At 56.0% G+C, this 114,997-nt stretch carries 115 protein-coding genes, 1 tRNA gene and 1 pseudogene (1 of these 117 only partly in view); 72 read left to right on the top strand and 45 right to left on the bottom strand.

What is annotated here, in order from left to right; all coding sequences use genetic code 11:
- Positions 1–169 precede the first annotated feature (169 nt).
- From gspG to HZB34_01745, 11 genes are read left to right on the top strand one after another with little or no spacing between them, the layout of a single operon-like run.
- The gene (gene gspG, locus HZB34_01795) at positions 170–631 is read left to right on the top strand and encodes a type II secretion system major pseudopilin GspG (protein MBI5314687.1); all 462 of its coding nucleotides are present in this window, start codon (positions 170–172) and stop codon (positions 629–631) included.
- A gap of 6 nt (positions 632–637) precedes the next feature.
- Positions 638–1,828, top strand: coding sequence for a type II secretion system F family protein (locus HZB34_01790; protein ID MBI5314686.1), 1,191 nt, complete (start codon positions 638–640; stop codon positions 1,826–1,828).
- Positions 1,825–3,522, top strand: a complete 1,698-nt coding sequence (locus HZB34_01785; protein MBI5314685.1) for a type II/IV secretion system protein — start codon at positions 1,825–1,827, stop codon at positions 3,520–3,522. Before HZB34_01790 ends, HZB34_01785 begins: the two co-directional genes overlap by 4 nt.
- Positions 3,503–4,357: a hypothetical protein gene (locus HZB34_01780; protein MBI5314684.1), complete on the top strand. Its 855-nt coding sequence runs from the start codon at positions 3,503–3,505 to the stop codon at positions 4,355–4,357. The genes HZB34_01785 and HZB34_01780 overlap by 20 nt, the downstream gene beginning before the upstream one ends.
- Positions 4,345–4,890 (top strand): hypothetical protein, encoded by a 546-nt coding sequence (locus HZB34_01775; GenBank protein MBI5314683.1) that lies wholly within the window; start codon positions 4,345–4,347, stop codon positions 4,888–4,890. The genes HZB34_01780 and HZB34_01775 overlap by 13 nt, the downstream gene beginning before the upstream one ends.
- Positions 4,887–5,675 carry a hypothetical protein gene (locus tag HZB34_01770; GenBank protein MBI5314682.1) on the top strand — a complete coding sequence of 263 codons (789 nt, stop codon included), beginning with the start codon at positions 4,887–4,889 and terminating at the stop codon, positions 5,673–5,675. The genes HZB34_01775 and HZB34_01770 overlap by 4 nt, the downstream gene beginning before the upstream one ends.
- Positions 5,675–6,274 (top strand): hypothetical protein, encoded by a 600-nt coding sequence (locus tag HZB34_01765; protein ID MBI5314681.1) that lies wholly within the window; start codon positions 5,675–5,677, stop codon positions 6,272–6,274. The genes HZB34_01770 and HZB34_01765 overlap by 1 nt, the downstream gene beginning before the upstream one ends.
- Positions 6,271–8,427 (top strand): general secretion pathway protein GspD, encoded by a 2,157-nt coding sequence (locus tag HZB34_01760; GenBank protein ID MBI5314680.1) that lies wholly within the window; start codon positions 6,271–6,273, stop codon positions 8,425–8,427. The genes HZB34_01765 and HZB34_01760 overlap by 4 nt, the downstream gene beginning before the upstream one ends.
- On the top strand, positions 8,424–8,909 hold the full coding sequence (locus HZB34_01755) for a type II secretion system protein (GenBank protein MBI5314679.1): 486 nt from the start codon (positions 8,424–8,426) through the stop codon (positions 8,907–8,909). Before HZB34_01760 ends, HZB34_01755 begins: the two co-directional genes overlap by 4 nt.
- 14 nt (positions 8,910–8,923) lie before the next feature.
- Positions 8,924–9,313: a prepilin-type N-terminal cleavage/methylation domain-containing protein gene (locus HZB34_01750; protein MBI5314678.1), complete on the top strand. Its 390-nt coding sequence runs from the start codon at positions 8,924–8,926 to the stop codon at positions 9,311–9,313.
- Positions 9,288–9,926, top strand: coding sequence for a type II secretion system protein (locus tag HZB34_01745; protein ID MBI5314677.1), 639 nt, complete (start codon positions 9,288–9,290; stop codon positions 9,924–9,926). Before HZB34_01750 ends, HZB34_01745 begins: the two co-directional genes overlap by 26 nt.
- Before the next feature lie 148 nt (positions 9,927–10,074).
- Here HZB34_01745 and HZB34_01740 read toward each other — a convergent pair whose 3' ends face one another.
- Entirely contained in the window at positions 10,075–11,091 is a 1,017-nt protein-coding gene (locus HZB34_01740) for a c-type cytochrome (protein ID MBI5314676.1), read from the bottom strand.
- A gap of 746 nt (positions 11,092–11,837) precedes the next feature.
- Here HZB34_01740 and HZB34_01735 point away from each other — a divergent pair.
- Positions 11,838–12,533: a hypothetical protein gene (locus HZB34_01735; protein MBI5314675.1), complete on the top strand. Its 696-nt coding sequence runs from the start codon at positions 11,838–11,840 to the stop codon at positions 12,531–12,533.
- Between the two features lie 413 nt (positions 12,534–12,946).
- Here the strand turns inward: HZB34_01735 and HZB34_01730 are convergent, their stop codons facing one another.
- The 4 genes from HZB34_01730 to tmpT all read right to left on the bottom strand — a co-directional run bounded on the left by HZB34_01730 (position 12,947) and on the right by tmpT (position 15,818).
- Complete coding sequence (locus HZB34_01730) at positions 12,947–13,195, bottom strand: hypothetical protein (protein ID MBI5314674.1); 249 nt, start codon at positions 13,193–13,195, stop codon at positions 12,947–12,949.
- A gap of 296 nt (positions 13,196–13,491) precedes the next feature.
- Positions 13,492–14,085, bottom strand: coding sequence for a hypothetical protein (locus HZB34_01725; GenBank protein ID MBI5314673.1), 594 nt, complete (start codon positions 14,083–14,085; stop codon positions 13,492–13,494).
- Between the two features lie 164 nt (positions 14,086–14,249).
- Complete coding sequence (locus tag HZB34_01720; GenBank protein ID MBI5314672.1) at positions 14,250–14,942, bottom strand: porin family protein; 693 nt, start codon at positions 14,940–14,942, stop codon at positions 14,250–14,252.
- A 237-nt stretch (positions 14,943–15,179) separates the two neighbouring features.
- On the bottom strand, positions 15,180–15,818 hold the full coding sequence (gene tmpT, locus HZB34_01715) for a thiopurine S-methyltransferase (GenBank protein ID MBI5314671.1): 639 nt from the start codon (positions 15,816–15,818) through the stop codon (positions 15,180–15,182).
- Positions 15,819–16,250: 432 nt separating this feature from the next.
- Between tmpT and HZB34_01710 the strand changes: the two genes are divergently transcribed.
- Positions 16,251–16,592, top strand: a complete 342-nt coding sequence (locus HZB34_01710; protein ID MBI5314670.1) for a hypothetical protein — start codon at positions 16,251–16,253, stop codon at positions 16,590–16,592.
- A 230-nt stretch (positions 16,593–16,822) separates the two neighbouring features.
- Entirely contained in the window at positions 16,823–17,116 is a 294-nt protein-coding gene (locus tag HZB34_01705; protein MBI5314669.1) for a hypothetical protein, read from the top strand.
- 366 nt (positions 17,117–17,482) lie between these two features.
- On the opposite strand, the gene HZB34_01700 is transcribed toward HZB34_01705, so the two are convergent.
- Both HZB34_01700 and HZB34_01695 read right to left on the bottom strand, forming a co-directional pair.
- A complete protein-coding gene (locus HZB34_01700) occupies positions 17,483–18,400 on the bottom strand; it encodes a hypothetical protein (GenBank protein MBI5314668.1) in 918 nt (305 codons plus the stop codon).
- Positions 18,401–18,703: 303 nt separating this feature from the next.
- On the bottom strand, positions 18,704–18,913 hold the full coding sequence (locus HZB34_01695; protein ID MBI5314667.1) for a hypothetical protein: 210 nt from the start codon (positions 18,911–18,913) through the stop codon (positions 18,704–18,706).
- 507 nt (positions 18,914–19,420) lie between these two features.
- Between HZB34_01695 and HZB34_01690 the strand changes: the two genes are divergently transcribed.
- Together HZB34_01690 and HZB34_01685 are read left to right on the top strand one after the other, a co-directional pair.
- Positions 19,421–19,834, top strand: a complete 414-nt coding sequence (locus HZB34_01690; protein ID MBI5314666.1) for a tetratricopeptide repeat protein — start codon at positions 19,421–19,423, stop codon at positions 19,832–19,834.
- Between the two features lie 416 nt (positions 19,835–20,250).
- Entirely contained in the window at positions 20,251–20,451 is a 201-nt protein-coding gene (locus tag HZB34_01685; protein MBI5314665.1) for a hypothetical protein, read from the top strand.
- 25 nt (positions 20,452–20,476) lie between these two features.
- Here the strand turns inward: HZB34_01685 and HZB34_01680 are convergent, their stop codons facing one another.
- Positions 20,477–20,806: a hypothetical protein gene (locus HZB34_01680; protein ID MBI5314664.1), complete on the bottom strand. Its 330-nt coding sequence runs from the start codon at positions 20,804–20,806 to the stop codon at positions 20,477–20,479.
- Between the two features lie 686 nt (positions 20,807–21,492).
- Here HZB34_01680 and HZB34_01675 point away from each other — a divergent pair.
- Both HZB34_01675 and HZB34_01670 read left to right on the top strand, forming a co-directional pair.
- Positions 21,493–23,391 carry a cobalamin B12-binding domain-containing protein gene (locus HZB34_01675; GenBank protein ID MBI5314663.1) on the top strand — a complete coding sequence of 633 codons (1,899 nt, stop codon included), beginning with the start codon at positions 21,493–21,495 and terminating at the stop codon, positions 23,389–23,391.
- Between the two features lie 93 nt (positions 23,392–23,484).
- The gene (locus tag HZB34_01670; GenBank protein MBI5314662.1) at positions 23,485–25,440 is read left to right on the top strand and encodes a radical SAM protein; all 1,956 of its coding nucleotides are present in this window, start codon (positions 23,485–23,487) and stop codon (positions 25,438–25,440) included.
- Positions 25,441–25,548: 108 nt separating this feature from the next.
- Here HZB34_01670 and HZB34_01665 read toward each other — a convergent pair whose 3' ends face one another.
- Positions 25,549–25,800 carry a hypothetical protein gene (locus tag HZB34_01665; protein ID MBI5314661.1) on the bottom strand — a complete coding sequence of 84 codons (252 nt, stop codon included), beginning with the start codon at positions 25,798–25,800 and terminating at the stop codon, positions 25,549–25,551.
- A gap of 94 nt (positions 25,801–25,894) precedes the next feature.
- Here HZB34_01665 and HZB34_01660 point away from each other — a divergent pair, with 94 nt between their 5' ends.
- The 3 genes from HZB34_01660 to HZB34_01650 all read left to right on the top strand — a co-directional run bounded on the left by HZB34_01660 (position 25,895) and on the right by HZB34_01650 (position 28,886).
- Positions 25,895–26,824 (top strand): PhzF family phenazine biosynthesis protein, encoded by a 930-nt coding sequence (locus tag HZB34_01660; GenBank protein ID MBI5314660.1) that lies wholly within the window; start codon positions 25,895–25,897, stop codon positions 26,822–26,824.
- A 341-nt stretch (positions 26,825–27,165) separates the two neighbouring features.
- Positions 27,166–28,197: a zinc-binding dehydrogenase gene (locus HZB34_01655; GenBank protein MBI5314659.1), complete on the top strand. Its 1,032-nt coding sequence runs from the start codon at positions 27,166–27,168 to the stop codon at positions 28,195–28,197.
- A 254-nt stretch (positions 28,198–28,451) separates the two neighbouring features.
- A complete protein-coding gene (locus HZB34_01650) occupies positions 28,452–28,886 on the top strand; it encodes a CBS domain-containing protein (protein MBI5314658.1) in 435 nt (144 codons plus the stop codon).
- An 88-nt stretch (positions 28,887–28,974) separates the two neighbouring features.
- Here HZB34_01650 and HZB34_01645 read toward each other — a convergent pair whose 3' ends face one another.
- From HZB34_01645 to HZB34_01635, 3 genes are all read right to left on the bottom strand, one after another.
- Positions 28,975–29,487: a MogA/MoaB family molybdenum cofactor biosynthesis protein gene (locus HZB34_01645; protein MBI5314657.1), complete on the bottom strand. Its 513-nt coding sequence runs from the start codon at positions 29,485–29,487 to the stop codon at positions 28,975–28,977.
- Positions 29,488–29,689: 202 nt separating this feature from the next.
- Positions 29,690–30,016 carry a (2Fe-2S) ferredoxin domain-containing protein gene (locus HZB34_01640; GenBank protein ID MBI5314656.1) on the bottom strand — a complete coding sequence of 109 codons (327 nt, stop codon included), beginning with the start codon at positions 30,014–30,016 and terminating at the stop codon, positions 29,690–29,692.
- 135 nt (positions 30,017–30,151) lie between these two features.
- Positions 30,152–30,595 (bottom strand): gamma-glutamylcyclotransferase, encoded by a 444-nt coding sequence (locus HZB34_01635; protein ID MBI5314655.1) that lies wholly within the window; start codon positions 30,593–30,595, stop codon positions 30,152–30,154.
- Between the two features lie 210 nt (positions 30,596–30,805).
- Between HZB34_01635 and HZB34_01630 the strand changes: the two genes are divergently transcribed.
- A complete protein-coding gene (locus HZB34_01630) occupies positions 30,806–31,267 on the top strand; it encodes a hypothetical protein (GenBank protein ID MBI5314654.1) in 462 nt (153 codons plus the stop codon).
- A gap of 97 nt (positions 31,268–31,364) precedes the next feature.
- Here HZB34_01630 and HZB34_01625 read toward each other — a convergent pair whose 3' ends face one another.
- Complete coding sequence (locus HZB34_01625) at positions 31,365–31,694, bottom strand: Rieske 2Fe-2S domain-containing protein (GenBank protein ID MBI5314653.1); 330 nt, start codon at positions 31,692–31,694, stop codon at positions 31,365–31,367.
- A gap of 158 nt (positions 31,695–31,852) precedes the next feature.
- Between HZB34_01625 and HZB34_01620 the strand changes: the two genes are divergently transcribed.
- The 5 genes from HZB34_01620 (at position 31,853) to HZB34_01600 (ending at position 38,364) form a co-directional block, all read left to right on the top strand.
- Entirely contained in the window at positions 31,853–32,398 is a 546-nt protein-coding gene (locus HZB34_01620) for an HNH endonuclease (GenBank protein ID MBI5314652.1), read from the top strand.
- Between the two features lie 221 nt (positions 32,399–32,619).
- Complete coding sequence (locus HZB34_01615; GenBank protein MBI5314651.1) at positions 32,620–33,252, top strand: bifunctional precorrin-2 dehydrogenase/sirohydrochlorin ferrochelatase; 633 nt, start codon at positions 32,620–32,622, stop codon at positions 33,250–33,252.
- 71 nt (positions 33,253–33,323) lie between these two features.
- Entirely contained in the window at positions 33,324–33,632 is a 309-nt protein-coding gene (locus HZB34_01610) for an MTH1187 family thiamine-binding protein (GenBank protein ID MBI5314650.1), read from the top strand.
- 381 nt (positions 33,633–34,013) lie between these two features.
- Positions 34,014–36,935 carry a response regulator gene (locus tag HZB34_01605; GenBank protein MBI5314649.1) on the top strand — a complete coding sequence of 974 codons (2,922 nt, stop codon included), beginning with the start codon at positions 34,014–34,016 and terminating at the stop codon, positions 36,933–36,935.
- A gap of 19 nt (positions 36,936–36,954) precedes the next feature.
- Positions 36,955–38,364 (top strand): outer membrane protein transport protein, encoded by a 1,410-nt coding sequence (locus HZB34_01600; GenBank protein ID MBI5314648.1) that lies wholly within the window; start codon positions 36,955–36,957, stop codon positions 38,362–38,364.
- A gap of 251 nt (positions 38,365–38,615) precedes the next feature.
- Here the strand turns inward: HZB34_01600 and alr are convergent, their stop codons facing one another.
- The 6 genes from alr to HZB34_01570 form a co-directional block, all read right to left on the bottom strand.
- Complete coding sequence (gene alr, locus HZB34_01595) at positions 38,616–39,773, bottom strand: alanine racemase (protein ID MBI5314647.1); 1,158 nt, start codon at positions 39,771–39,773, stop codon at positions 38,616–38,618.
- Complete coding sequence (frr, locus tag HZB34_01590; protein MBI5314646.1) at positions 39,770–40,333, bottom strand: ribosome recycling factor; 564 nt, start codon at positions 40,331–40,333, stop codon at positions 39,770–39,772. The genes alr and frr overlap by 4 nt, the downstream gene beginning before the upstream one ends.
- A gap of 18 nt (positions 40,334–40,351) precedes the next feature.
- Positions 40,352–41,077 carry a UMP kinase gene (locus HZB34_01585; GenBank protein MBI5314645.1) on the bottom strand — a complete coding sequence of 242 codons (726 nt, stop codon included), beginning with the start codon at positions 41,075–41,077 and terminating at the stop codon, positions 40,352–40,354.
- Complete coding sequence (gene tsf / locus HZB34_01580) at positions 41,074–41,670, bottom strand: translation elongation factor Ts (GenBank protein MBI5314644.1); 597 nt, start codon at positions 41,668–41,670, stop codon at positions 41,074–41,076. The genes HZB34_01585 and tsf overlap by 4 nt, the downstream gene beginning before the upstream one ends.
- A gap of 57 nt (positions 41,671–41,727) precedes the next feature.
- A complete protein-coding gene (gene rpsB / locus HZB34_01575) occupies positions 41,728–42,501 on the bottom strand; it encodes a 30S ribosomal protein S2 (protein MBI5314643.1) in 774 nt (257 codons plus the stop codon).
- A 422-nt stretch (positions 42,502–42,923) separates the two neighbouring features.
- Complete coding sequence (locus tag HZB34_01570; GenBank protein ID MBI5314642.1) at positions 42,924–43,268, bottom strand: PilZ domain-containing protein; 345 nt, start codon at positions 43,266–43,268, stop codon at positions 42,924–42,926.
- 176 nt (positions 43,269–43,444) lie between these two features.
- On the opposite strand from HZB34_01570, the gene HZB34_01565 reads away from it, so the two are divergent.
- Positions 43,445–43,771, top strand: coding sequence for a heavy metal-binding domain-containing protein (locus HZB34_01565; protein ID MBI5314641.1), 327 nt, complete (start codon positions 43,445–43,447; stop codon positions 43,769–43,771).
- Between the two features lie 101 nt (positions 43,772–43,872).
- Here the strand turns inward: HZB34_01565 and HZB34_01560 are convergent, their stop codons facing one another.
- The 4 genes from HZB34_01560 to HZB34_01545 form a co-directional block, all read right to left on the bottom strand.
- Entirely contained in the window at positions 43,873–44,211 is a 339-nt protein-coding gene (locus HZB34_01560; protein MBI5314640.1) for a DUF3147 domain-containing protein, read from the bottom strand.
- A 12-nt stretch (positions 44,212–44,223) separates the two neighbouring features.
- Positions 44,224–45,243, bottom strand: a complete 1,020-nt coding sequence (locus HZB34_01555) for a ribonuclease Z (protein ID MBI5314639.1) — start codon at positions 45,241–45,243, stop codon at positions 44,224–44,226.
- Positions 45,244–45,276: 33 nt separating this feature from the next.
- Positions 45,277–45,987, bottom strand: coding sequence for a CPBP family intramembrane metalloprotease (locus tag HZB34_01550; protein ID MBI5314638.1), 711 nt, complete (start codon positions 45,985–45,987; stop codon positions 45,277–45,279).
- A 188-nt stretch (positions 45,988–46,175) separates the two neighbouring features.
- Positions 46,176–47,741 carry a TolC family protein gene (locus HZB34_01545; GenBank protein ID MBI5314637.1) on the bottom strand — a complete coding sequence of 522 codons (1,566 nt, stop codon included), beginning with the start codon at positions 47,739–47,741 and terminating at the stop codon, positions 46,176–46,178.
- Between the two features lie 77 nt (positions 47,742–47,818).
- Between HZB34_01545 and HZB34_01540 the strand changes: the two genes are divergently transcribed.
- Positions 47,819–48,253, top strand: a complete 435-nt coding sequence (locus HZB34_01540) for a hypothetical protein (GenBank protein MBI5314636.1) — start codon at positions 47,819–47,821, stop codon at positions 48,251–48,253.
- A 192-nt stretch (positions 48,254–48,445) separates the two neighbouring features.
- On the opposite strand, the gene HZB34_01535 is transcribed toward HZB34_01540, so the two are convergent.
- The 8 genes from HZB34_01535 to HZB34_01500 all read right to left on the bottom strand — a co-directional run bounded on the left by HZB34_01535 (position 48,446) and on the right by HZB34_01500 (position 56,482).
- On the bottom strand, positions 48,446–48,802 hold the full coding sequence (locus HZB34_01535) for a PilZ domain-containing protein (protein MBI5314635.1): 357 nt from the start codon (positions 48,800–48,802) through the stop codon (positions 48,446–48,448).
- Positions 48,803–48,844: 42 nt separating this feature from the next.
- Positions 48,845–49,285, bottom strand: coding sequence for a response regulator (locus HZB34_01530; protein MBI5314634.1), 441 nt, complete (start codon positions 49,283–49,285; stop codon positions 48,845–48,847).
- A 408-nt stretch (positions 49,286–49,693) separates the two neighbouring features.
- Positions 49,694–50,368, bottom strand: coding sequence for a response regulator transcription factor (locus HZB34_01525; GenBank protein MBI5314633.1), 675 nt, complete (start codon positions 50,366–50,368; stop codon positions 49,694–49,696).
- Complete coding sequence (locus HZB34_01520) at positions 50,365–52,263, bottom strand: PAS domain S-box protein (protein MBI5314632.1); 1,899 nt, start codon at positions 52,261–52,263, stop codon at positions 50,365–50,367. Before HZB34_01520 ends, HZB34_01525 begins: the two co-directional genes overlap by 4 nt.
- Positions 52,264–52,273: 10 nt before the next feature.
- Positions 52,274–52,732 (bottom strand): hypothetical protein, encoded by a 459-nt coding sequence (locus tag HZB34_01515; protein ID MBI5314631.1) that lies wholly within the window; start codon positions 52,730–52,732, stop codon positions 52,274–52,276.
- Between the two features lie 10 nt (positions 52,733–52,742).
- Positions 52,743–53,993 (bottom strand): hypothetical protein, encoded by a 1,251-nt coding sequence (locus tag HZB34_01510; protein ID MBI5314630.1) that lies wholly within the window; start codon positions 53,991–53,993, stop codon positions 52,743–52,745.
- Between the two features lie 342 nt (positions 53,994–54,335).
- Positions 54,336–54,932: a hypothetical protein gene (locus HZB34_01505; GenBank protein MBI5314629.1), complete on the bottom strand. Its 597-nt coding sequence runs from the start codon at positions 54,930–54,932 to the stop codon at positions 54,336–54,338.
- Positions 54,929–56,482 (bottom strand): M28 family peptidase, encoded by a 1,554-nt coding sequence (locus HZB34_01500; protein ID MBI5314628.1) that lies wholly within the window; start codon positions 56,480–56,482, stop codon positions 54,929–54,931. The genes HZB34_01505 and HZB34_01500 overlap by 4 nt, the downstream gene beginning before the upstream one ends.
- A gap of 106 nt (positions 56,483–56,588) precedes the next feature.
- Here HZB34_01500 and HZB34_01495 point away from each other — a divergent pair.
- Positions 56,589–56,930 (top strand): annotated as a pseudogene (locus tag HZB34_01495) (thioredoxin domain-containing protein).
- A 69-nt stretch (positions 56,931–56,999) separates the two neighbouring features.
- On the opposite strand, the gene HZB34_01490 reads toward HZB34_01495, so the two are convergent.
- Entirely contained in the window at positions 57,000–58,556 is a 1,557-nt protein-coding gene (locus HZB34_01490) for a M28 family peptidase (protein ID MBI5314627.1), read from the bottom strand.
- Positions 58,557–58,661: 105 nt separating this feature from the next.
- Between HZB34_01490 and HZB34_01485 the strand changes: the two genes are divergently transcribed.
- From HZB34_01485 to HZB34_01465, 5 genes are all read left to right on the top strand, one after another.
- Complete coding sequence (locus HZB34_01485) at positions 58,662–60,713, top strand: thioredoxin domain-containing protein (protein MBI5314626.1); 2,052 nt, start codon at positions 58,662–58,664, stop codon at positions 60,711–60,713.
- 8 nt (positions 60,714–60,721) lie between these two features.
- Positions 60,722–60,967, top strand: coding sequence for a hypothetical protein (locus tag HZB34_01480; GenBank protein ID MBI5314625.1), 246 nt, complete (start codon positions 60,722–60,724; stop codon positions 60,965–60,967).
- A 184-nt stretch (positions 60,968–61,151) separates the two neighbouring features.
- Entirely contained in the window at positions 61,152–62,678 is a 1,527-nt protein-coding gene (locus HZB34_01475) for a YifB family Mg chelatase-like AAA ATPase (GenBank protein MBI5314624.1), read from the top strand.
- A gap of 21 nt (positions 62,679–62,699) precedes the next feature.
- Positions 62,700–62,903 (top strand): hypothetical protein, encoded by a 204-nt coding sequence (locus HZB34_01470; protein MBI5314623.1) that lies wholly within the window; start codon positions 62,700–62,702, stop codon positions 62,901–62,903.
- 112 nt (positions 62,904–63,015) lie between these two features.
- Positions 63,016–63,441, top strand: coding sequence for a hypothetical protein (locus HZB34_01465; GenBank protein ID MBI5314622.1), 426 nt, complete (start codon positions 63,016–63,018; stop codon positions 63,439–63,441).
- Positions 63,442–63,561: 120 nt separating this feature from the next.
- Here HZB34_01465 and clpB read toward each other — a convergent pair whose 3' ends face one another.
- Positions 63,562–66,156 carry an ATP-dependent chaperone ClpB gene (gene clpB, locus HZB34_01460; GenBank protein ID MBI5314621.1) on the bottom strand — a complete coding sequence of 865 codons (2,595 nt, stop codon included), beginning with the start codon at positions 66,154–66,156 and terminating at the stop codon, positions 63,562–63,564.
- Between the two features lie 75 nt (positions 66,157–66,231).
- On the opposite strand from clpB, the gene HZB34_01455 reads away from it, so the two are divergent.
- The 9 genes from HZB34_01455 to HZB34_01415 all read left to right on the top strand — a co-directional run bounded on the left by HZB34_01455 (position 66,232) and on the right by HZB34_01415 (position 78,855).
- Positions 66,232–67,104 (top strand): hypothetical protein, encoded by an 873-nt coding sequence (locus tag HZB34_01455; protein MBI5314620.1) that lies wholly within the window; start codon positions 66,232–66,234, stop codon positions 67,102–67,104.
- A 325-nt stretch (positions 67,105–67,429) separates the two neighbouring features.
- Complete coding sequence (locus HZB34_01450) at positions 67,430–68,902, top strand: HAMP domain-containing protein (protein MBI5314619.1); 1,473 nt, start codon at positions 67,430–67,432, stop codon at positions 68,900–68,902.
- Positions 68,899–69,687: a hypothetical protein gene (locus tag HZB34_01445; GenBank protein ID MBI5314618.1), complete on the top strand. Its 789-nt coding sequence runs from the start codon at positions 68,899–68,901 to the stop codon at positions 69,685–69,687. The genes HZB34_01450 and HZB34_01445 overlap by 4 nt, the downstream gene beginning before the upstream one ends.
- 10 nt (positions 69,688–69,697) lie before the next feature.
- Positions 69,698–71,116, top strand: a complete 1,419-nt coding sequence (locus HZB34_01440; GenBank protein ID MBI5314617.1) for a sigma-54-dependent Fis family transcriptional regulator — start codon at positions 69,698–69,700, stop codon at positions 71,114–71,116.
- 172 nt (positions 71,117–71,288) lie between these two features.
- Entirely contained in the window at positions 71,289–71,552 is a 264-nt protein-coding gene (locus HZB34_01435; protein ID MBI5314616.1) for a thioredoxin family protein, read from the top strand.
- A 15-nt stretch (positions 71,553–71,567) separates the two neighbouring features.
- The gene (locus HZB34_01430) at positions 71,568–71,723 is read left to right on the top strand and encodes a hypothetical protein (GenBank protein MBI5314615.1); all 156 of its coding nucleotides are present in this window, start codon (positions 71,568–71,570) and stop codon (positions 71,721–71,723) included.
- A 100-nt stretch (positions 71,724–71,823) separates the two neighbouring features.
- Positions 71,824–75,030: a PD-(D/E)XK nuclease family protein gene (locus tag HZB34_01425; GenBank protein MBI5314614.1), complete on the top strand. Its 3,207-nt coding sequence runs from the start codon at positions 71,824–71,826 to the stop codon at positions 75,028–75,030.
- Entirely contained in the window at positions 75,023–78,373 is a 3,351-nt protein-coding gene (locus HZB34_01420; protein MBI5314613.1) for a UvrD-helicase domain-containing protein, read from the top strand. The genes HZB34_01425 and HZB34_01420 overlap by 8 nt, the downstream gene beginning before the upstream one ends.
- Before the next feature lie 116 nt (positions 78,374–78,489).
- Complete coding sequence (locus HZB34_01415) at positions 78,490–78,855, top strand: metallopeptidase family protein (GenBank protein MBI5314612.1); 366 nt, start codon at positions 78,490–78,492, stop codon at positions 78,853–78,855.
- Positions 78,856–79,050: 195 nt separating this feature from the next.
- On the opposite strand, the gene HZB34_01410 is transcribed toward HZB34_01415, so the two are convergent.
- Entirely contained in the window at positions 79,051–79,845 is a 795-nt protein-coding gene (locus HZB34_01410) for a prolipoprotein diacylglyceryl transferase (protein ID MBI5314611.1), read from the bottom strand.
- Between the two features lie 538 nt (positions 79,846–80,383).
- Between HZB34_01410 and HZB34_01405 the strand changes: the two genes are divergently transcribed.
- Both HZB34_01405 and HZB34_01400 read left to right on the top strand, forming a co-directional pair.
- Positions 80,384–80,644 carry a YtxH domain-containing protein gene (locus HZB34_01405; protein MBI5314610.1) on the top strand — a complete coding sequence of 87 codons (261 nt, stop codon included), beginning with the start codon at positions 80,384–80,386 and terminating at the stop codon, positions 80,642–80,644.
- A 148-nt stretch (positions 80,645–80,792) separates the two neighbouring features.
- Positions 80,793–80,882: transfer RNA gene (locus tag HZB34_01400), tRNA-Leu, on the top strand.
- Positions 80,883–81,006: 124 nt separating this feature from the next.
- Here HZB34_01400 and HZB34_01395 read toward each other — a convergent pair.
- Positions 81,007–81,387 (bottom strand): hypothetical protein, encoded by a 381-nt coding sequence (locus tag HZB34_01395; protein ID MBI5314609.1) that lies wholly within the window; start codon positions 81,385–81,387, stop codon positions 81,007–81,009.
- 340 nt (positions 81,388–81,727) lie between these two features.
- A complete protein-coding gene (locus tag HZB34_01390; protein ID MBI5314608.1) occupies positions 81,728–82,105 on the bottom strand; it encodes a PilZ domain-containing protein in 378 nt (125 codons plus the stop codon).
- Positions 82,106–82,453: 348 nt separating this feature from the next.
- Between HZB34_01390 and HZB34_01385 the strand changes: the two genes are divergently transcribed.
- Positions 82,454–82,852 carry a DUF423 domain-containing protein gene (locus HZB34_01385; protein ID MBI5314607.1) on the top strand — a complete coding sequence of 133 codons (399 nt, stop codon included), beginning with the start codon at positions 82,454–82,456 and terminating at the stop codon, positions 82,850–82,852.
- Positions 82,853–82,902: 50 nt separating this feature from the next.
- Here the strand turns inward: HZB34_01385 and HZB34_01380 are convergent, their stop codons facing one another.
- Both HZB34_01380 and HZB34_01375 read right to left on the bottom strand, forming a co-directional pair.
- Positions 82,903–83,877: a hypothetical protein gene (locus HZB34_01380; protein MBI5314606.1), complete on the bottom strand. Its 975-nt coding sequence runs from the start codon at positions 83,875–83,877 to the stop codon at positions 82,903–82,905.
- A gap of 11 nt (positions 83,878–83,888) precedes the next feature.
- Positions 83,889–84,686 (bottom strand): dienelactone hydrolase family protein, encoded by a 798-nt coding sequence (locus tag HZB34_01375; protein ID MBI5314605.1) that lies wholly within the window; start codon positions 84,684–84,686, stop codon positions 83,889–83,891.
- A 180-nt stretch (positions 84,687–84,866) separates the two neighbouring features.
- Here HZB34_01375 and HZB34_01370 point away from each other — a divergent pair, with 180 nt between their 5' ends.
- Entirely contained in the window at positions 84,867–85,883 is a 1,017-nt protein-coding gene (locus HZB34_01370) for a Gfo/Idh/MocA family oxidoreductase (GenBank protein MBI5314604.1), read from the top strand.
- Positions 85,884–85,959: 76 nt separating this feature from the next.
- On the opposite strand, the gene HZB34_01365 is transcribed toward HZB34_01370, so the two are convergent.
- Both HZB34_01365 and HZB34_01360 read right to left on the bottom strand, forming a co-directional pair.
- Entirely contained in the window at positions 85,960–86,196 is a 237-nt protein-coding gene (locus HZB34_01365) for an Lrp/AsnC ligand binding domain-containing protein (GenBank protein MBI5314603.1), read from the bottom strand.
- A gap of 16 nt (positions 86,197–86,212) precedes the next feature.
- A complete protein-coding gene (locus HZB34_01360; GenBank protein ID MBI5314602.1) occupies positions 86,213–86,773 on the bottom strand; it encodes a hypothetical protein in 561 nt (186 codons plus the stop codon).
- 447 nt (positions 86,774–87,220) lie between these two features.
- Here HZB34_01360 and HZB34_01355 point away from each other — a divergent pair, with 447 nt between their 5' ends.
- The 3 genes from HZB34_01355 (at position 87,221) to uvrB (ending at position 91,146) form a co-directional block, all read left to right on the top strand.
- The gene (locus tag HZB34_01355; GenBank protein MBI5314601.1) at positions 87,221–87,523 is read left to right on the top strand and encodes an RNA-binding protein; all 303 of its coding nucleotides are present in this window, start codon (positions 87,221–87,223) and stop codon (positions 87,521–87,523) included.
- A 152-nt stretch (positions 87,524–87,675) separates the two neighbouring features.
- A complete protein-coding gene (locus HZB34_01350) occupies positions 87,676–89,010 on the top strand; it encodes a DEAD/DEAH box helicase (GenBank protein MBI5314600.1) in 1,335 nt (444 codons plus the stop codon).
- A 132-nt stretch (positions 89,011–89,142) separates the two neighbouring features.
- Positions 89,143–91,146: an excinuclease ABC subunit UvrB gene (gene uvrB, locus HZB34_01345; GenBank protein ID MBI5314599.1), complete on the top strand. Its 2,004-nt coding sequence runs from the start codon at positions 89,143–89,145 to the stop codon at positions 91,144–91,146.
- A 100-nt stretch (positions 91,147–91,246) separates the two neighbouring features.
- Here uvrB and HZB34_01340 read toward each other — a convergent pair whose 3' ends face one another.
- Complete coding sequence (locus HZB34_01340) at positions 91,247–91,507, bottom strand: DUF4321 domain-containing protein (GenBank protein MBI5314598.1); 261 nt, start codon at positions 91,505–91,507, stop codon at positions 91,247–91,249.
- Between the two features lie 211 nt (positions 91,508–91,718).
- Between HZB34_01340 and ffh the strand changes: the two genes are divergently transcribed.
- The 11 genes from ffh (at position 91,719) to HZB34_01285 (ending at position 100,507) form a co-directional block, all read left to right on the top strand.
- Positions 91,719–93,068 carry a signal recognition particle protein gene (gene ffh / locus HZB34_01335; GenBank protein ID MBI5314597.1) on the top strand — a complete coding sequence of 450 codons (1,350 nt, stop codon included), beginning with the start codon at positions 91,719–91,721 and terminating at the stop codon, positions 93,066–93,068.
- Positions 93,069–93,118: 50 nt separating this feature from the next.
- On the top strand, positions 93,119–93,403 hold the full coding sequence (rpsP, locus tag HZB34_01330) for a 30S ribosomal protein S16 (GenBank protein MBI5314596.1): 285 nt from the start codon (positions 93,119–93,121) through the stop codon (positions 93,401–93,403).
- Positions 93,404–93,406: 3 nt separating this feature from the next.
- A complete protein-coding gene (gene rimM / locus HZB34_01325) occupies positions 93,407–93,943 on the top strand; it encodes a 16S rRNA processing protein RimM (GenBank protein ID MBI5314595.1) in 537 nt (178 codons plus the stop codon).
- A complete protein-coding gene (gene trmD, locus HZB34_01320) occupies positions 93,933–94,715 on the top strand; it encodes a tRNA (guanosine(37)-N1)-methyltransferase TrmD (protein ID MBI5314594.1) in 783 nt (260 codons plus the stop codon). Before rimM ends, trmD begins: the two co-directional genes overlap by 11 nt.
- A 4-nt stretch (positions 94,716–94,719) precedes the next feature.
- Positions 94,720–95,136: a 50S ribosomal protein L19 gene (gene rplS / locus HZB34_01315; protein MBI5314593.1), complete on the top strand. Its 417-nt coding sequence runs from the start codon at positions 94,720–94,722 to the stop codon at positions 95,134–95,136.
- Between the two features lie 69 nt (positions 95,137–95,205).
- Positions 95,206–95,877, top strand: a complete 672-nt coding sequence (locus HZB34_01310; GenBank protein MBI5314592.1) for a ribonuclease HII — start codon at positions 95,206–95,208, stop codon at positions 95,875–95,877.
- Positions 95,874–96,266: a YraN family protein gene (locus tag HZB34_01305; protein MBI5314591.1), complete on the top strand. Its 393-nt coding sequence runs from the start codon at positions 95,874–95,876 to the stop codon at positions 96,264–96,266. Before HZB34_01310 ends, HZB34_01305 begins: the two co-directional genes overlap by 4 nt.
- 7 nt (positions 96,267–96,273) lie before the next feature.
- Positions 96,274–96,942 (top strand): cell division ATP-binding protein FtsE, encoded by a 669-nt coding sequence (gene ftsE, locus HZB34_01300; GenBank protein ID MBI5314590.1) that lies wholly within the window; start codon positions 96,274–96,276, stop codon positions 96,940–96,942.
- Positions 96,939–97,838 carry an ABC transporter permease gene (locus HZB34_01295; protein ID MBI5314589.1) on the top strand — a complete coding sequence of 300 codons (900 nt, stop codon included), beginning with the start codon at positions 96,939–96,941 and terminating at the stop codon, positions 97,836–97,838. Before ftsE ends, HZB34_01295 begins: the two co-directional genes overlap by 4 nt.
- Positions 97,835–99,022, top strand: coding sequence for a peptidoglycan DD-metalloendopeptidase family protein (locus HZB34_01290; protein MBI5314588.1), 1,188 nt, complete (start codon positions 97,835–97,837; stop codon positions 99,020–99,022). Before HZB34_01295 ends, HZB34_01290 begins: the two co-directional genes overlap by 4 nt.
- A 114-nt stretch (positions 99,023–99,136) precedes the next feature.
- The gene (locus tag HZB34_01285) at positions 99,137–100,507 is read left to right on the top strand and encodes a S41 family peptidase (GenBank protein ID MBI5314587.1); all 1,371 of its coding nucleotides are present in this window, start codon (positions 99,137–99,139) and stop codon (positions 100,505–100,507) included.
- On the opposite strand, the gene HZB34_01280 is transcribed toward HZB34_01285, so the two are convergent.
- A complete protein-coding gene (locus HZB34_01280; GenBank protein MBI5314586.1) occupies positions 100,482–100,979 on the bottom strand; it encodes a histidinol-phosphatase in 498 nt (165 codons plus the stop codon). The two genes, HZB34_01285 and HZB34_01280, sit on opposite strands and share 26 nt — an antisense overlap.
- A gap of 116 nt (positions 100,980–101,095) precedes the next feature.
- Between HZB34_01280 and thiS the strand changes: the two genes are divergently transcribed.
- The 10 genes from thiS to HZB34_01230 all read left to right on the top strand — a co-directional run bounded on the left by thiS (position 101,096) and on the right by HZB34_01230 (position 112,606).
- Positions 101,096–101,344 (top strand): sulfur carrier protein ThiS, encoded by a 249-nt coding sequence (thiS, locus tag HZB34_01275; protein ID MBI5314585.1) that lies wholly within the window; start codon positions 101,096–101,098, stop codon positions 101,342–101,344.
- On the top strand, positions 101,334–102,107 hold the full coding sequence (locus tag HZB34_01270; GenBank protein ID MBI5314584.1) for a thiazole synthase: 774 nt from the start codon (positions 101,334–101,336) through the stop codon (positions 102,105–102,107). The genes thiS and HZB34_01270 overlap by 11 nt, the downstream gene beginning before the upstream one ends.
- A 377-nt stretch (positions 102,108–102,484) precedes the next feature.
- On the top strand, positions 102,485–103,117 hold the full coding sequence (gene thiE, locus HZB34_01265) for a thiamine phosphate synthase (protein ID MBI5314583.1): 633 nt from the start codon (positions 102,485–102,487) through the stop codon (positions 103,115–103,117).
- A gap of 132 nt (positions 103,118–103,249) precedes the next feature.
- A complete protein-coding gene (arc, locus tag HZB34_01260) occupies positions 103,250–105,019 on the top strand; it encodes a proteasome ATPase (protein ID MBI5314582.1) in 1,770 nt (589 codons plus the stop codon).
- A 12-nt stretch (positions 105,020–105,031) separates the two neighbouring features.
- On the top strand, positions 105,032–106,531 hold the full coding sequence (locus tag HZB34_01255; protein ID MBI5314581.1) for a proteasome accessory factor PafA2: 1,500 nt from the start codon (positions 105,032–105,034) through the stop codon (positions 106,529–106,531).
- 28 nt (positions 106,532–106,559) lie between these two features.
- Positions 106,560–107,387 carry a proteasome subunit beta gene (prcB, locus tag HZB34_01250; GenBank protein ID MBI5314580.1) on the top strand — a complete coding sequence of 276 codons (828 nt, stop codon included), beginning with the start codon at positions 106,560–106,562 and terminating at the stop codon, positions 107,385–107,387.
- Between the two features lie 2 nt (positions 107,388–107,389).
- Complete coding sequence (gene prcA, locus HZB34_01245) at positions 107,390–108,076, top strand: proteasome subunit alpha (protein ID MBI5314579.1); 687 nt, start codon at positions 107,390–107,392, stop codon at positions 108,074–108,076.
- Positions 108,077–108,264: 188 nt separating this feature from the next.
- Positions 108,265–109,641 (top strand): Pup--protein ligase, encoded by a 1,377-nt coding sequence (gene pafA, locus HZB34_01240; GenBank protein ID MBI5314578.1) that lies wholly within the window; start codon positions 108,265–108,267, stop codon positions 109,639–109,641.
- Between the two features lie 29 nt (positions 109,642–109,670).
- Positions 109,671–110,645: a M23 family metallopeptidase gene (locus HZB34_01235; GenBank protein ID MBI5314577.1), complete on the top strand. Its 975-nt coding sequence runs from the start codon at positions 109,671–109,673 to the stop codon at positions 110,643–110,645.
- 503 nt (positions 110,646–111,148) lie between these two features.
- Positions 111,149–112,606 (top strand): hypothetical protein, encoded by a 1,458-nt coding sequence (locus tag HZB34_01230; GenBank protein ID MBI5314576.1) that lies wholly within the window; start codon positions 111,149–111,151, stop codon positions 112,604–112,606.
- A 571-nt stretch (positions 112,607–113,177) separates the two neighbouring features.
- Here HZB34_01230 and HZB34_01225 read toward each other — a convergent pair.
- From HZB34_01225 to HZB34_01215, 3 genes are all read right to left on the bottom strand, one after another.
- A complete protein-coding gene (locus tag HZB34_01225; GenBank protein ID MBI5314575.1) occupies positions 113,178–113,357 on the bottom strand; it encodes a hypothetical protein in 180 nt (59 codons plus the stop codon).
- Between the two features lie 210 nt (positions 113,358–113,567).
- Positions 113,568–113,939, bottom strand: coding sequence for a hypothetical protein (locus HZB34_01220; GenBank protein MBI5314574.1), 372 nt, complete (start codon positions 113,937–113,939; stop codon positions 113,568–113,570).
- A gap of 65 nt (positions 113,940–114,004) precedes the next feature.
- A protein-coding gene (locus HZB34_01215; GenBank protein MBI5314573.1) for an HD domain-containing protein crosses the window boundary here: on the bottom strand, positions 114,005–114,997 show its 3' portion. Its footprint extends 429 nt past the window's final position; only the last 993 of its 1,422 coding nucleotides appear in the window; the start codon falls outside the window, past its right edge; the stop codon is at positions 114,005–114,007.

Below are 114,997 nucleotides of genomic sequence, written 5' to 3'. Positions count from 1 at the left end.
GTCCGGTCCCTCGAACGAAGGGGCTTTGCCCTACCAGAGAGGGTATTGTGCGATTTCCCGACCCCCCATACTATCGCTTATCAGCCTATTACCAGATCACTGGAGGCCAGGGGACTTCGTTCAAACGGTTGATAAGGAACATAGGACCACATCACTCAAAGGAGCCACTATGGAAATCGCTACGCCACATCTACGCTGTCCCGGGCGCCTTGCCCTGTCCGATCGCAAGAAGGAGGGGGGATTTACCCTTCTGGAACTGCTTGTCGTGATGGTGATTATCGGTTTACTCGCCGGATTCGTCGGGCCTCGATACTTTTCGCAAATCGGCAAATCAGAGGCGAAGACGGCCCGCGCCCAACTGACTGCGGTGGAGCAAGCCCTCGATCAATATCGTCTGGACGTCGGCCACTATCCCTCGACCGAACAGGGATTGGCCGCCCTCATGGTCAAACCGGCGGATGAGGCGAAATGGGCCGGGCCCTACCTGAAGAAAGCCCTTCCTACGGATCCCTGGGGCCGTCCCTATTCGTATAAATTCCCCGGGGAACATAGCGAGTTCGATCTCTGGTCGTTCGGCAAAGATGCGCAGCCTGGTGGAACGGTCGATAACGAAGACATCACGAACTGGTAGAGGACCATGCAGTACCACGTCAAGGCCATGCAGTCGCTGGATACGGTGGTGGAGCTGAACATCGACTCCGTCGATGCCGACGATGCTCGCCGGCAGGTCGAGCGGCTGGGCTACGAGGTGCTGACGCTCCATTCGAAGCGGGCTGGGTTGGCTGCCTATCTCAAACGACGGACGAATTTCCCCCTGACCCTGTTCAGTCAAGAGCTGATCGCCCTGCTGGGGGCCGGCCTGTCGTTGGTCGAAGCGCTCGAGACGCTTCGGGAAAAAGAGCGCCATCCGGATTTGAAGCAGGTGCTGGAACAGATTCTGGCCAAACTGCGAGAAGGGCTCACCTTCTCCTCGTCGGTCGAACAGTTGCCCTCCAGCTTTCCTGCGCTTTATGTCGCGACGATTCGCGCGAGCGAGAGAACCGGCGATCTCCGCGAGGCCCTGTCCCGATACATCGCCTACCAGGTGCAACTGGAGCTGGTTCGCAAAAAACTCGTGAGTGCCTCGATCTATCCGGTCGTGCTGCTCGTCGTCGGTGGACTCGTGATGCTGTTTTTGTTGATGTATGTGGTGCCCAAGTTCAGCCGCATCTATGAGGATGCAGGCAAGGATCTTCCGTTCTTGTCGCAGCTCTTGCTGGAGTGGGGGAAGGTGATGGAGGAGCAGGGGCTCCTGGTTATGGGCTGCCTGCTGTTGGCTGGGATCGCCTCCGCCTTCGGACTCACGCTGCCGGCAGTCAAAGCACGGATCCTTTCACAGCTTCGGTCGATCCCCGCGATCGGGAGCCGGCTCCAAATATTCGATCTGGCGCGCTTCTATCGCACGTTGGGCATGCTGGTGAAGGGTGGTATCCCGATCGTGGCCGCCATCGGGATGGTCTCCGGCATTCTTCCCCTCTCCTTGCGCGGGCCACTTGAAGCGGCGGTGCGGGATCTTCGTGAAGGGAAGTCGATCTCCCAGGCGATGGAATCGCACGGTCTGACCACTCCGGTCGCCCATCGTATGTTGCGTGTCGGAGAGCGGACGGGCCAGATGGGCGAGATGATGGAACGGATCGCGGTCTTCTACGACGAAGACATCGCTCGCGCGCTGGACTGGGTGACGAAACTGATCGAGCCTGCTCTGATGGCTGCCATCGGCCTCGTGATTGGCACGATCGTGCTCCTCATGTATTTCCCTATGTTCGAACTCGCCGGGAGTATCCAATGAGCCGGACTGAACAGGCCATCGGCGCCAAGGATGTGTTCTCGCTTGGCGAACTGGCGCTCGCCAAGGCCGATGCTGTTCGCGCGAAGCGGCGGGTGATCGAGGCGCTGGACGATCAGTTTCAGCTGAACCACGACGAGTTTGCCGAGAAACTGGCCGCGACCCTGCACTACCCGTTTTTGAGCCATGAGGCCCTCCAAGCCTGCGAGGCGGATTTCAGCAGGATTTCCTATCCCGAGACGGTCGCGCATGAATGCCTGCCGTTCCACGACGAACAGGGCCTGCTCTGTGTGGCGTTTTGCGATCCGTTCGATCCGGCCAGACAGGCCTGGGCGAATGAACAGCTACGGGAATCCGCTCGGTGGGTCCTGGTCCATCGTGTCACGCTGCTGGCGATGTTTGCAAAGTATGAGGCAGGAGCCCGCGCGATGGATGACGTCCTCGAGCTCGATCCGGAGCGGCGCCGGGTGTCCGAGGCTATCGAGGATCTCTCGATCAAATCGATCAGTGAGGGGACCAGCCCCGTGGTCAAGCTGGTGCATTCGACGATCTATGATGCGTTCAAGCTCGGCGCCAGCGACATCCATCTTGAAGCGGGAACCTCGGACCTCACGATCAAGTATCGCATCGACGGGGTGCTCTTGAAAGTAAAGGTGGTGGAGGGGAAGGAAATGGCCGAGCAGGCGATCTCTCGCATCAAGGTGATGTCGGAACTGGACATCTCGGAACGCCGGATTCCCCAAGACGGACGCTTCAAGCTGGCCGTCCTGGGCCGCGCGGTGGATTTCCGGGTGTCGGTGATGCCCAGCATCCATGGAGAGGACTCGGTGATTCGTATTCTGGACAAGCAGTCTTTATCGCAGCAGAGTCAGGGGCTCCGGCTGGATATGATCGGTTTCGACGAGCGGACGGTCACCCAGATCCGCGGGCTTGCCTCCGAGCCCTACGGCTTGATGTTGGTCACAGGCCCGACCGGGAGCGGGAAAACGACCTCTCTCTACGCCGTGCTCAATGAGCTGAACCAGGGCAAGGACAAAATCATCACGATCGAAGATCCGGTGGAATATCAGCTGCCGGGGATACTGCAGATTCCCGTCAACGAAAAGAAGGGCTTGACCTTCTCCCGCGGCCTGCGTTCGATCCTGCGCCATGACCCGGACAAGATCATGGTTGGGGAAATCCGGGATTCGGAAACCGCTCAGATTGCCGTCCAGTCAGCGCTCACAGGACACCTGGTCTTGGCGACGGTCCATGCCAACAACGTGCTGGACATTATCGGGCGCTTCATCCACATGGGCGTGGAGCCCTATAATTTCGTCTCGGCGTTGAACGGGGTCATCGCACAACGTCTCTTGCGCATCCTCTGTCCCCATTGCATCGAGCCCTACCGTCCTGACAGCAAACTTCTGGCCGCGTCACGGCTGGCCGACGCGGAGACAGCGGGCTTCAACTTTCAAACCGGCCGCGGATGCAAAGACTGTTACGGCACCGGATACAAAGGGCGCAGGGCCATCGCAGAGGTGCTGTTGCTCACCGACGAGATCCGCGAGCAGATCATCGCGAAAGAACCAATCCGCCGGATCAAAGATACGGCGCGGGCAACCGGTACTCGTTTTCTCCGGGACTCTGCCATGGATCTCGTTCGTCACGGCATCACCACGTTGGAGGAGATCAACCGTGTTACCTTTGTGGGCTGACCAGGTCAGCATCTTCCTGGGCCCGGACCGGTTGCTGGTGGGGCACAGGCCCCGCGGCTTGCGCCCGGCACCGATGACGACGATCACAGTCCCTGTGTCCGGCTCGTCCGAGGGTTCCGCCGGTTGGGAGTCGGCTGCCGCCGCGCTGGAGAGCCACCTAAAGGCCAATCCCCAGTGGCGGGGAGCGTCACTCCGGATCATCCTCTCCAACCATTTCGTACGCTATGTTCTGGTGCCCTGGAGCGACGACTTGAGCAACGAGAAGGAGCATCTGGTGCTCGCCCGGCGCCACTTTGCTGTGACCCATGGTCCGGTTGCCAAGAACTGGGCGATCCGGATGAGCCTCAACAGGCCCGGCGAATCTCATGTCGCCAGCGCGCTGGACGAGTCTCTCGTGACCCGGGTGTCCCTGGCGGCGGCGGCGAGCCACATGAAGCTCTTGAGTGTGGAACCGCTGCTCATGGCATCGTTCAACCGTTGGCAGCAGCACTTTCGGGAAGAGGTTCAGTGGTTTGTGACTGTCGAGAGCGGCATGCTGTGCGGAGCCCTCCTGGGCCGCGACCGCTGGGTTGCGCTGAGGCGTTGGCGGACACAGGGCGACTGGGCATCGGAACTCTCTCTCTGGCTTTCGAGGGAGCAACTGATCGGCGAGGAGTCCGCCGCGGCCGGCGCCCTGTATCTCTTGGCGCCTTCCCGTGTGGGAACCGAGTCGACGTCCCTGGGACTTCCCGTGAGATTTCTTGTTGAACACGATCGCAACAGCAACAGGAAGAGGGCGCCTGACGTATGCCCTCAGGTGGTTGAGGAGGCGAGCCATTTCTCATGCATCCTTTAAGACTCGACTATACCAACCGGGCAGTGTGGTGGACCAGACAGGGAGCTGCCTGGCTGGGCTTCGGCCTGTTTCTCGTCACGGTGACCGGATCGTACTACTGGTATCTCTCGGAAGAAACTGCCCTTGTGATGGAGAAAATCGAGGAAGTCAGGCAACAGACGGGCCGGGAGCGCGTGGGAAAGGAAAAGTTGACGGAGGAGCTCAAGACGTTTCGCGCCGACATCAAGGAATCCCAAACCGTGTTGGGACAACTCACCATTCCGTGGGATCCGCTCTTCATCGCGGTAGAAGAGGTGTGGGGCCGGCACAGCGATCAAATCGCCCTCATGGCCATCCATCCGGACGTCGGCGAGCAGCGAGTGGTGATCGATGGACGATCGGCCGACTTCGATGTGTTGTTGGACTTCGTGACGCAGTTGACGGAATTCGAGATCATCGATCATGCCTATCTCAGCCGCCACCAGAGGGAAGACAAGGATCACGGGAAGCCGGTGCGGTTTTCTATCGTGGCAGAGTGGAGAGTGCGAACATGAACTTCGGCGGCTTCCTTAGATCGACAGGGGCTGCATCGGCAGCCACCGACCCTGCGCCGCAGGCCCGGAAGGCTCGCGTTCTACGCCGGCTGCCGATTCATTGGATCGAGATCCTGGCCGGTCGGATGACGTCTCTCAAAGAAGCCACACGAGACCAGCTGTCTGGAGCGCAGCCCAGGTGGGTTCCTACACTCTTGGGACAGCGTTCCAAGACCAAGCGACCTGTGCCGTCAGTGGCGCACATGGGATGGGCTCTCAAGCTGTGGGTGCAGCGATTGGGTGTTTCGGGCACTGTCGGCCTGGGCCTCTGCGCATTTGCGGTGATGTTGTACCTGTCTGCCGTACTCACCATGGAGGCAGAACAGGCGCAGATATTGGAAGAACTCGATGCATCTCTGGTGCGTGTCCAGAGACCTGGTGCAGCCCCTGCTGTGGCTCCCCGCACTCCCAAAGAACAACTGTCTGACTTCTATGCCATTTTCCCTCCCGCCAAGGAAGTCCCGGAGACGTTGCGGAAGATCAATCAATTGGCGGAAAAGCAGCGTCTGGTGTTACAGGCCGGCCATTATCATGTGATCGACGACCATTCAGGCCGTCTGATTCGCTATGAAGCCGCGTTGCCATTGGTTGGCCCCTATCCAAACGTACGCCAGTTCCTGAGGGCGGTGCTGGCCGAGGTTCCCAGTGCGGCTCTCGCAAAGGTGGATGTTGAGAAGAATATGATGGGCGGTGCTCAGGCAAAGACGACGGTCAGCTTCACGCTATTTTTACGGAGAGACAGCTGATGGTTGCCTCCGCGTCAACATACGTGATGCTCGCTTCCATCCTGGTGATCCTCCTGGAGGCTGCCGTCGGGTCCGCAGGCAGCCAGACGGCAAGTCCTCAGGGGAATCTCGGTCTCGATCTCAGCAAGTTAAATCAGCGAGTGACCGGGAAGGGTGTGTACGATATGTTTCCAGACGGCATGAGAAAGGAGAGCTCGTCCCCATTATCTTCTTCCCCTTCTCAACAGGACGAGCCCCGCGCGAAGGGGAAATCAAAAAAGGCCGGATCGCAATCCGCGACCCCGCATCGCTCTCTGCCGCCAAGTTCTGTGATCGTTGAGCTGATCCCAGACATGCCGGCTGAACCGATCGTGGTAGACCTGCCGCCGCCTGTCGTGATTCCGACTCCGCCCTTCCCGTTCAAATTTGCCGGAGTCCAGCGGCACCCGTCCGGGCAGACGATCTATTTTCTGATCAAGGATAACAAACTGTACACCGTTGAGGTCGGAGAAACCCTCGACTCCCTGTATTCCATCGACGGCGAGGAGGGGGGGCAACTGAACTTCACCTACCTGCCGTTGGATCGCAAGCAAACCATTAGCATGGGGTCTGCAACATGACACTCTCTACTCGTGGCACGTTCTGGACACGCATACTCGGCTGTGCGTTCCTCGCGAGTTGGCTCGCCGGCTGCAGCGCCACCCAGCTATTCAACGAGGGGATGTCGGACATCAACGCCGGGCGTTTGGATGTCGGGCTGGCTAAGATCGAGGACGCGGTGCGAAAAGACCCGGATAGCGCATTTATGAAGACCCAGTTGCGCATGACGCGAAAATATGTCGTCCAGCGCGTTCTTCAGGAAGCGGATGCAGCCCGCCTTGCTTCGGACTTCGCGGGGGCTCGCCGGATCTATGAGCATGTGCTGGAACTGGATAAAGCCAATGAGCAAGCGATGGCAGGCCTTGAGTCGACAAAGAATGCGGAAATGAACCAGCTCGAGATCCGAATGGCCAAGGATCTGATCGACCACAATGAGCTCAAGGAAGCTCAGGCGCAACTGGAGCATATCTTGGGCACAGACCCGAGCAACTTCGAAGCGAAACAGATGCTGGACCGTATTCTCTCGCAAAGCCCGCCTCCCGAGCCGGTCAAGCCGAAGTTGCTCTTGAAGGCGGATCGAATCGCTGTGCTGCAGTTCCGCGAGTCCCCGTTGGGCATGGTCTTCGAGGCGCTCTCGCGCACCAGCGGTATCAATTTCGTGCTCGACAAAGACGTGAAGAGCGATGCCAAGACGAACATTTTTGTCAAGGATATGCTGATCGAGTCGGCGCTGGACATGGTGCTCGCCCAGCATACACTGGAGAAGAAAATCTTGGCCGATAACATCCTCTTGATTTATCCCGACACGCCGGACAAACGCCGGCGCTACGAAGAGCAGATGGTCAAATCCTTCCACCTCACGAACGCGGACCCGAAGCAGGCGATGAGCCTGCTGAAGGTGATGCTGGACACCAAGTCCCTGTTCATCGACGAGCATGCGAGGTTGCTCGTGATGAGGGATACGCCGGAGGTGGTCCGCATGGCCGAGAAGCTCCTCCTTTCACTCGACCTGGAGGATTCGGAAGTCATGATGGAAGTGGATATCGTGGAGATCGCGCGCTCAAAGCTGCAAGAGATCGGTATCAAGTATCCCAACCAGGTCAACCTCAACATTCTCGGCCCCGTCGGGGCCACAGGAACTGCGGCGGTCCAGACACTCCAGAGTCTCATATTCGATCGGCCGCACACAGGTATATCGAGTCTCGCAGCGACAATTAATCTTAAAAGGGAAGACTCCAATGTCAATATCCTCTCCAGCCCGCGGATCAGAGCGAGGAATTACGAAAAGGCCAAGGTTCACATCGGAGAACGTGTTCCTGTCTTCACAAACGCGGTGACGCCGATCATCGGCGGAACCGGCAGTGTGGTGACCGGCAGTGTGACGTACCTCGATATCGGGTTGAAATTCGATGTGGAGCCGACAATCTATCGGGACGACGAAGTGTCCATGAAGATAAACCTGGAAATCAGTAACATTGTCAAAGAGGTCCAGCAGGGGACAAGCTTGTCCTATCAGGTCGGCACGCGGTCGGCCTCGACCGTGTTGCGATTGCGGGATGGCGAAACCCAAATCCTGGCAGGGCTGATCAGCGACGCTGAACGTGAGACGGCCAGCAAGGTGCCGGGGCTCAGTAGTTTTCCGGTCCTCGGGCGGCTCTTCTCGTCTAACAAGAGTGATAAGAATAAAGTGGAAATTGCGTTGTCGATCACACCCCATGTCATCCGACACGGCAAGCGCCCCAATAGTGCGTCGTCGGAAATTTTGTACGGCACAGAAAGCTCGCGAGGCAATCCCTTGACGGTCAAGATCGGTGACAACGAGCGCAGGGCCATCGTGGACACGAGGGGGACCGCCGGGCTGCCTGCTGCTGTGACGGTGGGGCCTGCCGTTGTTGGAAATCCTTCCGAGGGCGCAGCCCAAAATGAGCCGACTTCTGCCACAGTCCCGGTTGGCGGGAAGAGAGCCAACGGCCGTAAGGCAGTCACTGTGCCTCCCGCGGCTGGAAGTCCTCCTGAAAGCCCGGCTCGAAATGAGTCTCCCCCTGCTACGGACTCGGAAGGAACGAAAAAAGGCGCCGCCGAAGATGCCTCAGAGGTTCCGGCTAAAGAAGTTCCGGCTAAAAATGAGCCGATTCCGGCTGAAGGAACAGAAAGCGCGGGACAGGCTCCATGAACGAGCGAATCCGAGCAGAGCGGGGCTTTACGCTGGTGGAGATGGTCATGACTGTGGCGATCGTCGGAGTGCTGGCTTCGGCCGCCATGCCCCTTGCCAGCCTCGTCTCGCAGCGCAGCAAAGAGCAAGAACTCAGACAGTCGCTGCTGCAGATCCGCGAGGCGATCGACGTCCACCGGCGAGATTTCGATGCCGGACGCATTGCCAAGGGTACGACGGATTCCGGGTATCCGAAATCGCTGAAGGACCTTACGGAGGGAGTCGTCGATCAGACGAGTCAGAAGAAGAAGCGCATTATCTACTTGCGCCGCCTCCCGCGCGATCCGTTACATCCAGATCCATCCGTGCCTGCGGCGGAGACCTGGGGACTCCGGAGCTACGAGAGCCCGGCGGAAGAACCGAGTCCCGGCAACGATGTTTTCGATGTGTATTCCCGAAACAAGGGAATCGGATTGAACGGCATTCCCTATTCGAAGTGGTAGTGGGTCGTGATGCAATGAAGCCAGTTGATCGAAAGGGCACAGAGGGATTTACGCTGATCGAGCTGCTGGTGGTCCTGGCCATCATCTCGACGCTGCTGACCTTGGCCGTGCCCCGCTATTTCTCCAGCGTCCAACGATCGAAAGAAGTCGTCATGAAGGAGAACCTTTGGATCATGCGGGACGCGCTGGATAAGTATTTCGGCGACGTCGGGAGGTATCCGGACCAACTCCAAGATTTGGCCACGAAGAAATACCTCCGCGCGATTCCGATCGATCCGCTTACGGAGACGTCGGAGAGCTGGCGTGTGATTCCGCCTGACGATCCTGAGAAGGGAGGCGTCTACGATGTGAAAAGCGGCGCGGAAGGGACAGCCACGGGTGGGGGCTCCTACCGTGACTGGTGATGGCCGAAAGGGACCAGCTTTGCGCCAGCTGAGGGTCTGTCGGGGATGCCGGTCGATACGATCGCAGGAGGGGTTTACCTATATCGGGGTTCTGCTTGCAGTTGCGCTGATCGGGGTTCAGCTGGCCCTGGCAGGAGTGGTGTGGAGCTTTGCGCAAACCCGTCAGAAAGAGCGGGAGTTGCTGTTTGTCGGCGGCCAGTTCCGAACGGCCATCAGTCAGTACTACCTGAATCCCAAAGGGCCTCAGAAGGAATACCCGCGCCGTCTCGAGGATCTGCTTAAAGATCCGCGCTATCCTGGCACCGTTCGCCACTTGCGGAAAATATACGCGGACCCGATCACTGGAAAGAAACGATGGGGACTGGTGAGGCTCCCGAACGGCGGTATTATCGGGGTGTATAGCCTCTCGGACGAGGCCCCGATCAAGACAGGCAACTTTCAGCCTGCGGACAAATCCTTCACGAATAAGCCGCGGTATGCGGACTGGAAGTTTGTCCATGCATTCGGGGCACAGGGCGTTCCTGCCCCCGGCACCCAGGGCGCAGCCGGTGCCCCTCCGTCCGGTCTTTCGTCGGAGAGCTCGGTTTACGATGGCGAGGAAAAGGAGAAGTAGCCGCCGCTGAACGAGCCAAGCCAGCGGCCCGACCTGTGGTTGCACCGCTATCCGGAATGTTCTGGCGCTCTGTTCACAGTAAAGGGAGTGCGGCATCAACCGGAGTTGATGCCGCTATCTGAGCTGAAGCCGCTGTGCCGATGCGGTTCTACTCTGGGAATTTGGTGGGCGCGGCGATGTGTTTCCAGCCTTCGCCGGTCAGGGTCTTGAGAAACTGCACGAGATCCTGCTTCTCTTCCTTCGTCAGTTCAAGCGGGAGGATCAAGGGATCCTGATGCGGGTTCTTCACGCCTCCCTGATTGTAAAAGTTCACGACATCGTCGAGGGTCTTGAAGCGGCCGTCATGCATATAGGGAGCGGTTCTGCTGATCTCCCGCAGGGTCGGGGTCTTAAATGCGCCGATGTCCTCCGCATTCTTGGTGACCAGATACCGGCCAAGGTCCACTTTGTTGTCGTCCCAGCCGATGCCGAGATTGTGGAACTTTTCGTCGGTGAAGTTGAAGCCGGAATGGCACTTCGTGCAGCGGGCCTTGTCCCGGAACAGGAGGAGGCCCCGTTGCGCAGCTGGTGAAATGGCCTGTGTCTCACCGCCCAGGTCAAATCGGTCTGCGGGGCTATTGCCTGACAGGATGGTGCGTTGGAAACTGGCGATGGCCTTGCCGACATTTTCAATCGTGATATCGTCGCCGAAGGTTTGGAGGAACATCGTTTTGTAGCCTGGGATCTTCTTCATCTTTGTAATCATGACTTCGTAGTTGGCAAAGCCATGCTCGATCGGGTTCGTAAAGGGCCCGATCGATTGATCTTCCAATGTGGCAGCCCTCCCGTCCCAAAATTGCACGCTGCTGAATACGCGGTTGATGGATGCCGGCGCGCTGCGGCCGCCCTTCTGGCCCCGGATGCCTGTGGCGACCGGTTGACCGTCCGTAAAGCCGAATTGCGGTAGGTGGCAATTTGCGCAGGCAACCGTATTGTCGTTCGATAATCGTTTGTCGAAAAACAGAATCCTGCCTAACTCGACTTTCTGAGTCGTAATAGGATTATCGGCAGGAATGCTAATGCCGGTCTCATCCAAACCCAAGGGAAGCTTGAACTTATACTCGTTCGCTACGACAGCATGTGCGTCCAGTGCCGCCCAGGACGACAACATTCCCACTGCGCACATGGCGAGGCCTCCAAGAACGCGTTTGCTCAGTCCGAGCGAATCCCCAACTGCTTTTCGAATTGGGGTTGACGGTGGGAGTTCGGTATTCGGTATGGGTAGCTTCATTGCGGCTCCTTCCGGTTGTGTTGTAATGACCCTTGTTGTGGGGTGCGGTCCAGTCCCTTGTAGCCGTAATCCGCGGTCTGTCGAAGCACTCGCACTCTAAGTAGCCTGGCGCGAATCGTACCCATCATGCTCTTCCTTTGCAAGTCCTTTTTTGCCCATATGGGAACATCTCATCGGCAACTACTTCACCCGCCCGCCCTGAGTTTGCCGAGACAGTCTCTTTACCCATAGAGGCGCCGTTGCCGCGGGCAAGGCTGAAGCACGCAAGCAACGATCGTTCTTCCCTGCTCGCGTCCAACGAATGCTGGTTCATCTGGTCTATCTCGTCTATCTGGTTTGTCTGGTTGATCGGACTGGAAATTCATTCAGGAGAACCAGACAGACCAGAAAGACAAGTCAACCAGACAGGCGAGCCCGTGCGCGTTCCGCAAGCAGGAGGGCGGCCAGACTACCCTTCCCACCGGCTTGATTCTGAATTGATCAGGCTCCACGGTGGTGTACAAAAAACACCCTCTGACAATTTTTCGTAAAGCATTGCATGTCAATATGTTAGCACGTAAATCCTGCGGCGCAGAGTTTGCTTTATAAACATCTTATACACATGTTGTAAACAAGTATAACCTTTACGAAGGAGTCTTTGCATGAGGACCATGAAGCAGTTGTTGATCACCTGGTTGTTCCTGCCGGCGATCGTGCTCTGTTCGTGGCTTGTAGCCGGACCTACTGAAGCGTCCCCTGTCAACTTCTCGTTTACAGGGTCGGTGAGTGACGTGAGCGGGGTGCTGTTCCCGACCATAGGCTCTGGTAGCATCTCAGGCGACATCACATTCGAGTCAGGGGCTTCCCCGATTGTTCCGGGAACGGGGGTCTACCTGAACACCGTAGTGACAGGACTGAACCTGCATATCGGGGCCTACTCCGCTTCGTATGTCCTAGGGTCCAATGGTGTCGTTATCACGAACAGCCCTCCAATGGGCGGGGTCGATAATTTTACGGCATTCACTACCGTGACAGGTTCGGCAATCAATATGACATCTCCTTCCAGTTTCCTGATGTCGTTCACCGACCCGTCCGGAAATGCTTTGGGTAACGTGAATCTTTCGAATGCCCTGGATCTCCTGGATAATACATCCCCACCGGGCTTGAGTTCATTTGCGAGCAATCAATGGCGGCTGATCTTTGGGAACGAGACGGACGGGAATGTGGTCAAGGGTTCATTTGGTACGTTGATCGCGACGCCCTTGCCGGCATCAGCCATCTTATTCGGCGTCGGTCTCATTGCGCTGGTTGGTCTTGGCGCTGGTGGTTTGCGAAACCTTCGCGAGCCTCGAGCGTAGACGACCAGAAGCCTCTTTTAATACGGGCCTGATATCTCAGGAGCGGGTATCAAGCCCGTTTTTTTATGGAGGGCAGCGGGGCGTCGGCGGGCAAGGCCGCAGCGTCTGAAGAAGGCTGAGGTCGAGGTTAAGGTTAAGTATCGACCAGGCTCTTTGTTTTCTCAACCTTAGCCTGAACCTTAACCTACTCAATCTCGCTGGCGGACTTTCTCAACAGCCTGCTAGCCCGCATTATTCATGACGGTTCGTCGTGAAATCGCTGAGCCGCGTCGCGAGAACGGCGCGCGGAGCCCGGAGGACCCGATGCGTACGCATGCAGTACGCATCGGGTCCGAGGGGCGAGCCCGCCGGCCGGAGGCTCATCGCAGCAGCGGATCGGCGATTGCAACAGAAGTGTTCATGAATAATGCGGGCTAGAGCATGTCGAGCAAGGATCCTGTCAGGCAGATGATACTCAGGATGATATAGCCGTAGGCGGTCAAATAGGCAAACCGAGGAACATGTTTGGGGCCCCACATCATCTTGATGACTGTAGGGAAATAGATCGCAAACATCCATTCTGGTGGATCGTAGATCCACTGCCACTGCTGTTTGAGTCCATAGACCAATACCGCGCCGAACGCTAGGCCGAGCACACAGACAAACAGTTCCAAGACTTCCATCGGGTAGGCGTCCTTTTTTCCTGCATTGTGTGAAAAATCTGGACATTCTACTTTTTCGGACCTGGCAGGTCTAGCCCGCATGATCCATGACGGTTCATGGCGAAATCGCCAAGCTGCGTCGTGAGACCGGCGCGCTGGGGACTGATACCTTTCCCCGCATCTACGCGGGGTGTCTGTCTCCTACGGTATGTTGACCGTCTGAGGGGCGAGCCCGCCGGCCGCCGGCTTGTCGCAACAGCGGATCGGCGATTGCAGCAGAAGAGTTATGAATAATGCGGGCTAAGTTGCTGCCGGCACTACTGCGATGGGTAACTATCGATTGGGATCATCAAGTGGGCATAGGGGGTGTTGGCCCACATGACCCATGGCCCTCCGTTTTTAGAGTCAGTCGACAGGTTATTCAGTGTCTCCACGTCAGGTACGAGAACCATGATGTGTGCACCGACTCCTTCTACCCAGTCGTCTCCCGGCTTCGGTTCCTTCGCATAGGGATCTGTATTGCTCACGGGGCTGTCGCCTTGCAGCATATATGCGATACCGACTTGCCTGTGAGTCGGCTTCGTCTTATTCTTCAACGCATCCTTAAAATTGAGCCACGGTTCGTTCATACACATAGGGTCTTTGCCTGGTGTGTTGGGATTGTCGGGCATGCAGGTCCAGCCATTTGTGCCTTTACGATGCACCGTCCCATCTACATCCATGATCGTCGCGTGTTGGGATAAGGAGGAAGGTGCGGCGTTTTCTGCGCGCGCCAGCTCAGCGGCGTGACGCACCACGTCCCGCCGCGCGCCACCCTCGCCAAATGCCGGTGAAATGGACGCTGTGACGGCGACTGCTATGACCAGAATTCCCGACAACACGAGGGTAGGCGACTTTCTGAATATGGTCATGGGCAGCTCTCCTTTTCCAAATTGACGGCAAAATTCTATCCTAAGCGCCAAGGAATTTGAAAGTCCAATTGGAATGGCGGAGGCGGCAATATAGATACTAGGCCGGAGTCCACATGAGAGAAGCGCAGGCTGTATGTCCGCTTGTTCTTCTCCTGCGCAGATTTCTAGAACTGTAACCGTGCGGCAAAGAGAAACTCGTTCGCATGGAGGCTGTTAGTCGTCAGCTCGAGGGCGCCCTTATTGCCCCATACGGCGCCTCCAAGGTCTGTGTGGCGGTAACTCAGTTCCAAGAGCATGATCTCGGTGACCTGAACCGCGACACCGGCGCCGACGTGCCACGCAAATCTTGTATCAGTTGTCTCGAACGTGTCGAAGACAGGTGAGCCGATGACATTCAGAGTGGTCGTCGATTTGTTGATCGCAGCACCAATGCCTCCTCCGAGAAAAGGGGTAAACAGGGTCGCATTGTGAAAGTCATAAAAGACGTTGGCGAACAGCGTCTGGCTTATTATCTTGCTGGTCAAGCCGATCGGGGTAAAAGAACTGGTAAAAACTGGAATCGAGGTGTAGCCAAAGTTTGACCGATTGAGATACTCAAACTCAGTACGGAGAGAAACTCCGTGTTTGCGCCAGTTGTAACCGATCGCTGCCCCGACCGGCACGACGGTGTCGTGAGAATCTGTTTTTGTGAGAGATGCGACTGACGATGTGTTGGCAATATCGTTTGCTGACATCAGGGATACCCCAATCTTGCCCCCGATGTAGAGTGGGGAGAGGAGTGTGTCCAGCGCAAACGCCTCCCCGGTGGAGATCAATAGTGCAAAGACCATTGCGACGTAACGGACCGGCTGATTCATCGTGTGTCCTCCAGTAGGAGAACTATAGATCACCCTCGGCCCATCGAAAAGTTTTATGGCAAATTCCGGCGGAGACGCTTCTGGCGGATCATTCGCATGCGCGCAGTTCGCGCACGCCGCGACCGAGCTTACGCATGATGAGCGCCCGTAGCCTCTTGAGCCAGGTGTGTAGACTCGATTATGGGGAAAAGCCGGCCTGCGACGCACGGGGACATGGGGCCTGACACCGGTCCTTCTTTACCGTTTATTCAGCAGCCAGACGTTCTCTTTCGCCGGGCATTTACCTTTTAAACCACCGGCTACGTCCGCACTGTCCAGCAGCGTGAGTCGATAACTCTCGCGATAGTGGCGATGGAGTTCCTTGCGACCGACTGAAAATGGAGGCCCCGCCTGCAGGGCCTGGTCATACTCATAACAAATGAGTAATTGGGGCGCAGTGGCTGTGATTTCCATGAGGTGCGCCGCATAGCGTTGGCGGACCTCTGCTGGGAGCGCGACTAGCGCCGCCCGGTCATAGACGGCGTCGACAGGACTCAGCATTTCGCGCGAGACCTGAAAGATGTCACCCACAAAGATGTCGATCTTCTGTCCGTGGTAGTGCCGTACGGTGCCGAGCTCCACGATGCTGGGTTCCATGCCAAGCTCGACGAAAAGCTGCTGCACGGCAATCTCGCTCAGTTCCGCGCCGGCGACCGCATGGCCGCGGGACAGCAACCAGCCTATATCAAGAGACTTGCCGCACAGCGGCACAAACACCCGGCCGGCCTTGGCCAATGAAAGAGCGGAGAAATGTTTGAGCAGTTGCTGGTTGACTGCATGCTCGTGGAACGGGATCTCATTGGTGCGCCATCGTTGGTGCCAAAAACTCGCATCCATGTTGACCCCTTGAGCGAGCCCCCGCTCTTCTCCCCATGAGCCGTAACCGGGTGTCCACGAAACTTGGCCGCTGACATTGTCCCATTTTTGAGGTGTTCAAGAAAGTGGGCCGGTTTAGCCTGTTCCCTTTTCTTGTTTTGCGACGCTCCCATTGTACGCCACTCGATATATGAGGTCTGTTGGGGTATGCTTCCAGTCTGTTAGCAGGGTGTTGACAAACTACTTGAGCATGACAGAAACAGAAGGCGCGGATACTCGCAGATCCGTTCAGAAGCCATCGCAGGCTGTTCAGAAAGGCCGTCCAGCAAGGCCGCAGCAAGCGACGAGGCGAAGCATACTCTCTGCAGTACGTTGAGCCTCTGAGCGCCGCGAGAACGCCGCTGGCGGACTTTGTCAACAGCCTGTTAGAGAAATAGGGGGACAGGGGTAGACATGGAGCTAATAGCCAATCTTATCGGCATTGTCGTGATTGCAGTGATCGCTACCATAGCGATTGGGCTCTCTAAAAAATACGCCAGGAGACAAGTGGGCGAGGTGCCCGCGATGGGGAAGCTGAATGTGCCGTGTGACCCAGACCTCCATACCGATTTCCTGAACGCGTTGACGGGGGAAAAGATTCGGTTCGTTCCACCGACTCAGGCAGAACCAGTGCCGCTAACGTTAGGCGAGAAGCGGGACTTGCCCATGTGTGTGGTACTGGTTGCGGAAGCAGACCTGGCGCGCGCAGAACAAATCTTAGCCGGGTTTCAGCAAAAGTGGTTTCCGCGAGAGTAGAGGATGAAGTGAAGTAGTGAAGGCGCTGGCCCGCCACGCGCCGCGCCGCGGAGAGGAAAGGGGACAGGCTAATTGTGTCAGACCATTTGAGCCGGTAAAAAACTAAACCATTCTCTGACTATTTCATATATACTTGTTAAGCACAGGGGATGGAGTCCCCCGTATAACCGCCTCGGCCAGGCTGATGACTCCTACGCTACTACTGCCGTAGCCATAGGATTGCCGCCGGCATGGAGGCACCCGGCCTCGCAGTTCCACCCAGGCCGGAACGGAGGGACTCGCCGGTGGGATCAATCTTTTTTAGCGCAACCCGATGGCTCGCCCTCGCTGTTGCCTCCGCTATTCGTGCTTCCTCCCTGCGCCTCTCGATCGCATTAGTTGAAATCTGTGTAGGGGTTGTCGCTGCTGCGGTGACCGGCTTTTTGAGTCGCGGCGAAGTCTTGACAGCTGATTTGGGCGTAACCGAACTGAACCTGTGGCCGGACAGTGTATCGAAGAACTCGCTCAACAAGGAGGTTCTCTGATGGAGGATACAAATTGGGTTTTGGGAGACATCATATGGGCCTTTCTCGGGGTGGCGGTTATCCTTGGGCTAGTCATGTTGAATGCGTATGTTCAGAAACTAAATAGAATTGAAGATGAACGACGAATAGCACGGCTGGGTTCCAACCCCCTCAATCGCGTGGATCGGTAGCTTTCACGTATGGCCATCGAATTTTAACTTGGGACAAGAAAAGGGGACAGGCTACTTTTCTAGCAGTCTTTGAGCTTGTATAAGAAAGTAGCCTGTCCCCTTTTCTTGTTCCACATCGATGATGAGCCCCCTGTGATACGTCAGCATAACGTATGGGAGCAGAAAACGCGGTCAGGAGCAAGTATCTCTCGGATTGTTATCTGGCCTGAAACGAGCGGATGAATTGCTTCAGTAGCGCATCTTGATCAGCCTCTAACTGCCGAAGCGGAACCGGAGCCACGATCTGCATTGTCTCCCGGAGCCACGTGTCACTCCAGATGGAAACTTGTGGGCTTCGTTTGATCCGGACTTCTTCAACGAGGTATAGCCCGGACTCATACAGCACGTTGCCAGGGCATTGGTCTTCGATAGAATGCTGGGTCAATTCAACGCCGAGTGTGACGGCACCATTCCCCCTCCCATCAAGGGGAACCGAAAGCCCTGCCTCCCTCAGATGCTGGATCGCTCTAATCGCGAGCGGCTGCCCAGATCGTCCTGCTGAGATATGTATCTGCAATGTGTCGACATTGAGGTGTCTCAAGCTGGAGTTGGCCTGCGCATCATTCGCTTCCGAGAGGGTCGGGCTTGTTGGCTCATGATCAGCACATGGCCTCTTGGGATTGGAGGGAGTTCCCTGTGATTGCCACTCAGGGTTTCCCGCTTTGTAGTCTGTAATGAACTGCTGAATGAGGCGATCTAAGTCCGTCTCAAGCGTCGAGATTTCCACCGGATTCCGGACCTGCGCGCGGGTTTCCAGTAGCCAAGTCGTGTCGTTCATGACCACGGAGCTTCTTTGGATGATGACCGGCTCGACGAGAAGGAGGGAGGGCTTGTACAGGACTTTGCCTGGACAGGAGGCATCGAGTGGATGAGGATCGAGTGTGAGTGTGAGCGTCGCTGCGGCCGGAGTGTGCGAGTCACCTGCATGGGGTAGGGGAAGACCGGCCTTCGAAAAGAGCGTCATCGTCCGATCGTACAACCGAGCGCGCACTTCCGGTGAGGCCACAACCACGAAGTGAACCTGATTGAGGTCTAGATTCTGTGTGGTTGCGACATACGCAGTTATAGCCGCCATCCCCTTGACCGGAGGCGAGACTATCGATACGAACAAGAGAAGGCATAGCCAGCGGAATGCAATGGTCCTCGCGATCTTCACCGGTCAGTGACTGTAGCACGCAAACAATACGCCGACTAACGAGTCCGATTCTACGGGTTGAGCAAAGCCCTCTTGAAAGGATTACATTCTTGCCGATTCTGGTTCCCGGACTATTGAGGCCGGGGCGGAAAGTGAGGTTAATGCTGTCCTGAAGAAGCGAGCGATCTTGTTTCTCTTGTCCGCCGAACTAGAAAGGCCGGAAAGACCAGCTGCCTCCGATAGTCATTTGACCACCGGAGTATGTTTGATTGTAAAGGTTCCTACTCCTCTCATAATTTTCACCTGCCCGGCCCGGCTTAAGCGACTCACTTCGGCCAAGAATTCATTCGCGGTGAATTCTGGGTAGCGGGTTACTAAGGCCTCGAACTCACATTCAGGGGAGATTCGGAGGGCTTCAAAGATTCGGTCGGTAATGGGTCTTTGCAGTACCATCACGATTCCTCCTTTATATGGGCATCAGTGAATCCATACGCCCTCAGACTGGTCTGTGTACCATGAGGGCTTCATGAAGAGAACTCAGGCAATGCCGGCGTTGGAGCGGCGGAGACTGGAGAATCGGTCGCGTTAGGAAGGACCGGGAAGCGCGAGGGATAGGACAGTCGGCGTGGCTGAAACGCCTAGCCCGCATGCTACGCGCTCAGAGATCGCTCAGTCAAGCGGGGACGAGGGGGCATGCCCGTCGCCGAAGCAAGCAGGGGGTAAGAAACCTGATCAACTAGATCCCTGCCACGCGCTGCGAAATGAATTCTGACATCTTCCTCTTCTCCCGGAAAAGTAGCCTGTGCCCTTTTGATTTCCCCTTTTCTTTTCCGACCCGACTCATCTGTTCAGCATGGACTCAATATCACCGGGCGAGTGAGCAGTATTGATCAGACGAGATCTGCCAGATTGAGCCACTATGTACTCAGGTATTCATCTATGTCTAATGGGAGGTGTATCGTGAAACAGGTATCTCTAGCACTGAGTGTCATTTTTGCGGGTCTTGCCATCACCGTCGCGTCTTGTGATTCTGAGAAACCTTATGCGCCCGCGGCAAAGACTGGCACGGCTGCGACTGCCCCCATGTCTGACGAGGCTCTCACCTCTGCGGTTGGGTCGCCTGGTCAAGCGGACAATGACGAAGGAGTGAGCCAATACAAGCAGGGCAACATGGATGTCGCGATCGATCGGTTTCAGAAAGCGCTCAAGTCAGATCCGAAGTCGGCGGAAGCCCAGTATAACTTGGGCCTCAGCTTCGACAAGATGGGAAAGCACGATGAAGCGACCGCCGCCTTCAAGCAGGCCATAGCACTGGCTCCTGCGAATCCAGCTATCAAGGATTCTCCGACTCTCAAAAAACACCTCGGTGCATAGCGCGGTCGATTAGAGCGTTGATGAGGAGAAGGACTCGGAGGCGCCAACTCGGCGATATCGAGTAGTCTCCTGAGCGACAGGCAGGAGGGCTTGCCTGTCTTGCTGTCCTCGCAAGGATCTCAATCGAAGAAGGAGACACATCATGGCTGAAAAGTCGTGTGCGAACCCGCGCTGTACCTGTCAGGCAGAGCCGGGGAAGGAATTTTGTTCATCCAATTGCCGAGAGGAGAAATCCAGCGTTCCCTGCTCCTGTGCCCACAAGGGATGCGGAGTAAAGCCTCAATAGGTCGAACCCTCATGGGGTCTACAATACAATTCCCCGCTACGTCCTTCGCAATCCTGTCCGCGCTGGCTTGGTTGAGCATGCCATGGACTGACCCTGATCCAGTCTTCGATTCCCGCATCTGAGCGATCCCTTGCCTATCGAGTCGCCGCCCGAGTGGGTTCAATGGATCAATCAACCGCTGTTAGATCATGAACTGGTCACGTTGCCGACCCGCGTGAATCGGCAGCAGCCATTCGGAAGGGAAGACTGGCAAGCGAGCATTGCCACGACGCTGGGGTTGGAATCCACGATGCGGAAGCAGGGGAGGCCGAGGAAGTTGCTAGAAAAGTAGCCTGTCCACATTTCTTGTCCCTAGTTCATCTCTGTAACGGTGGAGATATTTCGACCGGCTCCCGAATCCTTACCCACTTATCCCACCCATAGCGTTTTGCCGTGGTCATGATTAAATCCCGGGTAGTCTTAATTTTGCTCTGCATCACTGCGAGATTAGTAGGGCTGTACGCCCGGCGGCTTGGTCCTGGGTGATACCGAATGAGGAGCTCCAAGGTCTCGTGATCTGCTTGAACAACGAACACCTCATACAGATCTTCAGCATGTCGCTCATACTGAAGTTGAGCGTTCACTGTTAAGGCCAACCATTCGATTTTCGTTGGTGTGTAGGGTGTGAGGCCAGGCTGGTTCGGCATCTGTTGCTCCTCTGCTGAAGAGACTACTACGAGACCCTTTTGTGGTCCTGCGAGACAGACGATCGACAGCACAAGAACAATGGTGATTCGGAACGATATGGTTCAATTGTACATCACAAGATAGTCTCTGTCGGTTCCCGCATCAACCTCTTCACATGGTGCTGGAATTGATCAATGGAGTCATTCTACTTTTTCAGGGTCAGACGGTCCATGCCTATGCGCAGCTTTTAGCCAAACGCTCGTTTCCTTGCTTTTCCGTCAGTACTAGAGGAGGCTGGTGCTTTTCCATAGGACTCGCGTCTAACGAGGGGAGTCTGCGACCGCGTTTGCGCGAGCACATGGAATTGTGGAATTGTATTGGCGGGAGTGGGCAGATGGTCCTCTACTGCGCGCATCGAGGAAGCCGCTTTCTCCATATCCTCCTGAGTTGGAGGGGGTGACCAGGTATTTTCCAAACTGCGCGCATTGACCGAGCACCGCCCATACTCCGTAAGTCCAATAGGCTCTTGTGTGCGCGGGCAGCGAGCATAGGAAAGTACCTGGTCACCCCCTACATCCCCCACTCTTGCATCTGAATCTCCACCCCCCGTACAATGTGCTCTTCTTAGGCTAACCCCTTGGCTTTCTGACTCTTTCAGGTCGTTCCGCGGCAGTATAATAGGCACGAAAGAGGGACCAGATTTCTTATGAGAGTTGAGTACTCGAAGGGCGAGCGGGCTTCAAAGGAGCTCATTATGCTCCATCGTGAAGCCTCTGAAGCCAGCAGTGGCCGGAAGATGAAGGTGCTGCTCATCTACCCGCCCGATTGGTATCCCTCCGAACCCTATCTCAGTCTTCCCTCCCTCACCGCTGTCCTCCGCCAGGCGGGCCATACTGTTTTCCAAAAAGACATCAATCTGGAGATGTGGGACTGGTACTTCAGCGAGGATTTTTTGAAGAAAGTCCTGCGCCGGGTGCCGCAGCAGCTCGACCGGCTCCGCAAGCTCTCCAGGAAGCGGGAGTTGAGCGAAACTGAGATGGATTTGCAGATCGCGCTCTGCGATGTGACCCGTCAGAAGATCGACGAATTAATTAAGAATGCAGAGAAGGCGAAGGCGGTAGTCAGAGGAGAAATATTTTATGATATCGATAAGTTAGAGTGGGCACTTCAAGTATTTCGTGAAGTGACATCAGTGATTTCGATGGTCTATGCGCCGGCGCGGATCTGCATGCCGCCGATGGAGACAGATCTGTCCTACAAGGTTTTCGTCTCGTCCGAAATCATGGACGCAGTGAACGATACACAGGTGAACATCTACCGCGACGTATTCGAACATCTGGTAAAGCCGGCGATCGAAGCCGAGAAACCTGACGTTATTGGTATCTCAATTGTCTTGCAGCAGCAGATGTTCTCAACGATGACCTTCTGTGCCCTCATCAAGCAGCAGTTCCCCCACATCCACGTGACGATCGGCGGCAATACGGTCACGCGCCTGCGCGATGTGCTGCCTCAGTCGCCGCTGTTCCAATACTTCGATAGCGCAGTGGTCTATGAAGGGGAGACGGCTTTTGTACAGCTGGTATCGGCGGTCGGGGCAAAGGGGAGTCTGGCTGATGTGCCCAACACCATCTATAAGGATGAAACCGGCGTCCATACATCGGCGACGAGCTACGCGGAAGATATGGCGACGCTGCCGCCGCCGGACTTCGACGGCCTGCCGCTCCATAAATACTTCGTGCCGACGAAGATCCTGCCCTACCTGGCGACGCGAGGTTGTTATTGGGGCCGTTGCGAGTTCTGCGACCATGGCGAGGGCTATACGGCCGGCTACCGGACGAAGAAGATTCAGGACATTCTAGCCGACATCACCTATCTCCGCGACAAGTATGGCGCCAGGCATTTCCATTTCACCGACGAGTCCTATCCGCCTGCGCTGTTTCGCAAGCTTGCGCGTGGTTTAATTGAAAGCCAGATGGGTATCGTCTGGACCACGCACATGCGGTTCGAGAAGAGTCTGTTGGAGGATGCTGTCTGGCAGGATGCGAAGGAGTCCGGCTGCCGCTATCTCCACTTCGGGTACGAGTCGGGCGTCGAGCGGGTGCTGCAGTTGATGGACAAGGCGACGACGACCGAGATCATGACGCAGCACCTCAAGTACACGGCGGAGGCCGGCATCTGGAATCACTGCATGGGCTTCTTCGGTTTTCCCGGCGAGACGAGAGAGGAGGCCTGGCAGTCGGTACAATTCCTCGAAGCGAACAAGGACCATGTCCATTCGCTGGGGTTTGGCACCTTCGACTTGGGCCGGCACAATCCGGTGGCGAAACATCCGGAGAAGTGGGGCGTGACTGCCTATAAGAACCCGGACTGGGACCTGGCGCTCGACTACTACTATACGGTGAAGAACGGGATGAGCATCGAAGAGGCGGAGCGGGTGTTCCAGGAATTCGAACAGAAGCACAATCCGGGCTGGGACCTGCGCCTGTTCATCCGTGAATACATCTTTCTGTACGTCGCGCGGTTTGGGCTGCAGAAGCTGCCGGATCTGCAATATCAAGCGGCGAAGATACAGGGCGCGGCGCCGACGCTGGCGGGGAAAATGTGATGGATACCGTAAGGGGTAAGGGGTGAGACGTAAGGGGCGAGGATGCGATTCCGGAATTGCGCCTGACGCCTCACGTTTCACGCCTAACGAACTATGACTGATCTGGTCCAAATAGCTGGTCTCGCTCCGCTGACCAACGGCACACGGAAAAAGTCGAAGGTCATGCTGCTCTTTCCGCCTGAGTGGGTGCCGACGGCTCCCTATCTCGCCTTGCCCTCTTTGACTGCCGTGCTGCGGGAGGCGGGCCATACGGTTATCCAGCGCGACATCAATATCGGGATGTGGGATCACTTCTTCAGCATGGAGTTCCTGATCTGGGTGAAGGCCCGGTTGGGGATGCAGCTCAAGCCACTACAAGATAAGGAGAAGGCAGGGACGCTGACGGAGCAGGAAGTCGATCACAAGGCGGTGGTGGAACAGGCCTATGCCGTCGATGTGTTCGATCTCGCGGACCGGGCCGAGGATGCCAAGCTGATTGTGCGCGGCGACCGTTTCTACCAGGCCGAGATACTGGAAGGCGCGTTGAACTGCTTCCGCGAAGCGATGCAATACATCTCAGCTGCCTACTACCCGGCCTCCCTTGTCTTCTATCCGATGGAGAGCAATCTGGGCTATCGGCCCGGAGTATCCAAGGAAGTATTGGCCTGTTTGGACGATGAGCAGGTGAACGTCTATCGGGATCTCTGTAACCAGCTGGTCATGCCGGGGGTGGCGAATGAGAAGCCGGATGTGGTCGGGATTTCGATCGGGACGCAGATGCAGCTCCTCGCAGGCCTCACGTTTGGCAAGATGATCAAGGAGACATTCCCGCAGATCCATGTGGTGGTGGGCGGCAACGTGATCACGCGGTTGCAGGAGGATCTGGCGAAGCAGGAGCAGTTCTTCACGGACGTGTTCGACTCGGCGATCCTTTATGAGGGCGAGCATGCCCTGCTGTGGCTCATCGAAGCGTTGAACGGCGAGCGGGCCATCGCCTCCGTGCCGAATTTGATCTATCGCGATGCCTCAGGCCTGCACCGGAGTCCCGAGGTCTACACAGAAAAGACGCCTGCGCTGCCCCTGCCGGACTTCGACGGATTGCCGCTGAATCGCTACTTCGTGCCGGAGTTGATCATTCCCTACTTGGCGACGCGCGGCTGCTATTGGGGCCGCTGCACCTTCTGCGACCATGGACAGGGCTACTTCGACCAGTATCGGGGCGTGCCGGTGCAACAAGTGGTCGAGCAGATCAAGGCGCTTCGGGACAAGTATCACTGCCGCCATTTCCTGTTCTCCGATGAATCCTATCCACCGGCGCTCTTCAAGAAGGTCTCGCAGCTGCTGGTGGATCAGCAGGTTGGAATCAAGTGGACGACGTTGATCCGGTTTGAAGAAACGCTCCAAGACCAGGAAACCTGGGATCTCGCGTCGAAGGCCGGCTGTTGCACTCTCTATTATGGGATGGAGTCGGCCAGCGAGCGAGTGTTGAACCTCATGGACAAGCATGCCAAGAAGAGCGTGATCCAACGCAACCTCCAGATGGCGGCGCAAGCGGGGATTTGGAACCATGTGATGGCCTTTTATGGATTCCCTGGCGAAACGCTCGACGAAGCGATGGAGACCCGCCAGTTCGTCATCGAGAACCAGCCGGTCATTCATTCGCTGGAGCTGTTCTACTTCGTGGCCTATCGCCATACGCTGATGGTGCGCAATCCGGAAAAGTTCGGGATTACGATTCACAAGCAGGAGGAGTATGATCTACCCCTGGACTACTACTACACGTTGAACGACCCCAGCACTCTTTCTTGTCTGGAGGCGATGCAACTCTGCGAGGAGTTCTACAGGAAGGATTTTCATCCCTGGGCCGTGCGTGTGAACTCGCGCGAGCATGTCTTTCTCTACATCTCGAAATTCGGGACGAATCAGTTGCCGCAGATCTACGCGAAACAGCCTGCGGCTGTTGGCGCAGCGGAGGGTGTGTCTGGCTTGATCACCTGGCCGGTCGCGAAGAATGGAAGCGAGGATGGCAGCGAAGGCATGAGTCGAGTCGTCTCTCATGGGCGCGGATGATCGAAACGTCATATAACAAGGCCGCAGGCGAGTCGAAACCGGAGGCGTACCCTCAGGGGTACGTTGAGGATTTTGACGAGCTGAGAACGCAGTTAGATGGCGTTTTCATCATCCGGGGGGTGCGTCGTCCGGGACGAGCACAGCCGTGAGTAGAGCGTAGGACGCTTCAACGAGTTTGGTCATCTCTTCGGCCTTCTTATAGGCCTGTGTGTATTGCTTGGGATTGTTGGTCAGGTTGGCGTAGCGGGCCGGGTCCCAATTGTACAGCGATACCCGCCTGGCGCGGGTGAGGGTTTCAGAGGTGACGGGGAGTGTGAGCTCCAGTACCTCTAGAGCGCGGTCCACGTCTTTTTGAGTCACATCAGACATGGGCCGAGTCTGACAAAGGGATGTGAGTCTGTCAATCGTCCAAGCTGGCAAGAGGGCAATATGACCATTCCGGCAGGGAGTAGGCATGTCTGACCGCCGGGCCCTCAAGTTCTATCAAGCCGATGTGTTCACCGGGCTGCCCTTTGGCGGCAACCCGGTCGCAGTTTTCCCCGACGCGCAGGGCCTCACCCACGTTCAACTGCAACAGATTGCCAGGGAGATGAACCTCTCCGAGACCGTGTTCGTGCTGCCTCCGACGGACAAGGCAGCGGTGATCAGGCTTAGGATTTTCACCCCCACGCAGGAAATTCCGTTTGCCGGCCATCCGGTCCTGGGAACCTTCTTCGTGCTTGCCGAGCTGGGAATCATCTCAGCCAAAGAACCGGTGACGCGATTCATGCAAGAATGCAATATCGGACTGTTTCCGGTCGAACTCCATGCCGAGGGTGGACTGGTGGAGCGGGTGGTCATGACGCAGCCGAAGCCGGAGTTCCTGGGGCCGGTGGATGACATGGAGGATCTCTATAAGATCGCCAGCGCGCTCGGCATGGCAAAACATATGATCGCCGACACGAAGTGGCCGATCGAGGTGGTCTCCACCGGACTACCAGTATTGATTGTACCGGCGCGGACCCTCACGGCTGTTCGCTCGATTCAGCCGGACGCCTCCGCGATCATGGACATCTGCCATCGCTTCGGGGCCACCGGCATCGTAGTCTTTACGACGGTGACTGTCGAGCCCTCTGCGACCGTTCATACGCGCATGTTTGCTCCCTCGATCGGGATACTCGAAGACCCCGCGACCGGCAGCGCCAGCGGGGCGCTGGGGGCCTATCTGGTGCAGAACGGCGTGGTCGACGTGGCCCCAGTGACGGAAATCCTCGTCGAGCAGGGCTATGAGATCGAGCGTCCATCGCAAATTTTCGTACAGGTCGAGTCGGATGACGACATCATTCAAACCGTGAAGGTGGGTGGGCAGTGTGTCATGACAGTGGAAGGGGTGCTGAAGTTCTAGCAGGATGATGAAAATGAGGGATGGGGTGGATGGGACGATCCCCTTGCTCGTGCAACGCGCGGCCTAAGAAGAATGCGAGGGAGGAGGCAGACCGTTCTTCTTGCTCGCAGAGCCCCCACGATAAAGCGGTGGTCGCTCGATGCGCGCAGTGAAGAACAATCTGCCTGCCCCCTCCGGGGAAGTTAGGGAACCAGAAGGCCCTCGCTCGGGATAAAGCGCGTCTTGGCGCGCTGAGGGCTGGGTGGGTGAAGTATCCGCCGGGGTTGGGAGGGTGAGAAGGTTACCGTTTTGACCATCCTGCGGGAAAAACTAATGGCTGACTGCTGAAAGCTAGGAGATTTATGAAAGCTGTAATATTTCGTGAGCATGGGGGAACGCATAAGCTGTCCTATGAGGATTTTCCGGAGCCGATGATCGGTCCGGAAGATGTTCTTGTGCGGGTGAAGGCCTGCGCCTTGAACCATCTTGATATTTGGACCCGTGAGGGGAATCCGGCCTATCCCCTGGTCATGCCCCATATAGTAGGATCGGATGTGGCCGGGACCGTGGAGCAAATCGGTTCCCAGGTCGAAGGGTTCACAGCCGGTCAACGTGTCTGTGTCTCTCCCGGTCTCAGTTGCTGGCGCTGCAATGCCTGTCTCGCCGGGCGAGACAATTTCTGCCGTTCTTACGGACTGCTCGGCGCAGTGGTCCATGGCGGCTATGCCGAGTATGTCAAGGTGCCGTTCCGCAATCTGTTGCCGATTCCCGATCACATTTCATTTGAACAGGCCGCAGCCTTTCCTCTCGTGTCGGTGACCGCATCGCACATGCTGTTTGCTCTGGCAGGACTCCAACAGGGCGAAACAGTGTTGGTCATGGGAGCGGGGAGCGGCGTCGGGATGATGGCGGTTCAGATGGCCAAACTCGCCGGGGCCCATGTGATCACGACCGTTGGGTCTGAGGAAAAGGTTCCCAAGGCCAAGAACCTGGGGGCCGATGCTGTCATCAACCATTCGAAAGAAAAGGTTGCGGAGCGCGTAAAGGCGCTGACCGAGCGACATGGCGTCGACGTCGTGATCGAACATATCGGGCCGGATGTCTGGGACAGCTGCTTGGAGTCTCTGGCGAAGGGTGGACGGTTGATCACGTGCGGTGCGACGACCGGAGGAGACGTGAAACTCAATCTGCGCTATATGTACGCCCGCCAGCTGACGATCAAGGGGGCCTATATGGGCACGCGCGCGGAATTGGTGAAGGCTGCCGAGCTAGTGAGACAGGGTCGGCTGATCCCGGTGATTGACCGCACATTTCCACTTCAGGAAGCTCGCCAGGCGCAGGACTTGATGTTACAGCGGCAGTTCTTTGGCAAAATTGTACTGACGGTGGCATGATGTTGAAAACGGCTTCCAGCTTCGTTCTCAGTCGCCTGTCTCCCTGCGGCCTTGCCCGGGACGAGGCGCGTCCTTGTGCGAAGAGGCTGTCTTGGCAGCTTCAGGGTGGGTGGGTGAAGTATCCGCCGGGGTTGGGCGGGTGAAAAAGATTGACTGTTTTGAGCATCCTTGTTGGGCCATTATCCTAGAACCATGATGAATGCACGCCGGCGGATTGTTCTCATGTAATTTGTCAGGAATAGAAAGGGGAGAGTATGTCTACCATAGAAAAAATCATGAGAAAGCAGCCCAAGACTGTGGGCCCCACCGTATCGATTGTAAGCGCGGCCAAGAAAATGAAGGCGGCGCGGGTAGGCTCGTTGTTTGTGAAGAAGGGGAAGAAGCTGGTCGGGATCGTCACCGATACGGATATCGTCCGACGCGCTGTCTCAACCAATAAACCCCTTGGCAAGTTGACCGTCGAGAAGATTATGACGGCGCCCATCTGCACCATAGAGGGGAGTGAGTCGGTTGATGATGCTCAGGATATGATGGCTGACTTAGGCGTGCGCCATCTCGCGGTGACCAAAGCAGGGGAGATTGTAGGGGTGGTTTCCGTGCGGGATCTGTTGATGTTTTATAAATGGTATGCGCAATCGAAGATTCCGCCGGAGGCGCAGTATTCGGAACCGAAGATTATGCAGGACTAGGAAGACGTAAGGCGTGAAACGTAAGGCGTTAGGCGTGTGGACTATCTTCAAACACCGCCCCTCACGCCTTACCCCTTATGCCTAACGGTTACTTCGTCAGTTCTTTCACCAGGTGGCCGAGTTCCGGCAGAATCAGTTTTTCCATCGCCAGACGCACGGCGTTTTCTGAGCCGGGGGTAGAGAAGAGCACGCGGCCTTTAATGATGCCGGCGGTGGCGCGGCTCATGATGGCAGGGGAGCCGATGTCCTGGTAGGTCAAGTAGCGGAAGATCTCACCGAATCCCACCAGGCGCTTCTCCAACATCGCATCGACCGCTTCAAAGGTTGAATCCCGCTTCGAGATACCGGTGCCGCCGTTGATGATGATGGCCTGGATCTTCTTGTCGGTCAGGGCGGCTTTGACCTTGGCTTTGATCTTGGACGGTTCGTCTTTCACGAGATGATAGGCCACGACCGTATGGCCGGCATCTTTAAGCAGGTGCATGATGCGCTGGCCACTGCTGTCGGTTTCCTGCGTGCGGCTGTCGCTGCAGGTAATGACCATGCACCCGATGGAGCCGGGTGCATGGGATTTATGTTCGTGAGCTGTGTGGCTACCCATTTCGTGTCTCACAGGATGCTGAAAAAGGCCGCCAGCGTCGGTCTCGCCTCGAAAGCATCCTCAACGTAGCCCAGAGGCTACGCCTGCGGTGCTTCCATCGGCTGCGGCCTAGCCTGCGGAATGGCGAGTCTCGGCGCGCCAGGGCTGGGTGGGTGAGAAGGTTGACCTTTTTGATCATCCTTTTATTGAGCGGTTACGAGAGCTACTTCCACACTGCGTCCGGATTCAGCTTCGCAACCGGCTTTCCGCCTTTGATGTGTTCATCGATGATGGTGGCCACGTCGGCTTCTGTGACTTTCGAATACCAGGTGGCGTCCGGATAGACGACGACGGTCGGTCCCTGCTCGCAAGGGCCGAGGCAGGAGGAGCCGCTGACGAGGACTTCACCCGGCATCACGCCTTTCTGCATGAGCCCCATATTAAAGGCCATGAGGAGGGAGGCTGCTCCGGCGCTGCCGCAGGATGGCTTTGGATGGCCGGGAGGGCGAGAGTTAGTACAGACGACGATGTGGTGCTTTGGTTTTGGCATGAGATCTCCTACATGAAAAGAGCGAATGGCGCATAGCTAATGCGCCGATAGCAGGAAATTGGGTCTGAGTTCTGTAGTGAAGCCCCGACTCCAATCCCTCCATCAGCTATAGGCTATACGCCATATGCTCTGGGTTTACTGCGGCGCGTACGACTTCCATGTCTCGATGGCTTCTTCGGGCAACTTCCAATGTTTGAGGCCCTTCATGACCCAATCAAGGTAATGCGCTTTTGGTTTGAATTTTCCGATCGGTGTAGCGGCATAGGTTGTCACGAGCACTTTCTCGCCAGCTTCTGTCACGACAGTGACTTGGACCTGGCGAAAGGCGTTCGCTGGGACATCTTCCTCGAAGAGGTCCATTAGCTTGAGATCTTCGTCGGTTACCTCAAAGACTGCTCCCCAGACCTGTTCTCCCGGTGACGGAATGACGCTGGCGAGGCCGCAGCGCCACTGCGACGACCATCGGCAAAATTTGATCGTATGTTCGGGGAGGGCTGCCAGCATGAGGAACCGGTGTTCCGGCGCGCGACGTTTCAGTTGTGTGGGGTTGAGATGGTCCCCGTAGAGAAAGAATTTCATTGGTGAATTGTCGCTCTAGGAGAGCATGTCAGACGACTGGACGGATATTTGTAACATAACCGCTTTCGCGCGCACAAGCTTCGGCGGAGGGCACTCATCCGATTGTTCGAAGTCGTCATGAATTGACATCCTGCCGGCGCTCTTCCTAAGATGCGGCGCAATCATGCGCGGCTTCGATTCCTCCCATCGATTTCTAGTCATAGGATTTTCATGCCGCCGAATCATCCCTCAGGCCATCCGGCGCCTGTCTCTCCCACGATGGTGAAGCTTCTTCGCCTTGCGGCCCTGGCATTGCTCCTGTCTGGCGTATTCTACTATCTCTGGATGAAGCCTCCTTCGCTGAATCCTGTCGTAGAGGGTCGAGGCGCCGAGGCTCTTACGTTGGTGCAAAACCATCGGGCTCAGGGCTATCCCACAATTCTCGAGGCGTTGACGGAGCACGTGCGTTCCATGAGCGAACGTAATCGGGTCGCGCGGTTGGGCGAGTGGCGGGTGAAGCAAGTCGAGGGGGATCTGTACGAAATCCGTGTTCAACTGCGGGACCAAGGAACAACCGGTCAATGGTTCGAGCGGGAGTTCATCTGGCATGCCGATCTTGCATTGAAGAAGGTCAATGCCGCCTCCCTCGCGGCCGATGGAATTACACCCAAAGCGCCAGATCCTACGCCCTAGCAGACCGTTATTAGGTTTATTTGGTTTGTCTCGTTTGTTTGGTTAAACAAAACCAACTAAATGAACAAAACAAACCAGATGAACCAGACAGACTGGGTTAAGTGAAGTTCTCCGGTAGAGCCACCTGAATCTGATTCCCTTCAATTTGGACTATGCAGCAGGCGACGGTGATGTCGGGATTCTCCGGTCGTTGACCGGTTTGCACATTGAATCGCCATCCATGCCAGGGACATTGGACGACGCAACCGTCCAGCTGGCCTTCTCCGAGCGGTCCTCCTGCATGCGGGCAGGTGTTGTCGACGGCATAGAAGGATCCGTCGACGTTGAACAGCGCAATCCAGACTCCTTGGACTTCGACGACACGTCCGGTTCCCCGAGGGATTTCTTCAACTGTCGCGACGGTAAAAAAAACTGGCACGGAGCTGATCCTTCTTCTAAGCGGAACAACCGAGGGAAGAAGCACTTTCCAAAGACCGGCCTCTGGCTTGATTTCAACCAAAGCTTATGGCATAGAGAAGCTACGCGATTGAATACTATACCTAGGCCCTCTCACACAAGGAGCCTCGGTTGCGATGAGGTTGTTCTATGGAAATGACCCTTCTGCTCAACGCGACGTACGAACCCCTGAGGGTCGTCAATTGGCAAAAGGCGATTGCGCTTCTTTGGCAGGGTAAGGTTGAAGTCCTCGAAGTCTACGACCGAGAAGTCCACGCGGTATCGATATCCTTTAAACTTCCTTCAGTCATGCGGCTCCTCAAACTGGTGAGGCTCAAGGATGCCCACCGGGCGGTGAAATTTTCACGCATCAATATCTTTACGCGAGATGGCTATGCCTGCCAGTACTGCCGTCACAAGTTCCGGACCGAGGAACTGACGTTCGATCACGTCGTTCCGATCGCCAAGGGAGGGCGAAAGACCTGGGAAAATATCGTGACCGCCTGTTGGCGTTGCAACAACAAGAAGAGCGGTCGCACGCCGGAGGAAGCCGGGATGCGGCTCTTGAAGAAGCCGGTGAAGCCGCGCTGGAATCCTATTGTGACCATTACCATCGGGATTCGAAATACCCCGGACAGCTGGCGTGACTATTTCTATTGGAACATGGAATTGGACGCCGACCCCGCCGACACGTAGATCTGAATGTTGAATGGTCAATGGTGAATGTTCAGTCTTATTCTCCCATCTCTTTCAGATTGTATCCCCGCCCGTCATTGACCATTAAGCATTGACCGTTCAACAGTTATTTCTGCCCAGCCCCATCTCATCTCCTCCGTAGGCATTCACCATCGACCATTGACCATTCCTTCACAGGGTGTTGTATGATACGTCCCATTATCGAATGAGGAGGAACCGTTATGGCTGCAAATCCTGGCTTTCCATTGTCTCTCGACGTGAGAGGCTACCCGGTGCTCGTGCTCGGGGGGGACGAAGAAGCAGCGGAAAAGACCCAGCGTTTGTTGGAGGCAGGGGCGAAGGTGACCGTGGTGGCGCCGGTGTTACATGACAGGCTGAAAGAATTAGCCGCGTCGGCAAAAGTTCTGCACCGTGGGCGCCACTTTCGCGATAGCGACCTCGACAGTGCGATTCTCGTGTTGAATATGGTTCGTGGGGACCGGGATTTTTCTCGCGCACTATTTGGGAAGGCACGGGAGAAGAAGGTTCTCTTGTGGTCGGTTGATCAGCCTGAGGCGTCGACGGTCACAATGCCGGCAGTGGTAGCCTGCGGCCACTTGCGTGTGGCCATCAGTACGAGCGGGGTCGCCCCGGCTTTGTCAGGCTTTATGAAGGAGGATTTTGAGAAGATCTTCGGTGAGGAGTTTGCTGCATTTGTGGATTGGCTCGGCCAGCTCCGGGAGCATGCAAAGGCGACTGAGCCGGATTTCGAAAAGCGCCGGGAATTGTTGCGCGAGGCTTTGGATGGGTTTCGCCTGCTGGGCAAGGTCCAGTACCCGAAGGTCTGGCTGGATGAGCGGGCTGTCAAGACGTGAGGCGTAAGGCGTGAGGGGTCAGGGGGAGGGCGTATGCGGTGAGGCGTGAGGGGATAGAGAAAGGAGTCGCGATGGTCTTATTAGAATTCAGCATGTCGCCGTTGGGAAGGGGCGAGAGTGTCGGCAAATATGTTGCGCGCTCGCTCGATATTATCGATAAGAGTGGTGTGGACTACCGGTTGAACCCGATGGGGACGGTGCTTGAAGGGGAGTGGGATGAGGTGTTTTCGGTCGTCAAGAAGTGTTATGAGCGGATGAAGAAAGATTGCGGTCGTATTTCCTGCACGATCAAAGTCGACTACCGCCAGGGTCATGCGGGGCGTTTACAGAGCAAGGTCGCGAGCATCGAGAAGAAACTCAAGCGACCGGTCAAGCGCTAACTGTATTGCCATCTTCCCACCATGGGCCCTCCGTTGGGGCTCTTCTTTGAACCCTACCATCTATAGGTAACTGACGTCCTGTTTGCGGGCGCCTATCCTCGCTTGTGAAGCATAGGGACAACAACGGGGCAGGCATTGCCTTAGATGGCGAAGCCGCCATTGAGCGGGGAGCATCGCTTAGTATGGTTTGATATAGAAATAGATTGTGTTCCTATTTACAAAGACAGGGTACCTATGTATACTTCGCGCCCTCATGAGGTTGCGCGCTCTTTCGATTCAGCTGAGTCTCGGGATTGTTTGTGCGGAAGCGGCGGTGATGACAAAGGGACAGATGTTGGAGGCGTTGCAGGTCAAAGGGTTGGTACAAACAAAGAGCAGTATATGAAGAGCAGCATCGCGGACGAACTCAACATTGCCGCACGATCCGGCCAGGAGCTGTTTTCGAAGGATCGCTCGATCCTTGAACGGGAAGTGATGGAATTTCGCCCCTTCGGATTGGACGAGCAGGGACAGACAATCAGAGACATGAGCGGGATGAGTATTCGAGCGGTCGTCGTCTACCTCGAGAGCTCACAGGCTCGTGAGCGGGGGGCCTCAGCCGGGACTCAGGCCGTGGAAGATCTGTGCCACCTGTTGAATCAACGGATCAAAGATCCGGTCTATCACGTGACGCCGGAATTTCTGAAAAATGCGTGGAACAGCTACTCCTATGAGTTCACGGTCTATCTGTACGAGTTCTGTGAACGCATGTCCGGCGATCCTCAGTTTCTGTATCGGGGTGGAATGGAGAAGGCGTCTTCAATCATGCAGGTCCTTGCCAGACCATTTTCACTCTCTCAAATCTACGGCATGTTTCCCTATTTCGGAAACAAGTTCGCGTCCGGTTCGATTGAATTCCGAGTAGTCCACGTCACGTCGACTTCCGCCACCTTGGCCTTGAAGTTTTCCGAACGCACGCTTCGTCAGTTTGGTCCCTATCGAAGACGGTGCGCGCAGATGGTGTGTCAGGCTGCCCAAGGCATTATGGCGGCGGTACCGGTTCGAGTCCACGGCCTGGCGCCAGCCACGCTGACGGAAATGTCCTGCATCGCGCATGACGACGAGTGGTGCCAGTGGTCCATCCGATGGCAGCCGGAAGGGCAGGCGACCTGGCGTTCCAAGGCTTGGCACATGATGGCAGGATCGGTTCGAGCGTCCGTCTCCCGTTTGCGCGATCTGAAATGCGCGGCTTCGTTCAACCGGAGGGCCGGCAATCGAGCGGCGACGATGGCGCCAATCGATCCGGTCGCCACGGTTGCACCGTCGCAGTGGTATGTCACCTGGTCGGTCTGCGGGCTGTTAGCCGGCCTCGCTCTCGCCGTGGGGCTTCGTCTGATCAATCCATCGGCCGGCTTGAGCGAAGCCGTTCTGCTCGGGTTGATACCCGTGCTTGGCGCGAGGATGCTGATCAATTGGCATCTACGCTTGGAAAGCCGGCAACGCGAGTCGCTGATTCAGGAACAGATCAGGTCCGTGGAATCACGGCATGAAGAACTGCGTGAAGCGTATTTGGAGCAGGAACAAACACGCGTCGAGCTGCGTCGAAAGGTGCTGCAGCTGACGGCCCTGCATCAAGCCGGATTACTCTTTAGCTCGACGTTGGATCGAGAGGCACTGATGCAGAAGGTATTGGAAACGTTGACCGGCGATCTGCAGTACGATCGGGCAATGGTTTCATTCTACGATCCGATCCGTCGCGTTGTCATGGATGCGCGGGTGCTGGGCGTCTCCCCTGAAATCCAGGCGTTTGCTCGGGCTCGCGAAATCCCTGTCACCGATCCCACGAGCCCAGAGGGTGTCGTGCTGCTCCAAGGCCAGCCGTTGCTGGTTGGAGATGTACAGTCGGTGTGGGATCGCATCCATCCGTTGAATCGACAGTTCGCTCTCCTGACGCAGACCAAGTCCTGGATTTCCGTTCCGTTGAAAGTCAAAGACCGGATTCTGGGAAGCCTGACAGTTGATCGGATACGGGCACATAGTCTGACGCAGGACGATCTTGAGCTAATGATGACGGTGGCCCATCAAGTTGCCATTGCGCTGGATAACGCCTCCGCATACGAACAGATTGAAGACCTGAACGTCGGGCTCGAAGTCAAAGTGCGCGAACGCACGGCTGAGTTGGAGCAGGCAGATCGTTTGCGGTCTCAATTCCTCTCGCATGTCTCACATGAACTCAAGACGCCGTTGACCTCGATCAAAGGATTCTTGCAGAACCTGCTGGATGGATTGACGGGGCCGCTCAATGAGAAGCAGCAGCGGTATTTGTCACGGATGTTGGAGAATTCAGACCGGTTGATTCGTATGATCGACGCCTTGTTGGATCGTACGACGATTCAATCCGGGAGGTTAGATCTCGTTCCTGTCGAGATCGATCTGGGGGCGTGCGTAGCGGAGGCTGTCGAGCAATTGCGTTTGTTGGCCCAGGCCAAACAGCAGACATTGGAGGCGGTCGTGTCTTCTGTCCAGCTGATGGTCTGGGCAGATCGCGATCGACTGATTCAGATCGTCACGAACTTGCTCCAGAATGCGGTGAAGTTTACTCCGGAAGGCGGGCGCATCCTGGTGACGGTGAGGAAGGAGAATCAGACGCTGGCCGGGGTCTCCGTGCATGATACGGGGCCTGGCATTCCTCCAGAGTTCCTTGATCAGATATTCGATCCATTCTTTCGCGTCAAGCAGGCCAGGACCGGAACGAAAGGACTGGGCTTGGGTCTATCGATCGTGCGGACGTTGGTGGAGTTACAGGGTGGCACAATCACCGCGCGGAGCGAACTGGGACAGGGCGCGGAACTGTCTTTCACGATTCCGTTACTTCCCACAATGGCAGTGCCACGCAGCGATGTATCGACTGAAGCGCCTTGCATCCTGGTTGTCGAGGATGATCCGGATATTCGGCAACTCTTACAAGATCGTTTCCGAGCCATGGGGTATCGAGCCCAGTTGGTGGCCGATGGAGTCCGAGCGGTGGAGGTCATGAGGGCTGAGAGGTTCGGGGGCATGATTCTGGACATTGGGATTCCCTCTATGGACGGGATGGAAGTGTTGCGGGAAATTCGAAAATGGGATCAGCAGATCCCGATTGTGGTCGTCACGGCGTCCGGTTCCAAGGAATCGGCGGTGCGTGCGATCGGTATGGGTGCGCAGGCCTATATGCTGAAGCCTTTTGATGTCGACGAGCTGCAGCGGGTTGTGAATTATTGGTTTCACCCTCTTGAGCGGCCGTCATCGGAGTTGGTAGGAAATCGAGTCTATCCTGCTACGTGAGATAGAGGGGCCCAAGGCTATGAGAGTCTGGGACCGATGTTGCTGCAGGGCCGGATTGGTTCTTTGGATCCGGGTAGCGTGGATCTGTCAGATAGGCCTGTGGTTGGGTTGCGTGTCTGGGATCGCCTCGGCACAAGTACCTCGTATTCAAGGGCAGGGAGCTGCCGCGTCCGCAATGGGCAATGCCTTTGCCGCCCAAGCCGACGATCCCTCGGCACTGCACTACAACCCGGCAGGCATGACTCAGTTACGGGGGCTTCAGTTCATGGGGGGCGGGCTGATTTCCGGCGGGTCAACAGACTTCACCAGTCCTACGGGAGTCACGGCAAGGGGCGATCGAAACGGAACGGTGGCCTGGCCTCCTCCCGTGCATGCATACGTCACAGCGAATTTGCAGAGTCTGGGGCTGACAGCCTTAGGTGACTTATCTGTCGGAATCGGCCTGACTGTGCCTTTCGGCTCGCTCACTCGTTGGCCAAGCGATGGGCCGTTCAAGACAGCCACAACTTTCAGCGCATTGCCGCTGCTGGATATCAAACCGACCGTTGCCTACAAGGTGACGGAGAATGTTTCTCTGGGACTGGGAGCTGATATCTATGCATTCAGTGGACTCGCTGGCGAAGGCCATGTCGAGCGACAATCGGTCTGGCCAGGAGGGCTCGGAATTCCAGCGGGATCGAGGGTAGAGCTCTACGGCAAGGACACCGCGGCTGGCTTCAATGCCAGCTTACTCTATACGGCACTGCGTAATGCAGATGGGAAGCCACTGGCAAACATCGGTATCGTCTATCGCAGTCAAGCGACTCTCCATCTGACCGGCGCGTTATTGGCCAATGGAGCCAGCGTGTCGGATGCCAAAGCCACCTTGGTTCTACCGCAGATCATCACAGGAGCGATTGCGATTTGGCCGGTTCGGACGAGTGAGCAGGAATGGAAAGTAGAGATGGACGTGGATTACGTGGGGTGGAAGTCCGTGAGTAATCTCGATGTGACCTTGGGGAACGGTGCAACCATCGCACAGCCGCAGAATTGGCGTAGCACCTATGCGGTGATGTTTGGAACCGAATATAAGTGGCTGGCGCTTGAGTCGCTTCCGCACTGGGTCGTAGCCTTGCGGGCCGGCTACACCAATCAGCAGAATCAGATGCCCGATTTCAGCTATGACCCAGGGATTCCTTCTGCGGACCTCCACGTTGTCGGGGGAGGGGTTGGACTATTGTGCAAGGAGCAGGGATCGTTTCTTGGCCTGATGCGCTGCGGAGATTTCGGCGTGGGCTGGCTCACGCCAAGATCAGTTGGAGTTGATCTCTCGTTTCAAGCCGGACTGTACGAGGACCGTACAGTCACCGGCAATCGCAATCCGACCGTCGACGGGATATACAGGACGACACTGTATAACGGCAGTGTGTCGATTCGAATGGTGTATTAGCAGGATGCTGAAAAAATCCGCCAGCAGCGTTCTCGGCTCATCAAAATCCTCAACGGGGACCCAGCCGCCTCACCACTCGGCGGCGCGCACAGACGTGGTGCTCCTTATTCGTCGCACCGTGCGCCCCTGAGGGTACGCCTCCGGTTTTAATTCGCCTGCGGCCTTGCCAGGGACAAGGCGCGTCTCGGCGCGCTAGGGTTGAGCGGGTGAGAAGACTGGCCTTTTTGAACATCCTGCGAGTTACAGTGAGGCTATTCGTGGTCCCGCTCCTCCCGCGCAGCGGATTGATAAATCCGTGGCACACGAGGGCCTATCCCGCAGAGGACCTCATAGGGGATCGTGTCCATCCAGCCAGAAACTTCATCAGCCCGGATCGATTCTCCTCCCTGTCGCCCGATCAGCGTGACGATCTCACCTACTCGCACCGGTCCAAGGTCGGTGACATCGATCATGATCATATCCATGCAGACCAGACCGATGATCGGGGCCCGGCGTCCCTGAATCAAAACCGATGCGCGATGGGAGAGCCGTCGGCTATAGCCGTCGGCATAGCCGATCGGCAGCACCGCGATACGTGTCGGTCGCTCGGCAACGAATGTTCTGTTGTAGCTGACGGTTCCTCCCCGGGGAATGCCTCGGAGCTGGACGATTGTGCTCTGGAGTGAGAGGACTGGTTTGAGATCAGGAGCCGGAATAGAAGGCGGCAGGGTATGGTATCCGTAGAGCATGATGCCGGGGCGCACGAGAGAGAAGTGGGCATCGGGAAACCTGACGATTGCCGCGCTGTTGGCCGTATGCAGCAACGGAATCGTGAGACCATGTTGTTGGATCTGCTTCAACATGGAGCGGAATAGGTTAAGTTGTCGTTCTGTGAAGGCGCTGTCCGTGCCGTCTGCGTCGGCGAGGTGGGTCATCAGTCCCTCGATATGAAGAGGGCCTCGAAGGATTGGGTCGTCGAGGAGAGCGAGCAGCTCTTCCGGAGAAAATCCCAGCCGTCCCATCCCGGTTTCGACCTTGAGGTGAATGGGGTAGGGAGCCGGCTGCGAATGGGCGGCCTTGGCCAAGCGGGGAAGAATAAGCCTATCGCTGACGACCGGAGTCAACCGGTACGCGACCAGGTCTCGTACCTGTTCTTCAAGGAGCGCTCCCAGAACGACGATAGAGGCTGAGAGTCCGGCATGGCGGAGTGCGATCCCCTCGTCGAGCGAGGCGACGGCAAACCGTCCAACGCCTTGGCTGGAGAGTGCTTGAGCAGTCTCCACCGCTCCATGCCCGTACGCATTGGCCTTGACGACCGCCATCACTTCGCAGCTTGGTGACAGGTAGCGCTTGATCTGGGAGAGATTATGGGCCAGGGCCGCGAGATCGATGGTGGCGTAGGTGGGCAGCAAGGTAGAAATCGAGGTCACACTTCCATGATTTCCAGGTCTTTTTTCTTCACGACTTCGTCGATCTTCTGAACATACTGGTCTGTGAGTTTCTGGGTGTCGGCTTCAGCCTTTCGCAGCTCGTCTTCGGTTAACTTCCCATCCTTTTGCAATTTCTTCAACTCTTCGTTGGCATCCCGACGAAACCCGCGCACGACCACCTTTGTATCTTCACCGTGCTTTTTGCAGATCTTGCTCAGATCCTTTCGGCGTTCTTCCGTGAGCGGCGGGAGCGGGATGCGGATGATTTTGCCGTCGTTGGACGGTGTGACGCCGAGGCCCGATCCTGCCAGAGATTTCTCGATTTCCTTGATCAGGCCCGGTTCCCACGGCTGGATCGTAATGAGGCGGGCCTCCGGGGTCGAAATATTGGCCACCTGTTTCAGCGGGGTCATCGTGCCGTAATAATCGACCCGCACACCGTCAAGAAGGGCAACCGAGGCTCGCCCTGTCCGTAGGCCGGCCAAGTCTCGTTTGAGATGCTCCAGTGCGGACTCCATCTTTTCCGTAACCTTTTGGCGTATGGTTGTAGGGTTCGACATGAGAGACTCCCCAGACAGTTAGCGGCGATCGGGGGTGACAAGGGTGCCGATCGCTTCGCCGGTGGCCACGCGCTTGAAATTGCCCTGTTCCTTCAGGTTGAACACGATCAGTGGAAGATTATTATCCATGCAGAGACTGATGGCCGTGGCATCCATCACTTTCAAATTCTGATTCAAGATCGAGAGAAAGGAGATCGTGTGATACTTCTTGGCAGAGGGGTTCTTCACCGGGTCGGCGTCGTAAATACCGTCGACTTTGGTCCCTTTCACGATGACCTGGGCGCCGATCTCCATCGCCCTGAGCGCTGCGGCAGTATCGGTTGAGAAGTAGGGATTTCCGGTCCCGCCTGCAAAAATGACCACGCGCTTTTTCTCAAGGTGGCGAATGGCTCGTCGACGGATGTACCCCTCCGCCAGCTGCCGCATTTCGATCGCCGATTGCACCCTCGTGATAATGCCGGCGCGCTCAAGCGCGTTTTGCAGAGCCAAGGCATTGAGTACTGTCGCAAGCATCCCCATGTAGTCGGCGGAGGCTCGTTCCATGCCGGAGGCGCTGGCGGCAATGCCGCGGAAGATATTGCCGCCGCCGATGACCACGGCGACTTCGATATCAAGAGCCACGACGGAAGCGATTTCAGAGGCGAGGCCCTCAAGGATGGATGGTTGGATACCGTAGCCCTGCTCACCGGCTAACATCTCTCCGCTCACTTTGAGGAGGATGCGCCGATAGTTGGCAGGGCTCATGCTTCGCCTAATTGATACCGTGTGAAGCGACGGATGTTCATGTTCTCGCCGATGATGGCGATCTTCTGTGCAAGGAGATCCTTAATTGTGACCGCTGGGTCCTTGATGAAGAATTGCTCGATCAGGCAGGATTCCTGGTAGAACTTCTCTAACTTGCCCTCTACGATCTTCGGCCATGCGGCGGGGGGCTTGAGCATGGCTTGGGCCTGACCCTCATAAATCGATCGTTCTTTTTCGATGACCGAGGCGGGAATATCCTCCCTCCTGACATAGGAGGGCTTCCCGGCAGCCACCTGGAGAGCCAGGTCGTTGACGAACGACTTAAAGGCCTCGTTTCTGGCGACAAAGTCGGTCTCACAGTTGACTTCGATGAGCACGCCGATTTTTCCACCCATGTGGATATAGGCGTGTATGAGTCCTTGGTTGGTTTCGCGACCGGATTTTTTGAGCGCCGCGGCCAAGCCTTTTTGGCGCAGGAAATCGACGGCTTTCTCAATATCGTCGTTGTTCTCAGTGAGCGCCTTCTGGCAATCGAGGATGCCGGCGCCCGTTCTTTCTCTTAATTCTTTGACCAGCTGACTTGATCCAGCCATACGCGACAGTCCTTCTCCGTAAACAGTGGAAGCAATCGTTGATACATGTGCCCGGCGTTATGAAACCGGTGCGCTCGCGAAGCTGACGGGTGCGGCCTTGTCTCCTACAGCCGGTACTGGCTTGAATTCTGCTTCTTCACGTTGCGCCCGCAAGTGGGCGCCTTCAATGCAGGCGTCCGCAATGCGCGACGTGATGAGCTTGATGGAACGGATGGCGTCGTCGTTTCCAGGAATCGGATAGGTGATGTGATCCGGTTCGCAATTTGAGTCCAGGATTGCGATCACGGGGATCTCCAGCCGACCCGCTTCCTGTACGGCGATATGCTCTATGCGTGTGTCGAGTACGAATACGGCTCCCGGCACACCTCTCATATCCTTGATGCCGCTGAGATACTTTTGAAGCTTTACGATTTCCTTCTGCATCTTCAAGACTTCTTTTTTCTTCAGCCCGTAGTGGCTGGGATCCGCCAGCTTGGCCTCCAGCTTTTTCATTTTATCGATACTTTTCCGGATGGTCTGAAAGTTCGTCAGCATCCCGCCGAGCCAGCGTTGGTTGACGAAGAACATATTGGCGCGTAAGGCTTCTTCCTGAAGGATTTCAGCAGCCTGCCGTTTTGTGCCGACAAACAGGACCGATTGGCCTGAAGCCACGGTGTCACGGACGAAGGCATAGGCTTGCTCCATTCGAGCCAGTGTTTGTTGAAGATCGATGATATAGATACCGTTGCGCTCTCCAAAGAGGAACTTTTTCATCTTCGGGTTCCATCGGTTCGTTTGATGTCCAAAATGGACACCGGCTTCCAACAATTCCTTGATCGAAACCACTCCCATGCCTTCACCTCCTCTCAAGACTTGCAGAGCGCCTGTTGTCACAGGCGAGGGGTTGCCCCCTTATTCTCAAGTCGAGCGACGTCCGTGACGTCGATATGAATTTTATGCTGTTCCTCCCCGCACGAAATTGTACGAGGAGAAGGTCATCTCCCGAACGCTATAACCGTGGCACGCTAGCATGGTCACGGTCAGTTTGGCAAGGCCAGGCCATCTCCTTCGTGGCAAAGCAGGCCTCTCTCCATTGTTGCGGGTGCTGGTTGCGGGGTTGCTGGGACAGGCGGGGCGTAACGGAGGCTGGCGGGACAGCAGCTGCGTATTATATCGGCCAACCCCTGCTCAGCTGGCTTGGCCGAGGACCCGGCCATGCCTTTATTATATGGAGTGGATATTCAGAGACCTGAGCCGAGCTGTTCGATCGCCACTTATCCATTACGGGGTGAGCCATGATGGGCTTTGACCAGTGAAGCGATGACCTTGGTGAGTTGCTTGGTTTCCTTTGGCCTGGAGGTATCGAAATCTACGCCAAATTCAGATCCCTTGACCCATTTTACGACGGCGTGATCGATCAGCAATGGCTCCGAGTCTCCCGGTACAAACACTTGCAAGTTGAGCGACATTCCAATCGAGACCGGTTCATTCCCGGTAATGTAACTCCCGCTCAGAGAGAGATCTTTTATGATTCCTTCACCGGCGATCCCATCACGAAGATATCGCACTGGCACCAGTCTCTTGAGCCGGCTGTTCTTTCGCATGACAAATCCAGCCATTGCCTGTCCTTTCTCAATGGGTCTGTCTTGCCCGTCAACTGTTGTTATACTACAGCCCCAAAAGAGTGCCTAGGTAATTGTAATTTCTCCGCCGCTTCTGGTATCGGAGGAATCGGCGAAAGGCTTTGCGATTCCTTCCAACAGTGAGAGGATGGGCCGGACAACGGGAGGGAGTTATGATTTTATCAACAACACCGAGCATTGATGGAAAGCATGCAGTCAAGTATTTAGGGTTGGTCTCCGGAGACGCCATCCTCGGCGCGAACATCTTCCGCGATTTTTTCGCGTCGGTTCGCGATATCGTGGGCGGCCGATCGGCGGCCTATGAAGCCGAACTACGCAAGGCCAAAGACATTGCACTTGGTGAAATGCGCGAGCAGGCTCGTCATCTGGGCGCCAACGCCATCGTCGGCATCGATATCGACTATGAAACGATCGGCGCCAACAGCAGCATGCTGATGGTCACTGCCGTGGGCACAGCGGTGGTTGTGGAGCCACAGTAGGATCAGGCCGTATTCAGCGGGCAGTCGGGACGCCATCCCCCTTGGGGGCTAGCCGGCATTTCCAGTCACATGGACCTGCCCAGCGCCAATGACCCGGTCGATTATTTCAAGCCAATCTTCACCAGCCCCACACAGCCCAAATACAACACGAGGGACCCGATCATGGCGGGCCAGAAGCCGAAGCGGGGGACGACCACGATCATGGCAATGACATAGACGACCCAGGGCGGAACGAACCACAGCAAGCTTTTTGCGTAGCTCACGATCGCCTCGTTGCCGCCGTTCAGATAGATCAGCACAAATGTGGCGCCGGTGATGGCGGGAAAGGTGCTGGCAAAGGCAGCGAGGAAGGACTTGCCTTGAGAGCCGAGGTAGGTGGAGAGGCTGACGATTGTCCCCCCCAACAGAAAGTACAGGGCATACTTCATGACGTCATTCACTGTAGGTCCTCCTCAGATTCCTTGAAACGCATCCATCGCTTCCCGCTCCAATACTTCACCCTGACCGGTATACCGTGGAGAGAAGTGAAACACAACGAAGTCGCGAACCTGGGCCTTGCGTGCCATGAGTCCGGCCTGCCTTGCGGTCAGATGGTAGCGGTCGCGGGCCTTTCCGGCATCGGTATCCAGATACGGGGATTCACAATAGAAGAGATCCGCGCCTTGGGCGAGTGATACGATCTTCGCTTCGTTCTCTTCGTCGTATCGCGCGTCAACGACGTAGGTGAGCTTCTGCCCGCGGGAGATGGTGAGAAACCGTTCCTTCACTTCTCCTAAAACGAATTCGCGCTCTTGCCGGCGATGCTCATCGTAGAGCGTGGCCATAAAGTGGAAGGTGTCCGGCTGGCCCTGCCAGATATATTGCTTCACGTCTTTGAGCCATGCGCCGATAGGCAGGCCGGCCTCATGCAGTTTCTCCTTGTTGACGTTGATGTGGAACTGCTCCTGCAGGGAATAGGCGAACGAGGGGATGCGATGATTCAAGGCGACTGCGCTGATGGTGAACATGGGATCGTTGAGGACAATAAATTGGCCTGTGGATGGTTCCGACGCGAGAGGGCGGGCCGGTTGTTCAACCAGGTGGAATCCGTTGGTTGCGCTGAACCGTGCCCGCCGGATTTCCTGAGGGTGAAACTCTTGGACGTCGAGGGTCAGGGGGTAACCGTCGACGAGATTCCAGGTATAGCCTCGGAGCTTCCCCTGCACATTGTCGATCAATCCGGGAGGGCCGAACAGCCTGAGTGTCTTGCCTCGCCCTAAGGCCACGCGAAGAACAGTATCGAACCCGATGAAGTGGTCCATGTGTGTGTGGGACACGAAAATTTCGCTGGCCCTCAACAATCTGGTTGGCCCAAGACCATCATTGTGACCGAGATCAAAGAGCAGGGCTCTTTTAGACCAGCGGATCTCCACATAGATGCCGGGGTCACCGAAGACATCATTGATGAGCTGGCTTGAAAACGACGGGTTCATCGCGTGGTTATCGAAGTGCCGATCAAAAGATTCTTACTCAATCGCCGCTCTCACCGCCAGATACATCACCATCACTTCGACTGCATGCGCAACGATCGTGATGTAGAGATTGCCCGTACGTAGCCAGATGATTCCCCAGATGAGACCGTCCCACAGTGCGATCCAATGCAGGTGCTGGAAAGTATTCACCATAAAGGGGTCGAAAGCAAATATCAGTGCGCAGGTGATGAGGGCGAGCGGCGAGAAACGTTGGACTGAGCCGGACCTCCACAGTCCTGATTCAAGTGCGGCCAGTCGGCCGAGGAGAAATCCACGGAAATTCAGTTCGACAAAGAAGGCAATGCTAGTGATAAACCAGGGAACCATGATCAAGAAGGGGAGTCGGCCATGAGGTGTGGTCTTGAGGAAACTGATGTCATAGCCCAGATGCGGGTAAACTGTGAGGATCACGAGCGTATTCAGGCAACTGAGGAGCAGACCTGTCAACAGTCCCCAGCGGAGGCCGTTCGATAGGTTCCCCTTTCCCAGCCCAAGTAGCGATACGAAGGGGCGGTTGCGCATGGCCCAAAGGCCTAAGGCTATGTAGGCAACGATTTGGGGCACAAACTGAATCACCGTCTGTTCTTGGAGCGAAGCGGGAATGGCATAGAAGGCAAGTGTCGTAGCGGCAGGGAACAGCGCGAGAGCTGCTCCGCGTTCTTTGGCCTGAGCTGCGGTCGCATACAGGCCAGGCTCAGGTGCCATCGTGGAGGTCAGCCCGCAATATTCATGAAGGTTCGTTGCGAAAGCGTGCAGACGCGAAGCGAGACGGGCACTCGGAGGCGTGAAGCCCTGAGGCATACTCGTGCAGTATGTCGAAGGGCTGAACGGCGAGACTGCCCGTCACAGCCGCGTATCCACGCTTGTAGCAGAAGCTTCATGAATAATGCGGGCTAGTTCAGCTGGAGATTATAACGGTCGAGTGTGGTGGCTTTGTGCCGCGCGAGATTGGAGAGCGATTTATTGTAGTCGACTGTGGCGCGCAACTCGTTCCCTTGGGCTATGGCAAGATCGCGTTGAAAATCGAGGACAAAGCGAGTTGTGCTCAACCCCACCTTCAGTCGCTCTTGTTCCGCCTGCAACTGCTTCTCCGCCATGATTCTGGCCGATCTGGTGGTTTCGATCCGCTTGAAATCCGTCTGGACGCGCCTGACCGCTTCGCGCACTCCCACGATAATTTGCTGCCGCACATTCATCAGCGAGGCTTCAGCGTTCTTGGCCTCCAGCTGCCGCTTGTTGTATGTGCTCCAAGCTGAGCGGTTGCCCAGCGGGTAACTTAAGACAAGGCCTCCTCCATAATTATAGAAATCGCCGCTGAAGTTCTGGTTCACGGAATCAGTATAGTCTTTCCCGAGCCCGGCTAGTCCCATAGTTCCTTGGAGCGAAAGGGTCGGGAGTATCTGATTTTTCGCAAACTTTGTGTTGAGCTCGCTCGTCTCCGTGTTCTTTTTTGCCTGGGCGATTTCCGGCCGTAACTCGATGGCCGTGTCGATGGCTTCTTCCAGGCTGATGGGTTCCAAAGTTACGGTCGGCTTGTCGAGGGGAGTCACTCGGACGTCTTGACGCAGGTTTTCTTCTCCTGGATTGAGCAACCGGCGCAATTGATCCTCCTGGTCCCGGATCGCTTTGTCCGCGACCAGGACCTGCTCCACCCGCGACGCAACGGCCGCCTCGGCTTGCAAGACATCGACGAGCGACATGATGCCGGCCTTCGCCTTCGCGCGGTTGCTGGCGCCGAGCTCCTGTGCCGCCTTCAAGGCAGCTTCAGCAACCTTCAGGTTCTCATTGGCGAAGACGACTTCCCAATAGGTCTGTTCCACGGTGGCGAGGACTGAGAGGACGCGATCGCGAAAGACATGTTCTTCCACAATAGCATTATTCTGAGCGACCAGGATGAAGGTCTTGGTGATGCCAATGCCGGCATTGCGGAGCAGAGGCTGTGTGAGGGTGAGCGCGAGGCCACCTGTATAGGAAGGGTTGAACAGGAACCCTGTGGCCAGGTTCTGGTTCACATTGGTTCGCGACGGGCTATAGTTCAGATCGATGTTGCCGCCGGTCAGTAGATTTGTCGTGGCATCCAACGTGACGGATCGGGTGCGTTGGTCAAACGTGTCAATCCCGGTCAGGCTATTGCCGGTAGCGCCGAACACGGGCCGATTGAGCGGGCTCACGATCCGGTTGTACTGGCCGTTCACGCTAAGAGTCGGGTCGAACTTGGCCTGTTCAACGGTAATGTCGGCCAGCCGACTCTCTTTTGTTTGGCGGCTGATGCTGATGTCAAGATTATGCTGCAGCGCGCGAATGGCCGCGTCGGCGAGGGATATAGTTTCGCGTTGTTCGGCAGGCGGGGATTTGCTTTCATCCGAACCCCAACTGAGACTGGGTGAGAGGAGCAGGCCTATGCAGACGGCAGAGCCGCATGTATACCACCATCGATTGATCCCGGTACCCAGCTCCATGACGCACCCTTTAATCGACAAGAGGTCTTTGTGCATACTATAATGAAACCCAGCCTGTCTGTCATGGACTAATTATAATGAGATTACAGCCCCCTAGGGTCAAGCGAACGATCGTGCCAGTCCTGCTGCTCTCCCTATTGGCCCTGCCGTTGTTCACGCTTCCGTCGTTGGATGCAAAGGCGTGGGGGCAGACAATCTCCAGTGTTCGTGCCTTCAATGGAGGGGTTGCCCCGCTGTTCACACTGCCTGGGCCGGGAAGTCTCTATCTCGACAATCAAGGCACGCAGGGATTTCTCTACAACCCGGGGAACAATTTTCAATCGTATAGCTTTCGGAATCCCACAACTGGTCAGGCCTGGAGCGGGGCTGTGACTACGCTCGGGCCGCAACTTTCGATTGGACTGATCCAGGGCACCAACCAGGCCGGCGTAGCACGCGTCCTCCCCGGTCCTCCCCGCCAAACTGCACCGTTGCCGACGATCCAATCCACTCTTCTCGACGAGATTCCTTAAAACCTTGTCCGGGGAATCCTTCGTTGCAACCTGAAGGCTTGGGGATCGTCTGCCGCAGCACAAATGACAGTCCTCGGGCAGACTTCTAGGTCACTGGCAGGAGTTGGCACATGTCTGCCTGAGTGACTTCGGAGAATCCGCTGGCCTTGCGAGCCCGCGTTGTGTTTAGCGCATAACGCTATGATGTGAGGTTCAGCAAAACATGAATCTCAACCCGACAAAATGTGCCTCATTCCCATCGGGCTGCTCAAACGGCAGTTTTCTTGTCCAGCGGACTTCGGCAAGGGTCGGTGTTTCTGTCTGCAAGATGGGTGTCGGAATCAGGACCCTGAGCACCTGCCCGATCTCCGGGGACTGGTCCATCAAGACCAGCATCCCTCCGCTGCTGATGTTCAGCGAGAGCACCTTCCCACAGCGAGCCGCTAAAACTGGGGCTCCGGCGCCGGCGGATGGCGTCATCTCATACGGGATCGGTCTCATCAACGCGGCCCGCTCGCTGTGGCCGTTCTGACTATCGGTCATCGCCCATTCCCACTGTTTCTGTTCCATTTCGGCCTCCACGGTCAGGAAAATACATTGGTCTTGCGTGGTTCAGGCGCGGACTTGCGCAGGAAACCCCGTTGGGACTGTTATGTCAATTGTCAGATAGGCTTGGCGCATTTTCTCAAGTGTGCTGAGTAGATCGTCGAAAGAGAATGGTTTCGGGAGATATGCGTTGGCCCCGGCGGTCGCACTGGCTTCCCGCAGCTCCATACTATCCTTGGCCGTCATGACGAGGACCGGAGTATCGATCGAGCGCTGCCGGAGGGTCCGGCAGATATCCAGGCCGTTCTCATCTCCAAGATAGATGTCAAGGATAATGGTGTTGTAACGACGGGATTCAGTCAGGTGGAGTGCTGGGGTTTTGGCCGAGACGACGTCCAGTGTTATGCCTTCAGCCTCAAGGCCTCGCTGCATAAAATTGATGATCCGCCTGTCGTCTTCAACCAGAAGGATTCGTTTGTTATTGTGCGAAGGGAGTTCTAGTCCCATCCCATTTTCTCCTTCATCTGGCCCATTCATTGTGACGGCTCAGCCGGTGGAGTGGACCTGTCTGTGCTCGTTGGCGCCATGGGCCTACTCAGGGCTTAAAATCATTTCCGGGATCTCGGTCGAATGATGCGATGAACATCAAAAGACCGATCGTGAGTGAAGCGCCCACCCAACTGAGGAAGAGTGCTGTGAAAAGATGAAATTGCATGGTGTGCCCCTCCCCCATTGTATGATGCTTTCCGCAAGCCCCTGAGCTACCTACGTTCTATAACGATTGAGTCCGATCGAATTGCCTGGTGCCATTCTGCCGGGGCCACATGAAGGGTAGCTGAAAAACAGATGAAGAATTTCTAAAAATGTTGGGATTGGAAGGAAAAGAAGGGAAACTGAGGCTGGTCTATCTCGTGGTTAGCTCCTTTCCGTGATCTTGTAGCCAAAATCTCTCACTGTATGAATGAGTTTGGCCTCTCGCCCGGCATCGACTTTCTTGCGAAGAGAGCCGATATACACATCTATGCTGTTCGTGAGTGTGTCATGATGATAGCCCCACACTTGCTCGAGTATAGACGTTCGGCTGACGGCCTTGTCTGCGTGGGCCATTAAATATTCAAGTAGAAGGAACTCCTTGCGGGTCAGTGTGAGTCTTGTCCCCCCGCGATGCACTTCTTGCGAATCTCGATCCAGCGTGAGATCGGCCACTTTCAGTTGCGCGCTGGCCTTGATGAGGGGCTTGCGCCGTGATAAGGCCTTGAGGCGCACCAGTAGTTCCTCGAACTCGAAGGGCTTGGTCAAGTAGTCGTCTGCGCCGCAATCGAACCCATGGATCTTGTCCTGGAGGCCATCCTTTGCGGTGAGCATCAGGATCGGGGTCTGGACCCCATCCTGCCGCAGGGCCTGGCATACTTCATCTCCATGTTTTCCGGGCAGGAGACAATCCAAGATAATCACATCATAGGGGGCCATACCCTTGTCCAAGCCTTCTTCGCCGCTCTGGGCGATGTCGACCACATGGCCTTCTGCCACAAGGCCCCGCTTGATGAAGCTGGAAATGCGTTCGTCATCCTCGATCAGAAGAATATTCATCGCCGTACCTCCTGTCTGACTGGAGAGGAGAGATTCGAATTATGCTCAGCCGTGCTGAGAGGAAGCTGAACGGTCACCGTAGTCCCCCTGTCCACGATGCTGGCAATAGAGATCGCTCCTCCGTGAGCTTCCGTAATCCATTTCGCGATCGGCAACCCTAAACCCGAACCAGGATGGAGGGTGGGCCTCTGCTGTCGCTTCGCCCGATAAAAGCGCTCGAAGACGTGAGGAAGGTCCTCAACCGGGATTCCAATCCCATCGTCGATGATCATGACCGCCACATTGCTGCCTGATTTCGAGACACGGATCTCGACGGTCCCGCCCTGGATCGAATAGTTGACCGAGTTGTCGACCAGAGTCATGAATAGTTGCTGCAGGCGATGGGGATCTCCATCCACAATGAAAGACTCCGGCGGAGCTGTCAGGTCCGCTACGGCGCCACGGCGCATGGCGAGGACCTGGGCTTCCCGATGGACTTCCTGCAGGACTTCGAGCAACAGGACCGGCTGTTTGCCGATTTCCAACGTGCTCGACTCTGATCGTGCGAGGAACAGCAGATCGCTCACGAGTTTGTTGAGCTGGTTCGTAAGGGTGACGATCCGATCCAGGGTGGTCTTGTACTCGGCGACCGGCTTGTCTTTGCCTCGCAGAGTCACTTCGGCTTCGCCGCGTATGACGGTCAGGGGCGTTCGAAGCTCATGGCTGATATCGGCGAAAAAATTCGATCGCAGTTGGTCGAGCATTTTCAGTTTCTGGTTGGCCTCCTGGATTGCCTCCTCCGCTTGCTTCAGTTCGGCAATGTCCTTGGCGACACAGGCAATTCCTTGAAGAGCTCCATCCTCGTTCCGGATGACGGCGGCGGAAAAAAGCATCGGGAATGTTCGGCCATTCTTCGCGCGATAGGTCGTCGCGGTCTGATTGATCGAGCCACGGGCGAGCATGTCGTGATACGTGTCTTGGCGCAGCGGGTTGTCGTTCGACGGAAAGATCATGGAAGCGTCTCTTCCCACCAATTCACTTTCCTCGTAGCCGAGGAGATTCAGGGTCGCCAGGTTGGCGCTGCGTATCGTGCCTTCCGGGTTGAAGACGATGAGGGTATCGTTCATGGAACGAATGATGTTGTCCACGTAGTTCTTGGACACAGTGGTATTCAATAACTGCTCGGTCATGCTGTTGAAGCAGCTCGCTAACTCGCCCAGCTCATCGCTGCTTGACAGCGGGACAGTCTGGCGCAAATCTCCCTGCGCCACTCTCTTGGTTGCTGCTGTGAGGGGGCCGATTACGTGTAGAGATCGTCTGAGCAGCAGGATGAACAGGGCGCCTCCGGCCAGGGTGGTCAGGGCGCTGACCAAGAGGGTCCGGGCGATCAATTCGTTGAGGCGCCGTTCGAGCGCCCTTCGGTCCAGGAAGACCCTGACCCAGCCGGCGGGTGGAGCGGCGACCAGACCGTCCTTCCTCGCATGGTTCGATGACTCGACCACGACGTTTCCGAACTCCGAGACATTGTGTCCTTTCCTCAGCGCGAGATCTCTTTGCCAGATATCGCCGATGTCAGGAAAATCCAGGTCTTCAACAGTGAGTTCAATTCCTGAATATTCTATCCACGGGGTTGTCGACACTGTATAAGCGAGAATCGCCACAACGTCCTCGCCTTCACCAAGAGACTGGAGAAGGGAAGTCAATCCCTCAACATCCTGCCCGTCATAATAGGTACGGGCCTCTGAGGCGATGGCCTTGGCGAGCGTTCGCCCTCGGATCTTGAATTCCTGGAGCATGGAGTCGCGACTGGATGTATAGGCGAAGTAGGTCAAGCCGCAGACAGAGATAAAGAAGACGGCGAAGAAGAGGGCCATCAGCTTGCGTGACAATGAATTTCTTAGCACACGCGTCAACATCGTGATGTCTTCATGGTTTCTCGATGATCAGAACCACCTTGACGAGGGCTTCGTCGATCTGTTTGAGCCGTGACAGGCTGACATATCCGATCGCACCCTCGATGCTGCCGACGAAGCGCATGACTGCGTCGTCAGAGCGCTCGATGACGCTCTGTACGGGAACCGGGGTGCCTTGGCGATAGAAGACTTGGTCCGGTTTGGCATTCAGCACCTGAAGATAGAAAATATGTCTCGACTCGGATGAGATTTCACGATTGACCAACTTGACCCTGTCGCCTCCCTGCCAGTGGAGAGTCTCCCCTCGATACATGCTGGCGACGGTGCTGGCACTCAGTTGGTTGCTGGGATTACTCTTGTTGACGATCACAGCGAACATTTCCGCCTGGGCGACGGCAGCGCACAGCCAGATGGCGGCCGCGATGGCCAGCGCTTCCGGCCAGCGGCGTCTTGTATGGGGCGAGAGATTCATGATATGGCCGTTAGAAGATCCACGCGACGGAGGTGAGAAACCCATCGTAGGGATTCTGTTGGTACTGGCCGTGATTGAATTGATACTCCGCCTTGATGACGTAGTCTTCGACCGGACGGTAATTGAATCCGATAATATACTGATCTCCGGACAGGCTGCCCGTGGGACTCGCGGTGGTATTGGTTTTCGTATGGCCGATGAGGCCGACGAGCGCGAAGGTCGGGTTGCTGAACTGGCGTCCGAGGACAGTCGAGTTCAAGCCTGAAAACCAGAAGCGGTAGGTAAGCTGAGCATAGTAGCCCCACAAACTCGACGGTGCCGTTGATCCTTCGATATCAAAACGGGCGAATTCCCCCCTGAGCACGAAATTTTCCAGAATGCTCACGTTCCGAGGCCTGAATTCCCCATCGAGCGCCATACCGGTGATCATGTCGCTCCCGCTGGGCTTGTAGGCCCCGCGGTAGCCTGAAAATCCAATTTCGTACTGGTCGAAGAGTTTGAAGGTCCCGCGGCCGACGAGCGCCTTGTTGCCGTTGTTGTCAGTGTGCAAACCGTTTTTCCCTTGCTGCAGTCCTGTGTTCGTAGGGGCACTTGCAAACTGGTCCGTGAGTCCGTTGATCACCTGAATGTCGTAGGTGGCCTTGACGTTGTCGGAGATCGGCAGTAACCCGAAGGAGCCAAACCCCAAGTCGCCCCATGTTGTCGGGATCACGACAGTCGCCACAGCAGGCGGGCGTGTCAGGTCTCGGCGGGGGTCGAAGTGATCGAGGTTGAATTTGCCGAACGGAATCAGTAGTACGCCGGCACGGAGGTTGAACGGCTGAGTCAGAAGGAGATCGACGTATGCTTGCTCCGCCATCGCTTCTCCGCTCGGGATTCCCAGGTCGATTTCCGTATAGATACGGATCCGGTCGTGGATGTGTCCTGACATCAACATCTCAAAATTGCCGTCATTGGTGGAGCGCTGGCCTTTAAAATCCTGGTACCAGACAGCGCCGTACGCGCCCACCTTGATGCGCTGGGTCAACTCATCCGACAATGTGCTTTGTTGCTTTTCTACCAGCCCGAGACGCTCTTTCAGGTCGGATAGTTCCCTGCGGTGCTGCTCCTCGATCTGCCGGAGTTTACTCTTCAACTGCTCAAACGAATCTTCTGTGGTTGTCGCCGGCGGCTGTACTGGTGGCTGAGCGAGCAACGTGCTTGGAACGAGCAAGTAGAGGGACAGCGCACAGGCTGCGATGGCGCGCAATCCGGGAGTCATTGCACTGGAGGGCCCCCGAAATCGGAGCCGATGTGTTCTCACGTCACGCAGCCTTCCTGCCAAGATGTGGCAGGGTAGAGCTCGACACCTTCAATTGTTCAGGTGTCGACAGTCCTCCCTGGCGCCGGCGATACGTCGGCATTCGATGAGCCTCTACGATAATTGAGGTGCCAGGGACTTCCTATACCTCGTTAGGTGGTACTTAGTAGGAATATCCAATACCTCTTTAGGTGGTCTTGCGTGGAGATGGCGGGAACATGGATGAATGGGGGTATCCCCGCTAACCCGAGGGGGTATTTCAGATCGGACAGTCTCTTGTGGGGCTGGCCTTAGCGAGCCGCCTTACCGAAGCGGGGTTATGATCCAGTTGGTGAGCACCCCCTTTCCTCCAGGACTGGTTGTGTAATGCCGCTGCCTGTCGCCCGGAATCAATTCCCATCGAAAAAACTGCTGTTGATACGATTTCTGCTCTCCTTCGTAGAAAGGCTTCCGAAGCTCTTCGATGATCACATGCAACTCGTCTCCGAGAACAAAACCTAGCCCTTTTGTGCGCCGGTCAGGCTTCTCTTCATCGGCCAAGGTGAAAGCGACTACTTCCTGCGGCAGAGCCATGCTCAACGCTTTCGATAATTCAGGCGCCAGCAATTCTGCCTGACGGCGGCTAAACACGCGGTGTGGATATCCCTGTGAAAACGGCAGGAAAGAGCCTTCGCTATAATCGAGGGATCCCAGAATAGCTAATGCCGTTTGGGGTGGAATTGTGTAGGGGTGGCGATAGGGTTCGAGTGAGGGGTATCCGGCCGGCCGCTCCCGGAGGATGACCGAAAGAGCCTCCGATTGATGGATGACGAGATTTGGACGGGTGCTGCAGGATTGGGAACTGCCAAGGGCAAGCAACAGGGCGGCCGCTAAACCGATCTTCGCGAAGATCGAGTTCATTGCCCTCCCGCCAACATCCAGGCCAGCGCGAGGACATACCGTGCTATGTTCCGCAAAATTTCCGGATTGATCGTGTCGGCGGTGTCGGTAGGCTGATGCATGTGCGGGTGGGCCCCGCCGCTTGCGATGCTGACGGTTGAAATTCCTGCCTCTTTGAACGGTTCGTCGTCGCCGCCTGGCAAGAATCCGTAATAGTCAAGCTTTCTTACCAAACCCACTGCGTACCCTGTTTCCTTTAACGTGGATTTCTTAAACTCTGTGACACGGAGGATTAACACTCCGTCTCCCACTCCGACATGGTCGATGTTGATCATGGCCTTCGTTGAGCCGAGGGGGATGACAGGTCTCGATGTATAGAGGCGTGACCCGAGCGAATCTTTCTCATGTCCACTGAATGATAGAAAGAGGATCGTCCGTTGAGGACGTAGGTCGATTTTCCCAAGGGCCCGTGCGACCTCCAGGACTATGGCCGTTCCTGATGCATTGTCGTCAGCGCCAGGAAATAAGAGGCCTGCAGGGCGGCCAAAATGATCTCGATGGGCGCCAACGATGATGGCCTCCGGCCCTGTGCCAGGAATCATCCCCACCACGTTCGTCAGCAAGCCGTCCTCTATCGTGGTTTTCCAATGGAGAGATGCATATCGATTGACTAGGCGCGATCGCGCTGCTGGGGCGTTATTGAGCTGTTCTTGGAGGGTGCGAAGGTGGTCAGGATTGGACTCATCGCTGCTTCCGGCGAGGAGAGTCTCGGCCAACTTCGTGCTGATCCATGCGCCAGGGAGGGCTTGGTCAGGGGCGAGCTGCCCATACAATGCGCTGGGCCTTCCCGTGGCGCCGCGGCGAATTTCATATGGGCTGATAATCGGCCCTGTTGCGGTCAGATAGGCCAAGGCTCCTCGAGCTCGTGCGAAGCGGACCTTGTCGGCGTGGCTGACAGGGCTTGGGTAGTGATCCGGTTTGCCACGCAGGAAGAGCACGATGCAGTTCTTCACATCGACGCCGGCGTAATCGTCGATGCCTTGAGCGGGATCGACAATGCCGTAACCGACGAAGACGACCTGACCCTGGAGATCGGCAGAGGGGGAGTCAAAGACCGGGAGGTAGTCTCTACCCAACTGCGCTGTGACCAACTGGTCCGTTGCGCCGGTGCGAACAACCGGGTCGGGTTCGAGGAGTGGCGTCGAGACCATCGAGGCCATGATGCCAGCGGGCTCTTCCTTGCTGGCCCCGGGAGAGGGGAAGGCGATTCCCTTGTTGTCAATAAGCGGTAGTTGTACCCCTGCCAAAGTCAATTCCTGTGCAACCCATTGCGCAGAGCGAAGGTCGTCGGCGGATCCGGCTTGCCGTCCGTTGAACGCCGGACTGCTTAACGTGCGAACGTCGGCGATCATCCGTTCGCTCGACAGACTCTTGAGTGCACCAAACCATGCACGCTGGTCTTCCTCCGATTGTGCGAAGGCGCGCCCATCGAGGGAAAGCAGGCAAAGGAAAGTTCCCAGGAGAATGACGACAACAAAGGAGAGAGTGCCGCTGCGCGTCGAGCCGTTCATGCAGTGAACCTTTTAAGGTAATGCAGAACTATAACATAGTCTGACTGGTTCATTGCAGAGCAGCCTGTAGCAAGGTACTATGGCGAATGATGGGAACGAAGAAGCGATGACAGATCCAGCTCTACCCATAGACCGATCTCCGAACCGGCTCATCACAGAAGCCAGTCCCTATCTTCGCCAGCATGCGAAGAATCCGGTGGATTGGTATCCCTGGGGCAAGGAAGCCCTGTCACGGGCGAAAGCAGAGGACAAGCCGATTCTCTTATCGATCGGGTATTCGGCCTGCCATTGGTGCCATGTCATGGCGCATGAATGTTTCGAAAACATCGAGATCGCCGCGCTCATGAATCAAGACTTCATCAATGTGAAGGTTGATCGAGAAGAACGTCCAGATCTGGATGAGATCTACCAGAAAGCTGCCCAGGTGTTTCTCGGGCGGGGCGGGGGCTGCAGGATTGGGAACTGCCAAGGGCAAGCAACAGGGCGGCCGCTAAACCGATCTTCGCGAAGATCGAGTTCATTGCCCTCCCGCCAACATCCAGGTCAGCGCGAGGACATAGCGGGCCGCGACCAGCAGGATGTCCTTGTTGACCGTATCGGCCTTGTCGGTTGGTTGATGGAAGTGCGGGTGGATGCCGCTGCTGACGACGGTGACGGTTGGCACTCCAGCTTCTTTGAACGGAACATGATCGCCGCCGGGGAAAAATCCGTACAGGTCGAGTTTGTCGGCAAGGCCGACAGTCTGTCCCGCTTCGAGCGCCAGGCTCTTCTCGAATCCCGTCACACCGATCGTCAACCGGCCATCTCCGATCCCCGCATGGTCGATATTGATCATAGCCCTGGTCGAGCTGATCGGCGCGAGAGGCTGTTCGACATAGAGCTGTGATCCGACGAGCCCCTGTTCTTCTCCGCTGAACGAGACAAATAAGATGGTTCGTGTGCCCCTTGCGCCTGCCGTCATAATTGCGCGGGCGACTTCCAACATCACTGCCGTGCCGGAGGCATTATCGTCTGCGCCGGGAAATAGCAAGCCGGCCTGTTGTCCGAAGTGGTCACGATGGGCGCCGATCACGAGGACCTCATGGGTCTTCTGCGGATCGCTGCCGGGCAAGAAGGCGAGTACATTTGTGAGGGAGCCTTCTTCCACGCTTGTCTGCCAAGCGAGCGAGCCCAATCGGCCGGTGCTGACCGATTGTGTGGCAGGGGAGCGATTCAGATGTTCTTGCAAGCCATGCAGTCGGTTTGGCGGTACATGATCCGGTGTAGCCAGAATCTGCTCGGCCAGAGTTGTGCTGATCCAGGCGCCAGGGAGCGTTTCTGAAGGGAGTGAGAGTCCATAAAAAGCACCGGGCTGTCCCGTGACACCCCGCCGGCCCTCATAGGAGCTGAGCACAGGCCCCGTGGCAGTGAGATAGCCGATGGCGCCTCTCTGACGCGCGAGGCGCACCTTGTCCGCATGGCTGATGGCGCTCTTGTAATGGGTCGGTTTGCCTCGGAGAAACAAGACGATCGCGTTGGTGGCATCGACTCCGTCATAATCGTCAATCCCCTGGGCCTTGTCGACAATTCCATAACCGACAAAGACGATTGGCCCGCGAACTGCCGCGGAGGGTGAATCGAGGATCGGGAGATAGTCTCTCCCTGGTTGAAGGATGATCGAGTCATTGGCGGTTGAAATGCGGAGCGCCGGGTTCGGGGCTATCTTTGGCACTGTGACAGCCGCGGTCATGTATCCTTCTCCGTATCCATGGCCCTGCCTCGCAGGGCTGGTTGGATCGAGGCTAACGCTGGCCAATGAAAGACCCGAAACAAGAAATCTATCCGCGACCCATTTTGCCGAGTCAGCATCCTCCGTTGTTCCTGTTTGGCGGCCATTGTAGGCAGGGCTACTGAGTGTGGTCACGTCGGCAAGCATCCGATCTCCCGACAGGCCATCGAGGGCTCGAAGCCATGCACGATGGTCTTCCTCCGATTGGGCAAAGCATTGGCTTCCCAGCGGCAGCAGTATGAGGATGATCCCCAAGAGAGCGACCGTTGCAAGGAAGGAAGAACAGCCGCGCTGCGCACAGTTCATGCGATAAGCCTCTCGAGGTCGCGTGGACTATAACATAGTCTGACTGGTTCATTGCAGAGCAGCCTGTAGCAAGGTACTATGGCGAATGATAGGAACGAAGAAGCGATGACAGATCCAGCTCTACCCATGGACCGATCTCCGAACCGGCTCATCACAGAAGCCAGTCCCTATCTTCGCCAGCATGCGAAGAATCCGGTGGATTGGTATCCCTGGGGCAAGGAAGCCCTGTCACGGGCGAAAGCAGAGGACAAGCCGATTCTCTTGTCGATCGGGTATTCGGCCTGCCATTGGTGCCATGTCATGGCGCATGAATGTTTCGAAAACGGCGAGATTGCCGCGCTCATGAATCAAGACTTCATCAATGTGAAGGTTGATCGAGAAGAACGTCCAGATCTGGATGAGATCTACCAGAAAGCTGCCCAGGTGTTTCTCGGGCGGGGCGGGGGGTGGCCCCTCACGATGTTTCTAACCCCTGACCAGGAACCCTTTTATGGGGGGACGTATTTCCCACCGTCACCCCGGCATAATCTGCCGGGATTTCCTGAGGTCATGCGAGGTGTCGTCGAAGCCTATCGGAACCATCGAGAGGATGTCTGTAAGAACGTGGAGAAAGTCAAAACAGGATTGCTGCGGGTCGGGACTCCGCAACCCTCGACAGACCCCTTGACGGATGGTTTGTTTGACGAAGCGGCAAAGAGCCTCGGGCAGTTTTTCGATCCGGTCCACGGCGGATTCGGTGATGGGCCGAAGTTTCCCACGGTTCCCCCGCTGAGCCTGCTACTGCGTCAGACGGCTAGGACGAAAGACGTCTCCTATCAAGAACTCGTATTGTTACAGCTGAGAACTATGGCAGCCGGCGGAATCTACGACCATCTTGGCGGCGGTTTTCATCGCTACTCGGTGGACGGCCAGTGGCTGATTCCCCATTTCGAGAAGATGCTCTATGACAACGCCCAACTGGTACGGATCTATCTTGATGGATGGCGTCTCACCAGGGAGGATCGGTTTCGTGAGGTGGTGGGAGAGACCTTGGAGTACGTTCGCCGTGAACTCACGCATCCGGACGGCGCGTTCTATGCTGCACAGGATGCCGACAGTGAGGGGCATGAGGGAGCCTACTTCGTGTGGGGGCCGGGAGAAATTGTTTCGGTGCTGGGCGCCAATGCGGCTGAGGAGTTCTGCCGACACTATGGAGTGACGGAGAGCGGAAATTTTGAAGGCATGAACGTGTTGAATCGGCTCGGTGGGACTCAGATCGCGCCGGACGCGCTGCAAGCGTTGCGGCATGCCAGGGTGAAATTGTTAGCAGCACGAGAGCGTAGGATAAAACCGGAGCGGGATGACAATATTCTCACGAGTTGGAACGCGATGATGGTCTCCGCCTACCTTGATGCCTACCAGGCATTCGGGCTTCCCGCCTATCTCACTGCCGCCGAACGGGCGCTCACATTCCTCTTGGACTATGCGGTTGAGAACGGGCGGGTCTATCGTGCGGTCACGGCAGGGAAGGGGCGTGTGAATGGATACCTGGACGATGCAGCTTGTCTCGCCGCTGCGTTGTTGGATGCGTTTGAGGCGACGTCGCATCGGTGGTATCTGGAGCAGGCTCGCGAGATGACGGACCATCTGCTGGATCGATATTGGGATGAGGGAGCGGGCGGGTGCTTTTATACCAGTCGCGACCATGAAGCCCTTCTTCATCGCATGAAGTCCGGAACTGATAGCGCGATTCCATCCGGCAATGCTATTGTCGCCTTGGTCTTGTTGAGACTCTTCTCTTTCACAAGAGAGCAGCAGTATTATGATCGGGCAGAGCATCTATTTCGGGTCTTCCGGAGCGTGATGGGGCATAACGCCTATGGTTCATCAGCCATGCTCTGTTCGCTAGATTGGTACCTGACGACGCCGAAGGAAATTGTGGTCCTTGGCACTCGCGGCGATGCACGAACCGAATCGTTGCTCTCGACGGTTCATCAGCGGTATCTGCCGAATCGTACGGTGCTGGTGGCCGACACGACTCGTCGTGTCGGGGAATCCGACTTGCCGCTTGCCGCAGGGAAGGCGACGGTGAATGGGCACCCGACGGCATTTGTGTGTCATCGTCAGACTTGTTCGTCTCCAGTGACGGAGCGCCGGCAGCTGGAGCTGTTATTGTAGGAGGTTGCGTGGACGGCGGCGATTCGGGGAAAGGGTTGTACGATCATCTCTACCGCCGATTTTTTGAAAATCGCGCCAAGCACCAGGGCTACGATTTTCAGCATGCTCCAAGTGGGAGCGCTCCGGCGCCGATCGTTACATTTCAGGATCGCCTTCGATGGTGGACTTGGGGCCGGTGGAAACGGCGGAAAGTCATCTTGGCGGCACGCGACCGGTTCCAGCAGGACATTTTGGATATCAAGAAACGATCGTAACTGCTCAGGTGGATAGCTTTTAGCCCGCATACTCATAGATAGACTTCAGTCTGCAGTCTCCAGCCTAAATACCTGGGCCGCTACGAAATGGAACCATATTCCCGCCTTCACCTGTCGTTTCGATTGCAACAATTCAACAGGATTCCTATAATTCAGCATTGTTGCTGCTTGACCGGAAATGCCCATGCTCGCAAAGGTTCTCAGTGCTGCACTCGTCGGTATCGATGCCCATCTGATCGATGTGGAAGTCGACATCGTTGGAGGGCTTCCCCAATTCTCGGTCGTGGGGCTTCCGGATGCGACGGTGCGGGAGAGCCGCGACCGTGTCCGCTCCGCGCTCAAGAATACCGGTTTCCACTTTCCTGCCAAGAAGATTACCGTAAATCTCGCTCCCGCGGGAATCAAGAAGGAGGGGCCAGGGCTTGATCTGGCCATTGCCATCGGCATTCTCGTCGCGGAAGAAGTCATTCTGCCTCAGCATGTACAAGACTGTGTGTGTGTCGGCGAACTCTCGTTGGACGGGCATATCAAGGCGATTGCAGGCGCCTTATCCATCGGGATTGCCTGTCGGCCCGGGTATCGGCTGCTCTTACCGGCTGAAAATAGCCAAGAATCGTCTATGGTAGAAGGTGTGAGGGCATACCCTATTCACACGCTTCCTGAGGCTGTGGCATTTCTGAATGGTACGGTGTCTCTGAGCCCGGCGCAGGCTGACAGGAACCAGTTCTTTTCGACAGGCCCTATCGAGGACGACTATAGCGAAGTGAAGGGACAGGACCATGCGAAGCGGGCACTGGAGGTCGCTGCAGCTGGGGGCCACAATGTCCTGATGGTGGGACCGCCTGGGTCAGGCAAAACCATGTTAGCCAAACGTCTCACGACGATTTTGCCCCTGATGGACCCGGAAGAAGCGATTGAAACCACCCGTGTCCATAGCATAGCCGGCCAATTGCCGGCTCATTATTCGTTGTTGACGGTCCGCCCGTTTCGCGCCCCGCATCATAGTATTTCCGATGCCGGACTCATCGGAGGCGGGGCCGTTCCCCGGCCTGGCGAAGTGTCGTTAGCACACAATGGCGTGTTGTTCTTGGACGAGTCTCCGGAGTTTCGCCGGCCGGTCTTGGACGGATTGCGGCAACCATTGGAAGATGGGCATGTCACCCTCACCAGGGCCAGCGGGTCGCTGCGCTATCCTGCGCGCTTCATGTTGATTGCCGCGATGAATCCCTGTCCCTGCGGATACTACGGGGATCGAACGCGTGAATGTGTCTGCAGCCCGCAGCAAATTCGTCGCTATCGAGCCAAGTTGTCAGGGCCTCTTCAAGACAGACTCGATATTCACATCGAGGTTCCAGCGGTCTCCGTGCGAGACTTGCATGATCACGGCCCTCTGCCGGAGAGTTCCGCCACAATTCGCGCGCGTGTCCTCGGAGCGAGGGATCTTCAGCGGCGACGATATCGTGATGCCGGGATTCACGCGAATGCCCAGTTGAAGCCGAGGCTCCTGAAGCAGTACTGTGGCCTGGAGGCTCCGGCTCAAGAACTCCTAGGGCGGGCTTTGACCAAGCTCGGCTTGTCTGCCCGGGCCCATGGGCGCATTGTACGGGTGGCGAGAACTATCGCCGATCTCGCTGGGTCTGATAATATTGAACCGCTGCATGTGGCGGAAGCTATTCAATATCGCAGTCTCGACCGGCGAATGGAGTTTTGAGGATCATTTGTGTGGCCCTCGATGAAAGTCTTTTTGTGGTGGTTCGCTGTCGGCTCTACCATGGCGCTGGCGGTGATTTTGCTGCAAGGCGGTATTCGGGAGGCTATGCAAACGCAGGGGTCCGTGTGGGGACTGAAGTTGGTGGAAGTGCTTACGACCATCGTGGGAGGGGGACTGCTCGGCGGCTGTGTCGCACTGATTTTGGATCGTATCAAGAAGTCATAACAGCCTCGACAACCGTGAATCGTGAAGCGTATCTCGTGAAAATATTGCAGCCGGTTCTTTGGCGAGAGACGAACGACGCTTCACGAACGACGGACGAAGAGGAAGGCCACATATGGATATAGAAGTCGGTTCGAACCTGTATCGCGATACAGATGGCATGATTGAAATAGAAGGCGTTCCCCAGATTCAAGTGGCGCTGAAACCGACGACGGGCGACTTACTCGTCACCTTTGCGTTGTTCGACGCAGGCGGAAAAGTGACGGCAAAACTCATCGACAGTACCCTGATGATCAACGAACGGCGTGCCTACGAAGTGAATGCGACGTCGAAGAGTCTCCGGTTCACACACGCAGTCTCGGGGACCGTCGTCTTACAAATCGATGTGAAAGCGCCTGGCGTGGTGGCCTTGACGAAAGGGGAGTTCCACACGATGAAAGGCCATGTGTTCCAGGTGTCTCCCACCGGATGGAACATCGACAAATTGCGTGTCAGCGGCACAATGCACGATCTAAAGGGAGGGTCTGTCGTCCTGGGCTGAAGAGTCTTGTTCATCTGGTCTATTCGGTCTATCTGGTCTGTCTTGTCACTCGGTCGAGTAAGATCGACTCTTAGCTAACCAGACAGACCAGATCAACCAGATAGACCGGCCTTTCGCCTGTTAGCCCGCGATCGTTGGTACGATGACGATCTGCCTGTCTTTCAACTCCACGGTCGCGGTATCTCCATCGCGCAGTTCTCCCTTGACCAATTGACGCGCCATCGGCGTCTCAACCTCCTGTTGGATCAATCGCTTCAACGGCCTCGCCCCATAGGTGGGATCGTAGCCGCGTTCACCCAGATAGCGTAGGGCTTCTGGCGTCACGGACAACGAGATCCGTCGTTCTGTCAAACGTGTCCGCAACCGCTCGAGTTGGATCTCCACGATCTTCGTGAGCTGTTCGGTTCCCAGAGCATGGAATACCACGGTCTCGTCGACACGGTTCAAAAATTCAGGACGGAAGTGCTCCCGTAGCTCTACCATGACGAGAGCGCAGACCTCGTCATAGGAGGCATGCCGCTGCTGCGCGTCAAGAATTTGCGGGCTGCCGATGTTCGACGTCATGATCAAGACGGTATTCTTGAAATCGACGGTCCGGCCCTGAGAATCTGTCAATCGTCCGTCATCCAAGACTTGGAGTAAGACGTTGAAGACGTCGTGATGGGCTTTTTCGATTTCGTCGAACAGGATGACGGAAAATGGGCGCCTCCGGACGGCTTCTGTCAGTTGTCCGCCCTCTTCATAGCCGATATAGCCCGGAGGGGCTCCGATCAGGCGGGCCACCGTGTGTTTTTCCATGTACTCGGACATATCGATTCGAATCAGATTGGCATCGTTATCAAAGAGTGTTGCGGCAAGGGTCCGTGCCAACTCGGTCTTTCCAACTCCGGTCGGGCCAAGGAACAGAAACGAGCCAATGGGCCGATTTGGGTCTTTGATGCCGGAACGCGCACGGAGGACGGCATCGGCAACTGCCTCCACCGCTTCATCCTGGCCCACCACGCGCTGATGGAGCAACTCGCCCAACTTGAGGAGCTTTTCCGTTTCACCTTCGACCAGCCGGGCGACGGGGATTCCGGTCCAGCGACTCACGATAGCTGCGATATCATCTTCGTCGACTTCTTCTTTGAGCAACCGGCTTTCACCCTGCTTCTTGCCGAGCTGTTCCTGTTCCAAGGTGAGTTCCCGCTCGAGACGAGGCAACTCTCCGTAGCGCAGCTCTGCGACTCGATTGAGATCGTAGGCCCGTTCCGCCCGTTCCATCTCCTGCTTGATCCCCTCCATCGCTTCGCGAGTCTTTCGCAGCCGTGCCACCGAGGCTTTTTCCGAATCCCATCGAGTCTTGAGCGCCTGCAGATCGCCCTGTTTCTCACCCAGTTCCAGCTCAAGTGTGGTGAGCCGGGCCTGGCTGGACGGATCCTGTTCTTTCCGTAAGGCTTCCCGCTCAATCTCCAGCTGCAACACCTTGCGGGAGACTTCGTCGAGTTCCGCGGGCAAACTGTCGATTTCAGTACGCAGGCGGGCTGCCGCTTCATCGACCAGATCGATGGCCTTATCCGGCAAAAAGCGGTCGGCGATATACCGGTTCGAGAGTTTCGCCGCAGCGACCAGTGCGGCGTCTTTGATACGCACGCCGTGGTGCACTTCGTAACGTTCCTTGAGCCCCCGCAGAATCGAGATGGTATCTTCCACCATCGGCTGATCGACCAACACGGTCTGAAACCGCCGCTCCAAGGCGGCATCCTTCTCAATATGCTTTCGATACTCATCCAGCGTCGTCGCGCCGATCAAGTGCAATTCGCCGCGGGCCAACAAGGGCTTGAGCAGATTGGCCGCATCCATGGCTCCCTCTGCTGCCCCAGCTCCCACGACCGTATGCAGTTCATCGATGAAAAGCAGGATTTGTCCCTCTGCCGCCTGCACCTCTTTGAGAACAGCCTTCAATCGTTCCTCAAATTCGCCGCGGAACTTCGCGCCGGCCACCAATGATCCCATATCGAGGGTCACGACGCGTTTCTTTTTCAGCCCTTCGGGCACATCCCCCTTGATAATGCGAGTGGCAAGTCCTTCGACGATGGCTGTTTTCCCGACGCCCGGCTCGCCGATGAGTACGGGGTTGTTTTTGGTTCTCCGTGACAGAATCTGCACGACTCGACGGATTTCCTCGTCGCGTCCTATGACAGGATCCAGTTTTCCTTGCCCCGCGAACCTGGTGAGGTCGCGGCCGTACTTTTCTAAAGCCTGGTATGTACTTTCCGGATCCTGGCTCGTGACACGTTGAGACCCTCGTATCTGCTGAAGTGCTCCTAACAGCCGTTCCTTCGTCAGGCCGAGTTTCTTAAAGACTCCCCCCTCCTGGGCCATGGCGAGGATGACATGTTCGACGCTGAGATAGTCGTCTTTCAACGTACGTTGTTCGTCTTCGGCCTTGGCCAGGACTTGGCTCAGCCGGGCGGCGATGTGGAGCTGGCCTGGGCTTGCTCCGGCCCCCTGTACTTGAGGCAGTTTTGCGAGTGCCTGTTCCACTGCCTGATGAACAGAGGACAGCGACAGCCCTGCTTGTTCGAGGAGGGAGGACGCGAGACCTCCGTCCTGTTCCACGAACGCAAGCAGGAGGTGCTCCACCTCGATCCCCTGATGACTTCGTCTCGAGGCATGAGACGACGCAGTCTGGAGCGCCTCTTGTAGTTTGATTGTGATGCGATTCATGTCCATCGTTCGGTCCTCTCAGTTCACCCGTGTGACTCGATACCAGTCACATAATCATAGGATGGAGGAAGTCAACCTCTCATGAGCATTCATTGGCTTGACCGGACAAGTTCCCACAGACTATTGTCTTTCATGCCCCGCATTCTCACCGAAACACTGGCACTCTATCGGAACGCCTTGCGCAAAACTGGACGGTCCCTCGTCCGGGGCTGGATGGCCATAATAGCCGTGGTGGGATTCGGCTTCTTGCTCATGGTGGCAAGCCAGATCGCATCGCCGCTCGGCATGGTCGGAGGGTTTCTGCTGGGCGCGGTGAATGCGCTCTTGGTCGGCGCCACCCTGAGTCTGATCGAGCAATCGATCAGCCCCACAGGAGCCCTCACCTTCCGCGACATTGTCGGCAGTGTCGGTCATTACTTCTGGGATGTCATCGGCGTTGGGTTTATCATGTGGCTGCCGCTGATGGCGCTCGATATGACGATGCAGACGAATCCCTATGGGCAACTCCTCTCGTACGGTGTTTTTCTGCTCCTCTTTCTCTTGCTCAACCCGGCGCCGGAGATTATCTATCAAGTGCGGCATGGTTCTCCGTTGGAGGTGTTCAAGACCTCCTATGAGTTCGTCCTTGAGAATTGGATCGAATGGTTTCTTCCGTTTGCGGTGATTCTCATCCCCATCATCCTCTCACCCATGGGGCTGCAATCGCTCTTTTCTCTCTCCAGTCGCCTGGGGAGGGGGGCAGGTTTGGATTTTTCCCAGCTCCTCGTGCTGCCGTTCACGATCCTCGGAGGTTGGCTGGACTACGTGGGGATTCCCTCTTCAATCAGTTGGTATCTCGGGATCCTATTGACGCCACCCCTTGCTGTGGCGATGTTGTTGTTTCGTGGCCATCTCTTTGCATCGCTGCATGGGGTATCGCGCCGCCAGCGCCGATTTATTTCGCCATTCAACTAGCCAGCATTATTTATGACTCTTCTCCTGCAATCGCCAATCCGCTGTTGCGACAAGCCTGGGCCGGCGGGCTCGCCCCTCAGACCTTCGACGTACTGCATGAGTACGCCTCAGGTCCTCCGGGCTCCGCGCGCCGGTCTCACAACGCGGCTTGGCGATTTCGCCACGAACAGTCATGAATAATGCGGGCTAGAGATGAGCCGTGAGGATGGTACGGGCGGGCGCTTGTTTGCCTGATTGCTTGAGTGACATGGGAAAATAGTGTATGGAATTGCCTACAGCTGATACAGATATCGTCGATTTCCAAGGCTGAGAAAGGGCCTCTCCCTTGCGCTTATCGATTTTCTGGCGGATTGTCTTGACCTCTGTTGTCATCATCGTGGTGATGGCAGGGGTGAACCTATACGCGTTGTTTCAACTGCGCCAGCTGACTTCGCTGAGCGCCAACATGGCTACGCACCATTACCCGGCGATCGAATCGGCCAAACGGCTGCTCGGGGTGCTCTATGCCCAACTCAACAGCGAAAAGAAGTATCTGGCCGTACGCGATGCCACGTTCCTGCAACATTTCGATGAAGAGGTCGACGAATTTCATCGTGGACTCCAGAGTCTCGAAACGCAGGAACTCACGCCCAAAGGGATTCAACTCCTTCAAGACACCAAGCACCTACAGCAAGAACGCCTGATGATCTTTCGCGCGGAGTTGGAGCATGGCGGGTCGCCCGCCACTTCTCCGTCCGTGGGCTATGAGGGCCGGAGAGATGCTTTGATGGACCGCATCACTGCCACACTCCAGCAGTTTATCAATCTTCACGAGACCGGCATCAGTGTCGGTGTGAGCCGGTCACGGGAAAGTTCGGCGCAAGCCGAAGCGGTGACGGAGCAATTGGTATTGCTCGCGCTTGTCTTCGGCATTGCACTCGCCGGCGTGGCCAGTTTTACGGTCCTGCGCCCGCTTCGACAAGTCCAGAACCATATCAAACAGATCGGGCAGGGAAATTTTCGCACGTCGCTGAATATCCGGGCCCCCAGTGAGCTGCGAGACCTCGTCGACTCCGTGAATTGGATGGGCACAAAACTACAAGAACTGGATGATATGAAGGGGGAGTTCCTGGCCCATGTCTCCCACGAATTACGCACACCCATGGCTTCGATCCAGGAAGGGACTCATTTGCTGCTCGATGAAATTCCCGGCCCCCTATCGCAAGAACAGCGCACGACCTTACGCATCATGGCAGACAGCAGCCGCCGACTGATCACTCTCATCTCGACCATTCTCGATCTCTCAAAAATGGACGCTGGCATGATGGAATACCGGATCGTCCCGACCGATCTCAAGCGGATCACAGATATGTCGGTTAACAAGGTGCAACTCCTTGCCGATGCCAAGCACGTGCAACTGTTGCTGGAAGCGCCGGAACAACGTGTCTGGGTGAAGGCGGATGCGCTGAGAGTCGAACAAGTGCTTGATAACCTGCTCTCAAATGCATTGAAATTCAGCTCGGAAGGGGGCATTGTGAAAGTGCTCATGAGGCCGGATCAAAGAGCGGGAGTCCTCGAAGTGAGCGTGACAGATGGAGGTCCCGGTATTCAGGCCGAAGACCTTCCCTATATCTTTGAACGTTTCTATCAAGGGCGCACAAAGGCCAAGCACGGGACGCCAGGCAGTGGGCTGGGCTTGGCCCTGGCAAAAAAAGTGGTCGAGGCGCATGGAGGACGGATTTGGATCGAAAGCGAAGTCAAAAAGGGGACGACGGTACGATTCGTTCTCCCCCTCACGAAGCCGGGAGAAATAGCATGAAGGCTGCCCACGGTTTCATCTGGGGAGCCTTGTATTGTCTCGTTCTGGCTGGATGTGCGGCATGGTCGCCTGCGCCACAGTTTTCCCAACCCTACTTCGTCGTGGATGCGGGAGAGGCCAGACTCCTTCATTCCTTGGCAAAAAAGCAAGAGGCGCTCATCCCCAAGTGTGCCGAGCATAATTCCTGTGATCATGTGTACTTTACACGCGCACTGCTGGGGCTCTACGAAAGTCGGGATAGCGCGTCGAAGTATTTCGAGAAAGTCATCGCCGTGTCGCCCAAAAGCCAGATGGCCTCCTCTAGTAAGCTCTGGTTACAATTACTTGAGTACCACAGCTCCCCCACGGAGCAGACCTGGGTCCAGTCCGTCATAGCGGCTCCAGCCATATCAGAGAGTCAGGCGATCCTGGGGCAGGCATCCGATCGTCTGGTGCGAGACTTGCTAGACAGAGAGCTGACGATCCAACAACTGCGGGCAATGAAGGAAGCCGACGCCCAATCCCTGGAGGGCCTCCAGCGTGAATTAGCCGAGCGTGACCGGAAAGGGGATACGGCCAGCGGAAGGAGAGATCTCAAAGATTCCGCTCGAGGCCTATCGGATACAGGTATGGTGCTGTCGCTGCAAAAGCAATTGTCTGATCGAGAGAAGAAAATAGAGGAGTTGGCGAGCCAGCTGGAAGCATTGAAGCGCATCGATCAGGAAATGCGGGATAAGGTTCGTCCCGTTCGTCCCCCATCGACGATCGCACCGTCTCCGACCGTGCCGGAACCGGTAACACCGTAGAAGGAGTTTCATGGAAAAGGAACATATTCTCGTAGTCGACGATGAAGAAGGACTGCTGCATCTTGTCAAGATGCGGTTGACCGCTATGGGTTTTGACGTCACTGGTTGCACAACCGGACGTGAGGCCATCGCGGCAGCCAAGAAAGACCGGTTCGACCTTGTCGTTGCCGACCTCCGGCTGGGCAGCGAAGACGGGTTAGATGTGACGGAAGAATTGCTGCGGATTCATCCGGGCCTTCCGGTGATCATCTTGACGGCCCACGGCAGTATCCCCAATGCCGTGGAAGCGATGCAGCGGGGAGCCTTCGGCTATCTCACGAAACCGTTCGATGACAAAGAACTCAAGGCCAAAATCGAGGAAGGGCTTTCTCCACAACGGATGAGAGGAGAGATTCAGCGACTGAAGTCTCTCGTCAACGAATTGTATGGAATGGAAAACATCGTCGCGCGGAGTCCGGCGATGCAGCGCATCCTCCAGCAGGTAGTGCAGGTGGCGGATTCGGACGCGACCATTCTTCTTTTCGGGGAAACTGGTACCGGCAAAGAAGTCTTGGCCCGTGTCATTCATGCGAACAGCCGACGGAGTAAGGGGCCGTTTGTCGCCCTGAATTGCGCGGCCATCCCCGAAACGCTCTTCGAGTCCGAACTCTTCGGGCACGTGCGCGGTGCGTTTACCAGCGCCCATGGCGCGAAGCGAGGGCTGTTTCAAAGCGCCAACGGTGGTACGCTTTTTCTTGACGAGATCGGCGAAATACCGCTCTCGATGCAGGTCAAATTGTTGCGGGCTGTGCAGGAACGGGAAGTCCGCGAAGTGGGCTCTGAAGTCTCGACGAAGATCGATGTGCGGATTGTTGCCGCAACCAATAAAGACCTCGGTGAAGCGGTCAAGAACGGCTCATTCCGGAACGATCTGTACTATCGTATTTCGGTTGTCCCGTTGTTTATCCCACCGCTTCGCGATCGTCGAGAAGACATCCCCTTGTTGGCACAACACTTCCTGACCGCGAGTGCGAAACGGGCGAATAAGAGCTTGCGTGGCTTTACGCCGGCTGCACTCAATCGATTGATCACTCATCCCTGGCCTGGCAATGTCCGCGAATTGGAAAATGTCGTTGAGAAGGCCGCCGTGATGACCCGTCAGGACATGATTACCCCCGACCTGTTACCTTCGATGGGCACATCACCGGATGCGCCGCTCAAGCCACTGACGGAAGCAAAGGAAGAGTTTGAGAAGACCTATCTCAAGAATGTGCTGGAACTGACCGGTGGCAATATCTCTCGTGCCGCCCAATTTGCTGGGCGCTATCGGGCGGATTTCTACAAAATGCTCAGGAAGTATGGTCTGCATCCCTCGACCCTCAAGGCCAAAGCAGAAGCAGATCTGGAAGAGATGGATGAACAGGGCGACCTTACGGAGGCCGAACGCTAGCACACTGGTCAAACACTACTTTTCATCCCTTATTTTCTTCCAAGGGTAGCCTGGTCAGTCCTCGAGTACGCGCGTTCCGCGAGCAGGAGGACAGCCAGGTTGCCCTCCACTTCCCCTTCGCTTGCTGCCTCATTCACCCCGGTGTTAAGATCGCCCACGACCGGAGGAACCGATGCCCAATATCTTGCTCCTAGTTTCACCGAGCTGTGGAGCCTGCCCGTCAGCAAAAAGTTTGTGGAAACAGTTGCGGGTGAAATATAGCTTCAGTTATCGCGAGGTAGATATTACGACAGAGGATGGGAGAAACCTCGCAGATCGACATTCGGTAAGGGCGGTGCCGGCTACGATCATTGATGGGCGGCTCACGTTTGTTGGTGTGCCGAGCCGGGAGAGCGCTGAGAAGGCGTTGCAGCTCAAAATGAAACCGCGCGAGTAGGGGACGGATCACTCTATGATCGACGAGGATAATGAATTGCCAGAGCTCCCTGTCATCGAGAAGGGACCTCCGCCGGATTGTCCCATGTGCGGTGACCCGATGGCGTTTATCGATGGCGACTGGTGCTGCGTGGATTGTAACGGAGAGCTCTTGGGGCCGGAAACCGGCTAGTACAAGGAATGGTTAATGGTTGATGATGAATGGTGCATGGTACATGTCGGATCAACGCGCATTCTTTATTCACCATCAGCCATTAACCATTCAATACTAGATGCTTCGCATCGTCACAGGTCCTTTTCATCCAGTTCTTGAACGTGCCCTGGTCGAGGACCTTCGCTCCTGTAAAACTGAAGATCCCTTTGCTCCACTCGCCGTCATTGTCCCCTCGGCCTCTCTGGTCGAGCATCTGAATGAAGTACTCACTCATCATGAGCCGCGCGCATTCCTCAATGTACACTTTCTAACGTTCCACCAACTGGCCCTCCGTCTGCGTGATGATCTCTCGCCGGTCTCTGAGACCAGTCAGGCGTCGCCTCTGCAACTGGTCGACGATTTCTTCTGTGAGCAATTGGTGCGGCAGGTGGTTCGACGAAAGCTTCCAGGGCTTGAACCTCTCACGCGGCTGCCTCCCTCACCAGGAACCTGGAAAGGTCTCTGGGCGACGGTTCGCGATTTGAAAGACGCGGTGGTTGCGCCGGCAACGGCATTGAAGGCACTCACGGAAGGGGTATTTGAAGAAGAAGACCAAGTCTGGCTCCATTCCATATTCACGCTGCATGCAGCCGTCAAGGAAGCCAGTCGGTCTCTCGGAGTCGGCTCTCCGGATGACCTGGCTGCTTCATTCGGCCAAGATCTCTCAGGTTCCTCGTTTTTCAAGGGGCTGCAACACCTCTTCTACTATGGCTTTTACGATCTTTCGCAGGTCCAACTGTCATTCTTTCAATCGGTCACGTGCGTTGTGCCGACCACGTTGTATTTTCCATTGCAAGACCGCCAGGCCTTTCGCTTTGCCCGCCAATTCTTTGAACGCCATCTTCTTCCGCTGGCAGACAGCCATGAGGATCGGAGTGGGGAAGGGGACCGAACCGCAACATCGGAATTAGTCGAACTCTCCGTGATAAACGTTATCGGGGTTGAGGAGGAATTGGCGACGGTCTGTCGTGAAATTCTGACCTTAACCGAGGTGAACGGCTATCGTTTCGATGAGATCGGAGTGGTGGCACGTACATTGGAGCCCTATCAGGCTCGGCTCCAGTCGGTGTTTGATCGTCATCTGGTGCCCTTCACGTCAACGGCCGGGAAGCCGCTGGCGCGCGAACCATTGGTCAAAGTTCTCTTGCGCCTGGCATCGCTCCCATTGAACGACTTCGACCGCGCGGCCATGCTGGATGTGATCACATCTCCGTTCTATTGTCGCTCACAGGGCGGCGACTCCTCCAGCACGAATTTCCGTCCCGATATCTGGCGTTCGCTGGTCTACACCTTGGGTATTACGAAAGGGGAGGTGGAGTGGAAGCGTTTGGGATCGCCGGCCAGTTTGTCGATTCTCCGCGATGCAGAGGCAGGATCTGACGAAGACGATGTGACAACGGTCGGGAGATTCGAGGTGACTCAGCTCACATATTTATGGGAAGTCGTGTCGCAACTGATCCATGAATGTCGGACTCTTCCAGCTCAAGGATCGATTGGAACCTTGACCGATGCATTTCTCGCCCTGGTGAAATCCCATATTCACGTACCGGACCTATTCGATGGAACATCAGCCGAGTCATCCGGGCCGACAACTCTCACTGAGGTTGGCTTACTGATTCGATCTGCGCTGGACCGATTGCTAGAGTTGGACCCGCTCGGAGGAGATCTCTCTTGGGAGGAGTGGGTCCAATTGTTTCAGCGAGTTTTGGATGAAACGAGCATCCCCATCGAAGAGGGACGGCACCAGGGTGTTCAGGTGTTGGATGCCATGACGGCTCGAGGTCGGATATTTCGCACGCTCTTTGTGCTTGGCATGAACGAGAAGGTTTTTCCACGATACGTGCAGGAAGACCCCTTTCTTCGTGACCGGCAACGAACCGTTCTGGAATCGACCCTGGGCTACAAGATTGATGAGAAATTAGCGGGACATGAAGAAGAGCGACTCTTGTTTGAGCTCCTCAGCCGGTCGGCAACCAATCGGCTGTATCTCTCGTACCAGCGAGCAGACGAAACAGGGCGGGTCATGGCGCCGTCTGGTTTTGTCGCTATCGCGATGCGCGATCCACGATTCGTCGGACAGCTTGAAGAGTCAGTCCCCCGACGGCTGACTCAACGGATCAGCAAACAGCCCTCAATTCAAGACCTGTTACCTGCCGAGGAGTTGGCCTTGGGTTGCCTGTTGCAAGGACAGGATGCGCTCCCGGTGCTCGATACAATAGGGCGAGACCGCCGCCTCTTGGAACAGGGGCTCGTAACACTGAAAACGATTGAACGAGAATCGCCTGAGCTGGGCCCTTTCGACGGCCTGATCGGCATACAGGCGTCTGAGTCACCGGCTGTCATCGATCGGAGTTTCTCGCCGACAGCATTGGAACGGTATGCGACCTGTCCCTTTCAGTACTTCGCGGAAAAAGTTCTTCGATTGGAGCCAGTACGACGGCTCCAGCAGGACCACCTGCCTCCCTTAACGATCGGAACTCTTGTGCATGCATCACTGCGACTGAGCTATGAACGGTTGGTGTCGCTTCAATGGCCTGATAGCTCACTGAATGAAGTTAGGGTGCGCTCTACGGTACAAGAGGCAGTCACCGAGGCCTTTGCCACCCATGCGGCAAGTCAGGGAACAGGGCATGCCCTGCTCTGGACGCTGGCGCGTGAACAGGTGGCTGAGTTGGTGACTGCTGCTGTCTCGTCGGACCAGGTGGAGTATCTTGCGACCGGATTCCGTCCTGTCGCTTTTGAAGCGTCCGTCCAGGGCGTTGTGCCACTGGAGTCCGATTCGTTGTCCGGCTCCATGAAGATTCATGGCGCCCTGGACCGTGTCGATTACCGAGCTGATCCACCAGCGCTCCGTATCGTGGACTATAAGTTTAAACAGGGTCATGACATCAGCGCCGTGGACCGCAACCTGGCCTTGTCGGCCGTGCGCGGATTGCGACTGCAACCGCCGCTCTATGCCAGCATGACTCTACCCTCGCTTCCCGCAGTAACCGATGTTCAATTGCTCTTTCTGGCCCCACAGTGGAAGCAACCGGTCTCTCGTTCAACGTTCGACGCGGGCCTCTGGACTGGCCATACCGGCGAAATGATCCGACAGACGCTCTCCACATTAGTTGCAGGCATCGTGAGAGGAGATTTTTTTATTCTTCCCGATGGCTATTGCGACTACTGCGAATTTTCCGGCGCCTGCCGCCGTCACGACGATATGGTTGGGTGGCGCTCGCACCAGTCATCTCAGGCCCGTGTCTTGCGCAAGTTGAGAAAACAGAAGGTGCACGATGAGTGATCTCCTGACACTCTCGGACTCCAAGGCTCGGCTCCTGGCAGAGACAACCTGGGACCACAATGTCGTGGTGATGGCGGGGGCCGGGACCGGCAAGACCACGATTCTTGTCAATCGCATCCTCAACCTTCTTCTAAGAGAACCAAGCCCCTTGGCCATCACGGAGATTGTGGCCCTTACTTTCACTAACAAGGCTGCGACTGAAATGAAGAAGCGGCTGCGCGAGCAGCTCCTTCGTTTGACAGAGCTGACCGATGATCTAATCTCCGTCTTCCGGACTCGCTATCATCTTTCCGCTGAACAGGTCGGCGAACGGGCCAAGGTTGCACTTGAGCAGATTGATAAAGCCCAGATCGGCACCCTGCATAGTTTTGCCGCACATCTCTTGCGGCTCCATCCGGTAGAGTCAGGAATTGATCCATTATTTCAAGAGGATGACGGGTCAAATTTTAAGGAATTGTTTGATTCATCTTGGGATTGTTGGTTGGACGACGAACTCGGATCAGCCGGATCACAGCATGACCGTTGGCGTCGAGTCCTGGCTGGGGTCACTCTCGACGATCTTCGGCAGTTTACCGAGGCTCTCGCCGGGGATTTTGTGGATCTCCATGAGCTGGAACGTCAGTGCCGATCCCTTCCCCTTGAGGGTCCCTTCCGAGACTGGATCGTCGCCATGCATAGCCGAGCCGCTGCTCTTCTTGCCATACAGGATCGACCCAAACGGCGTAAGGCAGAACAGATGCTGGCTGCTGCAGTGCAATCGATGACACTCCTGTTGGAGCAGGGGGTACCGGGGCTCATTCATCTCACAGAGGATGAACGGGCAACTTTGGAGAAAGACCTGGGAAAGGCGCCTACAGGATGGGATGAGATGGCATTTCAGGAGGCGGCTTCCATCATCGGGCTGGCCCAACAACTACTTACAGTTGACCAGTCCTACTTTCAGGACGTCGTGACACTCGTGAGACCCTTCCTCGATCAGATCCAGCACGGCTTTCTTACCTCCGGGTGGATTGCTTTCGATGGATTGCTGGCACGGGCCAAAACCCTCTTACGCGATCATTCGGCAGTCCGTGCCAGGATTAAACAAACCTATCGGGCAATCTTGGTCGATGAGTTTCAGGACACAGATCCGATCCAGTACGAGATCATCGTTTACCTTGGTGAACGGGCGGGCAGCCATCAGACCTCATGGCAGGACGTAGACTTAGAGCCGGGTAAATTATTTATCGTGGGAGATCCGAAGCAATCGATCTATGCCTTTCGCCGAGCCGACATCGAAGCCTTCGAACGAGTGGTGGAGAAAATTCAAGCTGCCGGGGGACGCGTCTATTCCCTGGTGACGAATTTTCGCAGCGACGGGGCCGTGCTCGACGTCGTGAACAATGTCTTTGACCGGCTCTTTCAACAGGCAGAACACATTCAGCCGGCCAATGAACCGCTGGCAGTCAGGCCGCAACGACAGCCTGAGGTCTCAGTCTCCGGTGTGCAGCTCCGACTCGTGACACCGAGAGAGGGCGACGAGGAGTTCGATGGTCAGGCTGCAACCAGGGAAGAGGCGGAAGCGCTAGCACGTTGGCTAAAGGAAGAGCTTCTCTCGGGGACGACGGTCATGGATCGCGATCGGCACAAAAGCCCGCTCCAGCCGGGACACATTGCACTGATTTTTAGGAAGTTGACCCAGACAGAGGTCTATCTCGATGCCCTTCGCCGCTATGACATCGCCTATATCACAGATGGGGAAAAGCATTTTTATCGGCGGCAGGAGGTCATCGATGTGGTCAACCTTCTCCGCGTCGTCGACAATCCGTACGACAGGATTGCGTTAGTAGGAGTCTTGCGATCTTCCCTTGGCGGCATGACGGATCGGGATCTGTTGGCCCTTCAGCAAAGAGAGGGGTTAGACTACCAGCATCGGGAAAGGCTATCTGCCTGGAACCATCCGCAGGCAGAACTGGTACGGCGGCTCTATGAGCATTTGGCTGAGCTGCATCGGCTCACCCCTTTTAGGCCTGTGCCTGACGCCATCGATCTCATCTTCGATAGATTGCCCATTCTGGAATTAGCTGCGGCATCGCTCCACGGCGAGCAAGGTGTGGCCAACCTGCGGAAGGTCCGGGAGATGGCCGAAGCATTGGCCGATCGTCCCCATCTCACCTTGACCGGGTTTGTTGACTTAATGATGACCAGAGTATCCGAGCAACCGGTTGAGGCGGAAAGCGCCCTGGCTGAGGAATCACTGGAGGCAATCCGCGTGTTGACCATCCATAAGGCCAAGGGATTGGAGTTTCCCGTGGTCATTCTTCCCGGACTGCACCAGGCGGCAAAAAATTCTCACAAAGGGCCATCCATTCATCATGATTGGTCGAGTCGCTGTTATAGTCTACGGCTTGGAAGCCGTTCGAATCTCGGAGCCCTGCTGGTGGAGATGAAGATGGCTGCGCGTGAAGAAGCGGAACAGCGGCGTCTCCTGTATGTCGGCATGACAAGAGCGCGCGATCTATTGGTCCTATCAGGCGGGCTGACCGCGAAGCCGGGACATGACACGGTTCTCTCTCTGCTTGGAGAAACAATTGTTGATGAGGTGAACCCTTCAGCGGCTGACCAAATTTGTATCGGAACGAGTCGGCTCACTCGAGTCATGACGTCGGCCACGAAGGAAGCGAGGCGGCATAGCCAAAAGTCTCTCTCCACCATGGCTCCTAAACCGCCCCTTGGTTCCATCCCCATCCGCCGCCAGGCCAGGAAGCTTGAATGGGAGAACCGCCGTACAACACCGCGACGAGTGACTCCTTCTAGTCTGACAGGTGGCCGAGTCGAGGGGGGGGCACCACATGCCGTGACAGGGAGAGATCCCGATGTGGCTCGGCTTACCGGGGTCTGTGCCCATGCGGTACTTGAACAGTGGGACTTTGCCAGACCCTGTTCCGAGATCGGTATTGTGATCGAACAGACGATTGATCGCTATATAGGGCAAAATCATTCTCGAATGAGGGCCGATATGACGGAGGATCTTGCGGGTCTCTTCGAGCGCTTCCTTTCCTCCGAACCATACGGGAGATTGCAACGTGCGACGGTGCTTGGGCGAGAAGTCCCATTCGTCATGTCGGTAGGCGAATTTCAACTGATGGAAGGGGCGATAGACCTGATTTACAGGCTTGACGACCGGATCTGGATCGCCGACTATAAGACAGATGATGTGGCAGCTGAGGACGTACGGCGCAAGGTGGATTATTACCGATCTCAAGCCGAGAGTTATTCTCAGGCCGTTGCAACTGCATTAGGAGTCCCGTCTCTCTCGTTTCAGTTTATTTTTTTGCGGCTTGGCCTCGCCGTCGATGTCTAGCCGACCGTTCTTAGGTTTGTTCGGTGTATCTGGTTTGTCTGGTGTCTTTGGTTGACCCGGAGGAACAAAATAAACCAGATACACCAAACAAACCAAATGAACCAGATAAACGTCCCATGACTGTCTCGCCGGAAGAATTCAATGCCTGGATCCAAGAGGCACTTGCCGGATTGCCGGCCCGTTTCGCGAGGCTCGCCGACGAGGTCTCTTTCGTGGTCGAAGAGGAGCCTTCGTCCGATATCCTGCGAGATCTTGAATTAGAGTCAGAAGACGATCTGTTAGGTCTGTATCAGGGCGTCCCGATCGATGAGACGTCGTTTTTCCAGCCTGCCGGTGAGCTCCCCGCCCGTATCGCTATCTATCGAGGGCCTATACTCCGCCTTTGCCGGACGAAGGCCGAAGTTATTCACGAGGTCCGTGACACAGTGGTCCATGAGCTGGGACATCATGTCGGACTTGATGACGACGAGATGCCGTATTAACAGGATGCTGAAAAAGTCTGCCAGCTTCGTTCTCGGCTCATCGAAATCCTCAACGTACCCCCGAGGGTACGCCTCCGGTTTCGACTCGCCTGCGGCCTTGCTGGACAAACTTTTTGAGCATCCTGCTGGACTGTTCTCCCGTCATGCGTACGAACCTCGAAGTTCGCTCGGGCCAACATCGATTTTACGAATCTCCTAAGATTTGGCTTGAATCAAGGTCCTCCGCTGATATCCAAGGACAAGCATGAAGACTCCCACCACGACCATAGGGAAGGAAAGGAGTTGGCCCATGGAAAAGGATCCGAGGACAAACCCAAGCTGGGCATCCGGTTCGCGAAAGAATTCCACGATCATCCGACAGACTCCATAGCCTGCGATGAAGCTCCAGAAGAGGGTGCCGGGCGGTGGTGCGGTTTTTGAGATGACCCATATCAGGGTAAACAGGAACAGGCCTTCAAGCCCTGCCTCATACAGCTGTGAGGGATGGCGGCAAGCTGGCCCCCCGCTTGGAAAAACCATGCACCAGTCGACATCGGTAGCTCGGCCGTACAATTCCCCGTTGATGAAATTGCCGAGTCGTCCGAATCCCAGCCCGATGGGGGTCGCGGCTGCTGCCAAGTCTGCGATCTGATAGGCGGGAATGCCCTGGCGCTGACTGAACCAAAATAAGGCGACGATGACGCCAAGTAGACCACCGTGGAAGGACATGCCTCCCTCCCAAACAGCCACGATACTGAGTGGGTGTTGCACATAGTATGAAAAATTGTAGAAGAGCGTGTAGCCGAGTCTCCCTCCGATAAACACCCCGAACGCTGCCCACACGATCATATTGTAGACCTGATCCTTCGTCATGGAGAGGCCCTTCGATTCCACTCGACGTCGGATCAGGAAATAGGCACCAGCCAGTCCGATCAGATACATCAGACCATACCAGCGAAACTGCAGGGGTCCCAGCTCAAGGAAGACCGGGCTAATGTTGGGATAAGGGATCGCGTGCAACCGAGTCATTAGTGCGTCATGTGGCATATTGCTGGATCATAGGTGAGGGTCTCACCCATTGCAAGCAGCCGATCGCCTCTTGAGAAATCGATCCTGACCGTTGCCCAGAGCCGGCTTGAGCGATCTGCAACTTTCGCATGTTGGTTTTCTGTCACGCCTGTGTCACGATCTGTGAGGAAAACGCAACTGAAAATTAATCCAATTTAATTGTAGGATGGGGTTGTGACACATCCTGGCAGTCTGCCGGAATCGTCACAACCTGCTCCGGCAAACCATCCGCAGGCACCTGGGTCACGCTCGTCCTGGAAAAATCTTCAACATATTCCGATCAGTAGGCTTCTAGTTTCTTGGAGCCTGCTGTCTCGCTTCTGACCACATCTCCTTGGTCTCGCGCCAGGCATGACTTGGCAGACTCCTAGAGAATGTCGTAGCTCTGCCCCTGGCACGCTTACTGCTGTATCGATAGAGCGTCAGCAGCCAGGTTGTCGGCAGTCACATGTCCGATTTAACTGCATTGAGGAGGTTCACCATGTCAGACCAGGGACGTCAGGTAGCGAAAGTCGCAGCGTTGCTCGCAGGCGGGGTGGTGGTTGGAGCGGGAATTGGATTACTTATTGCGCCGCAAACGGGCGTAGACACCCGGCGTGGTGTCGGTCGCTATGCAAAGAAAGCCCAGGTGCAAGCGGCTCGATGGAGCCGGACGGTTCAAGCTGGCATGAAAGACATGATGGATCGCAGTAAGTCGCTCATCCGCAAGGATGAGCAGAGGCCGCAGATCGAAGCAGCCTAGTTAGATAGACTCACTCAGCGATCGGACTTGTGGGGACCGGCTCCCTCCGTCGCCTCTGGGCTGAGGAGGGTGCCTGTCCCGCATCTGCGGGGTCGACCTTGACCGACCTAGAGTCCGATGCTAGAGTCCCGCCACTGTGGCCCCCGCTGCCGGAGTGGCGAAATTGGCAGACGCAAGGGACTTAAAATCCCTCGTGCCCAAAAGGCGCATGCCGGTTCAATTCCGGCCTCCGGCACCAGAAGCTGTTCCACCACGCTGAGTAGGATCACCGTTTAAAGTTCTGTATCACGATAGAACTGCGGTAGCCAATCGTGTCTGCCCGTTCGATCTTTTGAACAGTAGCGGGCAACGCATAGATAGGCTCAGGGTATTTCAGGTCTTTGTGTGAAGGGTTGTTCGCCGGCAAGGTACTTGTCGACTGAGTCTTCGAGGCCCGCTCGTTGCTGCAACAATTGCTCAAGGATGGGAACCTTCCGGGCTTCCTGTTCAGCCTCCTCGAGGAATTTGACCAACTGTTTCCCGGTTTCCCGTTCCACTGCGAGCTCCGTCTGTAAGTCATTCATCTGTTTCAGTGCCGAGCGAACGGTCAGGAGTTCCTGCTTCAACAGCCTGGTTCGCTCCTGCTCTGCTTTTAGAAGAGATTCAGGTGCATCGCTTTTTTCGGGCTCGGTTGCGAAATGACTGGGGAGGCTATCCGGCTGTGCCTGGATTTCTTGGCGGTCTGCGGAGAAGAACTGCGCCACAAATCTCTTCAGGGCTGAGCGAACAATACCCGGAGAATGTGACGACGGAGAGGTTGAGACAGGCAGTCCTGACCTATGCGAATCAGCAGACTGGGGAGGAGCCCCCGTCGCGCCAAAAGAAACCCCCAAGAAGCTGTCCAGCATCTTGGGCGTCGATGTCAGAGACCGATGTCTTCTTATGATCATTCTGCAATTTCGAATTAGTATGTCCTTGAATCCGTAATGATCTCCCGGATGTCACATCGACATGTGCAGCGGCATCGTGTCGCCCCATGCTACGAGCCAATTGATTGGGCGATCCACGGTGTTGTTGATTCCACCTTGATAGATGGACGCCGAGCTATGCCCGAACAAGTAGATGATGAAGAAGAGCAGGCTCTTCGGTGCGCATAGCTGCGGGGGTTTCGATAAACCGTTTCAGTTTCATCCGGTCATGTTGGCTCACCTGGATCACTTCCAGCCCGATCCAGTGATCGCGAACGTGTCTGACTTCCGCCAGCCGGATGTCGATAAAGGACTCCTCTCCTTCCAGCCATAATTGGACTTTTACGAAGTCCCCTACAACCATCTGGTCCGGGGTAGTGGGTGTGCAGCCGGTCTCTGAGAATTCGAGCACGCACCCATCCGCTTCAAGTTGCCTGCTCACGCTTGCCAGCAGGCAGTCAATCGTGAACTTCGGGCTGGCCCAACTGGTCTGTTGTTTCGCCAGTGTCATCATGGTATTCGCAGGATAAGCCGGAATGGGTTTCCTGGCTATACCTCGGTGGGTGGGGGAGGCTGACTCCCAATGGTAGGGTATGGGGTGGCTCCATATCTCTTATCCCTGCAGAATGTTGAAGGCCCATCATGTGGGGGAAAGGTCAAGAGCGAAGGTTGAAGCTGAGGAAATCGGAGTGGCTGGATGCGTAACCGTGACCGCAACCTTCTGTAGGTATTTACTGTGAGGAAGGATAACAGCAGGGGCTCTCAAGAGGCATATCGAGACTCAGTCCGCTCTGCTAGTATGGGACGGCACAATACGTGTATAAGGCGGACAGAGTCGCAGGTCACGAACTAGGAGGCTACTATGACAGGTCGGTCACCCTCTCGGAAATTCCTGATGCTCGGGGCCGTGATTGCTGGTTCCGGCGTTGCTGCCGGGGCTTTTGGCGCCCATGCGCTTAAGGAAATTTTGGATGCACCGATGCTCCAGGTGTTCGAGATTGCAACAAGATATTTGATGTATCACGCGTTCGGACTGTGTGTTGTGTCTTGGGCCATTGATCGGTACCCAGCACAAGGCCTTCAAAAATCCGGATGGCTCTTTCTCGTCGGGATGCTTCTTTTTTCAGGGAGCCTCTACGGGGTGTCCCTTGCGGGCATCAGATGGTTGGGGGCTGTGACGCCTGTTGGCGGGCTTGCATTCATAATTGGCTGGCTCCTTCTAGGGTGGGGAGTGTGGCGGGAAAAGCAGGGCGAGGCATGACTTGGCTTACGTCGCGCCCTTCGCGTGAGTCTCGCGTTTCACGCACCGTTCTAGGGTGTGCAGCTGGCAGTTCTCTTTCCGCTAATTGATCCCCAGCCTCCCTGGGAGTTTACGAAGGTCCCTTCGAGGCGGTGGCCCTCCTTGCTGAATTGCAGACTATCTTCTTGAACCAGGCGATCCGTTTCCCACCGCAAATAGACGTTCTCGCCTAGTACGAATGATTCCACGAGTCCCGAAGGAAGAGACTGGGTATTTCCTATAGATGGAAAGACTAATGAAAACTTCTGCTCTTGATGGTTTCGCTGGTGGTTATGAATGATCCATTGCCAGGTTCCGCACAGTCGAGCCTGTCCGCGAAGCCCACGTACCCGATCCTTCCAATTCCTGATCCGATCCCATTCCTGGTAAGTGACCTGCATGGCAGCGACTTCCATGCGAGTAGCTTGCTCCAGGACCGATACCAACCGGGTCGGTATCGAATCTTCCTGACTCTCCCTGGCCCATTCAGGAGAGGTTATCAAGATGGAGAGCTGGGTCAGTGGGTCGTTCCAGGGCGTATTACTTTGTTGATCCAGCCATGTTCTGGCTTCCGGAGATCCGAATAATTGCTCGTGTACTGTCGCAAGTTGCCGATCTTTCACAGCCTCCCTCACGGTGGAGGCGAAGCGCCAGGCAGACAGATTCCCTATCAATCGATGGGCCGCCGCTGTCAGATCCGGTACAAGGAGTTCGTTCATGAGTTTGACCGGTGCGGGGTTCATCCTCAAGGTTCTTGCCGCATCGCCCAATTGGAGCGTGGGGCCGATCGCCGACACAAACAGGTTGATGGCATCCCTGTCGGACTCTATCTTGGCCAATTGATGAGAATGGGTACGAATGACTGATGGGAAATCCGGTATGGAACTTGGGAGGGCTTCGTCTGCGCCGGCATTGAAGCAGGTTCCAAATACCGCGATGGCCACCAATGCTAGGGCGAGACCGATCCGTGATCGGGTTGGTTGAAGACCCAAAATCTGACCGTACATCACGCTACTCTTTAGGCGCCTCGGAAGCACGTCTTGAGAAACGTGGTCGTTGCTTCCCAAGCCTCAGCCGTAGCGTCGGCACGATAGTTTTCCAAGCGTTGTTCATTGCAGAACGCATGGAGGGCCTCTTGATAGGTCCGGATTTCGACAGGCTTCCTGTACTCCATTGCCGCCGCACGAAGCCGGTCAACATCGTGATTGGGCACCCACTGGTCCTGACCGGCCTGATGGTAGAGAACTGGACAGAAGAGGTCCTTGATCGCGGTTTCTGGCTGCATCACTCGGCCGTAATACACGACCGCTGCTCGAAGCCTTTTGCGTTGGCAGGCGAACTTAAGCGCGTACGATCCACCCATGCCGAAGCCGACCACGCCATGGATATTTTGTTTAATGTGGTCCCGCGTATTCAAGAATTCACAACAGGAATTGATGTCTTGCAGTATGAGCGTTTCGTTCAACTTGCTCATGAGAGCATCCGAAACCTCTGCGTTTGCTGTCACCATGCCACCGAGTCGCCCGTATAAGTTTGGAATAATAACGCCGTACCCTTCACAGGCCAGCCTGGCTCCAAGGTCCTTGATCTGTGCGGTCAACCCCCAGGCTTCATGCAAAAGGACAAGACCTGGGTAGCGCGCTTTTTCCTGAGGCCAAAACTGAATGCATTCCACCTGCACATGTTTTGGCACCCGAGTCTGGCTATAGGGATCGACGGCGGAATCTGTCCGGGTGGGAATAGCGACGCCACTGGGAAAACGGGCTGTCCCGGTGCCGATTTGGTCTAATGTAAAGGGAGCGGTGGCCGACGTCATTGCGGCAATCTCTTTTCTATTATGGTTTTGTCAACCGTACATTCTTCGGACCGGCCGGATACCAAGCACAAGTACTATAGGGACCAAGCAGCCAGGCTGTCAAACTGACAGCCTAGCCAGGTATTAGTTGACCCAGCCTTCGATGAGGACTAAAGTTTTTTTTACTATCATAGAGGGTGCGTGACGACGATGCCGCTTAGAATCGGTCTCATCGGTGCTGGTCGGCATGGGAGCCGGTATATCTATCATATCCTGCACGATCTCCCGAATGTGCGGCTTGCCGCTCTCTGCCGAAAACGAATCGGGGAGGAAACACCCTGGCTTTCTACAGTAAAGATCCCGATCTACGGAGACTATCGCGCCCTGATTGCGGATCAGGCTGTAGAGGCCATCGTCGTGGTGACCCCTCCATCGCTCTATCCTGAGATTTGTCTCGAGGCTGTGAAGGCGAGGAAGCCGCTCCTCATTGAAAAGCCGTTAGCAACGACAGGCCAAGAAGCACGAGCGATGGTCACGGCAGCAGAAGAAGCGGGTCTGCTGTTGATGACAGCACAGACTATGCGTTTCGACTCGGCAATTCTTCTTGTGAAAGATCACTTGCCGAAGATCGGCCGGCTCCGGTATGCCACCTTCACCAGCAGGGTCGAAATGAGAACCGGTTTCGAAGGCCACGCTCCAATACAAGGTCAACGCGGAGTCCTCTTGGAGTTGGGAATTCACCTCCTGGATCTGGTGCCTTTTCTCACGGACGAGCAGGTGGTCGACGTCCGTTGCGAGTTGGATCAGCTTCCGACATCGGCATCGGACACAACGGCGATCGTGCAGGTCAAGACAGAGAGCGGCATGTCATGTGTCCTGGACATTGCACGGGTTGTCGGGGGACGGGTCGGGAGAACGGAGTGGGTTGGAACTCAGGGGCAAATCGCAGCGGATTGGATTCACCATCGAGTCACTGGCGTCTTCGGTGACAAGGCGCCTCAGGAATGGGTTGTTCAACCACAGCAGACGATCCTCGCTACGCTTTCCGCGTTCGCCCATGCCATCGAGACGAAGACGCCGCCTCCTATCACGGGGCGTGATGGATGTAGGGCTGTCGAGGCGGCTGATGCCTGCTACCGCTCGGCTGAACTTCACGGGGCCAGTGTCAGCGTTCGCGAAATCCGTGAAGCGTCCCTCGACAGGCTCGGGACGCCCTGAGCCCGTCGAGGGGAGGATCTCGTAAAAATATTGCAGCCGGTTCTTTGGCGAGAGACGAACGACGCGCATTCTTGAGCTAAGTATCGGCGACGATATGCGTATCTGTCTCTTCGACCCCTTCAATTTGGTGAATCTTTGTGATCACCACATCGGAGAGGGCTCGTTCGTCTGCGACATTGATGAAAAGGATAATGTCGGGCCGTCCGAAACAAGAGTGAGCCTGTTCGATCCCGGCAAGACGTTTGAGGGATTGCAGCACATCCTTTGTTCGCCCCGCTTTGACTTTGATAAGAATATAAGCTTTTGTTGCCATTATGCCCTCCCTGTTGTTATTGCGTGCCGCCCGGCATCTCCCGCCGCCGTTGCGCAAAGACCTGGTGGATGTTCTGCCCCCGTAGGTCTAAGCTGACACGTGTTTTCGCGACGAGTTCCATCAACGAATTGAAATCTTCCAGGCTGATATTGAACTGGCGAAACCCGGGCGCCAACTTCTCTCGCTGATCGGTTGTCGCGGCATTCCACTGATCACTCAGAGCTTCAAGGACGTTCGACGTCCAACCTGTCGAACGGAATTGCGACAGGGCTTCCTGCGCATGGCTGCCCCTCTGTGCCGCAAGCGCGTTACGCAGAAAAGCCTGCACGTCCGGATCGCTGCCTCTGGTAAACACCGATTGAAATTGGATGACTGATTTGATGATGTGATTCGACTCGGGAGTGCCTTCAGGCGGAAGCACATCTGCATCTTGGAACATCGCGAGGACAGCCATGGATGCTCCAATAAGTGCTGTTGGGGCCGCGGCATGACCAGACTCCTGTGCCATCATGAAACTGCCGATTCCCATGACGAGACCTGTGAGGAGAAAAAACCAAGACACATGGCCCAGTAACATGATGTGTGAGGCCCGTCCTGGCGGGCTTGGTCGCGGGCAGGAGGAGGGAATCGGCATAGGGGGGATTATACTGCAGGGCAGGAGGGCGTACTAGCATCCAAACTGGCCTCCTGAATTAGAGACGAACTGTCCAGAACCCAAACAGGATCCTGTTAGCCGCAATCAGGGCAATCGGTCCTAAGCGGGATGGACGTAATATATTATTCTCATGTTATCACTTGCATTTGAAGATGCTAAAGAGTACAGTACATCCTGTGTCATCGCGATAGGCTTGGTGGTGATACCACAAGAGAGTGACAAGGCCTAAGTCGGATGTTGTTTTGGTTCTGCCCGGGAATTTGATCGGAAGCCAGCCTTGAGCCGCTATGGTGTGTGCGTCTTCGGCCCATTCCTTCCTTACGTGGTTCTCGAGTCCAAGACAACATACATTTTCAAAGGAGGAGCCCAATGGGTTCGAAGATCTATGTCGGCGGTTTGCCGTATTCCACAACTGAGCAGGAACTGAGTGCCTTGTTTGCTGCGCATGGAGCAGTGACATCATCCAGGATTATTACAGACAAATTCACCGGCCAGTCGCGAGGGTTTGGATTCGTGGAAATGTCCTCGGATGCAGAAGCCCAGGCAGCAATTACTGCGTTAAACGGCACTGAGTTAGGCGGGCGCACATTGACCGTCAACGAAGCACGGCCTCAGGAACCACGCACTGGCGGAGGCGGCCGCGGTGGCCGTGGTGGTGGCGACCGGTATTAAACCACAACGAGTATTCACACGTCGGGGCTGCCCATCCGGCAGCCCCGCTATTTTCCCTTCCTAGCATTGCCCATCACTTCGATGCGTTTCTCGGCTCCTCGCAGGGCCGGACCGTGCAGTTCCAGGAAGTATGTCCATTAACAAGGAGTTTTATGTCTACGTTTGCTGAGATGAATTTGCCTCAACCCCTTCTCCAGCGCCTGGCACAGGCGGGTCTGGTGACGCCCACGCCGGTGCAACAGGCTGCCATTCCGTTGGCAGTGAAAGGCCGTGACATCATGGCGCAAGCCAAAACCGGGAGTGGGAAAACACTGGCGTTTCTGCTGCCGATTATTGAACAGGTTATGCGAGGGGAAGTTGCTGCACCTACGGGCCCCTATTCAAAGTCCGGACCGAGTCATTCCCGAGGCCCGAAGTTTTTGGTATTGGCGCCTACGCGGGAATTGGCGCTCCAAATCGAAATGGAGCTACGCAAGTATGCTCCACTGTCCGTAACTTCTTTGTCTGTGTACGGTGGGACGCCGATTGAACGTCATTACCGTGCATTGCAACGACCTCCTCTCGTGGTAGTCGGTACGCCAGGTCGGTTGCTCGACTTGGCCGGGTCCGGTCACTTAAAGCTGGGGGCGGTGACGTTTTTGGTTATGGATGAAGCCGATCAGATGTTGGACCGAGGATTCTTACGCGATATTCAACGGATCATTCGTCTCCTTCCAACTGAACGCCAGACCCTCCTGTTTTCCGCGACATTTTCGAGGGATATTCAGACGCTTGCGCAGACTATGCAGCGCGATCCCGCGCGTATTTCCGTCGACCCGGGGATCAGTACTCCGACGACCATCGTGCATGCCTACTACGTTGTGCCGGGAGATCATGCGCGTACGCAACTTGTGCATACGCTGCTTCAGGCTGTGACTGGCGGCGAACGGTCGATGGTGTTTTGTGATCAAAAGTATAAGGTGCGACGCTTAGCCTCCCATTTGGGAGGAGAGTCGGCTTCGGTTGGTGCGTTGACTGGTAATCATAGCCAAGCCCAGCGAGAACGGACACTGGGGGCGTTTCGCGCCGGTCGTCTCCGTTCCCTCGTGGCAACTGATGTGGCGGCCAGAGGCCTCGACATTCAGGACGTCGCTCAGGTGATTCACTATGAATTGCCGACGAATCCGAATTCGTATGTGCACCGGACCGGACGGACTGGTCGAGCGGAAAAGGATGGAGCGACGTTTTTGATTTTATCTCAGTCCGAAGAGCGTGAGTATCTGCGAATGGTGAGGCAATTAAGCATCGAAACGAAGAAGCTCGCTCTTCCGGTTTTGGTGGCGTTGCCGTCGCCAGCCCCCATGCAGGTCAGCGAACGGCAGGCCCCTCGCCAACGGCTCCGCCGAAGCGCAGATCCATCCGGTCGGCGATTCCGCGAGGGTGAAACCCAGAAACCGGCTCACCGAACGGGGACCTCGACCGGTCGTCCCAGGTACTCACGATACTAAAGAAATTACTCTACCACCGGACCCCGAAGGGGGCCGGTGGTGTGTCGTGGGTTGTCGGTGTCTGATGTGCGCCCCCTCTGTTATGCAGCAGTGTTGCGTTCGATGGTAAGATAACGGCCGAAAGGTCGTCCCATGCCGCCGTTTCAACTCGAAGCCCCATTCAAGCCCTGCGGAGATCAAGGCCAGGCCATCGATAAGTTGGTGGCCGGGATTGTGGCTGGCCGGAAGCACCAGGCGCTGCTCGGTGTCACCGGGTCCGGCAAGACCTTTACCATGGCTAATGTGGTTGCGCAGGTGCAGAAGCCCACGTTGGTCTTGGTTCACAACAAGACGCTGGCTGGTCAGCTCTATCAAGAATTCAAGCAGTTTTTCCCCCACAACGCGGTGGAGTATTTCGTCAGCTACTACGATTACTACCAACCGGAAGCCTATATCCCTCAAAGCAACACATATATAGCCAAGGACGCATCGGTCAACGATGCCATCGATCAGATGAGGCATGCGGCGACGACCGCCTTGCTCCAACGCAATGACGTGCTCATTGTCTCGTCGGTGTCCTGCATTTATGGCCTGGGGTCTCCGGAGGTCTATCACGAGATGGTGATCTTCCTCGAAGAAGGAATGGAGATCAGGCGGGAGAAGATCCTGGCGAAGCTGGTCGAGATTCAATATGCCCGCAACGACATGGATTTTCACCGCGGAACTTTCCGCGCCCGCGGCGACGTGATCGAAATTTTTCCTGCTTCGAATGAAGCCGTGTCTCTACGGATTGAGTTGTTCGGTGACGTGGTCGATGCGATTCACGAAATCGATCCACTGACGGGGAAGTCGCTCAGGAAGCTTCCGAAAGTCGTGGTCTATCCGAACACGCATTATCTCATTGCGCCGGATCGGTATGAGCGGGCCATTACGGGCATCGAAGAGGAGCTGGATGAACGCGTCGCCTACTTCAAGAAACACAACCAACTTGTGGAAGCCCAGCGGATTGCGCAGCGCACGAAGTTCGACCTTGAAATGATTCGGGCCATGGGATATTGCCACGGCATTGAAAACTACTCGCGGCATCTCTCCGGTCGCGCGCCAGGCGAGCAGCCTCCGACACTCCTCGACTACTTCCCAAAAGATTTTCTCCTGATCGTTGATGAGTCCCATGCCACGATTCCCCAAGTCGGCGGGATGTACGAAGGCGACTATTCGCGGAAACGCACATTGGTTGAGTACGGATTCCGGTTGCCGTCGGCGATCGATAATCGGCCGCTCAAATTCGCCGAGTTTGAACGTTGCCTCAAACAGACGGTGTATGTATCCGCGACCCCAGGCCCGTATGAACTAGGGCATGCGGATGGAGAGGTTGTCGAACAGATCCTTCGCCCGACCGGTCTCATGGATCCGGTCATCGATGTGCAGCCGGCCAAAGGGCAGGTGGATCATCTCCTCGGCGAAGTGCGGACCGAAGTGGCACAGGGAGGGCGTGTGCTCATCACGACCTTGACCAAGCGTATGGCGGAGGACCTCAGCGAGTACTACCACGACCTTGGTATCAAGGTGCGGTATCTGCACTCCGATATCAAGACATTGGAGCGGGCTGAAATCATACGCGATCTTCGGCGTGGGGTGTTCGACGTGTTGGTGGGGATCAATCTCTTGCGCGAAGGACTGGACCTCCCCGAGGTTTCCTTGGTGGCGATTCTCGACGCGGATAAGGAAGGATATCTTCGATCCTATCGATCGTTGATCCAGACCGCTGGAAGGGCGGCAAGGAATGTACGGGGGCGCGTAATTGTGTATGGCGACGTCGTGACCGATTCAATGCAAATGGCGATCGATGAGACCGGGCGCAGACGGAAGATTCAGGCTGACTATAATACCAGGCAGGGTATTGTGCCCACGAGTATTAAAAAAGATATCCTGTCGCTCGAATACGCTACGGCTGACACGGATGAGGTACAACTGGGTCTGGCCGCGGAGTCGCCGGCCTTCTATGGCACAGAGGAAGCACCCGAACAGGTGATCAAACGGCTGGAAACGGAAATGAAAGCTGCTGCGAAAGAACTTGAGTTTGAGCGGGCCGCGGCACTTCGGAACCGGATCCGGGCATTGAGGATGAAGGAGCTAGAGTTGAAGTCAGATGTCTAGCCTGGTTTGTTTGGTTGATTTGGTTTATCTGGTTTTTGGTTGAACGGAACTAACCGAATGAACCAAACGAACCAAATAACCGTCTTCTTAGGTTAGCGTGTCAGATGTTCTTGTACAGATAGATGCCAAGGAACATTCCGAGCAGGCTAAGGAGATTAATTTTTAGAGCGAAGCCGAGGGTGAGCTTGATGAGAACGAGATCAATGGTCAACGGCTCGGTGATGCCGAGGGTAAAATTGGTGGCAAAGATCGACTGAATAGTGCCGTGGGGGGCCATGATCCTGAGAATCTCCCCCAGTACTCCGCCTAATAACCCACCGATGAGCACAAAAATGATCAGAACCCCGTATGATTTTCTCACGGTATCTGCCTTACAATTTCGTATCGATGGTTTTACGGATCTCTCGCTGGACCATAGCGAAAGGCCTGGGACATGTCAATGAAATGTATGTTCCGTCCCTTGACTTCAACCTTCTGCATCCTCTAGACTCCCCAGTGGTCTTTTGCTAGATTTTTCGAGGTGATCGGAGATTTTGGATTAAGGCTTCGATTGCCTTTTTCTTTGTGGCGCTATGCTGGATTCGCTGAGCGAAAAATTCGAGAATATTTTTAAGAAGCTACGCGGCTCTGGGGTTCTGACTGAACAGAACATCGCCGAAGCGCTGAAAGAAGTCCGCCTCGCGTTGCTCGAGGCCGATGTCAACTTCAAGATCGTCAAGGACTTCATCGAGAGAGTCCGCGAAAAGGCAATCGGTCAGGAGGTCCTCCGCAGCTTGACTCCTGGTCATCAGGTCGTGAAGGTTGTGTGGGAAGAGCTGCGGGAGATGATGGGCCGTGAGAAAGCCGGTTTGGCGCTGGCCTCGAATCCCCCCACCATCATTATGATGGTGGGCCTCCAGGGCGCAGGAAAGACGACAAGCTGCGGCAAGCTCGGACGATACTTCAAGACTCAAGGAAAACGGGTGCTTCTCGTCGCGGCAGACCCTCGTCGCCCCGCAGCCGGCGATCAGTTGGCGAGTCTGGGACGCGATCTTCAGATCGACGTGCATCGAGTCGATCACGTCCAGGCTTCCCAGACGGATGTCGTGCGTATCTGTCAGGCGGGCGTGGAGCGGGGACGGGATCAGGGGTACGATCTCGTCGTGCTCGATACTGGGGGGCGTCTCCATATCGATGATGGGTTGATGGGGGAGTTGGTCGCGGTGAAAGCCGCTGTGCACCCGCATGAAGTGCTCTTGGTGGCGGATGCCATGACAGGCCAAGATGCCGTCGCCATGGCGAGCCAGTTCGAACAACGTATTGGCCTGACCGGCGTCATACTGACCAAGGTTGAAGGCGATGCCCGAGGCGGGGCGGTGTTATCGATCCGGGCAGTGACCGGCCGGCCGATCAAGTTCCTCGGCGTGGGTGAAAAGCTTGATGCGCTTGAATTATTCCACCCCGATCGGATGGCCTCGCGCATTCTTGGAATGGGCGACGTGCTCTCCTTGATCGAAAAGGCCCAAGAGACCTTTACACGCGAACAGGTGGAGGAAGCGCAGAAGCGTCTAACCGGCAGCGCGCTCACGTTGGAAGATTTCCGTGCGCAATTGGGCCAGGTGAATCGCCTGGGTTCGCTCGATCAGATATTAGGGATGCTGCCGGGCGGTCAGAAGCTCAAGGGAGCGATGGAAGGACAGGTCGCGGAGCGAGAGATGAACCGAGTCGCGGCGATAATCGACTCCATGACGTTGCGGGAGCGGCGCGACCATACGATCATCAATGGAAGCCGAAAAAAGCGTATTGCCCGTGGAAGCGGGACGAACGTGCAAGAGGTGAATCGGTTGATTAAACAGTTTCTTTCTGCGAGAAAAATCGCCAAGGTTATGGCGGCAGGGTCGGGAGGGCGCCGGCAGTTTGCCCAACTCATGCGGTCGAGGTAAGGGTTGCGCATGTTCATGATGGATATTTTGTACATAGGAGGAGAAATCCAGTGGCTGTTCATTTGAGATTGACGAGGACAGGACGACATAAACGACCGCTTTACCGTGTTGTGGCAGCCGACTCTCGGAAGCCGCGCGATGGGCGATTCCTGGAAATTCTCGGGATTTTCGACCCATTGAAGGAGCAGGGTGTGCCTGAGCTGAAGCAGGAACGGGTATTGAGTTGGTTGCGGCAAGGAGCGCAGCCGACAGTCACCGTTCGAACGTTACTCCGCAGATCAGGTGTGTGGAAACAGTTCGAAGCGGAAAAAGTGGCGAAGAAAAATGGCGCCTAAGACGTGATGCAGGCTCAAGAAGATTTGGTCACGATCGGTAGGATCGAGCGCCCCTTTGGTGTGCGGGGTGAGTTCAAGGTCCGATCCTTGACCGATGTGCCTGGCCGGCTGGATCACCTCACGGAGGTTCACATCCTAGAGCAGACAGGACAGATGGTCGACAGGACGGTCACTCGTGTGCGGCGTGCCGGCTCAGCCTACATCATGGGTTTTGCCGGTGTGTCGACGCCGGAGGAAGCCGGGACGCTGCGCGGCGGCTTGATTCAAGTGCCACGCGCTTCAGCGGCTGCGTTGCCCGCGGACGTCTATCTTGAATGCGATCTCATAGGCATGACGGCTGAGAATGAGCGGGGGGAAGTGGTCGGTGTCATTGAGGCGATTTTGGAGATACCGGACAATCGCGTCTTCGTCGTTCGCAAGGGGACTGAGGAAGTCCTCATTCCGGCGGCAAAAAGTTTTATCACATCGGTGGATCTTGCGCGCCGCAAGATGATGGTTCGCGGGATTGAGGACTTGGCTGAGGGTTGTCATGCGGTGTGACATTCTGACGCTCTTTCCCGACATGGTGGCGCCCGTGCTTGGCCAGAGTATTCTCAAACGAGCACAAGAACGAGGCCTGTTGCACGTCCACGTGCGCAACTTGCGCGACTACACGCTCGATCGTCACAAGGTGGCGGACGATGTGCCCTATGGCGGGGGGGCAGGGATGGTCATGAAGGCCGAGCCGATCTTGCGAGCAGTGGAACAGATTCAAGCCGATTATGCAGAGGTTGGTGAACAGGTTCGGTTGTTGTATCCGTCTCCACACGGGCGCCCGTTCACACAGGCCTATGCACAAGATTTGGCAGCCGACTCACGTCGAATCGTCATTCTCTGCGGCCACTACGAGGGCGTTGATGAACGGGTACGGCTCGCCCTGCATCCAGAAGAAGTTTCCGTCGGAGATTACGTGCTGACCGGAGGTGAGTTGCCGGCGTTGCTGCTCATCGATGCCGCAGCCCGTTTGGTTCCGGGCGTGTTGGGCGATCCGGAATCGATCGTGGAAGAATCGTTTGCCGATGCATTGCTCGAATATCCGCACTATACGAGACCCGCAGAGGTTCGAGGAATGCTCGTCCCGGAGGTATTGCTGTCAGGGCATCACGAGGCGATTCGTCTGTGGCGCCGGAAGGAAGCCCTACGAAGCACCTTTCAGAGACGGCCGGATCTTTTGCAGGATCGGGTTTTGAGTCTCGAAGATCAACAACTATTGGAAGAACTTACTCGGGAAGGTGTGCGAGGCATGCCTGTTCGATGTGGGGAGGAGGGGTAGTCGCATGAATCGTTTGGAACGCATACAACAGTCTTTTACGAAAAAGTCGGTGCCCAAATTTCAGATTGGGGATACCGTTCGTGTGCATGTGAAAGTTGTCGAAGGAGAAAAGGAGCGTATTCAGGTGTTCGAAGGTGCGGTGATCGCCCGGAAAGGGCTGCTGAACACGGAGACCTTCACGGTGCGTAAAGTGTCCTACGGTGTCGGCGTAGAAAGGATTTTTCCTCTCCATTCGCCTATCGTCACGCGTGTTGAAGTCATGCGTCAGGGCAAAGTGCGTCGGGCCAAGCTCTATTATCTCCGAGGGAAGAAGGGCAAGTTTGCCAAGGTAGAGGATCGAGAGTTCGTTGCGAGTGTCAAAGGGCAGCCGGGGACTACCCGTAAGGCCGAGGAGCCGGCAGGAGCTGCCTCGAAGCCCTAACCCCATTTTCCGATTCCATTGACCACGACTGTCAGGTGCCCTTTTACGGACGCATCGCGGGGCCACATCGTGGGACCTACCGACGAATTTGAGTTGGAAGCCAGACGGCGCGGCTATCGCCGTATCGCCGGCCTTGATGAAGCAGGACGGGGCCCTCTGGCCGGTCCTGTCGTCGCGGCAGCGGTAATCTTGCCCACTCGCTGCCGCCTGGACGGTGTCGACGATTCCAAACAAGTCTCCGAGCCTGAGCGGACCCGACTGTACGACGTGATTATGCAGCGGGCTCAAGCGGTTGCTGTAGGGGTTGCCACCGAGCAGGAGATCGACCGCCTCAATATTTTGGAAGCGACTCGCCTCGCCATGTCTCGCGCCCTGGCGTCACTCACTGCTCCGGCGGACTGCCTCCTCATCGATGCCGTGGAATTGCCGAATCTTGCCATTCCCTCACGCTCGATCATAAAGGGTGATACCCTGTCGGTGTCCATTGCTGCAGCGTCGATTGTGGCCAAAGTGACGCGTGACCGCATGATGGCGGTGTACCATCAGACCTATCCCGTTTATAATTTTCTTTCCCATAAAGGGTATGGGACTGTAGAGCATTTGCAACGACTCGCTCAACATGGTCCCTGCGCGATTCATCGACGGTCGTTCGCTCCAGTTGCACAACTCCTACGTGGGCATGAGCGCATGCGGTTTCCTGCGCAGACTGAGGTAGGCGAATTGCCAAGGACCGGTCAGTGACCAGCCTTGATTCCAGGAGGAGTTTTGGGCAAGAAGGGGAGTCGGCAGCGGAACAATATTTGCGGCACAAGGGGTACCGGATTGTGGCACGCAACCTGCGTTCACCATTGGGGGAGTTGGATTTGGTGGCGGAGGACGGCCGCGTGCTGGTCTTCGTCGAGGTAAAGGCGCGTCGGACCGGCGCATTCGGCGGAGCCATCTACGCTGTGCATCAACGGAAGCAGGAGAAATTGATCCAGTTAGCGGCTCTGTATCTGGCCCGCCACCACATCAAAGATCGACTGTGCAGATTCGACGTCGTCCTGTTACAAGGAGTGGGCACCGGCCCCGCGCAGATTGAACACATTCAGAATGCATTCGAAGTGTCCGGAGAGGACCTCCGTTGGTAATGCGACGATGATCCAACTGATTCACGTGTCGAAGCGATATGATCAGCGGCTGGCGCTTTCGGACGTCACCTTCGAAATCGGCAAGGGGGAATTTGTCCTCCTCATGGGACCTAGTGGGGCAGGCAAATCAACGCTGTTGCGGATGCTCATCGGGGCCGAACGGCCCGATGAGGGTCAGATTTTCGTCCAGCAAAAAAACGTGACGACGCTCAAGCCGTCAGACATTCCCTATCTGCGCCGCAAAGTGGGAACAGTGTTTCAAGATTTTCGACTGTTGCCGAAGAAGCCCGTCTTCGACAATGTGGCGCTGCCATTGCTGGTGCAAGGCACTTCTCCTGCCGACATTCGTCGGAAAGTGACGGAGGCGTTACGAGCGGTCGGTGTCGAGCACAAACGAGATCAACTTCCCGCAGGCCTCTCGACCGGGGAGCAGCAGCGTGTGTGTATCGCGCGCGCGATTGTGAACGGCCCCGTCGTCCTATTGGCAGATGAACCGACCGGAAACTTAGACCCGGCCCTGACGTCCGAGATTATCGAACTGTTTAAACTCATTAATGCTCGCGGTACGACGGTCGTGGTGGCGACGCATGACCCCCTGGTTATGGCGCAAGTCAATCGGCGGGTGCTCACATTGTCACAGGGTCGATTGTTGCCGGAACAGCGGGTGATGGGGTGAGAACGCTCTCGTATCTCCTCAAAGAATCCTGGGTCAATATGCGGACCAACCGCACGACGACGATGGTCGCCATCTTGACCACAGCCTTTACCCTGGCCTGCGTCGGGGTCTTTTTGTTGGTCTACGTCAACCTGCGGACCGCAGCCGGGTCGCTCCAGGACGATGTCAAGATCATGGTCTATCTTGATGACCGCCTTTCCGCCGATTCCGTTGCAGAGGTAGAGCAGCATTTGCGGAGTGATCGTGCGGTCGCCTCCCTGCTGTTTATCTCGAAAGAACAGGCGCTGGGAGAGTTCAAGGCGCAATTTCCTTCAGAGTCTCATTTGCTCGAAGGGCTGGGCCAGAATCCCTTACCAGCTTCCTTTGTCGTGGCACTCAGCCCGTTGTTTCACTCGCCGGATGCCATTAAGCGATGGGCGGAACGGATGAGGCAGGTCGGCGGCGTGTCCAAGGTCGATTATAATCAAGACTGGATCGATGCCCTCGCGACAGTGATTCGATCGATCGAGCTGGTCGCAATCGGCATCGGCGTTATTCTTTCGGCGGCTGCCGTCACCATTATCGCCAATACGATCCGTCTCACCCTATTCTCCCGACGCGATGAGATTGCCATTTTGCGTCTCATCGGGGCGACGTCCAGCTTTATCCGAGTCCCCTATCTGTTAGAGGGCGCGGTACTCGGCGCTTTAGGGAGCGCACTCTCTCTGGTCATGCTCAAATGTATGTACGAACTGTTTCGGCAGCAAATGCGAACGATGGGGCGATTTGCAGGACTTGACAACCTGATTGCCTTTTTTCCTCCGTCAGTCTGTCTTGCCTTGATTGCGGTGGGGATGGGGCTTGGCGTCGCAGGCAGCTTCGTATCCATGCGGCGTTTCGGCGGGGCCAAAGCGTGAGGTATTGGATGGCGGTCAGAGTCGGAGTCCTGATCTGGGGGCTTGCGAGTCATTCCTGGTCGACCGCTGTGGCTGCCGATCCGATCATCGACAAGATTGAGAAGGAACGGAAAGCCCTCGATCAACTCAAGGGTCAGATCGAGGAGACACGCAAGCAGGCAGATGCAGCAGGGAAAAAGCGGGAGTCCCTGTTACAGGGGATTCAGACACTCGACGAGCGTCTCTTGCGCTACCGACAGGCGCACCAGGAAATTAGCCGACAGCTGCATAAAAAAGATCAAGAGATCGAGGTCATCAATACGCGGCTGGCCGGTTTGCATGCGAGTATGCGAGAGCGTCAGGACGCCATTCTGGCTCGACTGAAAGTGCAGTATATGGAGGGCCGATATGGACATTGGAAAACCCTGCTGGCCTCGGACTCCTATGGTGATTTTCAGCGTCGGCTTCAGTATCTCTCTGCCGTCTCCGAACGGGATTACGCCCTCATGGGCACATTCCGAGCTGATATGACTCGTATGGAGGAAGCGGAACGGCAACGGGAAGAGGCGCGAGTTGGGATGCTGTCATACAAGCAAAGCACCGAGAAGCAATTGGCTGAGATGAAATCGGTCAAGAAAGAAAAGAAGATCTATCTTGCAAAGATTACTCATGAAAAAGAGTCCTATGAGCATGCGCTCCAAGAATTAGAACGGTCTGCATCGCGCATCGACAGTCTCTTGCGGGAGTTGGAACAACGCCGCCGCGCGGCCCTGGCTCGGCCGCCGACTGGGGGAAGCGCTCCTCGCGGGGTTAAGGGCTCTCTGCCATGGCCGGCAAACGGGAATATTGTCTCCTTTTTCGGTCGCCAGAAACATCCGACCTTCAATACCTATGTGCAGCGGAGAGGCATCGAAATCAAGACGGTTGAAGGGAGCACCATTCATGCCGTGATGCCGGGGGCCGTTGTGTATGCAGACTGGTTGAAAGGATATGGACTCGTTATAATCCTTGATCATGCAAACGGGTTCTTTTCGTTGTATGCCCACGCGTCGAAGATACTCACCACTGTGGGGGCACAGGTGGGAGCCGGGCAAGCAATCGGTGAAACGGGTGATACAGGCATGACAGGGGAAAATACTCTATACTTTGAGTTGCGCGAAGGGGCAGAGCCGATCGATCCTCTCCAATGGTTGGCGAGACGGTAGGTCGGAGGTTCAAGAAACGAAAGACGTATTTGTCGGAGGACCCTTTGTCGCAAAAGAATGGCATGATATAGATAGACTTCTAGGGAACGGGAACTAGGAAAGGACATTAATTTTATGGAACAGGATCCCAAGCGACGATTCTGGATATTGGGCCCTATGTTGGTAGTGGCGCTGGTCGTGGGTGTGCTACTCGGCAAAGGTTTGGAGAAAACGGGGCATGCCACGGAAACCTACGAAGAGTTGAAGACGTTCTCCGAAGTGTTAACTCAAGTTCAGAAAAGTTACGTCGATGAAACAAAGGTGAAGGACCTTGTTCAAGGAGCTATTCGTGGCATGCTTTCAACCCTCGATCCGCATTCGGCCTACATGACCGCGGACATGTATAAGGAAATGCAGGTTGAAACGAAGGGCGAGTTTGGGGGAGTGGGTATTCAGATCGGGGTGAAGGAGAACCGTTTGGCGGTGATCGCGCCCATCGAGGGTACACCGGCCCACCGGGCTGGAGTGAAGGCGGGTGATTTTATTACCAAGGTCAACGACGAAACGACGAAAGACCTTACCTTGATGGATGCCGTTCAAAAAATGCGTGGCCCCAAGGGGTCGAAGGTCAATCTCACGATTCAGCGGGAGGGGGTTCCTGAGGCTCTCCAATTTACGTTGGTCCGCGATACCATCAAGATTGAGAGTGTGAAATCGAAGGTGCTGGACAATATCGGATACGTACGTCTGACGCAATTCCAGGAATCGACGGGGCGAGATTTGAGCAAGGTGCTCAAGCAGTTCAAAGAGCAGAAACTCCAATCGACGATTCTCGATCTCCGCAATAATCCCGGCGGATTGCTGACTTCGGCCGTTGAGGTTTCCGAGCAGTTTCTACCAAGCGGAAAGTTGGTGGTCTATACCAAAGGGCGTGAAAGCAAGAAGGACGAGTGGGTCTCAAAAGGGAAAGACCAGATGGATGACTCGCCCATGATCATTTTGGTCAATGAAGGGTCCGCCAGTGCGTCTGAGATCGTAGCAGGTGCGTTGCAAGATTACGGGCGGGCGGTGATTGTCGGTACGACCTCGTTCGGCAAGGGGTCGGTGCAAACCATTCTCCCGTTGGGAGATGGTTCCGGGCTCCGCCTCACGACGGCGAAGTACTACACCCCGAAAGGGCGTTCGATCCAATCGACGGGGATTACGCCCGATATTGTCGTGAAATCCCAACCACCGACCACTGTCGCCAAGGCAGGCGAAGCCAAGTCTGGTGAAAAGGAGGGGGAGCAGAAGCAGCCCAAGTCTGCAGTTGTGCCGGGGAAAGATCAGCCGGCTCAGAATGGCAAAGGGCAGGAAGAGGGTGCTCTGAAGAATGGCACGACGCCTCAGGCTTCTCCTGTTGATGTCTCAGGCGATCCCTCGATTGAGCAGGATGTTCAACTCCAAAAGGCGGTCGAGATGCTGAAGACCTGGAAGATCTTCAAGGAGCTTCCTCGTGCTTCGTAACGGGAAGCTGCTGTCGTGCGGCGATCGCTTCCAACAGCCGCTCTTCGGACCCTGAATACCCTGGTATCGTACGCAGCATGTGTGATCGCACCAACTGTTCAAGATCGGTCAAAGTGGTAATGCCCAGGCGAGAATAGAGGTAGGCCACAAGCGATTCGGACAGTCCCGGGAGGTCTCTCCAGGCCTGCACCGAATCGGGGAGCGGCATTCTCAAGGCTTCATACGCCTGAATCGTCCCGGTTCTGAGAAACTCTTCAATCTTCTCCGCCAGGTCCCGGCCGATTCCATCGATATCTTCCAGCGTCTTCCGTGCGGCGATATCCGCAATATCTTCCTCCAAGGCCTCGATCGTATCCGCTGCCCTCCGATAGGCTCTGACGCGATAGGGATTCGCTCGCTGGGTGGCTAATCGTTCAGCCATCGATCGAAAGATAGTCGCGACTTGCCGGTTACGCTCTGGGGGAGATATCATAGGCCGTACTACTGCTATTTTGACGTGATCGCTGATGCGGGGCAAGAGCCCGAAGCGATCAGGTTGGTTGACATTAGGAAATCCGCTCCCCTAGGATAAATTAGATGGAAGATTCGATTCAGATTCAGGTGAACGGCGAACAGCGGGGCTGTCGAGCTGACACCACTGTAGGGGATTTGTTGCGTGAGCTTGCCATTCAGGCCGAGCGTGTCGCGGTGGAGCTGAACTTGGAAATCATGGACCGGAAGGACTTCGATGACCGACGTCTGAACCAAGGCGATCGAGTGGAGATTCTGAGCTTCATCGGTGGTGGTGCGCCCGTGAGCGCTCAGGCCATAGGAAGGGGTTTTACCCATGCAGGATGATCGCTTGATCATTGCCGGTCATGAGTTTACTTCGCGACTGTTTGTCGGGACCGGCAAATACAAAGATTTTGCTGAAACCAAAAAAGCTATTGAGGCATCCGGAGCGGACGTGGTGACGGTGGCGGTGCGCCGCGTGAATATTACCGATCGTTCCAAGGAGAACCTGCTCGATTATATCGACCCCAAAAAATACACCATTCTCCCTAACACGGCCGGTTGTTACAACGTGGAGGATGCCGTTCGCTATTCCCGGTTGGCCAGGGCCGCCGGCGTGTCCGATTTGATCAAGCTCGAAGTGCTCGGCGACGAGAGGACCCTTTTCCCCGATACGGCCGGATTGATCGAAGCGGCAAAGATCCTCGTCAAGGAAGGTTTTATTGTGCTTCCCTATACGAACGACGACCCGATTGTGGCGCAGAAGCTCGTTGACATTGGGTGTCCGGCCGTCATGCCGTTGGCGGCGCCGATCGGGTCGGGCCTCGGTATCCGCAATCCTTACAATTTGAAGATCATCATGGAGATGATCAAGGTGCCGATCATCGTCGATGCCGGTGTTGGGACTGCGTCCGATGCAGCCCTTGCGATGGAATTGGGCGCGGACGCGGTGCTCATGAACACAGCCATTGCAGGGGCTCAGGATCCCATTGCTATGGCTGAGGCGATGAAGTATGCGGTGCTTGCCGGTCGGCTTGCCTACAAGGCAGGGCGAATCCCGCGAAAACTGTATGCGACGGCAAGCAGTCCCATCGAAGGCATGCTCTAGCGGAATGCTGAAAAGATGGGGGGTGGCTGGGGCGATTCCCGTGCTCGCGCAACGCCGCGGCCTCAGAAGGATGGAAAGCGAGCGGCCAGGTGCCCTTCTTGCTCGCAGAACGCCACGCTCGGAAGGTGCTCGTTCGATGCGCGCAGTAAAGGGCAGCCTCGGCCGCTCCCTTAAAGGGAGTTAAGGAGAATCGGAAGGCCCTCGCTCGGGCTAAGGGCACGTCTCGGCGTGCCAGTGGGTGGGCGGGTGCAAAGGCTGCGCGCAGTCGGAATCATCCCAGCCATCCCTTATAAAGTGATAATTCGTTGCGACCTTGCTGGACGGTCGTTTTGAGCATTCTGCTGAGGACTCAGCATTTCTGAATAAGTATTTCCCTGATGCCGACACTCTCCAGCCGTCTTCTTGTCGTGACGGATCGCCATCAGACCAATGGGCGTCCGTTGGTCCCCCTTCTACAGCGAGTGCTCACAGCCGCGGGACCTGCGATCCAAATCCGTGAACGTGATCTCTCAGCCGGAGATCTCGTGTCGCTGGTTCGTGAGGTACAGACCGTGACTGCCCCACACAGATCTCAACTCCTAATCAATGATAGGATCGACGTCGCGTTGGGGCTGGAGGGCGTCGGCGTTCATTTGCGAAGCAATAGTCTCCCTGTGAGGATCGCACGGAAGTTGCTGGGCGCGGAACGTCTTTTGGGTGTTTCCGTCCATACGAGTGAAGAGGCAGTGCGGGCCGAGTCGCAGGGTGCAGACTATGTCATCCTCGGCCCGATCTATGAAACACCATCCAAACAGGCGTTCGGTCCGCCGCTTGGCATTCACACTCTTGAGAAGGTCTGCCGACTGGTCGACATTCCGATTATCGGGATTGGCGGAGTGACGGCGGCGCGTGCGAGTGAAATGTTGGGTGTGGGAGCGTTCGGTGTCGCAGTGATCAGGGCGATTCTCGGTGCGGCCGATGTAGAGTCGGCGACGCGCGAGTTTCTCGACGCCATGACACCTGCACCATAATGTGCGTCATGCATCGATATCTCGTTGCAGATTGCCGTCGTCCGGTTGACCACCCCGGGAACGGGTGATAGAATCCGCGCAGACAAGGACTTCTCGATTCAGCAAGGGGTTTCGCGTTTCTCGAGTGGCGCCATGGACGGCAAGAAAGAAAGTCCGGGTCGATTCCGGTCTCTCCGGGATTCTGTCACGCAGATCACGAAGCGGTTGGCTGAAGGGAATACGGACGTGGCATCACGCAATGACGAACATGTTCGCGAAGTTGAGAAGCTTCGTGTGCAGATCCAGTCGATGGAGGAAGAAATCCGCCGGCTGTACCAATCGCGCTACCAGCTCGAACAAGCCACCAAACAGAACGAAAAGCTTGTCACCACGCTTCAGGAAGCGAAGGCGCACATCGAATCGTTGCGCGCCGAAGTTGAAAAACTGACAGCGCCTCCCTCAGCCTATGCCATCTTTTCCAGTCTCAACAGTGACGGAACGGGAAACGTGTATGTGTCCGGACGAAAGATGAAAGTGAGCCTGCACCCATCGATCAATGGGAGTGCGATGCGCAAGGGGCAGGAAGTAGTCCTGAACGAAGCATTAAACGTCATTGAGGTCAAGGGGTTCGATATCCAGGGTGAAGTGGTGCGGCTCAAGGATGTCCTGGAAGGTAATCGGGCCTTGGTGACGTTGCATTTCGACGAAGAAAAGGTTGCGGAACTGGGCGATCCGCTGCTGGCCGAACGTTTGAGCGTGGGCGATCATCTACTCTATGATCCCCGGTCCGGCTATGTCGTCGAAAAGTTGCCGAGGTCCGAGGCAGAAGAATTGGTATTGGAAGAAGTGCCTGATGTGGACTATGAGCATATCGGGGGGTTGCAGCATGAGTTGGAGCAGGTTCGCGATGCGGTGGAATTGCCGTTTCTTCACCCGGCTCTGTTCTCAGAGTACAAGTTGAGCGCGCCGAAGGGGGTCTTGCTCTACGGCCCGCCCGGATGTGGAAAGACATTGATCGCCAAGGCAGTCGCGAATTCGATCGCGAAGAAGCTGGGACATCTTACCGGCAAAGAAGTGCGGAGTTATTTTCTGCATGTGAAGGGTCCGGAATTGCTCAATAAGTATGTCGGTGAATCCGAACGGCAAGTCCGGGAAGTCTTCAAGAAAGCGAAAGAGCGGGCGGCGGATGGCAATCCGGTCATCGTGTTCTTCGACGAAATGGATGCGCTGTTCAGAACACGGGGCACCGGAATCTCTTCCGACATTGAATCGACGATCGTCCCTCAGTTTCTCTCTGAAATCGACGGGATGGAACGGCTGCGCAATGTCATTGTCATCGGAGCCAGTAATCGCCAGGATCTCATCGATCCGGCCGTGCTTCGCGCCGGACGGTTAGATGTAAAAGTCAAGGTCGGTCGTCCCGATGTGGTGGCGGCAAAGGATATTTTCTCGAAGTATCTGAGTATCGACCTGCCGTTTTCAGAGGAAGATTTGGCTCGCCATGGGGGAGACGCCAAGGCCTTGGTCCAAAAGATGACCGATCTCACGGTCGAGGCGATGTATGCGTCATCGGAAGAGAATAAGTTTATTGAGGTCACATACGCAAATGGCGAAAAGGAAGTGCTCTATTTCAAGGATTTCGCGAGCGGTGCGCTGATCGAAGGCATCGTGTCACGCGCGAAAAAGTTTGCCGTCAAACGGGCGATCGCAAAGGAAGGCCGTGGTCTTCAATCCGAGGATTTGATCCGGGCCATCCGTGAGGAGTTTAAGGAACACGAAGACCTGCCCAACACGACCAATCCGGACGACTGGGCGAAGATCTCCGGAAAGAAAGGCGAGAAGATCGTGCATCTTCGGACGATCAGTGGAGGTCCGGGCGAGTCGCGTCAGATCGAAACCGTTACGACAGGGCACTATCTCTAAGACATCACATCTATGCAGGACCCTATCTCGCTGACGATTCCCCGCGTCATGGGGACAGAAACAGAATTCGGCATCGCGTCGCGCGATCCTGCCGCAGCCGACCCTGTGTCCAATTCCATCGCTGTCATCGGGCACTATCCAGGTCTGCCGGCCCCTCTTGCCGTGTGGGACTATGAAAATGAAAATCCGCTGCTCGATGCGCGCGGATTCGAGGTCGAGGGAGAGCGGGAGCGGCCCAATCCTGAATACAACCGTCAGTTGAATAAGGTGCTGGCCAATGGGGGACGACTCTACGTTGACGGCGCCCACCCTGAATACTCCACCCCTGAGTGCAATAACCCGCGAGAGATCGTCGCCTTCGAACGAGCCGGTGAGCGGATTCTCGCTCAGTGCCTCGCACAGATGGTGCGTGTTACAGGACGAGACCATTGTGTGCTGTACAAGAACAACTCGGACGGCAAGGGCAACAGCTACGGCTATCACGAGAATTATCTCATGTCCCGTGCGGTTCCTTTCGAGCGCATCGTGAAGGTCCTGGCGCCATTCTTTGTCACGCGACTTGTTTTTGCAGGGGCAGGCAAGGTCGGCGCAGAAAATCAGACCAGCCCAACGGATTATCAGATCTCGCAGCGCGCGGATTTTTTCGAGTGCCTCGTCGACCTGAATACGATGGTCAGGCGGCCTATCGTCAATTCACGGGACGAGCCGCATGGAGAGCATGACAAGCACCGACGATTGCACGTGATCGTGGGCGATGCCAACATGGCGGAGCTTTCGACCTACCTCAAGGTCGGCACCTTGTCCATTGTCCTGGACCTGCTCGATGCAGGAGTGGATCTTCCGCAATTTGAGTTGGATGATCCAGTTAGAAGCATCAAGAAGGTGTCTCGCGATGTCGGCATGAAGGAAGCCCTCAAACTGACGGGGGGGCGATCAACAACGGCGGTGGAAATTCAACGAGCGTATTTGAAGGCCGCCATGGGTTACTATGCCTGTCGCGATCTGCCTCAAGTCACGAAAGACATCCTTGTCCGTTGGGAAGACGTGTTGGATCGGTTGGAGCAGGACCCCCGGCTCTTGGTGCGGGAATTGGATTGGGTGGCCAAACGCCAGATGATGGAATCCTATATGGAGCGGAAGGGCTGTGGGTGGGACGATCCACGAATCCGCTTAATGGATCTTCAATATCACGACGTCCGTCCTGACAGAGGTCTCTACTTTACGCTCGAGCGTAGTCACTTGATCGAACGTATCGTACAGGACGTCGAAATCATTCGGGCGGAAGCCACCCCGCCTCCAGGGACGCGAGCCTATTTTCGTGGACGATGTGTCAGCAAGTTTGCGAAGTCACTCTATGGGGTCAGTTGGACGTCGGTACTGTTCGATGTCGGGAATAATCAGGTCAAACGAGTGCCATTGATGGACCCGTTGAGAGGGACAGCCTCGTTGACGAGCGACCTCCTCGATCAGGTCGAGACCGTCGATGCATTACTGGAAAAGCTGAAGGCTTGACCAACAGAGACCCCGGGCGATCCACATTATGAAACTGCCATTTCTCCCGAATCATAATGAATCGAGTTTTTTCGATTTCTTGACCCAGCACCACCCCGGGCTTACTCCGACCGGTCGCAGCGGATCGCTGCAGACTCAAGCCGCGGCCGAGGCGACCCGTGGAGCCGGCTCTGTCAACGTGCCGCAGGCCACCACGGTACTCGCCATCAAATATCAGCAGGGTGTGGTGATTGCCGGGGACCGTCGCGCGACGGAGGGATTTCAAATTGCCGAGCGGCGGATCGAAAAGGTTTTCAAAATTGATGAGTATTCCGCCATGGCGATCGCAGGGGCCGCCGGCCCCTGTATCGAAATGGCCAAGCTGTTCCAAGTGGAGCTGGAACATTATGAAAAACTGGAAGGGGTCCAGCTGTCCTGTGAAGGGAAGGCCAACAAGCTAGGACAAATGGTCAAGGCCAATCTGCCGATGGTCTTTCAAGGGCTGGTCGTCATGCCGCTGTATGTCGGCTACGATCTGAAGCGAGCAGAAGGCCGCATCTTCAAGTACGATCTCGCGGGTGGCCGGTACGAAGAGTCGGACTACCACGCGATCGGGTCGGGCGGCAAAGATGCGCGTAATGCGATGCGGGAGCATTTCCTCAAAGGTCTGGGGGAGCCTGATGCGCTGAAGTTGGCTCTGCTGGCTCTGTACAATGCAGCAGATGACGATGTCGGCACCGGCGGCCCAGATCTCGTGCGGGGCATTTACCCCACCGCGAAGATCGTGAACGCGACCGGCATTATCGATGTCTCCGACCAGCAGATCCGCGGTATCTATGACGGGTTGATTGCGACCCGCCGGTCCAAGGAGAACTGAGTATGCCAATGCCCTATTACGTCTCGCCCGAGCAGATGATGCAGGACAAGGCGGAGTATGCCAAGAAAGGCATTGCGAAAGGCCGTTCCATCATTGCCCTCGAATATGTGAGTGGGATCCTTCTTGTCGCGGAGAATCCCAGCGCCTCCCTGTATAAGATATCCGAGGTGTACGACAGCATTGCCTTTGCGGGGGCCGGCAAGTACAGCGAGTTTGAGAACCTCCGAAAGGCCGGCATTAGACATGCGGACCTCAAGGGATTCATGTATAGCAGGGAAGATGTGACGGCTCGCTCACTTGCGAACGGCTATTCACAAAGCCTCGGCACCATTTTCAGCCAGGAGTTGAAGCCGCTGGAGGTAGAAATCCTGGTTGTCCAGGTGGGTCACAATGGTCAGGCCAACGAGATGTACCGCATATCTTTTGACGGGAGCATCATCGATGAGCGTGCCTTTGCGGTGATCGGAGGCAAGTCCGAGGCCGTGCAGGCCGTGTTACGAGAAAAAGGGTTCACACAACCTCCGGAACTTCAAGCTGCGCTTGTGCTCTGTATTGCCGCACTCGACCAAGTTGGGAATCAGAAACTCTCGCCGGAGAGTTTGGAAGTAGCAGTGTTAGACCGCACCAGAGACGGACGAAGATTCCGACGGCTGACTCCGGTGGACACCAAACAGCTCCTCACCACCTAACCTGTTTATTTGGTTTGTTTGGTTTGACTCGTTTGTTTGGTTGCACGAGACTGACCGGAAGGACCAAATAAACTAAACAAACCAGAGAAACCGGGCTCGTTTCACCCCAACGGCGGATCATGCACTTCTGTTGAAGAAGCCGGAGCCGGCTGCTATTCTGTGTTGACTACATGCTGCAACCCAGCCCCTTGAGACGACGCATTTTCGGTTTGGAGAATGAGTACGGACTTATCTTTTCTCCGAACGGTCGCGTCTATTTGCCGATGGAGAAGGTGCTGGGATATATTTTTGAAGGCCTCATTCCGAACAGCTGGCCTTCCAATGCGTTTCTCGTGAACGGCGCCAGGTTTTACCAGGACACGGGTTGCCATCCTGAGTATTCCACCCCCGAGTGCGACAACATCCTTGATCTTGTCATCCATGATAAAGCCGGTGAACGGTTGCTTGAGGCTTGCCTGCCGGCAGCAGAAGAACGATTGCGAGAAGAAGGCCTGTCCGGCGAAATCTACATATTTAAGAACAACACGGACTCGTTGGGCAACACCTATGGGTGCCATGAAAACTTTCTTATGCGCCGCGATGTTGATTTCTGGAAAGTCACGGAGCAGCTCATTCCCTTCTTTGTCACGCGGCAGATCTATAGCGGTGCCGGTAAGGTCTTGAAGGTATCCGGCAAGCCACAATATTTCATCTCTCAACGAGCGCAACACATTCACGAGAAGACCTCCTCTTCGACAACCTCTTCTCGCAGCATCATCAATACCAGAGACGAACCGCATGCCGATGCGGAACGTTACCGCCGCCTCCATATCATCGTCGGGGATTCCAATATGTCGGAGTTCGTGACATTTTTGAAGGTCGGTACGGCGTCACTGGTGCTGTCCATGATCGAAGAGGGGTACGGGGTCCAAGGAATGGAGTTTGAGGACCCGGTAAAAGCCATTCGGGAGATTTCGCGCGATCCAACCCTGAAGCGCAAGGTCAAGCTTGATGATGGTCGCCAGTTGACAGCGGTCGAAGTTCAACGGATCTACCTCGATCGGGCGCAGGAGTATTTGGCTCAACAGACGCATGATCCGCTCCTCGACGATGTGTGGCAACGATGGGCTATGGTCCTGGAAAAACTGGACGAAGACCCCATGCAGCTGGTGCGCGAAATCGATTGGGTGACCAAGCGCCATCTCATCCAGTCCTATATCGACAAGAAGGGGTGCGGCTGGGATGATCCGCGGGTGTTCCTGCTCGACCTTCAATTTCATGACGTCAAACGGACGCGCGGGTTATACTATCTGATGGAATCCAGGGGGCTGATCGAACGGGTGGTGGAGGAGGAGGCGGTGCAACGGGCCATGTCGACCCCTCCCCAGACCACGAGGGCGAAGGTGCGCGGCGACTTTATCCGGTTTGCCCGTGCAAAAAATCGGTCCTATACGGTCGACTGGACCTATCTGAAACTCAATGGCTATTGGGAAGAGACGATTCTCTGCATGGACCCCTTCAGTGCCGTAAATCGGCGCGTGGATGAGTTACTTTCCCAGGTGGCGGGACTACGGTTCTACCGATGATGACTGCGGGCAACCAGGCGCGTATGCGGATCTCACGGCTTGATCGAATGTTGATTACGGCTATTGTGTTGCTATCCAGTGTCTTTCCCGTTGAGTTGTTTTCCAATACGCCTCCTGCACCCATGGGCTTCGATGGAGAATACAGCGGTAAGCAGGGGCAGGTGCTGCTGATCAAGGTGAAGGGTGAAGAACAGGCGACGGAAGTGAAGGGAGTGTTTCTGAGCCGGACGATTCCATTTTTCCGGGAATTCAGGCCTGGGGAGCCGGCCGGCTATCTGGGATTGCTCGGGATCGATATGCAGGACGAACCGGGGACCTATGAGCTCGCTGTCGAGGTGAGGCAGGGCGAACAGGCCAAGCGGTTGAGCGTTAACATTCTGGTGGCCAAAGAAAATTTTTCCGTTGAGCATCTAACATTGCCGAAAGAGAAGGTCGATCTGGATGAGAAGGCCACGGCACGCTGGAAAGCCGAGCAGGAGCAAGTCAAGCAGGCGCTCGCGGAGAACTCGCGCTTGAAGTTATGGCGCAGCAACTTTTTGGAGCCGGTGAATGGCAAGCGCACCGGCATTTTCGGCAGCGTGCGGGTGATGAACGGGAAGCCTCGCAATCCACACAATGGAGAGGATATCGGCGCGCCGGTGGGAACCGACGTGGCAGCGACGAACGATGGAGTCGTGCGCCTGACCGTCGATCATATCTTCTCCGGCAGGGGAGTCTTCGTCGATCACGGGCTTGGCTTCTACAGCATGTATTTCCATCTGTCAGAGATTCTGGTGAAGGATGGCGATCTGGTGAAGGCAGGGCAGATCATCGGTAAGGTGGGGGCGACTGGCCGCGCCACCGGCCCGCATCTCCATTGGGGCGTCAAACTCAACGGCGCCCGTGTGAACCCCTATTCGATCCTCGATCTGCCACTCAAGAACGGTTCGACATCGGCGGTGACGATTTCCACTCCCGCTCCTGAACCTCCGCCAGCTCAGAAGGCTGTACCAATCAAAGAATAGTCCGGAGAGCAGGTGCGCCAGGGCTCAACCGCTCACCTGCCTACCGGAGCGACCCTTGCGGACGCGGCGGGGCGGAATCCTTCTGGAATTCCTTCGGCCACGATCTTCGACCCCGGTGCCTCAGTCAGTTCCAGCTTTCCTTCCCCGCCGCATCTCGCTGGGTCCCCGCTCCTTCCGGCAATGTTCGCTCTGAGCCCTGGCACACCTGCTGGATAGAATTTGACTCTTCTCAATCGAAAAAGTAGCCTGCCCCCATCCGTAGTGTCAAAAGGGCAGGGGATTGCAGAATTATGATCAATAAGAGCGTTATCCTAATATCGCTAGTGATGTGCTTCTCTTTGACCGCATGTGCCGTGACACAGAGCGGAGCCTTGTATCAGGCACAAAATTCATACAAAAAGGCTGACTATGAGACATGCCTTGTGAAGCTGAGTCAGGCAGAAGGATATGGAGAGTACTCTGAGTCCGTGAGCTCTGAAATTTCGTTATATAGAGGGCTATGTTTGGAAAGAGCGGGACGCAAGTCAGAAGCGGTGGCGGTCTATCAAAACCTGACTCGGAAATACCCTGCATCAAACGGGGCTGCCCGAGCCCAGGGGCGCATAACAAACTTGACCCTTATCTCGACCCCGTCCATGGAGTTCGAAACCAATCAGGCCTTGAACAGCCATCTGGCTCCCTCCGCGAGGACGATGTTGCTCCTCAAAGTGCACGTGGATTCCCGACATATCCCATTACCAGGGTCGGGCAACATCCCCAAGGATACCGCTTACGATGCCGATGTTGTGTTGAGCAAACGCTATTTGGCCGTAAGTACTACCGACCACGTCACGATCCTGGACTTCGAGAAACGGCGCCGCATTTTTGTGGAGAAGAAGACGGGGAAGTATGTCGACTACTCGCTTTACGATTCCATCGGGTTCAGAGTGTTGGAACTCAATAATCGAACGGTGATGAATCAAATGTTGATCAACGCGAAGATCGACAAGCAGATAGCAGAGCGAGAAGACAACGAGCACAGCTTATCGATCCAGACGCACCCTCCTTTGGTCATTAGTGTCGATCGCGACAGTGATGAAACGGTATTCATGACCGCTGGCAAGTCCTTGTTCCGTCAGAGCCTCAAGGGCATGCCGGTCACCGTCGAAGATTCGATGGCCTTCGCTCAGTTTCTTCGATACAACTTTGGGGGACATCCCTTCATTCTGGACAATGTCGCTCAGGGAAAACTGATCCCATCGAGAGCCACGTTCACCTTTCGAAACATAGCAGCGGTCAACTCGCTCACTATCGCGGTGACGAGCGCGCAAACAGTCGACGATGGTCCCTACAGTTTACAACCATATGCGCAGCGCATGCTGATGCAGTCTCAAGACGGCCTAGACGAAATCCTCGATCGTGCTTGGAACATGCCGGTATTTCAGATGGATGAAGAAAAACAAAAACTAAGAGAGGAGATCGCAGCCGCCTTTAGGGAGGCTCGACCTTTTGATGCGTTCTTGGGAACAACGGAGTATGCACTCACAACGGGGGAACTGCTACCCGCGTTTTCGGCGGACGAGAAAGGCATGATAGAGTCAGATGCTGCCTTCCGGAAACTCTTACTCGCCCTCAACCCTGATACCAAGGAACGGCTTCAAGAAGCTATAAAGACACTTCAGGAGTTACAACAGCATGCTCGGAGTAAACAACACATTCTCACAATCTTCGAGGCCAATCATCGAAAGGCATTGGGCGAAACTCTTGCAGCCCAAAGGCTATTCACCGAGGTCTTGCAAAGCCACCCGTTGTTAACCGGCGCCTACAAGGATCTGGGTGACGCGCTGCTTTTGGGCTACGACACCCCGAATGCTTGGCGCTGTTGGGACATCGGGAGGCGCATCGCTCCCCAATTTGGAGCCTTTTCTGAAGTCACTCAATTCGAGAAGAAGTTGGAGGCAGAGCATCCGGAATTCTTTTGAGCCCTCATCGCTTGTAGGAAGAGGCGAAGGGAAAAAGAAGCCACAGGAGAAGAGGATGTACCGGGAGTCTTTTTCGACCAAAGAAGGGGGGCATTCTGGATTGTGTGAACCATCGAGCCTTTGTCCGGAGAAACAATTCAGAATGTCGCCGTTCCGTTGTTTCATGGGAGGACTGAGAACAGGGACATGCTACTTTTCGTCATGAGCGCAGTCTAGATACTTTCTGAATGCATGTTCGATTAATGATCACTCCAAGCTCGCTCGTTCTCTCTCCAGAATGGGAGCTGATGAACTTCTACTGCGCGCGTCCAACGAGCACCTTCTAATACCTCAACTTCCCAAGAGGGAGTGGACAGATTGTTCTTTACTGCGCGCATCGAGCGACCACAGCTTTATCGTGGGGACTCTGCGAGCAAGAAGAACGGTCTGCCCGCTCCCTCGCCTCTTTCTTATCGCGCGCGTTCTGCGAGCAAAAATGGCACCTGGTCGCCCCCTCTTATTCTTCTGCAAGAGAAGAATACATATCCCGGGAGTCTTTTACGGCTGCGGGGAATAGGGCCCAGCTGAATTCTTATTTTTCCTGTTTGAGGCCGAACAACAATCCGGCGACTCCGACCACTCCGCCAAGGAACAGGAGAAATGATCTGGTGTCCGGAAGCGAAGGGTCAGTCTTTGGGGACCAGTCAACTCCGAGTCCCAGTGCGATGAGTACCATCCCAAGGCCGACGAGCAGTTTCCAGCGCAGCGCCATGCCGCATGGTACTCTTTCGTGCGGCACTGGTCGACTGGCAGCTGAAGCGAGGAGTGGCAACGCGATCGGGAGGGGCTGACAATGTGACCAGAGAAAATGTCCCGCGTGTCCCATCAGGTCTGTTCTCACGCAGGCCGTGAAGAAAAATGTACCGGGAGTCTGTTTGAAACGCTGATGTGATCCCGACTCGCCCTGCATCAAGAGCAGTCTCTACTTTCCCATCCCGCTTAAGCCGCCGAGTAAGGGTGCCAGGGCTTCTTCGCCTGGGCCTTTGCCGTTCTTCATATCGGCATTGATTTCATCGAACAACTGATTGGCCTCGGGGCCGAGGGAACGGATGGTCCGTTCGAGACCTCCTGACATGAGTTGTTTCTGTATCAGTGCGTCGGAGATCTTGCCGGCCTTGATGTTCTCATCAAGTAGTTCGGAGAGCTGCTGGAGCTTCTTGTGAAGATCCGGCGGGAGTGAATTCAGGATGCCTGTGGCGTCTGGTGGGAGACCGTCTCCGGCTGATTGGGCGAAGGCCGGCGTCGTGGCAAAGAGGGTCACAGCTATTGCGATCCAGAGAAGGTGCTGTTTCATACTGTCCTCCCTTAAGGCAAGTCACAAGGACAGTATCTCAGCTTTTCTGAGTCGAACAAGCAATACTACAAATTGGTTTCGAGGCTGGAGGGGGTCTTGTTCAGTACTGTGGCGGCGGCGCGTGAAAGGGCTGCGTCGTGTTGGTGGTCAAGCGTGTAGATGCGAAATTGGACGAGCCTGGTCGGCAGAAGGTCGAGAAATTCCTCAAGCGGCTCGGTTGAGATACTTCTAGTGCTGGGGTCGTAGACATAGAGGGGGTTGCCGCGACGGTCTTTCGGGTCTGGCCGTGGGTCGAGCGGTGCCATGTCGACATGGAACTCCACTTTCTGAAGCCGCGCGGGCAATTCGTTCTTGATCTGTTCTTCAAAGTGCGTGTGGCTGGGAAAGTCCATGCCTCGTTCCTGGCCCTTTTCCTTGAGTACGGCGCTGTAGGCCATCTTCCACTTGACGTCGCGGACGAGAATCCGCTGCCATTCTGTACCCAAACGCCGCTCGGCTGCATGGCGCGAGGTCTTCCATCCCCGCACCTGTTCAAGCAAGGACCAGTCGGTCAGCGTGAGGTACTCATCCATCTTCTTGCGAGGGTCGTGGGGAAACACGAGCTTCATGGTGTCGCCGAAGATGTTACGAAGGTGGATGTCAATCGCCCGAGTGGTTCGGTGATAGTAGACATTGGAATAGAGATACATGCGGGTATTGAGGAACATCTGTAGGGCCGGCAGGCCCGTCTTATGAATTGTAAATCCCTTATCCGTGATGATCGTATAGTGAATGAGCCTGGATAGATCGACCGGGCCAACCGCCACGCCACACATGTAGGAGTCGCGCAGGACATAGTCGAGGTTGTCTGCGGTGTAGCTGCCGGAAATGACCGGTTGGAGCATATTGAGCCATCGGGGAATACGGGAATTGTCTTTCCCCTTTTCTTTGAGAATGACATGGGCGATCTGGTCCGGGTTGAGTTCCTCGCCTCGATCAAAGGGGCCGGACGGGCTGCGCCGGAGCTTACGGATGATCGGACCGAGATGTTCGCGGATGATGATCTGCCCTAGTTTTTC

The organism is Nitrospirota bacterium (assembly GCA_016219645.1).
Taxonomy (GTDB): domain Bacteria; phylum Nitrospirota; class Nitrospiria; order Nitrospirales; family Nitrospiraceae; genus Palsa-1315.
The sequence above is the reverse complement of the archived record's forward strand: the minus strand, read 5'-3'. Positions and strand labels throughout refer to the sequence as shown.

Bases quoted from the DNA above. Each gene is read 5' to 3' on its own strand.
- HZB34_01405 (MBI5314610.1), top strand. From the start codon at position 80,384: ATGTCAGACCAGGGACGTCAGGTAGCGAAAGTCGCAGCGTTGCTCGCA.
- HZB34_01655 (MBI5314659.1), top strand. From the start codon at position 27,166: ATGAAAGCTGTAATATTTCGTGAGCATGGGGGAACGCATAAGCTGTCC.
- HZB34_01555 (MBI5314639.1), bottom strand. From the start codon at position 45,243: ATGAACCCGTCGTTTTCAAGCCAGCTCATCAATGATGTCTTCGGTGAC.
- tsf (MBI5314644.1), bottom strand. From the start codon at position 41,670: ATGGCTGGATCAAGTCAGCTGGTCAAAGAATTAAGAGAAAGAACGGGC.
- arc (MBI5314582.1), top strand. From the start codon at position 103,250: ATGGACGGCAAGAAAGAAAGTCCGGGTCGATTCCGGTCTCTCCGGGAT.
- HZB34_01415 (MBI5314612.1), top strand. From the start codon at position 78,490: ATGACTGTCTCGCCGGAAGAATTCAATGCCTGGATCCAAGAGGCACTT.
- HZB34_01770 (MBI5314682.1), top strand. From the start codon at position 4,887: ATGAACTTCGGCGGCTTCCTTAGATCGACAGGGGCTGCATCGGCAGCC.
- ftsE (MBI5314590.1), top strand. From the start codon at position 96,274: ATGATCCAACTGATTCACGTGTCGAAGCGATATGATCAGCGGCTGGCG.
- HZB34_01785 (MBI5314685.1), top strand. From the start codon at position 1,825: ATGAGCCGGACTGAACAGGCCATCGGCGCCAAGGATGTGTTCTCGCTT.
- HZB34_01735 (MBI5314675.1), top strand. From the start codon at position 11,838: ATGAGGACCATGAAGCAGTTGTTGATCACCTGGTTGTTCCTGCCGGCG.
- HZB34_01540 (MBI5314636.1), top strand. From the start codon at position 47,819: ATGAGATTACAGCCCCCTAGGGTCAAGCGAACGATCGTGCCAGTCCTG.
- HZB34_01725 (MBI5314673.1), bottom strand. From the start codon at position 14,085: ATGACCATATTCAGAAAGTCGCCTACCCTCGTGTTGTCGGGAATTCTG.
- HZB34_01720 (MBI5314672.1), bottom strand. From the start codon at position 14,942: ATGAATCAGCCGGTCCGTTACGTCGCAATGGTCTTTGCACTATTGATC.
- HZB34_01585 (MBI5314645.1), bottom strand. From the start codon at position 41,077: ATGAGCCCTGCCAACTATCGGCGCATCCTCCTCAAAGTGAGCGGAGAG.
- HZB34_01695 (MBI5314667.1), bottom strand. From the start codon at position 18,913: ATGGTACTGCAAAGACCCATTACCGACCGAATCTTTGAAGCCCTCCGA.
- uvrB (MBI5314599.1), top strand. From the start codon at position 89,143: ATGCCGCCGTTTCAACTCGAAGCCCCATTCAAGCCCTGCGGAGATCAA.
- HZB34_01670 (MBI5314662.1), top strand. From the start codon at position 23,485: ATGACTGATCTGGTCCAAATAGCTGGTCTCGCTCCGCTGACCAACGGC.
- HZB34_01475 (MBI5314624.1), top strand. From the start codon at position 61,152: ATGCTCGCAAAGGTTCTCAGTGCTGCACTCGTCGGTATCGATGCCCAT.
- HZB34_01520 (MBI5314632.1), bottom strand. From the start codon at position 52,263: ATGTTGACGCGTGTGCTAAGAAATTCATTGTCACGCAAGCTGATGGCC.
- HZB34_01355 (MBI5314601.1), top strand. From the start codon at position 87,221: ATGGGTTCGAAGATCTATGTCGGCGGTTTGCCGTATTCCACAACTGAG.
- thiE (MBI5314583.1), top strand. From the start codon at position 102,485: ATGCCGACACTCTCCAGCCGTCTTCTTGTCGTGACGGATCGCCATCAG.
- HZB34_01515 (MBI5314631.1), bottom strand. From the start codon at position 52,732: ATGAATCTCTCGCCCCATACAAGACGCCGCTGGCCGGAAGCGCTGGCC.
- HZB34_01490 (MBI5314627.1), bottom strand. From the start codon at position 58,556: ATGAACTGTGCGCAGCGCGGCTGTTCTTCCTTCCTTGCAACGGTCGCT.
- trmD (MBI5314594.1), top strand. From the start codon at position 93,933: ATGCGGTGTGACATTCTGACGCTCTTTCCCGACATGGTGGCGCCCGTG.
- HZB34_01225 (MBI5314575.1), bottom strand. From the start codon at position 113,357: ATGGCGCTGCGCTGGAAACTGCTCGTCGGCCTTGGGATGGTACTCATC.
- HZB34_01465 (MBI5314622.1), top strand. From the start codon at position 63,016: ATGGATATAGAAGTCGGTTCGAACCTGTATCGCGATACAGATGGCATG.
- HZB34_01350 (MBI5314600.1), top strand. From the start codon at position 87,676: ATGTCTACGTTTGCTGAGATGAATTTGCCTCAACCCCTTCTCCAGCGC.
- HZB34_01750 (MBI5314678.1), top strand. From the start codon at position 8,924: ATGAAGCCAGTTGATCGAAAGGGCACAGAGGGATTTACGCTGATCGAG.
- prcA (MBI5314579.1), top strand. From the start codon at position 107,390: ATGCCAATGCCCTATTACGTCTCGCCCGAGCAGATGATGCAGGACAAG.
- HZB34_01620 (MBI5314652.1), top strand. From the start codon at position 31,853: ATGGAAATGACCCTTCTGCTCAACGCGACGTACGAACCCCTGAGGGTC.
- HZB34_01445 (MBI5314618.1), top strand. From the start codon at position 68,899: ATGAAGGCTGCCCACGGTTTCATCTGGGGAGCCTTGTATTGTCTCGTT.
- HZB34_01435 (MBI5314616.1), top strand. From the start codon at position 71,289: ATGCCCAATATCTTGCTCCTAGTTTCACCGAGCTGTGGAGCCTGCCCG.
- HZB34_01660 (MBI5314660.1), top strand. From the start codon at position 25,895: ATGTCTGACCGCCGGGCCCTCAAGTTCTATCAAGCCGATGTGTTCACC.
- HZB34_01570 (MBI5314642.1), bottom strand. From the start codon at position 43,268: ATGGCTGGATTTGTCATGCGAAAGAACAGCCGGCTCAAGAGACTGGTG.
- HZB34_01610 (MBI5314650.1), top strand. From the start codon at position 33,324: ATGGTCTTATTAGAATTCAGCATGTCGCCGTTGGGAAGGGGCGAGAGT.
- HZB34_01700 (MBI5314668.1), bottom strand. From the start codon at position 18,400: ATGGCGGCTATAACTGCGTATGTCGCAACCACACAGAATCTAGACCTC.
- HZB34_01385 (MBI5314607.1), top strand. From the start codon at position 82,454: ATGACAGGTCGGTCACCCTCTCGGAAATTCCTGATGCTCGGGGCCGTG.
- HZB34_01390 (MBI5314608.1), bottom strand. From the start codon at position 82,105: ATGATGACACTGGCGAAACAACAGACCAGTTGGGCCAGCCCGAAGTTC.
- HZB34_01755 (MBI5314679.1), top strand. From the start codon at position 8,424: ATGAACGAGCGAATCCGAGCAGAGCGGGGCTTTACGCTGGTGGAGATG.
- HZB34_01280 (MBI5314586.1), bottom strand. From the start codon at position 100,979: ATGATATCTCCCCCAGAGCGTAACCGGCAAGTCGCGACTATCTTTCGA.
- HZB34_01615 (MBI5314651.1), top strand. From the start codon at position 32,620: ATGGCTGCAAATCCTGGCTTTCCATTGTCTCTCGACGTGAGAGGCTAC.
- HZB34_01790 (MBI5314686.1), top strand. From the start codon at position 638: ATGCAGTACCACGTCAAGGCCATGCAGTCGCTGGATACGGTGGTGGAG.
- HZB34_01470 (MBI5314623.1), top strand. From the start codon at position 62,700: ATGAAAGTCTTTTTGTGGTGGTTCGCTGTCGGCTCTACCATGGCGCTG.
- HZB34_01675 (MBI5314663.1), top strand. From the start codon at position 21,493: ATGAGAGTTGAGTACTCGAAGGGCGAGCGGGCTTCAAAGGAGCTCATT.
- HZB34_01380 (MBI5314606.1), bottom strand. From the start codon at position 83,877: ATGTACGGTCAGATTTTGGGTCTTCAACCAACCCGATCACGGATCGGT.
- HZB34_01430 (MBI5314615.1), top strand. From the start codon at position 71,568: ATGATCGACGAGGATAATGAATTGCCAGAGCTCCCTGTCATCGAGAAG.
- HZB34_01545 (MBI5314637.1), bottom strand. From the start codon at position 47,741: ATGGAGCTGGGTACCGGGATCAATCGATGGTGGTATACATGCGGCTCT.
- HZB34_01680 (MBI5314664.1), bottom strand. From the start codon at position 20,806: ATGCCGAACCAGCCTGGCCTCACACCCTACACACCAACGAAAATCGAA.
- prcB (MBI5314580.1), top strand. From the start codon at position 106,560: ATGAAACTGCCATTTCTCCCGAATCATAATGAATCGAGTTTTTTCGAT.
- HZB34_01640 (MBI5314656.1), bottom strand. From the start codon at position 30,016: ATGCCAAAACCAAAGCACCACATCGTCGTCTGTACTAACTCTCGCCCT.
- HZB34_01500 (MBI5314628.1), bottom strand. From the start codon at position 56,482: ATGAACGGCTCGACGCGCAGCGGCACTCTCTCCTTTGTTGTCGTCATT.
- HZB34_01270 (MBI5314584.1), top strand. From the start codon at position 101,334: ATGCAGGATGATCGCTTGATCATTGCCGGTCATGAGTTTACTTCGCGA.
- HZB34_01565 (MBI5314641.1), top strand. From the start codon at position 43,445: ATGATTTTATCAACAACACCGAGCATTGATGGAAAGCATGCAGTCAAG.
- HZB34_01550 (MBI5314638.1), bottom strand. From the start codon at position 45,987: ATGGCACCTGAGCCTGGCCTGTATGCGACCGCAGCTCAGGCCAAAGAA.
- HZB34_01635 (MBI5314655.1), bottom strand. From the start codon at position 30,595: ATGAAATTCTTTCTCTACGGGGACCATCTCAACCCCACACAACTGAAA.
- HZB34_01605 (MBI5314649.1), top strand. From the start codon at position 34,014: ATGAAGAGCAGCATCGCGGACGAACTCAACATTGCCGCACGATCCGGC.
- HZB34_01760 (MBI5314680.1), top strand. From the start codon at position 6,271: ATGACACTCTCTACTCGTGGCACGTTCTGGACACGCATACTCGGCTGT.
- clpB (MBI5314621.1), bottom strand. From the start codon at position 66,156: ATGGACATGAATCGCATCACAATCAAACTACAAGAGGCGCTCCAGACT.
- HZB34_01255 (MBI5314581.1), top strand. From the start codon at position 105,032: ATGCAGGACCCTATCTCGCTGACGATTCCCCGCGTCATGGGGACAGAA.
- HZB34_01630 (MBI5314654.1), top strand. From the start codon at position 30,806: ATGCCGCCGAATCATCCCTCAGGCCATCCGGCGCCTGTCTCTCCCACG.
- HZB34_01510 (MBI5314630.1), bottom strand. From the start codon at position 53,993: ATGACTCCCGGATTGCGCGCCATCGCAGCCTGTGCGCTGTCCCTCTAC.
- tmpT (MBI5314671.1), bottom strand. From the start codon at position 15,818: ATGGATGCGAGTTTTTGGCACCAACGATGGCGCACCAATGAGATCCCG.
- HZB34_01730 (MBI5314674.1), bottom strand. From the start codon at position 13,195: ATGGAAGTCTTGGAACTGTTTGTCTGTGTGCTCGGCCTAGCGTTCGGC.
- HZB34_01360 (MBI5314602.1), bottom strand. From the start codon at position 86,773: ATGTTACTGGGCCATGTGTCTTGGTTTTTTCTCCTCACAGGTCTCGTC.
- HZB34_01375 (MBI5314605.1), bottom strand. From the start codon at position 84,686: ATGACGTCGGCCACCGCTCCCTTTACATTAGACCAAATCGGCACCGGG.
- HZB34_01285 (MBI5314587.1), top strand. From the start codon at position 99,137: ATGGAACAGGATCCCAAGCGACGATTCTGGATATTGGGCCCTATGTTG.
- HZB34_01220 (MBI5314574.1), bottom strand. From the start codon at position 113,939: ATGAAACAGCACCTTCTCTGGATCGCAATAGCTGTGACCCTCTTTGCC.
- HZB34_01740 (MBI5314676.1), bottom strand. From the start codon at position 11,091: ATGTGCGCAGTGGGAATGTTGTCGTCCTGGGCGGCACTGGACGCACAT.
- ffh (MBI5314597.1), top strand. From the start codon at position 91,719: ATGCTGGATTCGCTGAGCGAAAAATTCGAGAATATTTTTAAGAAGCTA.
- HZB34_01530 (MBI5314634.1), bottom strand. From the start codon at position 49,285: ATGGGACTAGAACTCCCTTCGCACAATAACAAACGAATCCTTCTGGTT.
- rpsB (MBI5314643.1), bottom strand. From the start codon at position 42,501: ATGGGAGTGGTTTCGATCAAGGAATTGTTGGAAGCCGGTGTCCATTTT.
- HZB34_01365 (MBI5314603.1), bottom strand. From the start codon at position 86,196: ATGGCAACAAAAGCTTATATTCTTATCAAAGTCAAAGCGGGGCGAACA.
- HZB34_01485 (MBI5314626.1), top strand. From the start codon at position 58,662: ATGACAGATCCAGCTCTACCCATGGACCGATCTCCGAACCGGCTCATC.
- HZB34_01455 (MBI5314620.1), top strand. From the start codon at position 66,232: ATGAGCATTCATTGGCTTGACCGGACAAGTTCCCACAGACTATTGTCT.
- HZB34_01645 (MBI5314657.1), bottom strand. From the start codon at position 29,487: ATGGGTAGCCACACAGCTCACGAACATAAATCCCATGCACCCGGCTCC.
- frr (MBI5314646.1), bottom strand. From the start codon at position 40,333: ATGTCGAACCCTACAACCATACGCCAAAAGGTTACGGAAAAGATGGAG.
- HZB34_01535 (MBI5314635.1), bottom strand. From the start codon at position 48,802: ATGGAACAGAAACAGTGGGAATGGGCGATGACCGATAGTCAGAACGGC.
- HZB34_01600 (MBI5314648.1), top strand. From the start codon at position 36,955: ATGAGAGTCTGGGACCGATGTTGCTGCAGGGCCGGATTGGTTCTTTGG.
- HZB34_01765 (MBI5314681.1), top strand. From the start codon at position 5,675: ATGGTTGCCTCCGCGTCAACATACGTGATGCTCGCTTCCATCCTGGTG.
- rplS (MBI5314593.1), top strand. From the start codon at position 94,720: ATGAATCGTTTGGAACGCATACAACAGTCTTTTACGAAAAAGTCGGTG.
- HZB34_01420 (MBI5314613.1), top strand. From the start codon at position 75,023: ATGAGTGATCTCCTGACACTCTCGGACTCCAAGGCTCGGCTCCTGGCA.
- HZB34_01525 (MBI5314633.1), bottom strand. From the start codon at position 50,368: ATGAATATTCTTCTGATCGAGGATGACGAACGCATTTCCAGCTTCATC.
- HZB34_01710 (MBI5314670.1), top strand. From the start codon at position 16,251: ATGGAGCTAATAGCCAATCTTATCGGCATTGTCGTGATTGCAGTGATC.
- HZB34_01425 (MBI5314614.1), top strand. From the start codon at position 71,824: ATGCTTCGCATCGTCACAGGTCCTTTTCATCCAGTTCTTGAACGTGCC.
- HZB34_01440 (MBI5314617.1), top strand. From the start codon at position 69,698: ATGGAAAAGGAACATATTCTCGTAGTCGACGATGAAGAAGGACTGCTG.
- HZB34_01775 (MBI5314683.1), top strand. From the start codon at position 4,345: ATGCATCCTTTAAGACTCGACTATACCAACCGGGCAGTGTGGTGGACC.
- HZB34_01705 (MBI5314669.1), top strand. From the start codon at position 16,823: ATGGAGGCACCCGGCCTCGCAGTTCCACCCAGGCCGGAACGGAGGGAC.
- gspG (MBI5314687.1), top strand. From the start codon at position 170: ATGGAAATCGCTACGCCACATCTACGCTGTCCCGGGCGCCTTGCCCTG.
- HZB34_01505 (MBI5314629.1), bottom strand. From the start codon at position 54,932: ATGAACTCGATCTTCGCGAAGATCGGTTTAGCGGCCGCCCTGTTGCTT.
- HZB34_01650 (MBI5314658.1), top strand. From the start codon at position 28,452: ATGTCTACCATAGAAAAAATCATGAGAAAGCAGCCCAAGACTGTGGGC.